Source organism: Variovorax sp. J22P240 (assembly GCF_030316855.1).
Lineage (GTDB): Bacteria > Pseudomonadota > Gammaproteobacteria > Burkholderiales > Burkholderiaceae_C > Variovorax.
In genome coordinates, this window is the sequence record NZ_JASZYR010000006.1 from 1 (window position 1) to 110,824 (window position 110,824).

Consider the following 110,824-nt stretch of genomic DNA (forward strand, 5'->3'; position numbering starts at 1 on the left):
CAGGACACGGCGATGATTTCCGTGGCGACGCCCTTCTCCTTCAAGCGCACTGCCTCTTCGACGGCGATCTCGTCGAAGGGGTTCATGCTCATCTTGACGTTGGCGATGTCCGCACCGGTGCCGTCGGACTTGACGCGCACCTTGACGTTGAAATCGACGACGCGTTTGACCGGTACCAGAACTTTCACTTGATATCTCCTATTCAATCGGGCCTAACCATTCGGCAGGCATGTGGCATCTCACTTGATCGGCTGACCTCAATACGTCGTCGCAGGCGAGCGTTTCGAAAGGATGGCGCGGCCGACCCTGGCACCGTTGTCGCGGTTCAACTCGGCCGAGATCCAAGCGCCGCAATCCACCAACGCTTCCAGGTCGACGCCGGTGTGCGCGCCAAGCCCGTGGAGCAGGTACACGAGATCCTCGGTGGCGACATTTCCGGTGGCTCCCTTGGCGTAGGGACAGCCACCGAGTCCTGCCACGGAGCTGTCGAACACGCGCACGCCGAAGCCGTACGATGCATGCACATTGGCGATGGCCATGCCGTAGGTGTCATGGAAATGGCCGGCTAGCTGCTCGACCGGGATCCCTCTAGCCACCTCCTCCAACATTCGCAACACCGAATCGGGCGTGCCGGTGCCGATGGTGTCGCCCAACGACACTTCGTAGCAGCCCAGCTCGTAGAGTCGCCGCGCTACGTCGGCCACGTTCTGCGGAGCGATCTGGCCGTCGAAGGGGCAAGCCACGACGCACGACAAATACCCTCGAACCTTCACGCCGGTCTTGCTCGCAGCCTTGAACACCGGGATGAAGCGCTCAATCGATTCATCGATCGAGCAGTTGATGTTCTTTTGCGAGAAGCCCTCCGACGCCGCGGCGAACACGGCAACCTCGGTCGCGCCTTCTTCGACCGCCGCCTCGAAGCCCTTGAGATTCGGCGTCAGCACGGAATAGTTGACACCAGCGTGACGTGGCAGACCCCGCATCACCTCAACTTGGTCCGCCATTTGGGGCACCCATTTCGGCGATACGAACGACGTCACTTCGATGTCGCGCAGTCCTGCGTTGGCCAACCGTTCGATCAACTCCAGTTTGCTCGCAGTCGGAACGTTCCGTCTTTCGTTCTGCAGGCCGTCGCGCGGTCCCACCTCGACGATGCGCACGCTTTCCATCGGCATGTCCGCCTCCTTCAGACCCTTGCGGGCACCCATGCTGCCGGACGCTTCTCGAAGAACGAACTCAGCCCCTCCTGCGCTTCCGAGGTGGCACGCAAGGTCGCAATCCGACGCGCGGTATCGTCAACGAGCGCGTCATCGACCGGTCGATGAGCGACGGCCCGGATCAAGTCGGTCGCCGCGGCCTGGGCCAGCGGCCCGCCAGTCAGCAGCGCGTCGAGCACCTCTTGCACTTTCGCGTCCAGCGCGTCGGGTTCGGCCACCTCATGAACCAAGCCGATCTCGCGGGCACGCCCGGCCCCAATTCGCTCACCGGTCTGGAAGTAGCGATAGGCCTGGCGCTCGCCGATGGCGCGCACGACGAAGGGGCCGATCGCGGCCGGGATGATGCCGAGGCGGACTTCGGAGGTCGCGAACTGCGCCGCGGTGGACGCCACACAGATGTCGCATGCGGAGGCCAAGCCCATGCCGCCCCCCAGAGCCGCGCCGTGCACGCGCGCGATCGTTGGTGTCGCGCAGATCGAGATGGTGCGGAACAAGGTAGCGAGCTTTTGCGCGTCGGACAGGTTTGATTCCGGCGGCGCGGCTCCTTGCCGCTTCATCCAGTTGAGGTCCGCGCCGGCCGAAAAGCTCTTGCCAACGCCCGCCAGGACGACGGCGCGCACGGCGACCTCGAGGTCAAGCGCAGTGAACGCTGACGTCAGCTCGGCGATCAGCGTTTCGTCGAAGGCGTTGTGCAACTCGGGACGATTCATCCACACCCACGCGGCCGCGCCCCGGTACTCGATCTTCAAGGTGGCGTAGCTCATTGCGGCCCTTTCACGATTCCTGCCGCCAAGTACGCGGCGATGTCGGCGTCGGAGTACCCCGCCTCTGACATGAGGCTGTGCGTGTACTCGCCTTGCTGTGGTGGCGGCGTCAGCACGCGCGACATCTGCGTCAAGTCCGCGCAGACGCCCTTCAAGACCTCGACACGCACGCCACCGCGTGACGTGTCGCGTGCATACGAATCGAACACAGGCAATCCCTCCGTCCTGGCACCGTCCAACGCTTCGCTCACGCTGGCCGTCGCCGTCAGGCATACATCCCACTGCGCACCGAGCGTCTCCCACTCCTTGGCCGACCGGCTGCGGAACAGGGTCTCCAGCCGCTGCCGCACGACGGCATCTGCGGCGTCGTCCCCTTCCGGTCGCCATTCGGCCAGGTCGTCGAGACCGGTTCTGAGGCAAAAGGTCTTCCAGAACTTGTGTTCGAGCGCACCCAGCGCCACCCGCCGGCCATCGCTCGCCACATAGATGCCATACGCGGGGTTGCCTCCGCTCAGCGCAGTCCTGCCGAACGGCTTCACTACCTCGCCGTTGACTGCGGCAACTGAAACCAGAGGCATCAGCGCCATTGCGCCATGGGCTATGGAAATATCGATGAACCGCCCGCGTCCACTGGCGCGGCGCTCGAGCAGCGCTGCCATGATCGCGATCACAGCCGAAAACGATCCTCCGACCAGATCGCCCAGCAGCGCCGGCGGCAGCGCTTCTGGTTCCCCTTCCACGCGTTGCGACAACAGGCCTGCGACACCCTGGTAGTTGAGGTCGTGGCCGGCCAGCGCGGCCCGTCGCGTGTTCTGCCCGTACCCTGAGATGGCGCAGTACACGAGTGCAGGGTTGATCTCGCTGAGCTCGGCGTAGTCAAGTCCGAGCCGATGCATGACGCCGGGGCGGAAGCTCTCCACCAACACGTCGGCGCCCTGCACCATGCGACGGAACACGGCGCGGCCTTCGTCGGTCTTGAGGTCGATGGCGATGCTGCGCTTGCCTGCATTGCTGGCGGTGAATGCTGCACCGAGGTCGCTGGCCTCTAGCGGCGGCGAATGACGCGCGTAGTCGCCGGCCCCGGTGTCCTCGACCTTCACGACATCCGCGCCATATCCGGCCAGGATGTAAGTGGCGTACGGGCCCGGCAGCAGGCGCGTCAGGTCCAGTACGCGGGTGCCGGACAGCGCCTGCGGATGTGCTGTGTCTGTCATAGCCCGCGGGAGATGATTTCCTTCATGATCTCCGACGTGCCGCCGTAGATGCGCTGCACGCGGCTGTCGACGAAGGCACGAGCCACGGGGTACTCACGCATGAAGCCATAGCCCCCGTGCAGCTGCAACAGCTCATCCACCGCCTGACCCTGCGCCTCGGTCGCATACAGCTTGGCCATGGCTGCCAGGTCCGCCGAGAGTGCCTTGTCGAAATGCAGCGAGATGCAGTGGTCCACGAAGATCCGGCACGCCACGGTCTTGGCCTTGATCTCGGCCAGCTTGAAGCGGGTGTTTTGGTGGTCGAAGATCGGCTGCCCGAAGGCCTTGCGAGACTTCGTGTAGTTGATGGTCTCTTCGAGCATGGTCTCCATCACGACGGGGCTGCGCACCGCGATCATCAAGCGCTCCTGCGCCAGCTGATGCATCAGGTAGCCAAAGCCCTTTCCTTCTTCGCCCAGAAGGTTCGCAGCGGGTACGCGCACGTTGTCGAAGAACAGCTCGCAGGTGTCCTGCGCCTTCAGGCCGATCTTCTCCAGCAGCGGCCCCTTGGTGAAGCCTTGCGTTCCCGCATCCACCACGATCAGGCTGATGCCGCGCGTGCCGGCATCGGGGTTGGTCTTGCATGCGACGATCACGAGGTCGGAATTCGCGCCGTTGGTGATGAAGGTCTTGCCACCATTGATCACGTAGCTGTCGCCATCGCGCCGCGCCGTGGTGCGCATGGCCTTCAGGTCGCTGCCGATGCCGGGCTCGGTCATGGCAATGGCGCCGATCTTTTCGCCGCGCGCCATGGCGGGCAGCCAGTCATGCTTTTGCGCCTCCGTCCCGTAGGCCAGCAGGTAGGGTGCCACGATGTCCGAGTGCAGCGGGAAACCTGGGCCGGTGGCCAGAACTCGCATCAGCTCCTCAATGACCACGATGGAGTGGCCGAAGTCGCCACCGCCGCCGCCGTATTCCTCCGGGATGGCTGGAAGCAGCAGGCCTTCGCGCCCGGCCTTCAGCCAAGTCTCGCGCGGCACGCATCCGGCCTTCTCCCACTCGTGGTGGTGCGGCGCGATCTCGCGCTGGACAAACTTGCGGACCTGGTCGCGGAACTGCTCGTGGTCCTCTCGGAGGGACGTACGCATGTTGGTGATTCCTAAGCAATAAAAGGGTTGCGATTTGATTCAGCGCGAAGTGGCGGCAGCTTTCGCGTACTCGTCCATCAACAGGCGCTTGTAGAGCTTGCCGTTCTCGAGACGCGGCAGGGCGGTGACGAAGTCAACGCTGCGCGGGCACTTCAGGTGTGCGATGTGTTGGCGGCAATAGGTCATCAGCGCCTCGGCCAGCGCCGGGCCGGCCTGCGCCGGATCGCTCAGCTCGACGACGGCCTTCACCTCTTCGCCAAACTCGGCATGCGGCACGCCGATCACCGCCACGTCCGAAACGCCCGGATAGGCGGCGAGCAGGTTCTCGATCTCCTGCGGGTAGATGTTCACGCCGCCCGAGAGGATGAGGTCGGTGCGCCGCCCCGAGATGAAAAGGTCGCCCTCCTCGTCGACATGGCCGATGTCGCCGAAGGTGGCGCAGCCCGTCGCGTCGTAGGCCGCGGCCGTCTTTGCCGGGTCGTTGTGGTACTGGAAGCGGGGCGTGCCCGAGAACCAGATGCGGCCCTGCTCGCCCACAGGCAGTTCGTGGCCTGCGTCGTCCTTGATGTGGATGACGCCGAGTTGGACGCGCCCGACGGCCCCTGGCTTGCGCAGCCATTGTTCGCTGTCGATGGCGGTGAGCCCGACGCCCTCGGAGCCGCCGTAGTACTCATACCAGACCGGGCCCCACCATTCGATCATGCGGCGCTTGATCTCGGGCGGGCACGGCGCGGCCGCGTGGATGGCCACGCGCATGCTGCTCAGGTCGGCGCTTTCGCGCATCGCGTCGGACAAAGCAAGCAGGCGCACCATCATGGTCGGCACCCACTGGCTGTGCGTCACCCGATACTGGGCGATCAGATGCAGCGCGCGCTCGGCGTCGAATCGGCTGGCGACGATGTTGCTGCCGCCCCAGTCGATGTTGCGCATGCAACTGCGCAGCGGCGCGGCGTGATAGAGCGGCGCCATCGTGAGATAGATGGAGTTCGCGCCGAACTGGAAGAACTCGCGCCACACCACTGCGTCGTAGGCGTCCTGGAACCGGTTCGCAAAGGGGACGAGCGGTCGCTTGATACCCTTGGGCTTGCCGGTTGTGCCCGACGAATACAGAAAGTCGCGCCCGACCATGCGCTCGGGCAGTGCGGCGCCAGGCGCGTAGCGCGCCAGGGCGGGCACCATCGACTCGAAACCGTCGACCTGCCCGTCGAGCAGATAGCGTGCGCCGTGCCAAGTGCCATCCTTGGGAACCAGCGACGCTGTCTTTTGCGTCGCGACCAACAACTGCGCGCCGCAGTCGCGCAGGATGTATTCCACCTCGCCCGGATTGAGGTGCGTGCTCACCGGCGTGTAGTACAACCCGGCACGGCGGGCACCCCAGGCCAGCGCGAACAGGTCAGGGCGGTTCTCCATCAGCAGCGCGATGCCCTCGCCTTCGCGCAGGCCCAGGCCGATGAGCCACTGGGCCGCCACGCTGGCGCTCGCGTCGAGTTCGCGATAGGTCAAGCTCGTGACCGCGTCGCCGTCCACCAGGCGCACGGCGACTTTCTCGGGGCAGACCTGCGCCCAATGGGCCAAGCGGTCGATCGCCTGAGGATCGATGGGGGTTGTCGTCATGGGTCTGGCGCTTAGTAAGACTTCGGCAGCCCCAGCACTTTCTCGGCGATGAAGCAAAGAATGAGCTGCGGGCTGATTGGCGCGATGCGCGGAATCAGGCTCTCGCGCAGGTAGCGCTCGACGTGATACTCCTTGGCATAGCCGTAGCCGCCGTGCGTCATCACCGCCTGCAGGCAGGCCTGGTAGCCCGCTTCGGCTCCCAGGTACTTGGCGCTGTTGGCCTCGGCGCCGCAAGGCAGGCCGCGATCGAAGAGGTCGGCCGCCTTGAGCATCATCAGGTTGGCCGCCTCCAGTTGCATCCAGCGCTCGGCCAGCGGATGCTGGATGGCCTGGTTCTGGCCGATGGGACGGTCGAACACGATGCGCTCGTTCGCATACTGGGTGGCGCGCTTGAGGGCCACCTTGCCCAGGCCGATGGCCTCCGACGCAATCAGGATGCGCTCGGGGTTCATGCCATGCAGGATGTAGTGGAAGCCCTGGCCTTCTTCGCCGATGCGGTCTTCCACCGGCACCTTGAGGCCGTCGATGAACAACTGGTTGGTGTCCACCGCCTTCCGCCCCATCTTGTCGATGACACGCGCCTCGACGAAGCGCCGATCGATGTCGGTGTAGAACAGGCTCAGCCCATCGGTGGGCTTTTTCACTTGGTCCAGCGGCGTGGTGCGCGCCAGAATCAGCATCTTCTCGGCCACCTGCGCGGTGGAAATGAAGACCTTGGATCCGCTGAGGATGTAGTGTTCACCCTCGCGCAAGGCCTGGGTCTTCAGCCGCGTGGTGTTCAGGCCTGCGTCGGGCTCCGTGACGGCAAAGCAGGCCTTTTCCTTGCCCTGGACCAGCGGCGGCAGCATGCGCTTCTTTTGAGCGTCGCTGCCGAAGATCACCACTGGCTGCAATCCGAAGATGTTCATGTGGACGGCCGAGGCGCCAGACATGCCCGCGCCGGAGGCGCTGATCGTCTGCATCATCAGCGCCGCCTCGGTGATGCCCAGGCCCGAGCCGCCATATTCCTCTGGAATGCAGATGCCCAGCCAGCCGGACTCGGCCAGCGCTTGGTGTAACTCGAACGGGAAGCCGCCCTCTTTGTCTTTGCGCAGCCAGTACTCGTCGTCGAAGCGGGCGCAGGTGCGCGAAACGGCGTCGCACAGGGCTTGCTGTTCATCGGAGAGATCGAAGTTCATGTGGGGGGAGTTCAGGCGAGTGAAAAATCTGTCAGAGGGGCGATGCAGTGGTCGTCCCCAAGGCGGCTTCGATGCTGCGCGCGAGCGTGGCCAGGCGCGGGCCTACGTCGTCGAGCAACTGGCCGGGCCGCAATTCGAAACTGGGGACGTTGCAAGCGAAGACGTAGATCTCGTCGGGGTTGCCGGCGGCACGCACCGGCACGGCCACCGCTTCGAGCTGTCGCTGCAGGTCGCCTCGATTGACGCAAAAGCCGCGTTCGGCCAAATCGCGCCGGGCTTCCTGCAAGCGCTCGGCCAGCCAGGCACCATGCTCCGCGTCGCTGGCGCGCACACCATCCAGGTAGCGCTGGGCCTGCTCGAGCGGTAGTGCGGCCAGGTATGCGCGGCCGGAAGCGGTCCGGGACAGCGAAATGTGGCTGCCCATGGCCGGTCGGACCGTCACGCAGTCCTTGGACTGCGCCAGTTCGATGTAGACGAGGTCCAATCCCAGGCCCAGGCCCAAGGACACCTGCGCAACGGCGCGCTCGGCCAGTGCCTGCATCGGCCCAAATGCCAATTGCCGGATGGAGGTGCGCGCCAGCAGCGGAGCGGCCAGGCGCGCCAGCCCCGGCGCGGGCAGAAAGCGTCCGTCGGCCTCGTCGTAGCGCAGCAGTCCGGCCTCGCACAAGGTAGTGACCAGGCGGAACAAGGTCGGCTTGGGCAAGCCGGTGGCCGCCATGAGTTCCTTGGCGGTCAGTGCGGGCGCATCGACGCCGAAGGCCTGCAGAACGTGGATGCCCCGCGCCAACGCGCTGTTGCCTGGCTTGTCTGAGTCTGCTTGAGCATCGATAAAGTGAGACGGTTGATCCATTTTTTGGTCCTTGGAGTGAAGTATGCACAAAAAAATTGACTTCGACAAATTATTTCGAGACACTAGGTTCGTTTTATTGGAGAAAACATGTCCGATGCAATGATTTTCGACGCTGTGCGGACTCCGCGCGGCAAAGGCAAACCTGGGGGCGGCGCACTTTATGAGACAAAGCCCATCGATCTGGTAGTTGGCTTGCTGGAGGCCTTGCGCACGCGGGTTGCGCTGGACCCCGGCCGCGTGGATGACCTCATCATGGGAATCAGCTCTGCCGTGGGCGACCAAGGCTCGTGCCTGCCGCGTATCGCGGCGCTGTGCGCACCGGGTGGCTGGACCCAAGTTCCGGGCATGGCCTTGCAACGCTTTTGCGGCGCGGGATTGGAGGCGGTGAATATCGCCGCCGAGAAGGTGCGTTCGGGCTGGCACGATCTGATCGCGGCCGGCGGCGTGGAATCAATGTCGCGCCTGGGCCTGGGCGCCAGCGGCGGCGCCTGGATCTACGACCCGGCCACCAGCCTGAAAATTGCCTACGTGCCACAGGGCTACAGCGCCGATATGATCGCGGCCCTGCACGGCTTCGACCGTGAAACGCTCGATGCCTTCGCCCTGCGTTCTCAACAGCTGGCCGCCGCCGCACGCGGCGCGGGTCACTTCAAGCGCTCGCTGGTTCCCGTGCTGGACGGCAACGGCCTGACCGTGCTGGACCACGACGAGTACATCCGCGAAGAGACTACGGCCGCATCGCTCGCTTCGCTCAAGCCCGCGTTCGGCGGCGCCTCGGCCGGCGCCCACGCCGTCGTGGCGCGCCAGCGTTACCCGCAACTCGACCGCATCGCCGCGGTGCACACCGCGGGCAGCTCGTCGGGCATCGTCGACGGTGCGGGCCTGGTGTTGGTGGGCAGCGGGAAGATCGGCAAGGAGCTGAACCTGCGGCCGCGCGCCCGCATCCTTGGCACGGGCCTGGTCACGGTAGAGGCCACGCTCATGCTCACCGGTCCGGTGCCGGCCACGCAGAAGGCCCTGGCCAGGGCCGGGCTGCGGGCCGACCAGATCGATCTGTTCGAGGTCAACGAAGCCTTCGCGGCAGTGCCCTTGCACTTTGCCAAGACGCTGGGCGTGCCCATGGACAAGATCAACGTCAACGGTGGTTCCATCGCCATGGGCCATCCCATCGGCGCCACCGGCGCCATCATTCTGGGCACCCTGCTCGACGAGTTGGAACGCCGCCAGCTGCGCTACGGAGTCGCCACCTTGTGCGTGGCCGGCGGCATGGGCGTGGCGACCGTGATCGAACGTCTTTGATTTTGAGGAACGTAGCTGTGCAAGAACCCATTCAATTCCACCATGCCGACGACGGCATCGTCACCCTGACCTTCGACGCGCCCGAACAAAGCGTCAACACCATGACCGACGCCATGCGCGATTGCCTGGCGCAACGCGTAGCCGAACTGGAAGCGCAAAAGGACCGCATCACCGGCGTCATCCTGACCTCGGCCAAGGAGAGCTTCTTTGCCGGCGGCGACTTGAAGCGCCTTTACAACATGCAACCTGCCGATGCCGACAAGCTGTTCGCCGCTACCGAACGCGGCAAGAGTGCGCTGCGTCGCTTGGAAAAACTGGGCAAGCCAGTGGTTGCCGCGCTCAACGGCACGGCCCTGGGTGGGGGCTTCGAGATCGCGCTGGCCTGCCACCATCGCATCGCGCTCGACATGCCCAAGGCGCAGTTTGGCCTGCCCGAAGCCACGCTGGGTCTGATGCCCGGCGCCGGCGGCGTGGTGCGAATGACGCGCCTGCTTGGCCTGGCCGCAAGCCAGCCCTACCTCCAGGACAGCAAGTTGATGTCGCCCGCCGAGGCGCACAAGGCCGGCCTGGTGCACGAGCTGGCCGCCACCTCCGAGGAGCTGATGTCCAAGGCGCGCGCCTGGATCGCCGCCCACCCGGCCAGCAGCCAGCCCTGGGACGCGCCGGGCCACATCCCGCCTGGCGGTTGGAACGATGCGCCCGAGGCCAAGCGCTGGATCTCCAACGCCGCCGCCCAGGTCCGCGCCAAGACCCGCGGCTGCTACCCGGCGCCCGAGGCCATCGTCTGCGCCAGCGTGGAGGGCATGCAGGTCGATTTCGACACTGCCAGCCGCATCGAAACGCGCTACTTCGTCGGCCTAGTCACGGGCTCGGTGTCCAAGAACATCATCGGCACGTTCTGGTTCCGCGCCAACGAGATCAAGAACGGCGCGCAGCGCCCCCCGGGCTTCGAAAAACGCAGCGTCAAGACCCTGGCCGTGCTGGGCGCCGGCATGATGGGCAAGGGCATCGCCTACGTTGCGGCACTACGCGGCATCGAGGTCTGGATCAAGGACGCCACGCTTGAGCAGGCCCAGGGCGCCATCGCCGCTGCCGACAAGCTGCTCGCCAAGCGAGAGGAAAAGGGCGAGCTCGACGCAGCCAAGCGCCAGCAGATCCTGGCCCGCATGCACGCCGTCGAGAGCTACGAAGAGCTGGCCCACGTGGACATGGTGATCGAGGCCGCGCCCGAGCGGCCCGATCTCAAGGATCAGATCACCCGCGCGCTGGAGCCACTGCTGCGCCCCGACGCGATCTGGGCCTCCAATACTTCCACGCTGCCGATCACCGGCCTGGCGAAGTCGTCCACCCGGCCCGAGCGCTTCATCGGCACGCACTTCTTCTCGCCGGTGCACCGCATGCAACTGGTCGAGGTGATCAAGGGTGCCGAGACTTCCAAGGAGACCCTGGCCCAGACGCTGGACCTAGTGATGCAGTTGGGCAAGACGCCCATCGTCGTCAACGACAGCCGCGGCTTCTTCACCAGCCGCGTGTTCAGCACCTTCACCCGCGAGGGCGTGGCCATGCTCGGCGAGGGCCAGGATCCGGCCAGCATCGAAGCCGCCGCCATGTTCGCCGGCTTCCCCGTGGGCCCGCTGGCCGTGCTCGACGAAGTGAGCCTGGCCCTGTCTTACAACAACCGGCTGGAAACCCTGAAGGCCTTCGCCGCAGAAGGGCGCCCCCTGCCCCCCCATGGCGCGGACACAGTGATGGAGCTCATGCTGAACGAATTCAGCCGCAAGGGCCGCGCCGCTGGCGGCGGCTTCTACGACTACCCCGAGAGCGGCAAGCAGTTCTGGCCGGGCTTGGCGCAACACTTCGTCAAGCCCGAGAAGCAATACCCGCAGCAAGACAAGGTGGACCGCCTACTGTTCTGCATGGCCATCGAATCCGTGCGCATCCTGCAAGAGGGCGTGCTCGACAACGCGGGTGACGGAAACATCGGCTCGGTGCTGGGCATCGGCTTTCCGCGTTGGACTGGCGGCGTGTTCCAGTTCCTCAACCAGTACGGCCTGGAGAAGGCCGTGGAACGCGCCCAATACCTCGCCGAGCGCTACGACGCCCGCTTCGCACCGCCGCAACTGCTCATCGACAAGGCCCGCCACTCGGCGACGTTTTGAGTCGGCGCATATCTCACATCATGTTCAAGGAAAAAAGGAAATGATCCTCTTCAGAAAAGTACTGACTGCGCTGTCAATGACCGTGATGGCAGCAGCCGCTGGCACCGCCATGGCCTCCGACTACCCGAGCCGGCCGATCAAGGTCGTCGTGCCCTACGCGGCGGGCGGCACGATCGATGCCATGGCCCGGGTGCTGAGCCCCAAGCTCCAGGCGATCCTGGGCCAGCCGGTGGTGGTCGACAACCGTCCCGGCGCAGGCACCATGATCGGCGCCGACGCGGTGGCCCGCGCCGAGCCTGATGGCTACACGATTTTCATGGGTTCCAACGCGGCGTTCACGATCAGCCCACAGGTCATGGGCAAGGTGCCCTACGACCCGATCCGCAGCTTCGCCGCGGTCGGCACTCTGGCGTCGTTCCCCAATCTCATCCTGGTCAAGCCCGATTCGCCCTACAAGACGCTGGGCGACGTGGTCCAGGCCGCAAAGAAGGGTGAGAACATCAGCTACGCCTCATTTGGCGTTGGCAGCACGGCGCAGCTTTCGGGCGAGGCGATCAAAGTCTCGGCCGGTGTCAACATCACCGAGATCCCGTACAAGAGCGGCGCCCAATGCGTGCAGGCTGTTCTGGCGGGCGAGGTGAGCTACGGCTTCGACACCGCTATCGGCGCCGTGAGCCGGGTCAAGCAGGGGCAACTGCGGGCGCTGGCCGTCACCTCGGCCACCCGCCTGCCGGACCTGCCCAACGTCCCGACGGTGGTCGAGGCGGGCTATCCGAGCGCCGAAGTGATCGCGTGGGTTGGCGTGTTCCTGCCGGCGGCGACCCCTGCCCCGATCCAGGGCAAGTTGGCGACCGCCATGCAGCGCGTGATGGACGACCCTGAAGTCAAGTCGCAATTTGCCAAGCTCGGCGTCGAGGTCAAGTTCGTGGATGGCGAAGCCACGATGCGCATGATGCGGCAAGAGTACATCCGATTCGGCAAGCTGGTGGAGGCGGCGAAGATCCGCGCGAACTGATCCCTTGCGCCAGTGACGCCTTCTGGAAAGACGGGAGCGGTCGAGTCCGATGCCCCGCCGCTCGAGCGCTCGGGTCACTGGATATCTTGGTCGGCGTGGCTGTCAACGACGAACGGCGGTCAACCGCGCATGAAAAAGCCCCGTCTAGCGGGGCTTTCGAGGCTTCATGCGGATGACGGTGATCAACCGCGAAGCCATTTCTGGAGGAGAGGGAGGGATTCGAACCCTCGGTACGTTCGCACGTACGCCTGATTTCGAGTCAGGTACATTCGACCACTCTGCCACCTCTCCGGTGTCTGTCGAGCCCGCTATTCTAGCAGACCTCGCGACGCACTTTTTCAGCCGCGCAACACTTCGGTGCCGCCCAGATAGGGCCGTAACGCGGCCGGCACGCTGATCGAGCAATCTTCGTTCTGGTGGTTCTCCAGTACGGCCACCAGCGTGCGGCCGACCGCGAGGCCCGATCCGTTGAGCGTGTGAACGAGCTCGTTCTTGCCCTGCGAGTTCTTGAAGCGAGCCTGAAGACGCCGCGCCTGGAAGGCCTCGCAGTTCGACACCGAGCTGATCTCGCGATAGGTATCCTGCGCCGGCAGCCAGACCTCCAGGTCATAGGTCTTGGTGGAACCAAAGCCCATGTCGCCCGTGCTCAGCAATACGACACGGTAAGGCAGTTCGAGCGCCTGCAGCACGGCCTCGGCGTGGCCGGTCATGGCCTCGAGCGCCTCGTAGCTCTTGTCGGGGTGGGTGATCTGGACCATCTCGACCTTGTCGAACTGGTGCTGACGGATCATGCCGCGCGTGTCGCGTCCGGCGCTGCCCGCTTCCGAGCGGAAGCACGGCGTGTGCGCGGTGAGCTTGATAGGCAATTGCGCCTCGGCCACCACCTCGTCGCGCACGAAGTTCGTGAGCGGCACTTCGCTGGTCGGGATGAGATAGAGCGCCGAATGATCGGGCGCCGGCTCGCCGTCCTGTCCGCCCTTCTTCGCAGCGAACAGGTCGCCCTCGAACTTGGGCAACTGGCCCGTGCCGCGCAGCGTATCGGCGTTGACGATGTACGGCACGTAGCACTCGGTATAGCCGTGCTGCTGCGTCTGGATGTCGAGCATGAACTGCGCGAGCGCCCGATGCAGGCGCGCGATCGGCCCCTTCATCACGCTGAAGCGCGAGCCCGACAGCTTGGCGCCCATCTCGAAGTCCAGGCCCAGCGGGAGGCCGAGATCCACGTGATCCCTGGGCGTGAAGCCGAGGGGAGTCGCCGATGCGCCCGCGCCGCCCTTGGGGCTCCAGCGCCGCACCTCGACGTTGGCCTCTTCGTCCTCGCCGACCGGCACGCTCGCATGCGGCAGGTTCGGCACGGCCAGCAGCAGCGCCTGGAGTTCGGGCTGGAGCGCATCGAGCCGGGTGGCTGAGAATTCCTGTTCCGCCTTGAGCGCGTTGACTTCGGCCATCAGCGCGTCGACCGACTCGCCCTTGGCCTTCAGCGGCCCGATCTGCTTGTTGAGGGCATTGCGGCGCGCCTGGATTTCCTCCGTGCGGGTCTGCAAGGTCTTGCGCTCGGCCTCGAGCGAACTGAACCTCGCCACGTCCAGGTAGGGCTGGTCCTTCTTGCGCGTTTCGAGGCGGGAAACGACGGACGCGAGGTCCTTGCGTAACAGTGTGATATCGAGCATTTGCGTGATTTTAGGTGGGCGTAGGATCGTGCTTCCCGGCCAGATCACCTCATGGAGATGCAATGGAAGCCTATCTGACCTTCAACGGAAACGCGGCAGAGGCGCTCGCGTTCTACGCCCAGTGCCTGGACGGCAAGATCGCCTTCAGCATGACCTTCGGCGAAAGCCCCATGGGCAAGGACACACCGGATTCGCACAAACAGAAGATCATGCACGCCACGCTCGAGGCGCGCGGCCACCAGCTCATGGCCTCCGATCTGCCGCCCGGCTATCCCTTCGACGGCCACAAGGGCTTTTCGCTCTCGGTTCAGGGCAAGGACGTCAAGGAAGGCGAAAAACTCTTCAACGCACTGGCCGAGGGCGGCAAGGTGACGATGCCTTTCGCGGCGACTTTCTGGGCCGCGGGTTTCGGCATGCTCGAAGACAAGTTCGGCGTGCCGTGGATGGTGAACTGCGAGCACTAGCCCGACAGCCACCGAGGGCTCAGTTCAGCGTTGCCGGATCGACGTTGGCGCCGCAAACGATGAGGCAGACCTTCTCTCCCTCGCGCGGCACATAAGCCCCGCTCTGCAGCGCGGCCAGTGGCAGGGCTGCGGCCGGCTCGACGGCCAACTTCAGTTCTTTCCAAAGCCAAATCTGCGCGGCGCGAATGGCTTCGTCGGGCAGCAGCAATGCATTGCGCACGTGGCGCTGCGTGACATCCCAGGCGATGGCGCCGATGCGCCGCGCGCCCAGCGAATCGGCCGCGACGCCGCCGACCTCCACATCGACCGGCTCGCCGGCATCGCGCGCGCGAAACAGCGTGGGCGCGCGTTCCGGCTCGAGCGCGACCACGCGGCTGCGCTGCTCGAACCAGGCCGCCAGACCACCGATCAGGCCGCCTCCGCCAACGCTCACGAGCACGGAGTCCGGCAAGCCTGCCTGCCGCTCGATCTCGCGGCCGAGCGTGCCTGCGCCAGCGACCACCTCTGGCTGATCGTAGGCATGGGTGAGAAGTGCGCCGGTTTCGCGCTGGCGTTCGAGGCAGGCAGCCAGAGCGTCCGCGTAGGCCTCGCCGCCCACGACCACCTCCGCGCCGAGCGCGCGCAGCCGCGCGCGCTTGGCCTCGGTGGACATCTCGGGCAGGAACACCGCGCAGTGCACGCCGAGCGCCTGCGCGGCGGCAGCCGTCGCGATGCCGGCATTGCCGCCCGACGCGACGATCGCCCCGGCAGCGGGTATGTCGTTGGCGAGCAGACGGTTCATCATGCCGCGCGCCTTGAAGCTGCCGCTGACTTGCAGATGCTCCAGCTTGAGCCAGCCTTCGACACCGCGTACCTGGAGGCCGAGCGCCTCCGCAGGCAGCTTCCAGAGCGGCGTCTCGCGCAGAAAGTACGGCGCGCGCTCATGGATGCGCCGCGACGCGGCCTCGATGTCGCTGCGCCAATCGTGAGTGGCGCCACTCACGAGATATGGCCCGGCGCGGGCATGTCGTCCAGCTTGAGGCCCTTGGGCAGCGGGAACTTGAGCGTTTCCTCGATGCCGTTCATCTTGCGCACCGAGAGGGCGCCCAGCGCCTTGACGCGATCGATGACCTCGTGCACCAGCACTTCGGGCGCGGAGGCGCCTGCCGTGAGACCCACGCGGACCTTGCCCTCGAACCATTCGGGCTTCAGTTCCGCAGCCGAGTCGACCATGTAGCTTTCGGTGCCCAGGCGCTGGGCGAGTTCGCGCAGGCGATTGCTGTTGGAGCTGGTCGGGCTACCGACCACGATCACCAGGTCGACCTGCGGGCTGAGGATCTTGACGGCATCCTGCCGGTTCTGCGTCGCGTAGCAGATGTCCTGCTGCTTGGGTTCGCGCACGTTCGGAAAACGCGCACGCACAGCGGCGGAGATCTCGGCCGCATCATCGACCGACAGCGTGGTCTGCGTGACCACCGCGAGCTTCAGCGTCTGCGCGGGCGAGACGTGCGCGACGTCTTCCACGTCTTCCACCAGATGGATGCCGCTCGAGAGCTGCCCCATCGTTCCTTCGACCTCGGGATGCCCCTTGTGGCCGATCATGATGAATTCGTAGCCCTCTTTGGCGAGCTTCGCGACCTCGACGTGCACCTTGGTGACAAGCGGGCAGGTGGCATCGAAAATCTCGAAGCCGCGTTCGCGCGCCTCGGCCTGCACGGCCTTGCTGACGCCATGCGCGCTGAACACCAGCGTGGCGCCCGGCGGCACGTCGGCGAGCTCTTCGATGAAGATCGCTCCCTTGGCCTTGAGCTCATTGACCACATAGGTGTTGTGCACGATCTCGTGCCGCACGTAGATCGGCGCGCCGAACTTGGCGAGGGCGCGCTCGACGATCTCGATCGCGCGATCGACGCCTGCGCAAAAGCCCCGCGGCTCCGCCAGGATGACTTCCTCGATGGTGTTCACAACACGCCAATCAGCTTGACCTCGAAGGTCACGGGCTGACCTGCGAGCGGATGGTTGAAGTCGAAGCGCACCGCGGTTTCGTTCGACTCGATGACAGCGCCCGCGTAGCTGCCGGTGCCGTCAGGCGTCGGGAACTGCACGACGTCGCCGACGGCGTATTGCTCGTCCGGGTCGCCCATCTGTGCGAGCAGCTTGCGCGCCACCCATTGCTGCATCTCCGGATTGCGGTCACCGAAGGCATCGCCGGCCGGCAGCTCGAAAGTGGCGTGCGCGCCTTCCTGCATGCCGATCAGGCGCTGCTCGACCGCGGGCGAGAGTTCGCCCGTGCCCAGGGACAGCGTGGCGGGCTTGTCCTGGAAGGTATTGATGATGTCGCCCGCAGGTCCGGCGAGCCGGTAATGCAGGGTGAGGAAGGAACCGGCCGTGACGACGGGGGCGGTGGAGGTCGAAGACAAAATGAAGAGTCCCGATAGACTGGGGCCCATATTTTAGGGAGTGGGGCTTGAACCCCGAATCGCCATGTCTTTCAAGGACCTGATCGAAGAAGCGCGGCCGCGCGAGAAACTCATGGGACTCGGCGCCGGCGCGCTGGCCGACGCGGAACTGGTGGCCCTCCTCCTGCGCACCGGCCTCCCCGGAAAGAACGTGCTGCAGCTCTCCCAGGAGCTGCTTGACGACTTCGGAGGCCTCGCCGGCCTGCTCAACGCAGGGCTCGACGATCTCAAGCGCGTCAAGGGACTGGGCGGCACCGCCAAGCGCGCCGAGCTGGCGGCGGTCCTCGAACTCGCGCGGCGCGTGCTGGCCGAACGCCTGAAGGAGCGCGCGGTCTTCGATTCGCCGGAGGCGGTCAAGCAGTACCTGCAGCTCCACCTGGCCGCAAGGCCCTACGAGGTCTTCGCCGCCCTCTTCCTGGACGCCCGGCATCGCCTGGTCGCGATGGAAGAGCTTTTTCGCGGCACGCTCACGCAAACCAGCGTCTATCCGCGCGAAGTCGTCAGCCGGGCCCTGCACCACCACGCCGCGGCCGTCGTGCTGGCGCACAACCATCCGAGCGGCTGCGTCGAGCCGTCGCGAGCGGACGAAACGCTCACCCAGACGCTCAAGGCGGCCCTGGCGCTCATCGACATCCGGGTGCTGGACCATGTGATCGTGGCCAAGGGCGGCGCCCTTTCGATGGCCGAACACGGCCTCGTCTGATCACCGACATGTAACCTGATGAAATAGCCCGAGCCCGGCTGCATCGACAATAGCCGCTGATCGCCCACCCTCATGCCCGCCAAACCCAACAATCTCAAGAGCCTTGCCGACCTGAAGCAGGTGCAGCGCTCGCTCGCAGAACAGCGCGAGCGCGAAGCAGTCGAGGCCGCGGCGCAAGCAGCTGCGCAGAAGAAGCACCTGGCCGACCAAGACCTCTTCTCCCGTGCGATCGGCGCCACGAAGCCCTTGCGGCAAAAGGCCTCGGTGCCGCTGGCCCCCGAGCCGCCGGCGCCTATCCCTGTGCAGCAGCAACTCGACGAGCAACGCGTGATGCGCGAGTCACTGTCCGACGAGTTCGACGTGAGCACGCTGCTCGACACCGACGATGCGATGAGCTTCCGCCGCCCCGGCATCAATACCGATGTGACGCGTAAGCTGCGTGCGGGCGAGTGGTCGATCCAACGCGAAATCGACCTGCACGGCATGCGCAGCGACGAAGCGCGCGACGCGCTCGGCGCCTTCATCCGCGACGCCTACAAGCAGGGCCTGCGCTGCGTGCGCGTGGTGCACGGCAAGGGCCTGGGCTCGCCCGGCAAGCAGCCGGTGCTCAAGGCCAAGGTGCAGCGCTGGCTGATCCAGAAAAACGAAACGCTGGCCTTCGTGCAGGCCAAGCCGGCCGAGGGTGGTGCGGGCGCGCTGGTGGTTCTGTTGGCGCCGTCGCGGCGCTGATCAGGCTCGGACGACTCACTCGCCGCGATTGCGCATCCAGTCAGCCGTCTGGAAGAAAGATCCGCGCAGCCGTTCACGCAGACCTTCCGGCACGCCGGTTTCACCCATCGCCTGATCCATGCACGCGAGCCATTGGTCGCGTTCCTTGATGCCGATGGTGTGGCCGCCGATGCTCTGCGGCAGATGGCGCGCGCGCAGCATCGGGTGGCCGAAGCGGTCGGTGTAGTGCTGCGGGCCGCCGAGCCAGCCGCACAGGAACCAGAAAAGGCGTTGCCGCGCGTTGTCCAGCGTCGTGCCGTGCACGGCGCGCAATTGCGCGTAGGCCGGTTCGAGGTCCATGAGGTCGTAGAAGCGCTCGACGAGGGCGTGGACCTTGTCTTCACCGCCGATCCATTCGAAGGGCGTGTCGAAAGATGGTTTGTCCTGAATTTGCATGGATGACATTGTCTCCAAGACTTGCGGCACCATCGGGGCATGCGTGATTTGACCCCACCCTCTCGCGGCAGCGATGCCCTCCCCGTCATCGACGTTTCAGCGCTGGTGGCCGACGGCCCGGGACGCGACGACGTGGCCGCACGGATTGGCGCCGCTTGCCGCGCGCACGGCTTTTTCTACATCAGGGGCCATGGCGTTGATAAGGCTCTGGTGGAGCGTCTCGAAGACCTGAGCCGCCGATTCTTCGCGCTCGACGAGGCCACCAAGATGCAATGGCGAATGGCGCTGGGCGGGCGCGCATGGCGTGGCTATTTCCCGCTGGCCGGCGAGTTGACCTCGGGCCGGCCCGACTGGAAGGAAGGCCTCTACCTGGGCACCGAACTGTCCGAAGCGCATCCGCTCGTGCGAGCCCGCACGCCCGTGCATGGGCCCAATCTCTTTCCCGGCATCGAAGGATTCCGCGACACGGTGCTCGCCTACATCGACGCAGTCACGCGGCTGGGCCATCGTTTGATGGAAGGCATCGCCCTGAGCCTCGGCTTGCCGGCCACGTACTTTGCCGAGCGCTACACGGCCGATCCGCTGATCCTGTTCCGCATCTTCAACTACCCGACCCAGTCGGTGCCCGAGGGCATGGACGTGCACTGGGGTGTCGGCGAGCACACGGATTACGGCCTGCTCACCATCCTCCACCAGGACGATGTAGGTGGCCTGCAGGTGCGCACTCCGGGTGGATGGATCGAAGCGGCGCCGGTGCCGAATTCCTTCGTCTGCAACATCGGCGACATGCTCGACCGAATGACTGGCGGGCTCTACAAGTCGACGCCGCACCGCGTGACACGCAATACCTCGGGTCGCGATCGGTTGTCTTTTCCCCTTTTCTTCGACCCTCACTTCGAGGCGCGGGTGCAACGTATCCAAGGGCTAGCCGGTGCTGATGCGCAGGACGACAGCGCGGCGCGTTGGGACCGGGCGAATGTGCATGCCTTCAATGGCAAGTATGGTGACTACTTGCTGGCGAAAGTGTCCAAGGTGTTTCCGCAGCTTCGGGATGAAGTGCTTTAGGGCGTTGTCTTGGTGAGGGGTGCTTTCTTTGGGGCGCCACTCTGCGACTCCGCACCTTGAGCAAGCCACGCCTCGCGAGTCAACCGATAGAGCTTGTGCAGCCGAAGCGGATGCCCCACAGCAATGGCCGGATGTTCAAACGTCCCATCAGCCACCATTCCCAACCGCTTCATGACCGCCTCCGAGGGCAGATTGGGCACAGCGGTGAACGCAACGATCTCCGACAGCGCAAGCCTCTCGAAGCCCACTCGCAGGGCACCGCGCGCGGCCTCGGTCGCGTAACCCCTGCCCCAGTAGGCACGCGCCAGCCGCCAGCCGATCTCGACGCACGGCGAGCATGGCAAATCGGGCCTCGGCACGCTCAGTCCCGTGAAGCCGATGGGCGATCCGCTCGCGCGCTCTTCGACGACCCAGAATCCCCAGCCTCTCTCCTCGATGCCCTGCGCACAACGGTCTGCCACCGCATCGCTCTCGGCGCGCGAAAGCGGTTCGGGGAAAAACTCCATCACACGCGGGTCGGCGTTCAACTGCGCGAAGGGCTCCCGATCAGTGCCGCGCCACTGGCGCAGATGCAAGCGATCCGTGTCGAGCTCGATGCAACCGGCCATCGGCATGACCGCCTATTCCGCCGCCTGCCGCAGCGTCGCCACCACGGGTCGGCGCAATACCTCGCGCAGACCCCACCAGCCGGCAGCGAGCGCCAGGACAGCACCTGCCAGAGCACCCGCAATAGGCACGAGTGGCGATGCGGTCCACGTGAAGTCAAACACGAAGCGTGCGAGCGCCCAGCCGATGACCGAGGCCACGATGCTTGCCAGAAAGCCCGCCAGCATTCCGACCCCCACCAGCTCCGCGCGCTGCACCTGCCGCAGCAGGCTCGCCCGCGCACCCACAGCGCGCATCACCGCGAACTCGCGGGCGCGCTCCTCGCGCGTGGCCGTGACGGCCGCGAACAGCACGACCAGCCCCGCCGCCAGCGTGAAACCGAACAGGAACTCCACCGCACGGATCACTTGGTCGAGCACGCGCTGCACCTGCCCGATCGTCGCGCTCATGTCGACGTTGGTCACGTTCGGATAAGTGCGCACCAGCGCGTTGTCGAAGCCCTTCACATCGGGCGCACGGAACGCGCCCATATACGTGACGGGCACGTCGGCCAGCGAGGCCACCGTGTACATCACGAAGAAGTTCGCATGCATCGAGCCCCAGTCGACCTTGCGCAGCGACGTGACGCGCGCGTCGTTCTGCATGCCGCCGATGTCGAAGCGCAGCGTGTCGCCCAGCTTCAGGCCCAGCGTCTCGGCGAGACCTACCTCGACGCTCACCTCGCCTGAGGCCCCCGGCTTCCAGGCACCGGCAGTGACGACGTTGTGTGCCGGTGCTTCCACGCTGTTGCTGAGGTTGAACTCGCGATCGACGAGCCGCTTGGCGCGATCGTCGGTGTAGTCGTCGGGCGACACCGGCTTGTCGTTGATGGCGACCAGACGGCCGCGAATCATGGGGTACCAGTCGAACTTGCGCACGCCGTTGTCGCGCAGCGTCTTCTGGAACACGTCGCTCTGGTCCGGCATCACGTTGATCACGAAGCGGTTCGGCGCATCCGGCGGCGTGGCCTTGCGCCAGCTCGACACAAGGTCCGTGCGCAGCAGCACCAGCAGGATCAGCGCGAGCAGACCCACGGCCAGCGCGCTGACCTGCACTACTGCATACGCAGGCCTTGCCGAGATCTGGCGCGTGGCCAGCACCAGCCAGCGCGGCGCCGTCGTCTCGTTGACGCTGCGGCGCAGCAGGATCACGGCGATCCAACTCAACAATGCGAACACGGCCACGGCCGCTGCGAAGCCGCCGACGGCGATGAGCCCCAGCTTCAGGTCGCTGCTGGCCGCCACCAGCAAGGCGGCAAAGCCTGCGACGCCCAGCCCGAGCACGGCGATCGACGCGGGCTTCAAGTTGCCCACGTCGCGGCGGATCACGCGCAGCGGCGGCACGCGCGCGAGTTGCAGCACCGGCGGCAAGCCAAAGGCGAACAACAGCGTGAGCCCCACGCCGAAGCCGAACATGACCGGCCAGAGCGTCGGCGCGGGCAGCGCGCTTTGCACCAGTCCCGCGAGCAGCACCACGAACGCGTAGTGCACGCCGAACCCGATCGCCACGCCCAGCGCGCTGGCGATCACGCCGATCACCGCGAATTCGAAGGCATAGGCGCCGGCGATGGTGCGCTGGCTCTGGCCGAGCACGCGCAGCATGGCGCAATCGTCGAGGTGGCTGGCGGCGAAACCACGCGCGGCCAGTGCGACGGCCACGGCCGAAAGCAATGCAGCGAGCAGCGCGACGAGGTTGAGGAACTTCTCCGCGCGATCCAGCGTCTGGCGCATCTCGGGCCGGCCGCTCTCGAAGGAATCGAGCCGCGCGCCGCGCACCTCGCCCTTCTTGATCGTCGCTTCGGCCCAGTCGCTGAAGCGCTTCACCGCGGCAGGTTCACCGGCCACCGCGAATCGGTAGCTCACGCGGCTCGCCGGCTGCACGAGGCCTGTGCGCGGCACGTCGGCCTGATTGAGCATGACGCGCGGCGCGAAGCTCATGAAGCCGGCGCCGCGGTCGGGTTCGAGCGTGATCACGCGCGCGATGCGCAGGCCGGCATCGCCCAGCAGCAGCGTGTCACCCACTTTGAGCGAGAGCGAGTCCAGCAGCGAGGCGTCGACCCAGGCCTCGCCGGGCGTGGGCACGTCGCGGGTGATCTGACCCGGGGCGGCCGGATCGATGCCCACCTGCAGGTTGCCTCGCAGCGGGTAGCCGGCCGTGACGGCCTTCAGGGCCACCAGCTTGCTCGCGCCGCCCTGCGCCTCGTCGGCACGCGCCATGGTTGGAAATCCGTAGGTACTCGCGCCGTCCAGACCCAGGGCGCGCGCGCGCTCCACGAAGACAGCCGGCGTCGGGTTGTCGGTCGCGAGGACCGCATCTCCGCCCAGCAACTGGCGCGCGTCGCGCTGCAAGCCTCCCTTGAGCCGGTCGGCGAAGAAGCCCACGGCCGTGAGCGCCGCCACCGCCAGCAGCACCGCAACGATCAGGAGACGAAGCTCGCCCGCGCGAAGATCGCGCCAGAGCGTGCGCCAGCCAAGGCGAAGGAAAGCATTCATGGGGCGTGACGATAGCCGAGCGGCCACCGCCCGCCAAACCGAAGGTCTTAGGCAGTGGTCGCCGGCCGAGCACCCGCCAGCTCGGGCTGCAGCACGAGCCGGTCCACACCGGCATAGCAGATGAAGCGCCGGTTGGTCGCCCGCCCGATCGCGCAAAGGCCCACGCGCGTGGCGACCTCGTGGCCCATTTGAGTCATGCCGCTGCGCGACACGACGATGGCCACGCCCATCTGCGCCGATTTGATGACCATCTCGCTGGTCAGGCGGCCGGTGGTGTAGAACACGCGCCCGCCGGCCAGTTGGCTCGCCGGCTGCATCGCGATCCAGCCGGCGATGGTGTCGATGGCGTTGTGTCGGCCCACGTCCTCGATGAAGCACTGCATCTGCACCTCGTCGCCGTCGTCGCCGTCGTCGCGAAGCGTGAAGAGCGCACAGCCATGCACCGAGCCGGCCGACTTGTAAGTGCTCTCCTGGAGGCGGATCGCGTTCACCAGCGAATAGAGCTGCGCCTGCGTCATGCGCGTATCGGGCAACTGGAGGCGATCGATGCCAGCCATGAGTTCGCCGAACACGCTGCCTTGGCCGCAGCCGGTGGTGACCACCTTCTTCGCGGTGCGTTCCTCGATGCGATCGATGCCCGCGCGCGTCCTGACGGCAGCCGCGCCGACCTCCCAGTCGACGGTGATGGATTCGACGTCCGCGGCCGATTCGATGAGGCGCTGGTTCAGCAGGTAGCCGAGCACCAGCAGTTCGGGTTGCGCGCCCAGCGTCATCAGCGTGACGAGCTCGCGGCGGTCGACGTAGACCGTCAGATCGCGTTCGGCAGGAATGGAGACGACACCCGGTTCGCCATGCTCATCGACGATCTCGACCTCACGCGTGAGCGGCGCCTGGGCCTGCGTCAGGCGAGGCAGCCTCACTTCTTGGGCGCTGGATTCGTCTCGGCCGAAGTCTGGTTGGAGCTCGGCGGCGAAGCGGCGGTCGTCGCGGGCGAATGGGCGCCCGAGGCTTCGATAGGCCTCACTTCAGCGGGCGGCGCAAAGGCGAAGGGGCCAGGATCTGTGCAAGGCGGCGTCGGCGTAGCGGTCGGCACGGGCTTGCCGGCTGCGGCCAGGCCTTCACGGACATGGTTCGCCACCCGGGTCTGCGCCTGGCACAGTTGGTAAGCGTCGACCTTGGTGGTCCAAGCCGTCTTGGCAGCGGCCTCGGCCACCTTGAGCTTGGCTTCGGGCGAGGCGGCCGGTGCAGGGAGCTTGGCCACGGCGGCGGAAGCGACCGCCATGCCGAGCAAAAGACCGCAGAGGTTCAGAGTTTTCTTCATGAGGGATTTCCTTCAACCCGGACGCCCTGCACCGCCGCAGGGTCGCGGGCCTGAGCGCTGCGCTGCGCCGGGATCTTGCCGGCCGCAATGTCGTCGTACCAGAGCGGATGATGCTCCTTGGCCCAGGTCTCGTCGACATTGCCTTCGCGCATGGCCTTGTACGCGCCCTTCATGCCGAGCGTGCCGATGTAGATGTGGCCCAGGATCAAGGCCATCATGCACAGCGTGGCGACGGCGTGGATCATGTGCGCGATCTGCATCTCGCCGCGCGTGTAGACGAAGCCTGGGAGCAGCTTGTCGAGGAAGAGCCCCGACCCGATGACCAAGCTGCCGAGGAACAGAACGCCACCCCAGAACACCAGCTTCTCGCCCGCATTGAATCGATGCGACGGCGGCTCCTTGTCGCCACCGAACAGACCGCCGCCGTGCCTGAGCCAGGTCAGGTCATCCTTGCTGGGCCAGTTGCTGCGGATGAAGGTGAAGATCATGAAGATCGTCGTCACCACGAACAGCGGTCCCACAAAGTTGTGCACGGTCTTGAGCACGTAGGCCAGATAGCCGAATAGTGCACCGCCGAGGACCGGCAGCAGGAAGAACTTGCCGAAAGCCATCACGATGCCCGAGATCGCCAGCACGACGAAGGCGGTCGCGTTCGACCAGTGCGTGGCGCGCTCGAAGGGTGTGAATCGCTCGATCTTGCGGCCGGTTTCCTGGCCATGCAGGCCGATCGGCCCGCGCGTGAAGTAGAAGATGGCCAGTGCGAGCAGCGTGACAAAAAGCAGAGCCGCACCGTACGGAATGATCCAGTTGTTCCGCACCTGGCGCCAAGCTTCGCCGGCGTTGGTGTAATGCGAGCCCGGAAACTGGACGAAGCGCTGGATCAGGTTGCCCGCCTCGGGCGCCTCGCTGGCCGGAAGGCTGCTGAAGCCGGTGACGCCGCCACTCACCTGGCGCCACATCGGCGCGTTGTTGCCCGGCTGCACCCGTTGGCGCTCGCCATTGGTCTGGTTGAGGAAGTTCGGGTCGGCGCTGGCTTCCGGCCTGACGTCGAAAATGTTCTGGCTGCGGATGCCACCCGCCGGCTGTGCGGCTGTGGCAGCTGCCGGCGCGGCGGGTGCGGCGGACGGGTCCGGCGTCTGTGCATTGGCGATGCCGCAGCCGAGTACCGCGACCATTGCCAGGGCGTTAAGCACTTTTCTCATGCAACCTCCGGGTCAGTTGATCCGGTTGTATTCGTTCTGGTTCTGGGCGCGCACCTTGAGGTGCTGCTCCCAGGACGCCCTGTCCCCCGGCTGCCAGCCGCTCGCCGTGAAAGCCGTTCCGGTGTTGGGCTGCGTGCCCGTGCCGGTCCAAGGGGCCGCGTCCAGCCGGACGCCATGGGCGTTCGTCTGCGGCTTCTCGCCGCAGGCGCCGAGGAACACCGCGACCGAGATCAGCGCCGCCGTTGCCAGCGCGCGCTTCATTTCGCAACTCCGTTGGTCGGCGTGCCGGCGGTTTGCGAGCCGTAGGCGGTGCCCCAGCCCCAGACTTCGGCGCCCTTGCCGCGATGAACCACGCGCGTGCGGAAGATGTCGGCGACGACGTCGCCATCGCCCGCGAGCAGCGCCTTGGTCGAGCACATCTCGGCGCAGGCCGGCAGCTTGCCCTCGGCCAGGCGATTGCGGCCGTACTTCTCGAACTCGGCCTGCGAGCCATTTTCTTCCGGGCCGCCGGCGCAGAAGGTGCACTTGTCCATCTTGCCGCGTGCACCAAAGGTGCCTTGCGACGGAAACTGCGGCGCGCCGAATGGGCAGGCGTACGAGCAATAGCCGCAGCCGATGCACACGTCCTTGTCGTGCAGCACCACGCCTTCTTCAGTGCGATAGAAGCATTGCACCGGGCACACCGCCATGCAGGGCGCATCGGAACAATGCATGCAGGCCACGGAGATGGAGCGCTCACCCGGCACGCCGTCATTGAGCGTGACCACGCGGCGGCGGTTCACGCCCCACGGAACCTCGTTCTCGTTCTTGCAGGCCGTGACGCAGCCGTTGCATTCGATGCAGCGCTCGGAGTCGCAGACGAACTTCATTCTTGCCATACCAGACTCCTTATGCCTTCTCGACGTTGCAGACCGTCGTCTTTGTTTCTTGCATCATGGTGACGCTGTCATAGCCATATGTCGTGCCGGTGTTGATCGCCTCGCCGCGCACGATCGGGTTCGCACCCTTGGGGTAGTACGCCAGCATGTCCGCCCCCTGCCAGTGGCCGGAGAAGTGGAAGGGCATGAATACCGTGTCGGGGCCGACGCGCTCGGTCACCAGAGCCTGCACGTTGAGCCGCGCACCGGTCGGCGTGTGGACCCAGGCGCGCTCGCCGTTGCGGATGCCCTTCTCGGCGGCCACCCGCGGGTTGATTTCGATGAACATCTGCTGCTGCAGCTCCGCGAGCCATGGGTTGGAGCGCGTTTCCTCGCCACCGCCCTCGTACTCGACCAGACGGCCGGAGGTCATGATGTACGGGAACTTTTCCGCGATCTTGTCCGCGATGTTGCGCTGCTGCACGCTCTTGTACAGCGTGGGCAGGCGCCAGAAGGCCATCTTGTCGTCGTGCGTCGGGTACTTCGCCGCCAGGTCCGGCCGCGTGCCATAGAGCGGCTCGCGGTGCTGCGGAATCGCGTCGGGGAAGTTCCACACCAATGCACGCGCCTTGGCGTTGCCGAAAGGATGGCAACCGTGGTTCTTCATGAACACGCGGATCATGCCGCCCGAGCTGTCGGTCTTCCAGTTCTTGCCTTCGGCCTTGGGCTTCTCGGCCTCGGTAAGTTCGTCCCACCAGCCGAGCTTCTTGAGCAGCAGGTGGTCGAGTTCCGGGTAGCCGGTCGTGATGGCAGCGCCGAGCGAATGCGATCCGTCCTCGGCCAGCAGGTTCTTGCCGTTGCGCTCCACGCCGAAATTCGCGCGGAAGTTGCCGCCGCCGTCCATGACGTGTTTCGACGTGTCGTACAGGTTCGGCGAACCCGGATGCTTTAGCTCCGGCGTGCCGTAGCAGGGCCACGGCAGTCCGAAGTAGTCGCCCGTGATGTCGTAGCCATTGACCTTGTCCTTGATCGATCCCTTGGCCTTGAGCGTGCGCACGTCGAACGCCGCCATGTTGCGCATATGCGCCTGCAGGCGTTCGGGACTCTGGCCGGTGTAGCCGATGGCCCAGCAGCTCTTGTTGATCTCGCGCAGGATGTCCTCGGGCACGGGCTCGTCCATGCCCTTGACCTTCTGCATCTTGTAGTTCTTGCTCAGTTCCTTGCCGAAGCCGAGGCGATCGGCGAACTGCTGCATGATCATGTGGTCGCTGCGGCTTTCCCACAGCGGCTCGATGACCTTCTCGCGCCACTGGAGCGAGCGGTTCGAGGCAGTGACGGAGCCGCTGGTCTCGAACTGCGTGCAGGCCGGCAGAAGGTAGACCGCGCGGTTGGGGTTCTGGTCCTCGGGCCTGCCGGGCATCGCGGCCATGGCCGCAGTCGCCGACGGGTACGGGTCGACGACCACCAGCAGGTCGAGCTTGTCCATCGCCCGCTTCATCTCGAGACCACGGGTCTGCGAGTTCGGTGCATGACCCCAATAGAACACGCCGCGCAGGTTCGAGTCCTGGTCGATCAGTTCGTTCTTCTCGAGCACGCCGTCGATCCAGCGCGACACGGTGATGCCGGGCTTGCTCATCATCGCGGGCGAGGCGTAGCGACTCTTGATCCACTCGAAGTCCACACCCCAGGCCGCAGCGAAGTGCTTCCACGATCCTTCGACCAGCCCGTAGTAGCCGGGCAGCGAGTCGGGGTTCGGGCCCACGTCGGTGGCGCCCTGCACGTTGTCGTGGCCGCGGAAGATGTTGGTGCCGCCGCCCGACCTGCCGACGTTGCCCAGCGCGAGTTGCAGGATGCACGAGGCGCGCACGATGGCGTTGCCGATCGTGTGCTGCGTCTGGCCCATGCACCAGACGATGGTGCCGGGTCGGTTCTCGTTGAGCCAGGTCGCGACCTTGAGGACCTGCGCCTCATTCACGCCGCAAGCTTCCTCGACCTTGTCTGGCGTCCACTTCGCCATCACGTCGGCGCGCACTTCGTCCATGCCGAAGACGCGGTCGTTGATGTACTTCTTGTCTTCCCAGCCGTTCTTGAAGATGTGGTACAGCACGCCGAAGAGGAAGGGAATGTCCGATCCCGAGCGGATGCGCACGTACTCGTCGGCCTTGGCCGCCGTGCGCGTGAAGCGCGGATCGACCACGATCATCTTGCAGCCGTTTTCCTTGGCATGCAGCATGTGCAGCATGCTCACCGGATGGGCCTCGGCCGCGTTCGAGCCGATGTACAGCGCGACCTTCGCACTGCGCATGTCGTTGTACGAATTGGTCATGGCGCCGTAGCCCCATGTATTCGCCACGCCTGCGACGGTGGTCGAGTGACAGATGCGTGCCTGGTGGTCGCAGTTGTTGCTGCCGAAGAAGCTCACGAACTTGCGCATCAGGTAGGACTGCTCGTTGCTGTGCTTGCTGGAGCCGATCCAGTAGACCGAGTCGGGCCCGCTGGCCTTCGAAAGCTCCTTGAGCTTGGCCGTGATCTCGTCGAGCGCGGTGTCCCAGCTGATGCGCTCGTACTTGCCGTTGACCAGCTTCATCGGATAGCGCAGGCGGTATTCGCCGTGGCCGTGTTCGCGCAGCGCCGCGCCCTTGGCGCAGTGCGCGCCAAGGTTGATCGGCGAATCGAACACCGGCTCCTGCCGGACCCACACGCCGTTCTCGACGATGGCATCCGATGCGCAGCCGACGGAGCAGTGCGAGCAGATGGTGCGCCGGACCTCGACCTTGCCGGCGCCGACGGCGGTCGGCCGGCCTTCGGCGGCGTTGGACTTGCGGATCAGCGTGAGTTGGCCGGCCGCGAGGCCGACGCCGACACCCAGGCCGGAGCGGCGCAGGAAGGAGCGCCGGTCCATGGTCGGCAGTGCGTTGGAAAGGCCGCGCCGCAGGCTGTGGACAAAGGGCGACGTGGAGGGAGAAGCGCCGTCACGCGTGGCGCCAGACGCTTTCTTGGTCAGTAGCATCGTGTATTGCCTCGTTTTTTCAAGCCGACGTGGTCTTGTAGTAGCGCTTGACGTGTTCGCTCAGCGAGTAGCCGCCGCCCTTCTCGGGCGGAGGCTTGAGTTCGGGTGCTGCCGGGGCGGCTGGCGCCTCGACGACCTTGGGCAGCACCGTGACGGCTGCTGCGGCGGCGCCGACCGTGGCGGCGCCGATGAAGAATCCCCGGCGGGATGCCGGCTGAGGGCCGGCGGAATGGCTGTCCTGCATGACTGCTCCAGGAGTGGCTTAGGCTGAACGAGATATGAAACCAGTTACATACGTTTGGATACTAGTCGAGACCCTAACAAGTGCTATCCCGAATACCCCTCGATATCAGTCCAGCATGTCGAAGCCTTGGCTCTCGACCTCCGCGAAAGCGCGGGTAAACCCTGCCAGCGCGGCATAGAACCGGGCTCTGGGGTGTTGCGACACGGCGTCGCACAAGGCTGGCAGCCATGACTGGACATGGGTCGAGAAAAAGGCTCGTTGCCGGGTCAGGTTCGCCACCGCCACGTCTTCTCCGGCGATGAGATAGCGCATGACTTCGCAAAGACAGGAAATGTGATCTTCCGTTTCGGGAATCGACACGTCCCGTGCAAGACCGATCTGATCCAGATCGTTGCGCAGATGTGCCAGTGGCTTGTCGTTGAGGAAGCCGCTCAGATAGTGCGAGCCAAAAAGATAGACCTCCGGCTTGCCGATGCCGCCGAAAAGCGTGTCGTATTCGTCGCGCGCCGCGGCCGCATCGATGCCGCGCGCGGCGCCGACAAGCTGCCGCCAGGGCTCTTCCAAAAATGCGCCGGCGGCGGGCGCTTCGGTCGGCGCGACTTGGAAGGCCTCGAGCAACTCCGCGTCGGGCGCGGCGTACCAGAGGCGCGCCAGCAATCCATAGAGTTCGGCGCGTGCGATCTCTTCGTCAAGGGCCGAGGTAACCGGGAAACTCTCGCTCATAGCTGTGTGATCTTCATTTCGTTCTGCGCGCTGTACAGGTCGATGACCCGGCAATCGCTGCACATCTTCAAACGCTCCAGCGCCTCGCCCTGGAACATGGCGTGACCGGCCAGCTTGCCGAGCATGGCCTCGATCGCCTTCTGGGTGCCGAAGGGCTTCGAGCAACGGACGCAGGACCAGGGCTTGGCCTCGTTCAGCACGACCGGTTGCTTGCGCTCCGGCGATACCAGCAGGCGCGGCACCAGCGAGATCGCGTTTTCGGGACAGGTGGTTTCGCACAGCCCGCACTGCACGCAATTCTTTTCGACGAAGCGAAGCTGCGGCGCGTTCTGGTTGTCCTGCAGCGCGCTCGCGGGGCAGGCGCTGACGCAGGCGAGGCACAGGGTGCACTTGTCCTTGTCCACCGCGATGGCGCCGAAGGGCGAGCCTTGCGGCAAGGGGATCGCGACCCGCTCGGCAGCGGGTGTGTTCAGCGTCGGCGATTCGTCCACCAGGTGATCGAGCGCGAGTTCGAGCGTGCTGCGCTTCTCGGCGCCGACGGCATAGCGGGCTGCCTTCGCGGGCACCTGCTGCCGGGTGCCGCGCAGCGCGGCGAGTGCACTGTCGAGCGTCGCCACTGAATCGGCTTCGATGAGTTTGAAATGCGTGCCCGTGTAGCCGAGTCCGAGCAGCAGCGTCTGCGCGATCTCCATCTGCTCCTTGAGCGCGGCGACGTACTGCGGCGCTTCATCCCCCGTGCTCAACACGACCACCTGCGAAGCGCCGAACGCCACGGCGCTGAGCCACAGGTCGATGCCAGCGCTCGCGGCGTGGAAGAGGCCGACGGGAATCACGTTCGCCGGCACGCCCTGCGCCTTGCCGAGTTGGGCCTGGCGCCCGAGCTGCTCCACCAGCGCCTGCCCGGCTTCCTGGCTATGCAGGAGCAGTGCGGCATCGCGACCGCCGACGCCCGCGTAGGTGGACAGCAACGTGCGCAGCTTGAGGCCCTGGTCGGGCGCGCGCGGATAGGTGTAGCCCAGTGCGCCGGTCGGGCACACGGTGGTGCAGGCGCCGCAGCCGACGCAGAGGTTCGGGTTGACGACGATGCGCTGACGTTCCTTGTCGCTCGACACCGCATGGGCGGAGCAGACCTCGATGCAGGCATTGCAGCCGACGACCTCGTTGCGGCTGTGCGCGCAGAGCTTCTGCTTGTAGTCGAAGAACTTCGGCTTCTCGAACTCGCCGACCATCTCGCGCAGGCGCAGCAACGTCTGCAACCCCTCCGCATGCGCCATACCGCCGGGCAGATGGAAGTAGCCCTGCGGCGGCGCGTGCCAGTCGATGACCGGCGTGGCACCGAGGTCGAGCACGAGGTCGAAAGCGCCATCGAGTTGTTCGGGCGCGCGGCCGAAATTGATGGCGCCGGCCACGGTGCAGGCGCGCTCGCAATCGCGGTGCGAAGTGCACCTGGCGTTGTCGATCTGGTAGTCGAGGCCGATGGCCTGCTCGGGGCACGCGGCCACGCAGGCGTTGCAGCGGGTGCAGAGGTCGAGGTCGATCCCGTTGTCGCGGGTCCAGTTCAGCTTGAATGCGCCGAGCCTTCCCGCGAGTGAATCGATCCGCCCCGCGGCCACGGGCCAGCGGCGTTCCTGCGCGCCGCCCAGTTCGCCCGGGCCTTGCGAAAAGATCGTCACGTCGAGGGTATCGGCCACCAGGACCGCGGCCTTCTCCGCCGCGTCCAGCGCGCCGATGATCAACAACCGCCCCTGACTCGCGTAGCTCACCGTCGCGACGGGGTCCGGATCGGGGAGGCTGGCGGCAGCGAGCAGCGCCGCGATCTTCGGCATGGCGCTCTTCGCATCGCGGCTCCAGCCACCGGTCTCTCGGATGTTGACGAAACGGATCGGCGACGTGGCCTCGGGCGTCTGCCCGGCCAGTTCGCCGAACAGGCGCTTCTCCTGCGTACAGGCGACCACCACGTCGTCGCCGGATTGAATGGCACGCTGGAACGAAGCCGCCTCGCGGCGGCACAGCGCGGAATGAAGGGGCAGTGTTTCAGCCAGCGCCGTCCCGAGCGTCTTCGGCTCGAGGGGCATCGTCTTGTTGCAGTCGCAGATCAGCGTGGTGGTCATCAGGTTCTTGGCTGGCAGGTTGCGCATCGGCAACCGGCGGGCTGGGAAGGGGCTCGGGATCGCTCGACTGTGCCACGCCCGGCAAGCCATCATCCCTAGGGGTTTCTTCAGGCGTTGCGGGCTTTTCGGGCTCTTCGTCGAAGAGATTCAGGAATTTCGCGCTCGCCATCTGGCGCAGCACGCTCTCGGGCAGGGGCGACGGCTTGGAATAGTCGTCGATGTAGGTGTCCAGGCCGTCCATCACGTTGAAGTGAGGATCGGCAAACAGCTTCTTGAAAGCGGCGTTCTTGACCTCCGGCGCGACGCCTTTTGCCACGAAAGGCTTGAAATCCGAGTCGATGGTCAATGCCTCTGCATCGTCCAGGGTGAGTGGCGGCGGCTCGGGCGGGAGATCGGCCGAAGGCGCCGATACCTGCACCGCCTGGACGGACACGGGCGTCGCGGCCGCCGGTGAAGCATCGGGTCCGGATTCCGGCTTCGGATCCTCTGGCACCTCCCCGGCACGCACCTGCTGCTTGCGCCGCGACCAGCGGTCGAAGAACCCTTCAGACATCGCCCGCTCCCCGGCCACGCTTCTTCTCGGTCGACACGCTGGCCGCATTGCCGAATCGGTCCACGAGCGGCCGGAAACTTTCGGGCCGCTTGCGCCGTTTGGGTTCGACCAGGTAGTGCTCCTGCACGAAGGCACGGAGCCAATCGACGACCTCCTGGGGCGCCGGCACCTGCTCGACGGTTTCCTGCGCATCGAGCCAGCGCCCGGCTTCGTAATAGCTGAGGGTCACGACCACCGGCCGCGGGATCGGTTCGGGCGCGAGGGTCGCTTCCTCCTCCATGCGCCAGAGCACGAACCAGCACGGCGCCGGGGCAGTGGCATTGAGGTGGTAGCCCTCGGCCTCGTCGCGGAAGAGTTCGACCTTGAAGCCGGGATGCAGCCAGCGCTGCTCCCCGTCGTGGTCTTCCAGGAGGCGCGGCTGCTCGCCGAAGCCGGGTTTATCCGGCAGCACGGCGTCAAGCGTCCAGCGCCACGGTTGCCAGTGGCTCGACGGGCCGTGCAGCCGATCGCGCCGCATCACGACCGCGACGTCGAGTGCCGCCGGCCGGGTGCTTGCGACGGGGGTTTCGGGAATCTCCATAGTCCGGACGATAGCCGATGCGAAAACGTCGCCCGCCGGCGCGGGATTGGGCTCAAAGGGTTTCTAAATGTTAATTGAAGTATTACTTTTGTGACAAAAGTCGGCCTCAAAGAGAAACCATAGTTCTCATTTCCGAGGATTCACGTCGTTGTGCGTTTCAATCAAGCCATTCCAACGAAGAGGCCCCGCATGAGCTACTACGAGAACGATGACGGACTTGCCGCCCTCGAGGTGAAGGTGTCCGACCTGCTCATCGCGACGCCGGATTCGTGCGACCCGCTGCTCGAACCGGCGGTCCACCAGGTCCTGAAGCTATTGCGCGACCAGCACGCCATGGAGGCTGCATTTGCCTGCGAAGTCAACGACGGGCAGCGCGTGTCGCACCGCATGCAGACCTCGCACCGCGCCCAGTTCATCGATGAGCAGGCCGAGCCGTTGGAACTGGCTTTTTGCAAACAGGTGTTGAGCGCACGCGTTCCGTCGGGCTGCTACCTCAGCGCGCCCGTGGTGCTTGCCAGCGGGGCGATGTATGGCACCTTTTATTCCTCCAGTTTCAATCCGGATCCAGGCGTCGAGGCGCGAGACCTCAAGAAGCTCGAGATGGCGGCGCAGTTGGCCGCCCGGCTGATCGACGAGCGCCGCCCGCGTGCCGCCGCGGCTGCTTCTGTTCCCGTTGCCGTGCCGGCGGCGCAACGCCAACCGGTCGCCGCCCAGTTCGCCTGAATCTCAACGCACGAAGGTGCGGCTGTCGAGTCCGATCCGGCCGCTCGGGAGTCTTCCCCTTCCGCTGTGCGCTTCCCTTTCCTCGAACTGCAGGAGGGCATCCGGCGCCGTCAACAAGCGCAGGGCTTCGACCGGCGGCAGTGTCCTGCTGCTGAAGAGAAAGCGCAGTTGGCAATCGCCGACAACGATCGCGTCGCCGTTGCGCAAGGTGTGCGCCCGCACCTTTTCATTGTTGACCCAGGTGCCGTTGCGGCTGCCCATGTCGGTCAGCATGAAGCCCTCGCCCGTCCACTGGATGGCGGCGTGATGCCGGCTCACCCGTTCACTGTCGATGCATACCCTGTTGCTGCCTGAGCGCCCGATGGTGGTGAGCGGCCCCGCGATGTTGACCTGCCGGACACTGGCGTGCCGGGCCAGGATGATCAGTCTTGGCATAAATAGCCATTCCTCTCGTTATTGGAATGGCATCGAGCTTAGGACGCGGGTCTCGTTTCGGAAGACGGAAACAGAAGGCTTAATCCATTCTTGTTCATCGCAGGGCCGGTAAGTTTCCGCACACCCGTCGCCTACCTCCCTGCCCGGGCGTTCAGTGGGTGACGCGGCCCCGCATCGACGCCGGATGGCCCGCAAGCCCGAAGGACTTGCCGGTGTTCACCAGCGTGTCGCCATCCACGCGCAGGATGGTGATGTCCTGGTCGATGAAATTGCCGACGTAGAGGTACTTGCCGTCCGCGCTGAATACCGCGCCTTCGGGCAGGCCGCGCACTTCGACTTCGTTGCCGCGCGTCACCTTCTTGCCGTCGATCTTGAGCGCGACCACCGAGCCGTTGCGGTTGTAGAAGTACGCGTTCTTGGCGGCATTGCTGCCACGCAGCAGGACGGCAACCGCGAACTTGCCGGTCGGGCTCACGGCCAGGCCCTCCGGGCCATCGCCGACCACCACCTTGTCGATGACACGCGGCGGCGTGGCCTCCAGGTCGATCACGCTCACGGTGTCGATCTGCCCGTCGGAGGCCCCCGAGTTGCCGTTGTCGGCGGTGAGCGCGAGCTTGCCGTCCGGCGTCACGTCGACGTTGTAGGGCCAAAGGCCCGCGGCGAGATCGACCTTGTTGTAGGTGACCTTCTCGCCGTTGACATCGAGCAGCGCAATCTTGTGGTTAGGGAACTTGGATGCCAGCGCACGCCGGCCGTCGGGCGTGAAGCGCACATGCGAGACCGACTCGCCGATCGCGACGGTATCGATCAGCGTGACCTTCTGGCCCGCGATCCGCAGCACGCTGATCGAGTTGTCGGCGCGGTTTGCGACCAGCGCGAGCGTGCCCGCGGGGTTGATCGACAGCCCCGAGGGTTGCTTGCCCACGGCGACGGTGTCGATGAGCTTCGGCGGCGTGGCCGTGAGGTCGATGACGAACAGGCGGTTGTCGGGCACCTGCTTGCGCACGCCGTTTTCCTCGACCACGTTGACGGAGTTCGCGACCAGCGCCAGCTTCTCGTCGGCCGTGATGGCCAGGTTGGTCGGCGGCCCGGCGATGGTGTTGTCCAGCGGCAGCGTGACCAGCGAGCGCGGCGCGAGCGGGTCGGTGCCGATGTCGATCACCTGCAGGGTGTCGCGGCCCGGCGCGCCGAGGACGACTGCGCCCGCGTCGCTCCAGCTTTGCTTCTCGTCGTTGGCGACCAGCATCAGCTGGCGCGACCCGGCGGGCGTCGTGCTGCAGCCGGACAGGGTTGCCGCTGCGGACAGGGTGGCGAGTGCGAGCGCATGGAAAGCGCTAAGGCGTAGGTGCATGGGTGTCTCCGTTGTTGTTGTGAGCCGGGTGCCGGCTGGGGGCCATCGTAGCGATCAGGTCGGGTGCTGGCGACCCCTTTCGACAAGCGGCTCCGGGGCCCGGGCTCAACTCCCGGTCTTGCCCCGCCCCCTGAAGCGCGATTCCAGGAAATCGAGCAGCGCACGCAGCGCCGCGCTGTTGTGGCGCCGCTGGAGGTATGCGGCCGAAAGCCACATGTCGCTGCGCACGTAGTCCTGCAGCACCGGCACCAGTTCGCCATGGTCGATGTGGGGCTGCACCAGCATCTCCGCCATGTAGATCACGCCGAAGCCCTGCATCGCGACCTGGATCAGCGGCGCGGACTCGGTGGCGTCCATGCGCGTCTTCACCGGCACGTCGAAAGGCTTGCCGTCGACCTCGAAGCGCCACTGCGGATGCAGGCCGAGGCGCGACTGCGTCAGGGCATCGTGATTCGCGAGATCGCTCGGGTGCTCCGGCTTGCCATGCTTCTTCCAGTACACCGGCGACGCGCACACCACCAGACTGCGGCGCGCCAGCTTGCGCACGATCAGGTTCTCGTCCTCGATCGGGCCGAAGTGGAGCGCCAGGTCAATCGCCTCCTCCGCCATGTCGAGCGTCCGGTTGGTCAGGTGCAGGCTGATGCTGACGTCGGGATAGTGGCCCATGAACTCGCCGATCCACTTCGGCAGGTCGCCCTGCCCCGCCCCGAGGGGCGCCGAAATGCGCAGCCGCCCGGTCGGCCGGCTCGCATGCTCCTGCACCTCCGCCTGGGTGAGCTCGAACATCTCCATCATCGGCTTGCTGCGTTCGAGCAGCAGCGAGCCGGCATCGGTGAGGCTCACCGCCCGCGTCGAGCGGTTGAGAAGGCGCACGCCCAGCCGCGTCTCCAGCTCGGCGATGTACTTGCTCACCGTGGCCTTCGACACATCGAGCTTGATGGCGGCACGCGAAAAGCTGCCGTGCGAGGCGACTTCGCGGAAGGTCCTGATCAGGTCAAGGCTGTCCATGTCTGGGGCGCATTGTCCCCTGTCGTCGAGCCCGTCCCGTAGCCGACCTCCGCCGTGGGCGCGCCACCGCGAAGGATGCGCACCGCGCAGTACTTGAACTCCGGGATCTTCCCGAAGGGATCGAGCGCCGCATTGGTCATCAGGTTGGCCGCCGCCTCGTAGTACGCGAAAGGCACGAACACCGCGCCGTTCGGCGTGCCGTCGTCGCGCCGAACATGGATCGCCACCTCGCCGCGTCGCGACTGGATCGTGACCACGTCGCCCGGCTCCAGGCCCATGGCCTGCAGGTCGGCCTGGTTCATCGACGCCGTCGCGATCGGCTCCAGCGCATCGAGCACCGTGGCGCGACGCGTCATGCTGCCGGTGTGCCAGTGCTCCAGTTGCCGGCCAGTGATGAGCACGAACGGATACGCCGCATCGGGCCGCTCATCGGCCGGGATGATGTCGGCTGGCACGAGCTTCACGCGGCCGTCCGCGGTCGGGAAGCTTTCGATGAACACGGTCGGCTGGCCGGGGTCGTCCGCGCTCAGGCAGGGATAGGTCACGCTGGACTCGCGCTCCAGCCGGTCCCACGTGATCCCGCTGATGGCCGCATGCATGGCCTGGCGCATTTCCTCGTAGACCGCGGCGACACCGCATTCCTCGCCCTCGTAGTTCCACGGCAGGCCCATGCGCCGCGCGATCTCCTGGATGATCCAGAGATCGGGCTTCGCATCGCCCGGCGGGTTCAGCGCGCGCTTGCCAAGCTGGACCATGCGGTCCGTGTTGCTCACTGTGCCGGTCTTCTCGGGCCATGCGCTCGCAGGAAGCACCACGTCGGCCAGCCACGCGGTCTCGGTCATGAAGATGTCCTGCACGACCAGGTGCTCCAGGCTCGCCAGCGCATGGCGCGCGTGGTTCAGATCCGGGTCGCTCATCGCCGGGTTCTCGCCCATGATGTACATGCCACGGATCTTGTGCGGATCGTCGTCCGGCGCCAGCGCCTTGTGCATGATCTCGACCACCGTGTAGCCGATCCTGTCATCGAGCGGCACGCCCCAGAACTTCTCGAACCACGCATGCGCACCCGCGTCGTCGACGCGCTGGTAGTTGGGGAACGCGATCGGGATCAGCCCCGCATCGCTCGCGCCCTGCACATTGTTCTGCCCGCGCAGCGGATGCAGGCCGGAGCCGGGCTTGCCGATCTGGCCGGTGACGGTGACCAGTGCGATCAGGCACCGCGCGTTGTCGGTGCCGTGCACGTGCTGGCTGATGCCCATGCCCCACAGCACCATGGCGCCCTTGGCGGTCGCGAAGGCGCGGGCCACCTCGCGCAAGGTCTCCGCCGGGATGCCGCAGATCGGCGCCATCGCCTCGGGGCTGTAGCCCTTGACGTTCTCGCGCAATGCCTCGAAGTTGCTGGCACGTTCACGGATGAAGGCCTCGTTCACCAACCCTTCGTCGATCACCGCATGGATGAGCGCATTGAGCATCGCGACATCGGTGTCGGCCTTGAACTGCAGGGTGCGCCACGCGTGCCTGCTGATGTCGGTGCGCCGCGGGTCGGCGAGCACGATCTTCGCGCCGCGCTTCGCGGCGTTCTTCATCCAGGTGGCGGCCACCGGATGGTTCGCGGTCGGGTTGGAGCCGATGATGAAGATCAGCTCCGCGTGCTCCACGTCGTTGACCTGGTTGCTCACCGCGCCGGAGCCCACGCCTTCGAGCAGCGCCGCGACGCTCGACGCATGGCACAGCCGCGTGCAATGGTCGACGTTGTTGCTGCCGAAGCCGGTGCGCACCAGCTTCTGGAACAGGTAGGCCTCTTCGTTGCTGCCCTTGGCGGAGCCGAAGCCGGCGAGCGCCTTCTTGCCGTGCGCGTCGCGCAGGCTCTTGAGCTTGCCGGCCGTCAACGCGAGCGCCTCTTCCCAGGTCGCTTCACGGAAGGCCCCGCTCCAGTCGCCGGGGCGCGGCGCATCGTCGAAGTGCTTGGGCACGCCGGGCTTTCGGATCAGCGGCTTGGTGAGCCGCTGCGCATGATGCGCGTAGTCGAAGCCGAAGCGGCCTTTCACGCAAAGCCGGCTGTGGTTGGCCGGGCCGTCCCGGCCCTCGACGCTGACGATCTTCTCGTCCTTGACGTTGTAGGTGATCAGGCATCCCACACCGCAGAAGGGGCAGACCGAATCCACCTTGCGATCGACCAGTTGCGAACCGATGTGGCTCTTGGGCATGAGCGCGCCGGTCGGGCAGGCCTGCACGCATTCGCCGCAGGCCACGCAGGTGCTGTCGCCCATCGGATCGTCGAGGTCGAAGACGATCTTCGAGTCCCCGCCGCGCAGGGCGTAGCCGATGACATCGTTGACCTGCTCCTCGCGGCAGGCGCGCACGCAGCGATTGCACTGGATGCAGGCGTCGAGGTTGACCGCCATGGCCGGGTGCGAGACATCGGCAGCGGGCTGCTCGCGGCGCAGGGCCTTGAGCGCGGGGCGAACCTCGATGCCGAGGCGCTCGGCCCAGTCGCTGAGTTCACCGTGCTGGCCAGGCGCGTTGGGATGGGGATGCTCGGCCTCCGCCACCCCCGCATCGTTCCATTTGTATCCTGCATCCGGCATGTCCGACAGCAGCATCTCGACCACCATCTTCTGGCTCTTCACGGCGCGCTCGCTGGTGGCCTGAACTTCCATGCCGGACGTCACGGCGCGGCAGCAGCTCGGCGCCAGCGTCCGCTCGCCTTTAACCTCGACCACGCAGGCGCGGCAGTTACCGTCGGGCCGTAGCCCGTCCTTGTAGCAAAGATGGGGGATGTCGATGCCGTGGCGTTGCGCGGCCTTCAGGATGGTCTCGCCCTCGATGGCCTCGACCCTGCGGCCGTCGAGCTGGAACTCGATCGTCTGCGGCAGCAATTCCGCGAGCGTGGTGGGCGCGTTCATGCAATCTCCTGCGGGAAGTACTTCTGGATGCTGCGGATCGGATTCGGCGCCGCCTGTCCGAGCCCGCAGATGGAGGCATCGCCCATCACCTGCGCGAGATCCTCCAGCGTGGCGTTGTCCCACACGGGTGCCTGCATCAGCGCGGCGGCCTTGGCCGTGCCGACGCGGCAGGGCGTGCACTGGCCGCAGCTCTCGTGCTCGAAGAAACGCATGACATTGAGCGCGGCATCGCGCGCGCGATCGTGCTGGCTCAGAACCATCACGGCGGCGGACCCGATGAAGCAGCCGTGCGGCTGCAGCGTGTCGAAATCCAGTGGGATGTCGTTCATGCTCGCCGGCAGGATGCCGCCCGACGCGCCGCCGGGCAAGTAGGCGTGCAGCGTGTGACCCTCGAGCATGCCGCCGCAGTATTCGTCGATCAGTTCTTGCACCGTGATGCCCGCTGGCGCGAGCTTGACGCCCGGATGCTTCACGCGCCCGCTCACGCTGAAGCTGCGCAGGCCCTTGCGCCCATGGCGACCGAAGCCGCTGAACCATTGCGGGCCCTTCTCGACGATGTCGCGGACCCAGTAGAGCGTCTCGAAGTTGTGCTCCAGTGTCGGCCTCCCGAACAGGCCGACCTGCGCGATGTAGGGCGGGCGCATGCGCGGTTCGCCGCGCTTGCCTTCGATGCTCTCGATCATCGCGGACTCCTCGCCGCAGATGTACGCGCCGGCACCGCGACGCAGTTCGATCTTCGGCAGCTCGCAGGGCGGATTCGCCTTGAGCTTGGCCAGTTCCGCCTGCAGCAGTACGCGGCAGTCGTGGTATTCGTCGCGCAGGTAGATGTAGCAGGCATCGATGCCGACGATCTGCGCGGCGATCAGCAGTCCTTCGAGGAAGCGGTGCGGATCGCGTTCGAGGTACGTGCGGTCCTTGAAGGTGCCGGGCTCGCCCTCGTCGATGTTGACTGCCATGAGCTTGGGCGCGGGCTGGTCGCGCACGATGCGCCACTTGCGGCCTGCCGGAAATCCGGCCCCGCCCAGCCCCCGAAGGCCCGAGTCTTCCATGGCCTTGATGACGGCTTCGGCGTTCTCCTCGCCATTGACCAGCGCCGCCGCGAGCGCGTAACCGCCGCTGGCGCGGTAGGTGGCGTAGTCGGTGAATGCGGGCAAGGCCTCGACGGCATCGGGCGGCGGCGAGATGCTTTGCTCCGCCAACGATGCGGGCACGAAGTTGGTGGTCGCTTGCACGGGCTCCTGCACGCCGGAAGTCGAGGAGGACGCCAACGCCTGCAGCACCTTGCCGGCCGTCGCCAGCGGCACCGCGCGCTGATGCACGGCCACCGCAGGCGCCTGCTCGCAGCGGCCGATGCAGGGCGCCGAGATCACGCGCACATCGCCGTGGCCCTCCGCGCCGAGCAAGGCAGGCAGCCGCGCGAGGAGGTCCTGCGCTCCGGCCAGTTCGCACGCCAGGCCGTCGCACACACGCACCGTCAGTCCCGGAGCCGCCTCGTCGCCGCGCACGACCTCGAAGTGGTGATAGAAGGTCGCGACCTCGTAGACCTCGGCCATCGGAATGTTGGTCAGCGACGCCAGCGCCACGAGATGGTGGTCGTGCAGGCAGCCGTGCGCGTCGTTGAGCCGGTGAAGGTGCTCGATCAGCAGGTCGCGCGGGTAGCCGTCCGGGGGACGCAGGCCGATCAGCGTTCGCACCTGCGCCAATGCGGCCTCCTCGGGCTGCCGCCCCTTGAGCTTGCTCTTGCGACGGATGCGGTCGCGCATCTGGTCGGGCGTGGCGAGGGGAATCGCCTGGATCTTGTCGTGGGTGCCTGGGTGAATCATTTGCCTCGGCCGTGAAATAGGAGTAAGGCCGCACGGGGGCACGGCCTGTCCGACTGTCGGGCGCCCCGGCGCTGTTGGCAAATTGAATCCACACATGAAGTGATTCAATTCGGAAATGACGTGCCGGGCGGCCCGGCACCCAGGCTCAGCCGCGGAGCGAGCCGCTGTGCGCGGCAGCCTCCTGCTGCCAGTCCTGACTCTGGACCAGCGCCAGCGCCGCCTCCAGCGCGCGCGAAGGCCGCACCACCGTCTGGGTCATGAAGCCGATGGGCGTGTGTATCTCCGGCGCCACAAGCGGCAGTGCCTCGAGCTGACCATGGCCGCGAACGGCATCCACCATCGCGCCCGGCAACACGGCACAGACACTGCCCGACACCACGCTGAGGGCCAGGGTCAGCACGGAATTGGTCTCGATGGCGGGCGTCACCGCCGCGCCCGCCGCCTTGAAGGCTTGGTCGACGATGGAGCGGTTGTGCATTTCGGGCGTCAGCAGGCACAGCGGCTGCCGGGCGGCCTCGGCCCAACCGATCGGATCGCCGATGTGCAGGGCCGTCGTACCGGTCCGCGTGGCACGGCGCAGCAGAAAATAGTGCTCGATGCTCTGGGGCCAGGCCGTGAGCTTGACATCACGCAGATGCATGCGCTCGGTGTAGCCCAGGGCCATGTCGAGCGACAGGCTTTCCAGTCCCGCTTCGAGTTCCAGCGAACTCATGGTCAGCACGATGGGCACGATGCCCGGATGGCGCGCCTGCAGCCGCGCCGCAAACCGCGCCAGCAGCGGGATGGCGGTCGGCACGGCGGCCATGCGCAGGCTGCCGCGTGGATGGCCCTCCTCGCTCTTCAGTAACTGATGCAGGACCTCGTTCTCGTGCAGCATGCGATGGGCCGCCGCCAGCACGGCCTCACCCTCGTGCGTGAACCCGGCGTAGGTGCGGCCGCGCTTGACGATGACCACGCCGAACTCCGCCTCCAGGGCGCGCAGTGCATTCGACAGCGCCGGCTGCGTGATGTGACAGGCCTGCGCCGCGCGGCCGAAGTGGCGATGCTCGTCGAGCGCGACGAGGTAACGCATCGAAGCGAGCAGGTTCATGCGGCAGTGCGCTCGCTCAGGTGTTCTTGCTGACCGTGATGGTCGGGAACTTGGCGGAGAAGTCCTTGGCCTTTTCCGAGATGCCCACCGCGACGCGACGCGCGACGGACTTGTAGATGCCCGCCACCTCGCCGTCGGGGTCCGCTACCACGGTCGGCTTGCCGCTGTCGGCCTGCAGGCGGATGTTGATGTCCAGCGGCAGCGCGCCGAGATAGTCCATGTTGTACTGCTCGGCCATCTTCTTGCCGCCCTCGGCGCCGAAGATGTGCTCGACGTGGCCGCAGTTCGAGCACACGTGCACCGCCATGTTCTCGACGATGCCGAGGATCGGCACGCCGACCTTCTCGAACATCTTGATGCCCTTCCTGGCATCGAGCAGCGCGATGTCCTGCGGCGTGGTGACGATCACCGCGCCCGTCATCGGCACGCGCTGCGACAGCGTGAGCTGGATGTCGCCGGTGCCGGGCGGCATGTCGACGATGAGGTAGTCGAGATCCTTCCAGTTGGTCTGGCGCAGCAACTGCTCCAGCGCCTGCGTGGCCATCGGGCCGCGCCAGATCATGGCTTCGTCCTGGTCGACCAGGAAGCCGATCGACATGACCTGCACGCCGTGGTTCTCCAGCGGCTCCATGGTCTTGCCGTCCTCGCTCTCGGGCCGGCGGTCGATGCCCAGCATCATGGGCTGGCTCGGGCCGTAGATGTCGGCATCGAGCAGACCCACGCTGGCGCCTTCGGCCGCGAGCGCGAGCGCCAGGTTGGCCGCCGTCGTGCTCTTGCCGACGCCGCCCTTGCCCGAAGCGACGGCGATGATGTTCTTCACGTTGGGCATCAGCTGCACGCCGCGCTGCACGGCGTGGCTGATGACCTTGGTCGCGATGTTGACCGACACGTTCTCCACGCCCGCCACCGTCTTGGCCGCAGCCACCAGCGCCTTGCGCAGGGCGGGCATCTGGCTCTTGGCCGGATAGCCCAGCTCGATGTCGAAGGACACCTCGCCTTCGTGGATTTGAACGTTCTTCAGCGCCTTGGTGCTGACGAAATCCTTGCCGGTATTGGGGTCGAGGACCGACTTGAGCGCCTGCGCGAGCGCCTCTTGCGTAACTGCCATTTGGAAACTCCTGAATGGCGGCTAGTCTAGTGCGGCGCCGGAGTGCGGCCCGACGGGCGCCCACTTGACCCTGAAGCAGGGCGAAACCCGATTGCGCCTAGATCACTTTGAAGTGATGCGTGCCGTCTGCAGCGAGCTGAGCGACGAGCCCGAATTCCCAGTCCAGGTAGGCTTGCATCGCCTCCGCTGGCGCGTCCGTGCCTTCGTACGGGCGGCGGTAGCGGTCGGTCGCCGGTGTTGCGAGGCGGCGCCATCCGGTTTCCGTCGGCAGGCCGGCGGCGAACCATGCGGCATTGCCGCCCTCCAGTACGACCACCTCGGCATCGCGGCCGCGTGCAGCGAGCAAGGCGCGCAGATCGGCAGCCGCAAAGCGCGCGAGCAGACTGCTGCCGCAGGTCAGCACGTAGCGGCGCGCGGCGGGGATCACGTCCAGTGCCTGCCCCAGTTGCGCACGGATCGCGAACCAGGCGCCCGGAATGTGACGCTTCGCGTGAGTGGCGCTGGTCGTGACGTCGATCACGGCAATGTCTTCCGACGCGTCCAACGCATGGGCCAGTCTGGCCGGCGTGATCCCGCTCACCGACGGCGCAGCCGCATGATCGGCCGGCGCCGCACCCAGCGCACTGCGCGCCGTTGCAGGCTGCGCCTCCACGACGTACACCTCCCATCCCATCTGCGCCAGCCACGACGCCGTCATCGGGGCGCGAACGCCATCGTCATCGGCGAGCACGATGCGTGCGCCGCGCACCGGCACGTGGTGATCGGTTTCCTGCACCAGCTGGCCACCGGGCGCGCTGGCGAAGCCCGGCAGGTGGCCGGCCTCGTACTCTTCGGGCGTACGGACGTCGAAGCGGTGGACCGTCCGGCCCGCCGCCTCGAGCGTCGCAAGCGCATCGGGCCCGATCCAGCGCACGCCTGCCCGCCGCGCCACGTCCTGTGCATTCGCCTGCGCGGCGGCGCGATTCGCTTCGCCCGGCGCAGGCGCACGCCGCGAGGCGCCGTGATCCAGCACCTGCCCGGCCAGCTTCCAGCCGATGGTCCCGTTGCGCAGCGCAGCGACCGGATTGGGAATGCCCGCATTCACCAGCGACTGCGTACCGATGATGCTGCGCGTGCGGCCGGCGCAATTGACGATGACCCGCGTGGCCGGATCGGGCGCCAGCTCGCGCACACGCAGCACCAGTTCGGCGCCGGGCACGCTGGTCGCGGTGGGAATGCTCATGGTCTGGAACTCGTCGAAGCGCCTCGCGTCGAGCACCACGACATCGGCACGCGCATCGATCAATGCCTTGACCTCCTGCGCCGAGAGCGAAGGCGTGCGGCGCTCATGCTCCACCCACTCGCCGAAAGACTTGCTCGGCACGTTGACGTCGCGGAACAATTCGCCCCCGGCATCGCGCCAGCCCTCGAGCCCGCCCTGGAGCAGGTTCACGCGCGTGTAGCCGAGCGCCGCGAGGCGCTCGGCCGCGAGCGGTGCGAGATCGACATCTTCATGCGAGCCATAGAGCACGATCAACGTGTCGCGGCGCGGAATGCGGCGCCATGCGTCGAGTTCGATCCGCGACAGCGGCAGGTTGGCAGCCCACAGCGGATGGGCCTGTGCATACGGGTCTTCCTCGCGCACGTCGAGCAAGGCGATCTCGTCACGTGCCACGAGATGCGCACGCACTGAGGTGAAGGAGATGAGAGCAGTCATTTCGATGAAGTGGACAAGCTTGGGGGCGATCCCGAGTATCCGGAGATGAAAGGCTTCCGCCCTCCGTCCGGCGGGTAAGTATGGCGTCGCACCTTGCCGATGTCGGCGCCATAGACGTGGATGCTGATCGACACACGATCGTCGTAAGCGTTGGTGACGCGATGCACGTCGCCAATGGTCGGCGACACGGCCTCGACGTCCCCCGGCTCGAGCCGCACCGGCGAACCCTCGGCCATCAGCAGGCGATCGCGCTCGCGGTAGCGCTGGCTCAGCTCGGCGCCGCGCAGCATGCCGATCAGGCCCCACACCGTGTGGTCATGCACCGGCGTGGCCTGTCCGGGCCCCCAGACAAAGCTCACCACCGAAAAGCGCTCGGCCGCATCGAGATGCAGAAGGTATTGCTGATAGCGCTCGGGATGCGGCTTCGCGAAGGCATCAGGCAGCCAGTCGTCGCGCGCGACCAGGCCTCGCAGCAATGCACCGCCCTCCTCCACGATGCGCGGCTCACCGGGATGGGTGTCGATCAACCGGCCGAAAGCGATGGCGAAATCGCGCAGTCGCGCACTCATCGGGACAGCGCGGCCTTGCCGGCCGTCACCAGGATCGCGTCGTTCTGCGGCGTGTGGATGCGGCTGCAGAGCACATCGCGGTAGTGGCGCTCCAGCGGGTTCTGCCGCGTGAGGCCGTGGTTGCCGCTGAGTTGCAGCGCCAGCTCGACCGCGCGGATCGCATGCGTCGTGACGGTGTACTTCAGCAAGCCGCTCTCCGTGGCGGAGGGCGCGCGGCCCGCATCGACTTCGGCGCTCGCACGGTCCAGCAACACGCGGCTGGCGTTCAGCAAGGCCTCGATCTCGCCGACGGTCTCCTGCACGCGCGGCAGGCTGGCCAGCGGCGCGCCGAGCCCGCTCGGGGCCCGCCCGTTGAGAAAGCCGACGAGCCAGTCGCGCCCCGCACGCGCCACGGCGTCGTAGAGCGTGCCCAGCAGCACCACCATCCAGGCCTGCTGCATGGCGTGGGCGTCGATGTCGGTCTGGCTGCCCGCATCGGGTGCCCATTCGGCCGGCGCGCGCAAATCGACCGCATGGTCGAGCGGGATCGCGACGTCCTCGAAGATCACCTCATGGCTGCCCGAGGCGCGAAGTCCCAGGTGATCCCAACTCGCGACGACGCGAACGCCGGGCGCATCGCGCGGCACCAGGAAGACGCCGACGCGCGGCGACTCCTCGTCCGTGCGGCCCCAGACCGACAGCCAGCGCAGGCCCTCGATGCCGGTGGTGTACAGCTTGTGGCCGCCGAGCTTCCACTGATCGCCCTCGATGCGTGCAGTCGTGGCGGGCAGGCCGCCCCGCGCCGGCGAGCCCAGCGCCGGTTCCACGCGCAATGCGTTGACCAATGCCCCGTCGCGCACGGCATCTCGCAGCACGCGTTCGCGCAGATGCGGCGGCCAACGACTGTCGGTACGCCCGATCGCGAGGTGCTGCAGCCAGGTCATCGTGAGGATCAGCGCGGTCGCGGGCTCGCCGTAAGCGACCGCCGCCAGCACGCGGCGCGCGGTTTCAAGCGAGGCGCCACCGCCGCCATGCACTTTGGGCGCAACCAGGCTGACGAACCCGTTGGCATGCAGCGCGGCGAAGTTCTCGCGCGGGAAGGCGCCACTGCGATCGTGGTCGGCCGCGGTCTCGGCAAAGAGGGAGGACAACTGCGCGAGGAGCGCGTCGTCCGATTCGGGTGCGGCCGGCGGGCGACGCAGGGCTTGTGAACTCATGGGCCCGGACCTTAACCCCCACCGCGCGCGCGGAAAACGACGGAAGCCGCATATCCAAACTCGTTTTCCTGCGTTCGCTTTCGAAGACGCGCGCCTTACGGTCACGCCTTTCCTCTAGACGAACGGAAGGCACGAGCAGCCATGAGCGACATCGAATTCATCGGAATGATCCAGGCCCAGAAGGTTTCGGAAATCCATCCCGCGCGCGGCCCCGCGATCGACCGCGACTACGTGCGCGCCTTCGCGCAGGCCCACGAGCAGGCCGGCTTCGACCGGGTGCTGGTGCCGCACCACTCCACCAGCCCCGATGCCACACTGACCGTGGCCTACGCCGCATCCGTCACCGAGCGCATCCATTTCATGCTGGCGCACCGGCCCGGCTTCGTCGCGCCGACGCTTGCCGCGCGACAGTTCGCCTCGCTCGACCAGTTCAGCGGCGGCCGACTCGGCGTGCACTACATCTCCGGTGGCTCGGATGACGAGCAGAAGCGCGACGGGGACTGGCTCGACCACGACCAGCGCTATGCCCGCACCGACGAATACCTCGACGTGCTGCGCCAGGTGTGGACCAGCGACAGGCCCTTCGACCATGAAGGTGCGCACTACCGCTTCAAGGATGCCTTCTCGGAGGTGAAGCCGGCACAGTCGCTCAACGGCAAGCCGCACGTGCCGGTGTACTTCGGCGGCGCTTCGGAGGCCGCGATTCCGGTCGCCGGGAAGCATGCGGACGTGTATGCGCTATGGGGCGAATCGCTCGACCAGGCGCGCGAACTGACCGGCCGCGTGCGGTCGGAGGCGGCTAAGCACGGGCGCAGCGTGCGCTTCTCGGTGTCGTTCCGCCCGATCCTGGCGGAGACCGAGGAGAAGGCCTGGGAGCGCGCCGACAGCATCCTCGCGGAGACACGCCGCCTTCGCGTCGTGCAGGGCTTCGGACGCGGCGGCCCGCAGCAGAGCGAAGGCGCCAGGCGGCTGCTCGCCGCGGCCGAAAAGGGCACGCGACTCGACAAGCGCCTGTGGACGGCGGTTGCGCAGGAGATCGGCGGCCGCTCGAACAGCACTGCGCTGGTCGGCACGCCCGAGCAGGTGGCCGACGCCCTGCTCGACTACTACGAGCTGGGTGTGACCACCTTCCTCATCCGCGGCTTCGACCCGCTCGAGGACGCCATCGACTACGGGCGCGAACTGATTCCGCGCACGCGCGAGCTGGTGGCGCAGCGCCTGGCTGCGCAACGCAAGGCCGCCTGACCGCAACCCCGCTGCGAGCTTCTCCCCACCATGAACAACAAATCCCTTTCGCGCCGCGGCGTGCTGCGCGCCGGCGGCGCCGCCGCGGCCGTCATTGCATCCAGCGGCCTGATCGCCACGCGCGCCTGGTCGCAGCAGCGCAAGCTGAACTTCGCGTGGAATGCATCGGCCTTCTGCCTTTCGCCCGTGGTGGTCGCGCAGGAGCGCGGCATCTTCGAGAAGAACGGACTGCAGGTCGAACTCATCAACTACACGGGCTCGACCGACCAGTTGCTCGAATCGCTGGCCACGGCCAAGGCCGATGCGGCGGTAGGCATGATCCACCGCTGGCTCAAGCCGCTCGAATCGGGCTTCGACGTGAAGATCGTCGGCAGCTCGCACGGGGGCTGCGTTCGGCTCGTGGGCGTCAAGGAGGCTGGCGTCACCGACCTGCAGAAGCTCAAGGGCAAGACGATCGGCGTGTCGGACATCGCGAGCCCCGGCAAGAACTTCTTCTCGATCCTGCTCAAGAAGAACGGCATCGATGCCGACAAGGACGTGACCTGGCGCCAGTACCCCGCCGACCTGCTCGACATCGCGGTCAACAAGGGCGAGATCCAGGCGATCGCGGATGGCGACCCGACGCTCTACCTGATCGAGAAGCGCAACAAGGGCCGCTACCTGGAGCTGGCATCGAACCTCTCCGGCGAATACAAGGACAAGGTCTGCTGCATCGTCGGCGCGCGCGGCGAGCTGGTGCGCAAGGAACGGCCGGTAGTGGCGGCGCTGGTGCGCTCCATCGTGCAAGCCTCGGACTTCGTGGCGGAGAACCCGAACGAATCGGCCAGGCTCTTCGCGAAGTATTCGCCGAAGGTGCCGGTCGAGGACCTGCAGGCGCTGCTGGGCACGCTGACCCACGCGCACCACCCGGTCGGCAAGAACCTGCGCGACGAGGTGGAGTTCTATGCGCGCGACTTCCGATCGGTCGGCGTGCTGAAGCAGAGCACCGATCCGGCGCGGCTCGCGAACCACGTGTCGGTGGACGTGCTGGCATGACGACGGCCGAGAACATCCTGGGCGCGGCGCGGCCTCATGCCGCGCCGCGCGTGCACGCCCGACGCGACGCGCCGGCCATCGCCACGCCCGCCGTGCTGCGCGAGCCTGCGGTCGCCGGCGTCTGGCGCACGGGCATCGTCGCGGCGACGGCATGGCTCGCGCTCGGCGCGCTGACCCTCTCCTGGCCGAACCGCGAGGTCGGCTTCAGCGACTGGAACTTCACGCAGGAGTTCGGTGCCGGCGCGATCGCCGTCGCGGCGCTGCTGCTGGTGGTCGCGTTGCTCGGCGCCCGCGCAGGCCGCATCGGCCGCAAGTTGCGACCTGCCGGCCATTGGCTCATCGCCGCGCCGCTGCTCCTCGCGCTGTGGGAAGTGCTGACCGCGAAGCTCGGCGTGCTGCCACCGCCCTTCTTCGCGCCGCCACAAAGCCTGCTCGACGTCGCCTACGAGGACTGGAGCCGGCTCGGCCTCTCGACCGCGCATTCGCTGCGGCTGCTCGCGCATGGCTTCGTGCTCGGCGCGCTGGTGGGGTTTGCGACCGGGGTGTGGATCGGCTGGTCGCGCATCGCGGGCTACTGGGTGCATCCGCTGTTGCGCTTCCTCGGGCCAGTGCCGGCCTCGGCGTTGCTGCCGCTGGCCTTCTTCTTCGCGCCGTCGAGCTACGCGGCGGCCGTGTTCCTGGTCGGGCTCGCGACTTTCTTTCCCGTCGCGGTGCTGAGCTGGTCGGGCGTGGCCTCCGTCAACAAGAACTACTACGACGTGGCGCGCACGCTGGGTGCGCCCGAGTGGTTCCTGGTGCTGCGCGTCGCCATACCAGCCGCGCTGCCGCAGGTCTTCGTCGGTCTGTTCATGGGCCTCGGCGCATCGTTCTCGGTGCTGGTCACCGCCGAGATGATGGGCGTGAAGGCCGGCCTCGGCTGGTACCTGCAATGGGCGCAAGGCTGGGCGGCCTACGCCAACATGTACGCGGCGCTGCTGGTGATGGCGGTGCTGTGCTCGGGGCTGATCACGCTGCTCTTCGCAGTGCGCGACCGTGCGCTGTCGTGGCAGAAGGGGACCGTCAAATGGTAGACGCCGCAGTCACCACGACGAACCGCGCACCCGCGCCGACCGCCCACGCCGGCGCGCACATCGACATCGGCGACGTCAGTCACTGGTTCAAGCTGCCGACCGGCGTGCTGCAGGTGCTCGATGGCATCGACCTGGAGGTGCGGCCCGGCGAGTTCGTCGCGCTGCTGGGGCCCAGCGGCTGCGGCAAGTCGACCTTGCTGAGGCTCGTCGCGGGGCTCGAACCCGCTACCGCCGGCACCATCACGCAGGACGGCGAGCCCATCACGCGGCCGGATCCGTCGCGCATCGTCGTGTTCCAGGACCCGACGCTCTACCCGTGGCGCAGCGTCTGGGACAACGTCGCGCTGGGCTTGCAGGCACGCGGGCTGCTCAAGACGCAGCGCTCGCGCGTCGACGATGCGCTCAATCTGGTAGGGCTCAGCGAGTTCGCCAAGAGCTTTCCCCATCAGTTGTCGGGCGGCATGGCGCAGCGCGTCGCGCTCGCCCGCGCGCTGGTCAATGACCCGCGCCTGCTGGTGCTCGACGAACCGCTGGGCAAGCTCGATTCGCTCACGCGCATCGCGATGCAGAGCGAGCTGGTGAGCCTGTGGCAGCGCGCCGGCTTCTCGGCGCTGCTGGTGACGCATGACGTCGAAGAGGCGCTCTTCCTCGCCAACCGCGTGATCGTGTTGAGCGACCGGCCCGCGCGCATTTCCGCGGAACTCGTGGTCGATCTGCCCTATCCACGGCATCGGGGTCACCCCAGGTTGGCCGAGCTTCGACATGAAGCGCTTCGCCATCTCGGCCTGGACGCGACGTGGTGACGGTTGCTTGCCCTGAGGCATGAGCGCGCTGGCGGATGCCGAATGGCTGAATCCATTGATCGGGCTGCTGCAGGGCGTGCAACTGAGCTTGCTGCGCCTGCTGGCGTGGCTGGGGCTGGTCGGCTCAAGTCATGGGCAACCCGCGTGGCCGTGGGCGCTCCGGCTGTCGGGCGAGAACCTGCTGATCGATCTCGGGCAGGCGCGGCGCTTGGCGTTGACGCTCGTGGTGCTGGCGCTCGTCGCGCTCCTGCTTCTGGCCGCGCTGGCGTGGCGTCGGCGTCGATGGCTCCTGCTCGCAACGGTGCCATTGCTGCTGGTTCTCGCGCCATGGCCACAACCTGAGATAGTGCTCGTGCCTGCGTATCCCACGAGCTTTCATCGCTCGCCCACTGGCTTCAGCGCCGCATCCATCGCGCAGGGCCACGCGCTCTATGCGAAGCATTGCGTTGGATGCCACGGCGTCGATGGCCGAGGACAGGGTCCGCTGGCCGCGTCGCAGCCGGTGTGGCCTCCGAACCTTGCCGGGCCCTTGCTGTGGCGGCGCGCCGATGGCGATCTGCTGTGGCGCATGCTCCACGGCACGAAGGACCGGCATGGGACATCGACCATGCCGGCCTTCGATCGACTTGCAGACAGCGAGGCATGGGCGCTGATCGACTTCACGAAAGCCCAGAGTGCCGGGCAGAGCCTGCGCGCGACCGGCGTCTGGAGCCAGCCCATCGGCCTGCCCGACGTCGTCGTCCGTTGCGAAGGCCGTGAACCGCGTCCACTCTCGGCTTGGCGTGGACAGCGCCTGCGCATCGTTGCCGCGGGTTCAGCGACCGCCCCGCTCGAAGACCCGCGCATGGTCACCATGCAACTTCAAGCCTCTGCGGTCGCGGCACTGCCGCGCGTGGCGGGCTGCGTGATTGATTCACCCGCGGCGTGGGAGGCGTTCGCATTGATCGCCGGCACCGACCGACTGGCCGGCACGCAACTGCTGGCGGACCGCGATGGCTGGCTGCGCGCGCGCAGTGCGCCGGGCGCCGCCGGCTGGTCGGAAGACGACCTGCTGTGCCGCACCGCCACCGGGCCCGGCAGCACGCAGGACGACCCGGCGCCCGCCGACGGCCTGAGTGCGCTGATCGCTCGCATGGATGCCGAGCCCGTGCGTTTCCTCAAGGGCGGCTTCGTCCACTGACCTCTTCCGCACTTCCATCTTTCAAGGAGTCCTTTCATGACACAGGCATCCCGCCGTCAATTCATCACCCACACCCTCGCCGGCGCAACGGCGCTGGCCTTGCCGACGGCCCTGCTGCATGCGCAATCGCGCCCAGTGCTCAAGGCAGGCGACCAGAAAGGCGGCCTGCGTGCGCTGCTCGAAGCGGCAGGGGGACTGGAGGGCCTGGCCTACGACATCCAATGGTCGGAATTCCCGGCCGCCGCGCCGCTGGCCGAGGCGCTCAATGCAGGCGCCGTGGACTCGGGCCCGATCGGCGATGCGCCGCTGATCTTCGCGCTCGCGGCCGGCACGCGAGTCAAGGCCATCGGTGCGAACCGGTCCGACTCCTACGGCACGGCCGTTCTGGTGCGGCCGGATTCGCCGCTGAAGACCGCGGCCGATCTCAAGGGCAAGAGCATCGCGACGAACCGCGGCTCCATCGGCCACTACGTCACGCTCAAAGCCATCACCACCGCTGGCCTGAAGCCGGAGGACGTCAACTTCCGCTTCCTCGCACCCGCCGATGCCAAGCTTGCGCTGACGCAAGGCTCGGTCGACGCCTGGGCGACCTGGGAGCCCTACACCGCGCTGGCCGAGACCAGCCACCACGCGCGGGTGCTGGTGAGTGGGCGCGGCCTGCTGCCGGGCCTGAGCTACCTGGCTGCGACCGATGCGGCGATCGCAGCCAAGCGGCCGGTGCTGCAGGACTTCCTGCAGCGGGTGGTGAAGGCCCAAGCCTGGTCGTACCGCAACGTGGACGCCTTCTCCGCCACGCTCGCACGCATCATCGGCATTCCGCCCGAGGCCGCGAAGCTGCAATTCGAGCGCCGCCAGCAGAACTGGGTGCCCATCGACGGGCAGGTGATCGCCGATCAGCAGCGCACGGCGGACTTCTATCACCAGGTGGGGCTCATCAAGCAGCCGCTGGACGTGCGCCCGACTTTCGACGCCGGCTTTGCGACCAGCGCCTGATGCCCCACGTCCCGGCCAAAGATGATTTTCCTATTTGGAATCAACGAATCGGTCGTTCCCCGATCTGATGCCTCTGCGGACAATGGCCCGACACGCCCCTGGGGGCGCCGTTTTTCGTTCGAGCATCATGAATTTCCAACAACTGCGCTCGGTGCGCGAGGCCGTTCGCTGCGGCTTCAACCTCACCGAAGTCGCCCACACGCTCCACACCTCACAGCCCGGCGTGAGCCGGCAGATCCGCGAACTGGAGGAGGAGCTGGGCATTGAACTCTTCGTACGTGCCGGCAAGCGGCTCACCGGCCTCACGGAGCCCGGCGGGCATGTGCTTCCCATCATCGAGCGCATGCTGATGGAGAGCACCAACCTCAGGCACGCGGGGCAGGAGTTCGTCGCGCGCCAGAGCGGCCTGCTCTCGGTCGCGGCCACGCATTCGCAGGCGCGCTATGCATTGCCGGTCGCGGTGCAGGAGTTTCGATTGCATTTTCCGAACGTGAAGCTGCATCTCCACCAGGGTTCGCCGAAGCAGATCGCGCAGATGCTGCTGAGCGGCGAGGTCGACGTCGGCATCGCGACCGAGGCGCTGGGCGACTACCCGCAGCTCGTGGCCCTGCCCTGCTACCGCTGGACGCACTCGGTGATCGTGCCGCCGGGGCATGCGCTGCTCGACGCGCCGCTCACGCTCGATGCGCTCGGGCGCTATCCGCTGATCACCTACGACACCGGCTTCACCGGCCGCACGCGTATCGACAAGGCCTTCGAGGACCAGGGGCTGGCGCCGAACATCGTGCTGACCGCGATGGATGCGGACGTGATCAAGACCTACGTGCAGCTCGGCATGGGCGTCGGCATCGTCGCCGGCATTGCCTACGAGGCCGAGCGCGACACGCAGCTGCGCGCGCTCGATGCAGGCGAGCTGTTCGGCATCAACCTCACCAAACTGGCGGTGCGGCGTGGCAACTACCTGCGCGGCTACGTGCACGCCTTCATCGAGTCGTTTGCGCCGACGCTGCCGCGCGGCGTGGTGGAGCAGGCGCTGGCGGACGACGCGCCGGCGCAGATCGACATCTGACGGGGTGCGCGCACTGGCTTTCATTGCTCCTCAGCACGAAACTAGGGTTTACCCTATAATCGAGGCAACGCACTCATTCTGGAGTTCCCAATGTTCACCGTTTTTCTCTGCCTTGTTGCCGTAGCTGGCGTCGTTGCTTCTGGTTATGTGACCTCGAAGAAGCTGGACGAGCTTCACTGACAGACAGATCCCAGTTGTCTCCTCCATCGTTCCTTCGATGGATTAGCCCCCGCGCAGCAATGCAAGGGGGCTTTTTTCTGGGCGCGGCCTTCTCCGAGCCGGCCTGCGGATGCGCTCGACGGCCCTGAGCAAGGTCAGGTTCAGCACATCGCGCTGCGCGTGGCTCCCGCCGAGCCGGTGCGCCAGCTCCGGCAGGCTCGCCAGTAGCGTGATCGCGAGCGTGTCGTTGCCGTGTCCGAAAGCAATCAGCGCCCGGCACGACGGCAAGCCGACCTGCCGCGTCGATTCGCCGTGGCGCGTCGGCAGCGCCTGTGACCTGACCAGCGCCCGTTCGAGTTGCCGTGAACGATCCCAGTCGCGGGCGCCGACGAATGCCAGCATGGCGTGCAGATCATTGAAGCTGCAGAAGCCGTCGTCGATGTAGGCGCCCCAGGCCGTCGCGAGCTCGGCCCAGCGCCGGCCCGGGTCACCCCCCGCCAGTTCGAGCCGCCACAACAGCGCGGAGGCGTCGATCAGGTCCGCTATCTCGCAGGACGGCTGGGCGCGCACCCGCTGGTCGTACAGCCCCAGCGCCTCTTCGAAGCGGCGCTGCGCAACGTGGAACAGTGCCACGTGCCACCAGCCGTGCGTGGCGACGACGGTATCGACGCTCCAGAAGTCACGGTGCGCGTTCATCCAGCGCAAGCCCGCGTCGACTCGTTCGGACATCTCGAAGACATGGGCCATCGCATGGTGCGCCCGGGCGTCCAACGGGTTCAGGGCCAGCGCAGCGCAGGCGACATCCTCGGCGCGTCCGTACTCGCCGCTTTCCTCGAGGCTGAAGGCATGCATGGCCAGCACCGCGTGATGGCCCGGCAGATCGCGCGACCAGGCGGGCATGACCGACGCCACGCGGTCGTGCATGCGGGCGACGTCGCCTGTGACGTGATCGAGCATGTGAACCACCTGCAGTGCGAGCACATCCAGCGGATGCTGCTTCAGCACCTCGCCGAGCCGGGTCTTGGCGCTTGCATAGTCGTCGCCGAGCGCCGCGGCGATGGCCGCCAGGTGCAGCCGCTCGCGCGGATTGGCCGGAAGGCCGGCCGCGCGTGCCAGCACCGGCCGCGCCAGCCGCACCTTGCGTGGATCGCGGCTGCCGAGCAGCAGGTAGGCCTGCAGGGCATGCGCCATCACAAAGGCCGGCGCCTCCTGCAGTGCGACTGCAAGTGCTGGCTCGACGCCGCTGCGCCAGCTCTGGAACGCGGCGAGCGAGCGCTCGTACGCGGCCAAGGCCGAGGGTGTGGCGCCGGTGACGCTGCACCCGCGTGCGTCGATGCTGCTCATGGCCCGGCCTACCGGTGCGGCGACGCGGCCGGGGCGATGTTCAGGTTCATCCGGAACAGGTTGTCGGGATCGAAGCGCTGCTTCACCGCCTGCAGGCGTTCGTGGTTCGCACCGTAGCTGGCGGCGACACGCTCGGCCTCGTCCTCGGTCAGGAAGTTGACGTAGCCACTGCCGGTGGCGTGCCGCGCCGCGGCCTCGAAAACCTCGCGCGCCCAGGCGCGCACCCGCTCGTCGTCGCCCGCGTCCCTCCAGCGACCGTGCACATTCATGATGTAGTTGGCATCGCGGCCGGCAAAGGCGGTCGCATCCTGCTTGACGCGCGCCATGGCCCCGCCGAGCTGGGCCATGAAGATTTCGCATTCCGGCCCCGGCACGCGTTCGGCCGCCGCGAGGACGAGGTCCAGCGCCTCGTTGCTGAGCGTGTTGAAGTTGTTCGACTTCCAGTAGTTGCGGGCGCCCGGCGTCAGCAGTGGATCGAAGGCAGTCTGGAACCCGGCATAGGGCGTCGGGCCCAGCGCGGTGCCGACTGGCTCGCCGAAGCGCAGCACCGGCGCGGCGGCGCGTTCCCCGTCTTCGACACTGCCGCAGTGCACGAGCGGAAGGACGACGACGTTCGTGCCATGGACAGATTCGGGCAGGAAGGGCAGCGGAGGCGCCTTGCGCAGCACCACCCAGACGCTCAGCTCGTCGGGGGCCTGGGTGGTGAAGTCGCGCCATGCGCGCAGCACCTGTTGTCCCTGCGTCGCCGGATAGACGACCAGGCCGGCGTACAACTCGGGGCCGACAGGGTGGAGCCGGAACTCGAAAGAGGTCACCACGCCGAAATTGCCGCCGCCGCCGCGCAGGGCCCAAAACAGGTCGGGCTCCGAGGTGGCCGAGGCGACGCGCACGGCGCCGTCGGCGGTCACGACGGTGGCGCTCAGCAGGTTGTCGACGGTCATGCCATGGCGGCGCGTCAACCAGCCGAAGCCGCCGCCCAGCGTGAGCCCCGCCACGCCGGTGGTCGAATTGATGCCGAGCGGCGTGGCCAAGCCGTGCGCCTGCGCTTCGCGATCGAAATCCTTGAGCAGCGCGCCCGCACCGACACGCGCGATTCGCTTCTCGGTATCGACGTGGATCGCGGACATGCCCGACATGTCGAGCATCAGGCCGCCCTCCGCGACCGCGTTGCCCGCGATGTGGTGGCCGCCGCCTCGCACGCTGATCAGCATCCGATGCGCGGCGGCGAAGCGGACCGCGGCCTGGACGTCGCCTTCCGTCAGGCACTTCGCGATCAACGCGGGGCGCCGGTCGACGCTGCCGTTCCAGACCTTGCGCGCCTCGTCATAGGCGGGGTCGGTGGCGTCGAGGACCCCGCCGCTGATCTGCGCTGCGAATGCCGAGAAGTCCGGCTGCCGAACTTGCCGGACGTCCTTGTCCAGCGTAAGGTAGGTCACGGTTTGCATGGAGTGCTCCTGTATGAACGCATCGAAGAACGGGCCGCCGCGCATCGGTTGCGAGGGGTGGGTCCATTCTTCTTGCCTGCCTGTTGCCGCGCTTCACCCCGCGTCCTCGACAGTTGACTGGGCGTCCGCCGTTTGCGTTGCACGGACCGAAACCCCGCGGTGACACCCGGATGAGCCAGGACACGCTGTCGGACGTACTGCAGGGCGTGCGTCTGCGCGGCGCCGTCTTCTTCAGCATCAGCGCCAGCAGCGACTGGGCGGCCGAGGCGCCTTCGGCGAGGGAGCTCGCGCCGCTGCTGATGCGCGGCGTGGACCACGTGATCGAATACCACGCCGTCGCACAGGGCAGCTGCTGGGCCGGCATTCCCGGGGGGCCGTCCGTCCAGCTCTTCGCCGGCGATGTGGTGATGTTCCCGCACGGGGATGCGCACGTCGTGTCGAGCGCTCCCGGGATGCGCGGCGACAGCGACTTCAACTGGTACGCAGACATGGAAGCCGAACGGCTGCCGCTGCGCCTGGCCTACAACGGTCAGAACGTCCTGCGCGCGGCGCTGCCGGATTCGGAGGTGGACACAAACATCGTCTGCGGCTTTCTCGGTTGCGACCTGCAGCCTTTCAACCCGCTGATCGAATCGCTGCCGCGCATGCTGCACCTGCGCGCCACCGACGAGGACGCATGGATCGCGAAGTTCACCCAGCAGGCGGTGGCCGAGTCGCATGCGCAGCGTGCCGGCGGCGAGGCGATGCTGGCCCGCATGAGCGAGATGATGTTCGTCGATGCCGTGCGGCGCTATGCCGATCACCTTCCCGCACAGAGCGCGGGGTGGCTCGCGGGGCTTCGCGATCGCTTCGTCGGCCGTGCGCTGGCACTGATGCACGCGCAGCCGGCGCGCGACTGGACCCTCGACGAACTCGGACGGCTGGTCGGCCTGTCGCGCTCGGCGCTGCACGAACGCTTCGTCCTGATGCTCGGCATGCCGCCCATCCAGTACCTGACGCAGTGGCGCATGCAGCGGGCGGCGCGCCTGCTGATCGAGACCCGCGACACGGTCGCCACAATCGCGCTCGAGGTGGGCTATGACTCCGAGGCTGCGTTCGTGCGGGCTTTCAAGCGCCTGGTCGGAAAGCCGCCGGGAGCATGGCGCCGCGAGCGCGACGCCCATGCCGTCGCATGACGGCCGGGCAGCCGGTCAGGGCTCCGGCCCCAGCCGCTTGACCATGCGCACCGCGTCCTCAACGTCTTCGTAGTAGCCCGGGCTCGTGCCGAATTCCGTGAAGCCGTGGCGGCCGTAGAAGGACTTGGCCGCCACATTGCCAGCCCTTGCCTCCAGGCGGATGGTGCGGATGCCGGCAACGCCCGCGGTGGCTTCCAGCCAGGCCAGCAGGGCCGATCCGAGTCCGCTGCGGCGCTGCGAGGCCTGCACCGCGAACAGCGAGATGTGCGCGTCGTCGTCCCCGTACTGCATGATCGCGAAGCCCCGCAGGACGCCCTGCCTCCGGGCCACCACGACGTTGGTCGCCTCGTCGCGGATGCTGCGCCGCACCCGCCGTTCGGTCCAGCGCCACGACAGACCGCGCTCGATCGCATCCCGCGACAGCTCCGCAATGTCCTGCGCGTCGGCTGGCTGGGCGAGGGTGATTTCGAACTCGGTGATCACGGGGGAACCTGGGTTGGCGCGAAGACTATAGCCCGCCACCTAAAATGCGGCTCCTCCCGCTGGCTCTCGCGCCAGCCGCAGTCCGTCCCGCAGTTTCCTCCTCTCCCCCGAAAGCGCCCCTCGCGATGTCCCAGCGCAAACTCTTCGTCACCGCCGCCCTGCCCTACGCCAACGGCAAGTTCCACGTCGGCCACATCATGGAATACATCCAGGCCGACATCTGGGTGCGGTTCCAGCGCATGCAGGGCCACATGGTGCATTTCGTGGGTGCCGACGACGCGCACGGCGCGCCGATCATGATCGCCGCTGAAAAGGCCGGCAAGACGCCGCAGGAGTTCGTCGGCGAGATCGCCGCGGGCCGCAAGGAATACCTGGACGGCTTCCACATCCGCTTCGACAACTGGCACTCGACCGACAGCAGCGAGAACACCGAACTCGCGCAGGGCATCTACAAGAGGCTCAAGGCCGGCGGCATGATCGCCACGCGCACCATCGAGCAGTTCTACGACCCGGTGAAGGGCATGTTCCTGCCCGACCGCTACATCAAGGGCGAATGCCCGGTGTGCCACGCGAAGGACCAGTACGGCGACGCCTGCGAGGTGTGCAGCAGCGTCTATTCGCCGACCGAACTCATCAACCCCTCCTCGACGCTCACGGGCGCGACGCCGGAACTGCGCAGTTCCGAGCACTTCTTCTTCAAGCTCTCCGACCCCAAAGTCGTCGACTTCCTCAAGAGCTGGACGCAGGACGGCAAGCTGCAGCCCGAAATGGCGAAGAAGGCCAGCGAGTGGTTCGAGGCCGGCATGGCCGACTGGGACATCTCGCGCGAGGCGCCCTACTTCGGGATCGAGATCCCCGATGCGCCGGGCAAGTACTTCTACGTGTGGCTCGATGCGCCCGTGGGCTATCTCGCCAGCCTGAAGAACCACTTCGACAAGGGACAGGCCGCCCAGCACTGGCACGAGCCCTCGCGCACTTCGCAGAGCTTCGACGAATTCGTCGCCGATCCGGCGGTGGAGCAGGTGCACTTCATCGGCAAGGACATCGTGTACTTCCACACGCTGTTTTGGCCGGCAATGCTGCAGTTCAGCGAGCGCAAGACGCCTAGCCAGGTGAACGTGCACGGCTTCATCACCGTCTCCGGCGAGAAGATGAGCAAGAGCCGCGGCACCGGCATCGACCCGCTCAAGTACCTCTCGATCGGCATGAACCCCGAATGGCTGCGCTACTACATCGCGGCCAAGCTCAATGCCAAGGTCGAGGACGTCGACTTCACGGCCGAGGACTTCATGGCCCGCGTGAACGCGGACCTGATCGGCAAGTACATCAACATCGCGAGCCGTGCGGCGGGATTCATCGCCAAGCGCTTCGGCGGCAAGCTGGGCACGGTGTCGGCCGACGGCGCGGCGCTGCTGGCCACGCTGCAGGCCGCCTCCGCGTCGATGCAGGCGCTCTACGACGGGCGCGACTACGCACGGGCCCTGCGCGAGATCATGCTGCTGGCCGACAAGGTCAACGAGTACGTCGACCAGAACAAGCCCTGGGAACTCGCCAAGAAGGAAGGCATGGAAGCGCGCCTGCACGACGTGTGCACAGCCTGCATCGAAGCCTTCCGCCTGCTGACGATCTACCTCAAGCCGGTGCTGCCGGCGCTGGCGGGGCAGGTCGAATCCTTCCTGGGCAGCGCGCCGCTGCTGTTCGCCGATGCGGGCCGGCTGCTGGGCGCCGGCCACGCGATCAACGACTACAAGCACCTGATGCAGCGCGTCGACGTCAAGCAACTCGACCAGCTCTTCGAGCTGCCCGAGCCAGCCGCCGAACCTGCTACCGCCGGCGCAACGCAACTGCCGGGCGGCGAAGGCATTGCGCCGACCATCACCATCGACGACTTCGTGAAGATCGACCTGCGCATCGCCAAGATCGTGGCCTGCCAGAAGGTCGAGGGATCGACCAAGCTGCTGCACCTGACGCTCGATGCCGGCGAAGGCAAGACGCGCAATGTGTTCTCGGGCATCGCATCGGTCTACGAGCCCGAGCAGCTCATCGGCAAGCTCACGGTGCTGGTCGCCAACCTCGCGCCGCGCAAGATGAAGTTCGGCATTTCGGAAGGCATGGTGCTGGCCGCCAGCCATGCGGACGAGAAGGCGAACCCCGGCATCCACGTGCTCGAGCCATGGCCCGGCGCAACGCCTGGTATGCGCGTACGTTGAGCCTCAAGGAGTCATCGCCATGAATCGCTTCGTATTGCTCGTTGTGGCTTCTGTCACTTGCCTTGCGCTCGGCGGCTGCGCGGTGGCGGGCGCTGCGGTGAGCGTTGCGGGCACGGCCGTGAGCGTCGGCGCGGGCGCTGTCGGACTCGCGGCCGATGCCGCGATCGGCACGGCCCGCATCACCGGCAAGGCGGTGGGCGCAGCGGCCGATGCCGTGCTACCCGGCGACTCGGACTGAACACAGGGCGCGTCCACAATAGCGCCCATGACCTCTCCCTTGAAGCTGGCGAGCTTCCGTCCCCGGCTCATCGACGCCCTCGCGGGCTACAGCCAGGAACGCTTCTTCAAGGATCTCGGCGCCGGCGCCACGGTGGGCATCGTGGCGCTGCCGCTGGCCATGGCCTTCGCGATCGCCTCGGGGCTCAAGCCCGAAGCCGGCATCTGGACCGCCATCATCGCGGGCTTCCTGATATCGGCGCTCGGCGGGTCGGCGGTGCAGATCGGCGGACCGGCGGGCGCCTTCATCGTGATCGTCTACGGCATCGTCGAGCGCTACGGCGTCGCGAACCTGCTGATCTCCACCGCTTGCGCCGGCGTGCTGCTCTTCCTCATGGGGCTGTTTCGGCTCGGGACGCTGGTGCGCTACGTGCCGGTGTCGATCGTGATCGGCTTCACCAACGGCATCGCGACGCTGATCCTGATCTCGCAGATCAAGGACTGGCTGGGCCTCTCGATTGCCAAGATGCCGGCCGACATGTTCTCGCAGATCCATACGCTGGCAACGAATCTCGGCAGCTTCAATCCCTACGCCTTCGGGCTCGGCCTCGCCTGCCTCATCGGCCTGTTCGCATGGCCGCATCTGCTGCACGACAAGACGCGCTTCGGGCACGCCGTGCATTTCGTGCTGGGTCGCATGGCCGACACTCGCGCCGCCCGAGCGGGGTCGCGCGTGCCTGGGCCCATCGTCGCGCTGATCACGCTGACGCTGGTGTCGTGGGGCTTCAGTCTGCCCGTCGAGACCATCGGCACGCGCTTCGGCGGAATCCCCGGTGGCGTGCCGGGGTTCGCGCTGCCCGATTTCACATGGGAGACGGTCAAGCAACTGGTGACGCCGACGCTCACCATCGCGATGCTCGGAGCCATCGAATCGCTGTTGTGCGCGCGAGTGGCCGATCAGGTCAGCGGGCTGCCGCGACACGATCCGAATCAGGAACTGATGGCGCAGGGCATCGCCAACACTGTCGTGCCTTTCTTCGGCGGCATGCCGGCCACCGGCACGATTGCGCGGACCATCACCAACCTGCGCGCGGGCGCGAGTTCACCCATCGCGGGCATCGTGCATGCGCTCACTCTGATGGTGGTCGTGCTGGTCGCTGCGCCGCTCGCGCAGCATGTGCCGCTCGCGGTCCTGGCGGGCATCCTCGTCTTCGTGGCCTGGAACATGGGCGAGTGGCGCGAGTTCTCGCCGTACATGCTGCGGCGCTTCAGCCGCCACTACCGACTGCTGATGCTGGGCACCTTCTTCCTCACGGTCGTGTTCGACCTCACCGTGGCGGTGCAGGTGGGCATCGTGCTGGCCTGCGCGCTCTTTGTCCGGCGCATGAGCACGCTGTTCAGCGTCGAGATGGTGTCGCTGGAGCCGCCGGTGCTGACATTCAGGCTCTACGGCACGCTGTTCTTCGGCGCGGCAGCCAAGTTGGACCCGACCGTGCAGGCCGTCGAACGCGCCCCCCGCGGCATGACAGTGGTGCTCGATGCGATGCATCTGATTTCGCTGGACGCGACCGGCCTCGATGCGCTGCGGCAGGTGCACAAGGCCGTCCTGTCGCGCGGCGGCGTGCTGCGCATCGAGTCGCTGCAGCCGCAGCCTCTGGAGGTGATCGTGCGGTCGGGATTCGCGGCCGAACTCAGAACCGGTGGTGACGCCGACGCGGCCGCGCACGGCGCCTGAGCACCTCAGTCCACCTTGATGTTGGCCGCCTTCACGATCTCGGCGTAGCGCTTCAGGTCCGACCGGATCTCCTGGCCGAACTCGGCCGGCGTATTGCCTGAAGCTGTGATGCCGAGCGCGGCGAGCCGATCCTTGATGTCTGGTGACTGGACGACCGCGTTGAGTTCGCGCTGCAGCTTGTCGACGATGGGCTGCGGCGTCTTTGCCGGCGCGAGGATGCCGATCCACGAAACAGATTCGAAGCCCGGCACGCCCGCCTCGGAAATGGTGGGCACCTTGGGCAGCGACGCCAGTCGCTGGCTGCTCGACACCGCGATGGCGTTGATCTGCCCTTTCTGGACGAAGGGATAGGCACCGGCCACGGCCGTATAGAGCATCGGCAGCGTGCCGCCCACCACGTCGGCCATGGCCTGCCCGCCGCCTTTGTAGGGCACATGGACGAAGTTGGCGCCTGTGCGCATCTTCAACAGTTCACCGGCGAGATGCGGCGTGCTGCCTGTGCCTGCGCTGCCATAGGAAACGCCGCCGGGGTTGGACTTGGAATAGGCGACCAGTTCCTCGAAAGTCTTCACCGGCACCGACGGGTGCGTCACGATGATGAGCGCCGCATCGCCGATCTTGCTGACCGGCGCGAAATCCTTCACCGGATCGAAGGGCACCTTGCCATAGACGTGCGGATTGATGACCAGCGTCCCATCGAAGCCCACCACCAGCGTGTAGCCGTCGGGCGCCGCGGTCGCTGCCATCTGCGTGCCGATGTTGCCCGAGGCGCCGGGCCGGTTGTCGACCACCACTTGCTGGCCCAGGCGCTGACCGAGCCGCTCGGCCACCACACGCGCCCCGGTGTCGGTGACGCCGCCGGGCGCGAAAGGAACGATGAGGCGAATCGGCTTGCTCGGGTAGTCGTCGGCCGATGCGGGCGCGGTGACGGCGGCCAGCGCCAACAGCGCCGGCGCGAAAAGTCGGCGCAGCGTCGCGCGATGGAAATTCGATGGCATGAATGTCTCCGTTTTCTAGTTGTGGAACTCTGTGCTTACTCGGGCTTGATGCCGCCGCGCTGCGCGACCAGCGCCCATTTCTCCGTCTCGCCCGCCAGGAACTTGCGGAACTCGGCCGGCGGCGTCAGCACCAGTTGCGCGCCCTGGGCCTGCATCTGCTTGACGACCGCCGGGTCGGCCGTGACCTTCTTGAGGTCCTGGTTGATCTGCGCGACGACCGCGGGCGACATCCCAGCGGGGCCGAAGAGGCCGTACCAGCTGAGCGATTCGACGCCTTTCAGGCCGACCTCCTTGAAGGTCATCGCGTCAGGGAAGATGGCCATGCGCTGGTCCGCCGCCACGCCCACGACGCGCAGAGCGCCCGACTGCACGTGCGGCAACGCGGTGAGCACGCTGGTCACGCCCAGTGGCAGATGGCCGCCGATGATGTCGACCATGATCGGCGCACCGCCCTTGTACGGAATCCCGGCCATCTTCAGGTCACCGGCCTGGCGGATCAGTTCGCCGGTCAGCCGCGTCTGGCCTTCGGAGTAGCCCACGGCCAGCTCTTCCGTGCGCGCGGCCTTGACCACGTCGTTCAGCGTCTTGTATGGCCCCTTGGCGGCCACGACCAGCACCATCGGTGAGCTGGCGATGTTGGTGACCGGCGTGAAGGCGTTGATGGTGTCGTAAGGCATGCTCTTCATGAGCACCGGGTTGATGGCGTGGGAGCCCACCACCAGCAGCAGCGTGTGGCCGTCGGGCGCGGACTTGGCGACGTGGCTGGAGCCGATGACGCCATTGGCGCCGGTGCGGTTGTCGACCACGACCGACTGGCCCCAAAGCTCCGACAGCTTCTGCGCCATCAGGCGGCCGACGATGTCGGTGCCGCCGCCGGCCGCGTAGGGCACCACCAGCGTGACAGGCTTGCTCGGGAACTTGGCGTCGGCGGCTTGCGACCACGCGGAGGTGGCAGCGATGGATGCGAGCGCCGCGAGGGCGGCGCGGCGCGTGAAGGTGGTGAGGGGGCTCGTCATGGGTCTCGTCTCTTTCGTTGGAATCTGTCTTCGTGCGGGGACTTGTTCAGGCGGTTCGAGCGACTGGCGCCATTCGCCGCTTTTCGCGCTGGCGTCGCAGCCACGTGATGGCACGCCCACCCAGCGCGCGCTGCAACTGCGCCTCGGCGAAGCTCACCGCGTCGAGCAGGCCATCGATCGAGATGCCGGTCGAAAAGCCGCTTCGTTCAGCCATGAGCACCAGGTCCTCGGTGGCGACATTGCCGGCGGCGCCGGGCGCGAACGGGCAGCCGCCGATGCCGCCGACGCTGGCGTCGAAGCGGCGCACGCCGGCCTCCAATGCGGCCCAGGCGTTGGCGACGCCCATGCCGCGCGTGTCGTGGAAGTGCACGGCGAGTTGCCCCACCGGCACCACCTCGCGCAGGGCGCCGAGGCGCTCCTTCACCTGGCCGGGCGAGGCCGAACCGATGGTGTCGGCGATCACAATTTCGCCGGCGCCTTCCTCGCGCATGCGCGAGGCCAGGCGCACCACCTCTGCGAGCGGCGTCTCGCCCTCGAAAGGGCAATCGAAGGCCACCGCCACGTAGGCGCGCGTGCGCATGCCAAGGCGCCGCGCCTCGGCCAGCGTCCGCGCGCTGACCTCGGTGGCTTCGTGCAGCCCCATGTTGATGTTCTTGCGGTTCATGGTCTCCGTGGCGGAGAGCACGACCGCGATCTCCCGCGCGCCGGCCGCATGGGCGCGCTCCAACCCCTTGAGGTTGGGCACCAGCACCGAACTGCGCAGTTCCGGCAGCGCCTCGTTCAGTTGGGCAACCAGTTCGCCGGCATCGGCCATCTGAGGCACGGCCTTGGGCGACACGAAGCTCGTCGCCTCCACGCTCTGCACGCCTGCGGCGGCCAGCAGGCGGATCAACTCCAGCTTGGCCGCGGTCGACACCTGCACCTGCTGGTTCTGCAATCCGTCGCGCGGGGCGACGTCGGTGATGTGGATTCGTTCCATGGTGCGAGGCCTAGGCGATGGCACCGTCGCGCCGGAGTTGTTCGAGTTGTTCGGGCGAGTAGCCGGCCAGCTGCGTCAGCACGCTGCGCGTGTGCTCGCCCAGCGCGGGTGGGCAGGTGTAGGTCTTGCTGGACGCCGCGGAGAGCTTGATCGGATTGCCCGGCATGCGCAGCATCTCGCCGGTCTTGAGCGGCACTTCGACCACCATGTCGCGTGCGCGCACCTGCACGTCGTTGAGCGCCTGCTCGAAGTTGTTGACCGGTCCGCAGGGAATGCGCGCTGCGCGCAGCCGCTCCAGCCAGTAGGCCGTCGGCTGCTTCTGCAACTCGGCGCCGACGATGGCGTCGATCTCCGCCTTCGCCGCGTAGCGCACCGGTTGCTGGAGGTACTCGGGCTTGCGCAACGCCGGCAGGTCGATGAACTCGACGAAGCGCTCGAAGAAAGCATCGCCGATGCACGCGATGATGATGTGACCGTCGGCCGTCGGGTAGCTGTTGTAGGGCACGTGCACGAAGTGGCCGTTGCCGATGCCGGCGGGCACGTGGCCGGACATCAGGTGCATGGTCGCCATGTAGTTGAGCAACGAGATCTGCGCGTCGAGCATCGAGATGTCGACGTGCTGGCCGCGGCCGGTGCGCTCGCGCTCCGCGAGCGCCGCGAGCACGCCCATCGCGCCGAACATGCCGCCACCGAGGTCGCCGATCGGAATGCCGCTGCGTGTCGGGCCGGTCTCGGGCGTGCCGGTGATCGACATGCCGCCGCCCATGGCCTGCACCACTTGGTCGAAGGCCGGGCGATGGGTTTCGGGGCCACTCTGGCCGAAGCCGGTGACCGAGCACGTGACGATGCGCGGGTTCACTTGCGACAGCGAGTCGTAGTCGATGCCCAGCCGCGCCGTCACGCCGACGCTGAAGTTGTCGAACACCACGTCGGCCTGCCGCACGAGGTCGAGGAACACGGTCTTGCCGGCCTCGCTCTTGAGGTCTACGCAAACGCTCTCCTTGTTGCGGTTGAGCGTGAGGTAGTAGGCGCCCATGCCGTCGCGGGCGTAGTCAGGGTCGTTTTCGAGCAACCGACGCGTGCCCTCGCCGGTGCCGGGCGGTTCGACCTTGATGGTGCGTGCACCGAGATCGGCCAAAAGCATGGTGCCGTAGGGACCCGAGAGCATGTGGGTCAGGTCCAGCACGGTGATGTGTTCGAGTGCCAAGGGCGATGTCTCCGTAAAACGTGTTCGCTCTACGTGTTGCATGCACCGTGCCAAAGCATCGCTGGCTCGCAACTCATTGATTTGAAAGACTTTTTCCGAAGATTGCCTTCTGGATTTTGTTCCATGCGACATCTATGGAACACTCATACGTTTCACCGAGACGCATCCTTTCCATGGCGACCCATTCCTTTCAGCGGACACGCCTGCCCCGGCTCTGCTTTCTCAGCTACCGGCAGATCCGCGAATTCGCCATGCCGGTGGTCGCCGAATATGTCGGCCGCGCCGACATCGAAGTGGTGGACGGCACCTTCGGCGGCGCGCTGGAGATCGCCCGCGATCGCATCGCGCGCGGAACGGTCGACGCCTTCGTCAGCGCCGGCTCGAACGCCAGCATCCTGCGGGCCGGCCTCGAAGCGCCCGTGGCCACCATCCAGCTCGGCGGCTTCGACCTGCTGCAGGCGCTCATCAAGGCCCGGCGCATTTCGAGCCGCGTAGGGGTGGTGATGTACGGCCAGACCATCCCCGAACTGGATGCGGTGAAGGACCTGCTCAACATCGAGATCACGCAGTACGCCTACCAGACGCCGGACGACGCGCGCCAGCAATTCGAGATGCTGCGCCGGGACGGTTTCGAGGTCATCGTCGGATCGAGCCTGGTGGTCGAACTGGCCGAGGAAGCCGGGTTGCACGGGCTCCTGGCCTACTCGCTGGCAAGCATCCGCAAAGGCTTCGAGGACGCCATCGAGCTGGCGCGCGTGGCCCGACTCGAGGCAGGCCGCTACGAGCAGCTCAACGGCGTGCTGCACAACCTGCAGGAAGCCGTGCTGGCCGTGAACCGCGACAACTGCATCATCGCGGTCAACCCGCCGATGCAGCAACTGCTGGGCACGCCGCATCGGCCGCTGCTGGGACAGCGCCTCGACCTCGTCGAGCCCGAGTTGTCGCTCCAGCCCACCCTGGACACGGGCACCGAGGAGCGCGCAGCGGTGCAGCGCTATGCCCGGCGCGACTGGATTGCCAACCGCACCCCGATCCGGGAGCATGGCGAGATCGTGGGCGCGGCCATCACGCTGTACGACGCCCGCAAGATCCAGGAGGCCGATACCAGCCTGCGCATGCAGCAACGCCGCCATCAGAACGCGGCGAAGCACGGCTTCGCCAGCCTCGTCGGCCAGAGTCCGGCGTTCGTTCGCGCCGTCAACACGGCGCGCCGCTTCGCAAAGACCGACCTCGGCGTGTTGATCGCCGGGGAGAGCGGTGTCGGCAAGGAACTCTTCGCGCAGGCGATCCATAACGACAGCGCACGGGCCGATCGGCCTTTCGTCGCGGTCAATTGCGCGTCCTTTCCCGAGACGCTGCTGGAGAGCGAACTGTTCGGCTACGAGGAAGGCGCCTTCACCGGCTCACGCCGCGGCGGCAAGCGCGGGCTCTTCGAGACCGCCCACACGGGCACGCTGTTCCTGGACGAGATCGGCGACATGCCGCTGTCGCTGCAGACGCGCCTGCTGCGGGTGCTGCAGGAACGGGAGATCACGCGCCTTGGCGCCACGGCGCCCATTCCGGTGGACGTGCGCGTGATCGCAGCCACCCACCAGCCGCTCGAAGAGATGATTGCCGCGCGGCGCTTCCGACAGGACCTCTACTACCGCATCAACACCCTGCGCCTGTCGCTGCCGCCGCTGCGCGAACGCGGCGACGACATCGCCGAACTCGCCCGGGCCCACGTGCGGCGTTGCCTCCATCGACTGGGCTCGCGCATCGATGCCGATGCCGCGTTGGCACCGTTGCTGCCGCAGTTCATCGCCTGCGACTGGCCCGGCAACGTGCGCGAACTGGAAAACATCAGCGAACGAGTCGCGGTGTTCCTCCTGCAGTTCGACCGCCTCGAAGACATCCGCTACGACGAGTTGCGGCACGACTGCCCCGAACTGTTCGAGCGGCATCTTCCGGGAACGCAGCCATTGCGGGAGCGCGTGCTGGAAGCCGTGCGACTCGCCGATGGCAATCGCCAGCGCGCCGCGAAGAAGCTGGGTGTCAGCCGCTCGACCTTGTGGCGCTGGCTGCGCGAGTTCGAGCTCCAGCCCGACAGGTCCTAGTTCGCCTCGGTGCTGCGATCAGGCGACGACCCCGCGCTCACCACGCGCTGGTCGTCGTTGAGGGTGGCCGTAAAGACCATGGGCGAGTTCGGCGGCTGGACCCAGCGCCATTCCCAGTCGGTCTGGTTCTTGAGGGGATAGGGCGTGCGCTTCGCGGGCTTGCCCAGCAGCTTGCGCAAGTCTTCCATGGGCATGCCGGTCCGCACCTTGTCGAAGTTCTCGGGCGTGAGCACCTGGCGCAAGGCGCTCATCTTGCCGTCGGAGCCGATGGTGATCATGTAGTTCTTCTGGCCCTGGGGCTGGCGGTTGTATTCGAACACCCGCCCCTGAGGCGAATCCCAGATGTTCTCGGGTTGGCCGAAGCGCGCACGCACGTCGGCCTCCGTGGACACCCCCTCCTCCAATTCGCTGATGCGTTTCATGTCGCAGGCCGCAAGCCAGAAGACAGTGCTCAGAAGCGCAGTCGCCAGGCGCCAACGGGTTCTCGATCGCGCCATGGCGCCTCCTTGTCAATGAGTGGCGCCGAGTCTAAGTCCGCCTCCCGGCGGGCCTCAGTTCTGCGCGAAGCAGAACAGCAGGCCGCCGCCGCCCGTCTTCTTCAGCGCATCCAGGCTGCAGCCCTGGGTGGGATGCGACGAGTTCCACGACTTCATCGGGGGGCTCTCGTTCAGGCCGATGCGGTCGTGGTGGCCCACGATGGCCGAGCCGTCGCCGCTCTTGGTCCAATTGCCGCAGGTGTTGTCCTTGCCGTCGGCGATGGCGCGGCCATCGGGCGACGAGCCAGTCAGGATGTCGTGCTGGTTCACCGGATCGCCGCGGCCGCTGACGATGTCGCCTTTTTCGGTCAGTGCGGTCTGCTTGGTGAGGTTGTTCGTGCCGTGCAGTTCGTCGACGTTGCTCGCGATCAACTGGCCCTTGACGTTGTACCAGGGGCCGGTGCCGACACGGTCACGGGCATTCACTGCCGGGCTGGCGCCCGCAGCGTTGGAGCTTAGGTAGGCGCGCCAGGTACGGCCGCCCGCGCCAACGCTCGCGGCCAGGCTCTGGCAATAGCGATCGGCCCCCGCCAGCCCGCCGAAGTCGGCGCCCTTGCCGGGGTTCGCGCTGGTGACGAAGAAGCCCGTCTTGTTCTGTGACGTCGCAGGCCCCGTGGTGTTGCAGGCGACCAGCAGCACGGCCGCGGCGGCGGTGGCAACGAAGTACATCGAGTGTCGGCGCTTCATGAGCAGTCTCCTTCGGATGGTTGGGAGCCGCCACGCTAGCGCATGCCGACAGCCGCTTCAAGGCGGATTCCACCGGGTAAAATCCCCGCCAAAGGTTCTTACTGCCATGTCCATCTTCGCCCGCCCCCACTACACGTCCGAAATCACCAACTTCATCGAACAGATGAAGGAGAAGAAGCCGACGCTGGAGGCCGAACAGCGCGCCGGCCGTGCGCTCCTGTGGGACAAGCACCTCGATCGCAGCCTGCTGACCGAGTACAGCGAAGCCAAGGTGCCGCAGCAGCCCTACGTCTACCAGACCCGCGTCAAGTAAGTGACCATTCGGGCCGTACCGGGCTCCGGCAGCCGCCGCCAGGGCGATGGCGCCGCGACGGACGACAGCAGCCGTTCCACGCAGGACGAGGTCATCGCCGACGACAGCGTGGCCCTGGCCACCGGCATGCCCGACGTGATCGACCAGGTCGCGCTCGCCCGGCTCTACGGCGAGCCGTTGTTCGCGCTGCCGAACGATCTGTACATCCCGCCCGAAGCGCTCCAGGTGTTCCTGGAGGCCTTCGAAGGCCCGCTGGACCTGCTCCTGTACCTGATCCGCAAGCAGAACTTCAACATCCTCGACATCCCGATGGCAGGACTGACGCGGCAGTACCTCAGCTACGTCGACGAGATCCGCCAGACCAACCTCGAACTCGCGGCCGAATACCTGCTGATGGCCGCGATGCTGATCGAGATCAAGTCGCGCATGCTGCTGCCGCCCAAGAAGACGGCCGAAGGCGAGGAAGCCGAGGACCCGCGCGCCGAACTGGTCCGCCGCCTGCTCGAATACGAACAGACCAAGCTGCAGGCCGCATCGCTGAGCGCCATGCCCCAGGCTGGTCGCGACTTCTGGAAGGCGCAGGTCTACATCGAGCAATCGCTCAAGCCGCGTTTTCCGGATGTGAATGTGGTCGACCTGCGCGAAGCATGGGCGGACATCATGAAGCGCGCCAAGCTCGTGCAGCACCACAAGATCTCGCGCGAGGAACTCAGCGTGCGCGAGCACATGAGCATCGTGCTGCGCCACCTGCAGGGGCGCCAGTTCGTGGAGTTCGAAAAGCTCTTCGACGTGACGCGGGGCACGCCGGTGCTGATCGTCACGTTCATCGCGATGCTCGAACTGGCGAAAGAGACGCTGATCGACATCACCCAGGCCGAGGCGTTCGCGCCGATCTACGTGCGGCTGGCCTACTCGCCGGCCTGAGCCCCACGCCGGAGCCGCTTCAGGCGGATTCGACGCCGGGCTCGCGGCCCATCAGCTCCGCGACTGCTTCCGCTGGCCGCACGCGCCCATCGAGCAGCGCCACGACGCTCGACGCAATGGGCATCTCGACGCCCAGATGCCGCGCGCGCTGCACGACCGTGCGAGCGCAATAGACGCCTTCGGCCACGTGGCCCAGCGAGTTCACCGCCTGCTCCAGCGTGAGGCCCTGGGCCAGCAGCAAACCGACCTTGCGGTTGCGGGAGAGGTCCCCCGTCGCCGTGAGGACGAGGTCGCCCAAACCGGACAGGCCCATGAAGGTGTCGGGCCGCGCGCCGAGCGCTGCGCCGAAGCGCGTCATTTCAGCGAGGCCGCGCGTGATCAGCGCAGCACGCGCGTTGAGACCGAGGGACAGCCCGTCCGCGAGGCCGGTCGCGATGGCCAGGACGTTCTTGACCGCGCCACCGATCTCCACGCCGACGATGTCTTCGTTGGCGTAGACGCGCAGTGCGGGGCCATGAAAGGCACCGACCAACGCATCGCGCACCGAAACATGCGAACTCGCCGCGACCAGCGCCGTCGGCCGGCCCTGCGCGACTTCCAGTGCAAAGCTCGGCCCACTCAGCACGCCGGCGAGCAACCTTGGCGCAACGCGCGCCTGGATTTCGTGAGCAAGCAGGCCTTCCTCGCCCGAATCGGCAATGGCAGGCTCGACCCCTTTGGACAGCCAGGCAACCGGGCAGGCCACGTCGCGCAGCTTGCCGAGTTGCTCCCGCAAGGCAGCCATCGGCGTCGCGACGATCACGAGATCGGCGTGCGCCACCGCGGCGAGCGCATCGCCTGCCAGGAGATCCAGCGAGGGAGGAAGCGCGACGCCGGGCAGGTAGCGCGCGTTTTCACGCGCTGCCGACATGGCTCGGATCTGGGCCGCGTCACGGCCCCACAGGGTGACCGTGTGCCGGGCCGCCGCATTGACCGCTAGCGCCGTGCCCCATGCACCGGCGCCGAGCACGCAGATTCTCATCGGTGCGTGCGCTGGCGGATTACTGCGTGATGATCGGCGAGGTCTGCGCCGCGGCTTGCGCCTGCTGCTGCTCGAACATCGCCTGGAAGTTGATTTCGGCCAGGTGCACCGGCGGGAAGCCGCCGCGCTGAATCACGTCAGCCACGTTGCCGCGCAGGTAGGGGTAGACGATCTGCGGGCAGGCGATGCCAAGGATCGGGCCCATCTGGTCTTCGGGCAGGTTGCGGATCTCGAAGATGCCGGCTTGCTTGGCCTCGACCAGGAACACCGTCTTGTCCTGGATCTTGGTCTGCACGGTGGCCGACACGGTGATCTCGAAGATGCCGTCGGTCACGGGCTGGGCGTCGACGCCGAGCTGGATATCGACGGTGGGCTGTTCCTGCTCGAGCAGGATGGCCGGGGAATTCGGCTGTTCGAGCGACAGGTCTTTCAGGTAGACGCGCTGGATCTGGAACACGGGATCTTGGGCTTGCTGGTCGGCCATGCTGAACTTTCGAGTGTCAAAACAATGCCCGCCCGGGGATATCCCAGAGCGGGCTTCTGGAGGTAGCCGGGGATTATCGCCCGACGAAAGGAAGTCAGACGCTCTGCAGCAGCGGCACCAGCCCGCCGCGTCCGTCCAGCGCAATCAGGTCATCGCAACCGCCGACGTGGGTGTCGCCGATGAATATCTGCGGCACGGTGCGCCGCTGGGTGATGTCCATCATCGTGGCACGCGCCTGCGGGTCGCTGTCGATGCGGATCTCTTCGATCTGCTCCACGCCCTTGGACTTGAGGATTTGCTTCGCGCGAATGCAGTAAGGGCAGACGGCGGTGGTGTACATCTTGACAGCTTGCATCAGGGGTATCTCGGGGAAGTTCAGGCCTTTTCAACCGGCAGGTTAGCGTCTTTCCAGGACTTGAGTCCGCCGGCGACGGCTTGGGCTTGTTCGTACCCCAGCTTCTTGGCGGTCGCCACGGCGCGCTGGGCACGGGCGCCGGTGGCACATACAAGCAACAGGGGCAACGACTTGTTCTTGACCGTGGCGGCAAGCTTTTGCTCGAGCTGGTTGAGCGGCACGTTCTTCGCTCCGGTGACGTGGCCTGAGGCAAACTCCTCGGGTTCGCGCACATCGACCACCACCGCGCGCTCGCGGTTGATGAGTTGCACCGCGCCCTGCGCCGTGAGCGATCCGGCGTTTGCGCCGCGCACCATCGGCCATGCCAGCATGCCGCCGGAGCTGAGTGCAATCAGGATCAGCATCCAGTTGTCGATGATGAATTTCACGGTATTCCTTGAGTGGCAAACCTCGGATTTTAGAATGTCGGGTTTACGCACGCGTTCCCAAAGGCCTCTCCCATGCACAAACTGGTACTGATCCGCCACGGCGAATCGACCTGGAATCTCGAAAACCGCTTCACCGGCTGGACCGATGTCGACCTGACGTCGACCGGTATCGAACAGGCCAAGCAGGCTGGCCGACTCCTGAAGGCCGAGGGTTACGACTTCGACGTCGCCTATACCAGCGTGCTGAAGCGCGCCACCCGAACCCTCTGGCACACGCTCGACGAACTCGACCGCACCTGGCTGCCGGTGGTGCATTCCTGGCGCCTGAACGAACGCCACTACGGCGGGCTGCAGGGCCTCAACAAGGCCGAGACCGCCAAGAAATACGGCGACGAGCAGGTTCTGGTCTGGCGCCGCAGCTACAACACGCCACCGCCGCCGCTGGAAGCCAACGACCCGCGCAGCGAACGCAGCGACGTGCGCTACGCCAAGCTGGCGCCCGAGCAGGTGCCGTTGACCGAGTGCCTCAAGGACACAGTGGCACGCGTCTTGCCTTTCTGGAACGAATCCATGGCGCCCGCCATCCGCGCCGGGCGCCGCCTGGTGGTCGCGGCGCACGGCAATTCGATCCGCGCCCTCGTGAAATACCTCGACGGCATCTCCGACGATGCAATCGTGGGTCTCAACATCCCCAACGGGATTCCGCTGGTCTACGAACTGGACGACGACCTCAAGCCGTTGCGCCACTACTACCTCGGCGATGCCGACGCGGCCGAGAAAGCCGCAGCCGCGGTGGCTGCACAAGGCAAGGGTTAACGAAAGTCTGACCTTCGTCTGCGGATTCGCGGAACCACGGCAGACAACTTGCTTCCAAGCCCTGTATATTGGATTGACAGGCGACAAGGACACTTACACATGGGCCAGAAATTGAAGATCACCGGCTGGGTTGCCGCGGGCGCCTTTGCCGGCGCACTCACCACCGTCTCGTTGCAAACTGTTGCACGAGGCTCTCTGGCTCCCCTGCCGCTCGAAGAACTGCAGCAGCTTGCTGCGGTTTTTGGCATGGTCAAAAGCGACTACGTCGAACCGGTCGACGAGAAAAAGCTGATTTCCGATGCCATCTCCGGCATGGTGGCCGGCCTCGATCCGCACTCGCAGTACTTCGACAAGAAGTCGTTCAAGGAATTTCGCGAAGGCACCACCGGACGCTTCGTCGGCGTGGGCATCGAGATCTCGCAGGAAGACGGCCTGATCAAGGTGGTCTCCCCGATCGAGGGTTCCCCGGCCTTCCGTGCCGGCCTCAAGCCGAACGACCTGATCACCAAGATCGACGACACCGCCGTGCGCGGCCTGACGCTCAATGAAGCCGTCAAGCGCATGCGGGGCGAAGCCAATACCAAGGTGCTGCTCACGATCTACCGCAAGGATGAGAACCGCACCTTCCCCGTGACCATCACGCGCGAGGAAATCCGCACGCAATCGGTTCGCGGCAAGATCATGGAGCCGGGCTACGGCTGGATTCGCCTGTCGCAGTTCCAGGAACGCACTGTCGATGACTTCGTCAAGAAGGTCGAGGAGCTCTACAAGCAGGAACCCAACTTGAAGGGTCTGGTGCTCGACCTGCGTAACGATCCGGGCGGCCTGCTCGACGCCGCCGTGGCGATCTCTGCGGCATTCCTGCCGGAAAACGTCACGGTGGTCTCGACCGATGGCCAGTTGGCCGAAAGCAAGTCTGTCTACAAGGCGGCGCCGGAGTTCTACCAGCGCCGTGCCGGCAGCGACCCGCTGCGTGGCCTGCCGGCTGCGCTCAAGACCGTGCCGCTGGTGGTGCTCGTCAATGAAGGCTCCGCCTCTGCCAGCGAAATCGTCGCCGGCGCGTTGCAGGACCACAAGCGCGCGACCGTGATGGGCAGCCAGACCTTCGGCAAGGGTTCGGTGCAAACCGTGCGCCCGCTCGGTCCGGATACCGGGCTCAAGATCACGACGGCGCGCTACTACACGCCCAGCGGCACTTCGATCCAGGCCAAGGGGATCGTTCCGAACGTGCTGGTCGACGAAAGCGCCGAAGGCAGCCCCTTCGCCGCGCTGCGCATGCGCGAAGCCGACCTCGAGAAGCATCTCGCCAGCGGCCAGGGCCCGGAAAACAAGGACCCTGAACGCGAAAAGGCACGCGACGAGGCTCGCAAGCGCCTCGAGGAAGAAGCCAAGAAGCCGCCGCAGGACCGAAAGGTGCCTGAATTCGGCACGCCGCAGGACTTCCCGCTGATGCAAGCGTTCAACCGCCTCAAAGGCCAGCCCGTGCTCGTCAGCAAGACGCAAGTGATCGTGGACAACAAGGAAGAAAAGAAAGAAAACTGATCCTGGGTGGCTCCCGTGAGTGAGCCAACACCCTGCGATCCGCGCGGCGCATGGAAGACCAAGACCTCCTGCGCTACTCGCGCCACATCCTGCTCGAGGAATTCGGCATCGACGGCCAGGCACGCGTCAGCGCGGCTCATGCGCTGGTGATCGGAGTCGGGGGTCTGGGGTCGCCGGTCGTGCTGTATCTGGCAGCGGCCGGGGTTGGCCACATCGCCCTGGTCGATGACGACGAACTCGACCTGACCAATCTGCAGCGCCAGGTTGCGCACACCACGGCGCGCGTGGGAATGGCCAAGGTCGACTCGGCTGCAGAGGCGATGCGCGCCATCAATCCCGACATCTCGATCGAAACCCACAGACTGCGTGCCGACGACGACCTCCTTGCCCGGATGGTCGCCGCGGCGGATGTAGTGATCGATTGCAGTGACAACTTCGCCACGCGCCATGCAGTGAACCGCGCTTGCGTGACGCATGGCAAGCCGCTGGTGGCCGGCGCGGCCATTCGCTTCGATGGGCAGTTGAGCGTCTATGACACCCGCGACCCGGCTTCGCCCTGCTATGCCTGCCTATTCCCGCCCGACGCGGATTTCGAGGAAACCCGTTGCGCGGTACTCGGCGTGTTCGCTCCCGTCGTCGGCACCATCGGAACCTTGCAGGCCAGCGAGGCGTTGAAGTTGCTCGCGGGCATCAGTCCCTCGCTCGCGGGAAGCCTGCTGATGTTCGACGGTCGACGCACCGCATTCGACACCCTGCGCGTCGCGCGCGATCCCGCCTGCAGCGTCTGCGGGCATCGCCCGGTCGGCTAGCCACCGGTCGCCGAAGATTGCCTCTTGGCCTTGGCCGCACCCGCGGCCGCGGCGCGCGAACTCGGTTGCTTCGCGTCGGCCAGCACCTCCTGGCAGTCGGCATCTTGGCCCGGGCCGGTTTCAATGGTCGCGGCCAATGCAAGCAGAGGGTTGATCAAACCCAGCGCCACAGCCGCGGCGCCGCGTGTCGCCAACGGACCGGCCTCTACGCCGGCCTTGGGCGACGCAAAGGTGCCGCGAACGATCAGCGGTGTACGCAACGCCAGGATGCTCACGTCCTTGGGCTGCTGCCGCACGACGATGTCCATCGACTCGTTCGCCAAGTTGATCTGGCCGGTGGCGTTGAACACCGTATCGGACGTGTCGAAAACCAGGCTGCGACCGTTCATCACGCCCTTCTCGACGTCGAATGCCACGGCGGCGCAGCGCAGCGTCACGTTGTGGTCGCCTTCCAGCAGGAACTTGATGATCTCACCGCCATCGAGCCCCATGAACTCCAGCAACAGATTGCTGAACTGCCCGCGGCCGGTGATGGCCGCCACGTCGCCCGAGGCGCCGCCGAGCCAGCTCGCCACAGAGTTGCCGCGCCCCGACAGATTGATTCGCCCGTCGAGCTTGCCGAAGCTGGTCTTCAAGGTCTCGACCTTCGGGATCAGGCGGTTGAGTTGCATGGCGCGGACGGCGAGCGATGCGCGAATATCTGCTGGATTCTGCGTGGCATCGATGCGGATCGCGCCGACCACGCTGCCGCTGGCAATGCCGAGGTCGAGTGGGTCCAGCGTCAGGACACCGTCCTTGAGCTTTACCTGCACGCTGCCCTTGTCCAGTGGGAGTTCACGCACGTTCCGGATACGGTCCGCCGTGTACTTCACGTCGGCATTCATCGCGCGCAGGCGCTCGAAGTCGAGCGTTGCATCGGGAAGCACCTTGCGGCCAGGATCGCGCTGCGCGCGCTTGACCTGCGTGATGGTGGGCGGCGGCGCGACGCCTTCGATGGCATTCGCCGAACGACTCGTCGGCGGCAGGCCGATGAGAGGACCGAGATCGTCCATGTCCATCACGCGCGAATGCAACGTCCCGCCAAGGTGAGGCACCTTCTGCGACTTGTCGAATTGCATGTCGCCGCCGATGTCGGAGAGGCCCAGCCGGCCCTTGAGGCCCCGCACTTCCCATAGGGAGGCCTGCTTGCGCAGGTTGCCGCTGAGGGCGTAAGGCGGTGTCTGAGGCAATGCGATGCCCAGCGCGGGATAGAGATTGCCGAGGTTCTGGCCCCTCATGTCGAACTTCGCGTCGAGACCGTCGAGACTGGCCAGTTCGGCCACCGTGCCCTCCGCCTTGAGCCGGGTGTGGCCGGCCGAGAGCTTGATTTCGATCGGAAACGGTGGCTGCCCTGCGGCATTGAGCTGCAGCACGTTGCCGGTCCGCCCTTCGGCCGTGAGCGGCTGTTGACGGTAGCGGCCCTTGATTTCGTAGCTCAGCGGCATATCGCCCCGGCTGGTGTCGAAGGTGAAATCGGCATGCAGGTCGATTTCGAGGTGCTTGGCGAGGAAATCGAGCGAGCCGTCGTCGACTTGCAGCAAGCCGATGGTCGGCACCGTGGCTTCGTCCGAGGTGTCTTTGCCCAGCGCCCAGGTGCGCCGTCCGTCCTGCTCCATCTGCAGGCCCAGCGTGGGTGAATCCAGTGCCAATCGGGGAAAGACGAGCTTGCGCGAGAGCAGTTGCCAGAAGCTGATGTCGAACTCAGCGCGCTCCGCTCGCACGAGATAGGGGTCTCGGGCCCAGGAAGGGTTGGCAAACTCGATTCCGTCGAGCTTGACTGTGGCAAGCCGCCACCCCATGTCCACGTCCAGGTGCCGGGTAATCTCGAACTTGCGCCCGGTCTTTTCGCTCACATAACGATTGACTGGCTCGCGAAAAAGATCCCACGGGAACAGCGCAATCACAAGCAAGAACGCGACCAGCAAGCCCAGCAAAACCGCGACCAACCTGGCCCAGACAGAGCGACGCAGCGAGGATGCAGCGGTCGCTTCCACGGTCATGAACCTTCAGTCGATCGCTGGCGTCTTGCCGATCGACGTAACGGCTTGGGGCGCAGCGAGAAAGCCGACGGCCGAAACACCAGCAGCAGCTGCGGCGGTTGCCGCTTCGACCAGCCTCAGTTCGGCGATGGCAGGCTCGCCTCCCGCGACCACCGCAGCAGCGGCAGCAGTGAGCAAGCCCATGGCAACGTAGCTCCACACGATATTCATTTCGGTACCTTCTGAAGGGTGTTCGGTGTCGTGCCAGGAGCGTAGGGGCAGGGACTTACCCCCCGGGTCGGTAGCCGGCCGCAGTTACTGTGGGGCCGCGCCTACGTCTGAAGTTCGCATTCGGTCGTAAGAACAAGCCTACAGCCGGTGCCCCCGGAACCTTGCATGATGTCGGCCAATAATCAGTAGCATTTGCAACGACAGCTTTCGGGACGCAAGCCTGCCGGCCAGAATGCTCGCCAAGGGGCAAGCGGTTCTCATGGACCCAAGATTGAAAACCTACATCGTCGAAGACAACGTCACGATCCGAGAGAACCTCGTTGGCACTCTGGAAGAGCTCACGTGTATTTCGGCCATCGGCTTTGCCGAGACCGAAGCCGAGGCCAGCCAATGGCTCAGCGACAACGGCGATGAATGGGAACTGGCGATCGTCGACCTCTTCCTCAAGCAGGGCAGCGGACTCGGCGTCTTGCAGGCCTGCATGTCCCGCCGCCCGACTCAGAAAGTCGTGGTCCTGAGCAACTACGCCACCCCCGACATCCGCAAGCGCTGTGCACAGTTTGGCGTGGATGCGGTCTTCGACAAGTCGAACGAAATCGACGGCCTCATCGACTATTGCATCGAACAGGCGGCCTTGCGCCAGTCCTCAACCCGAACCTAAGAGCTTCCTCACGAAGTGCGCGCAACCTGGGGAGGGGGCGCGCATCAATCAATCAGTTTGTTCTTCAGCGCGTAGTAGGTCAGGTCGCTGTTGGAGGAGAGGTTCATTTTCTCCATCAGGCGCGTGCGGTAGGTGCTCACGGTCTTGACCGACAGCGACAAGGTCTTGGCGATGTCGCCCGCGGTCTCGCCCTTCGCCAGCTTGAGAAACACTTGAAACTCGCGTTCGGAGAGTTGTTCGTGCGGGGCGGCATCATCCTTGCGGTCGAGCTGACGCGCCAGGAGTTCGGCCACTGCCGGCGTAATGTAGCGGCGGCCCAGCGAGATGGTGCGGATCGCATTGACGATCTCGATCGGATCGCATTCCTTGTTGAGATAGCCGCTCGCGCCCTGACGAATCAGGTTCATCGCGTAGTGCTCTTCGGGGTAGCCGCTCAGGATGAGGATGCCGACATCCGGTGCCTTGGCGCGAATCATCGCAAGCGCATCGATGCCGCTTTGCCCGGGCATCGAGAGGTCCATCACCAGCACATCGAGTTCAGTGGTGCGAACAAGTTCGATCGCTTCGCGACCGCTGGCGGCTTCGCCCACCACCCGCAGGTCGACGTGCTCGGAGAAAAACTGGCGCAAACCGGAGCGCACGATGGCGTGGTCGTCCACAATTCCGATCTTGATCATCTGTTACCTTCGTCGTTGTATCGCGGCCCATTTGCGTCGCAACATGCCGGTCCCTGGTCGGCTCTGATTATTCACGAATTTGAACCGCAGGCATTGCTCGAAAACCTCATGCGCTGGCTAGCTTTCCCGAAGATGGCTCTGGGCCTGACGCTCGCCGTGCTAGCAGCGCTGGTGCTGGTGGGCATCAACGAAGCCGGCTATCGACAATCCTCTCAGGCACTCACCGAAGTCGGCGACGCCCAGCGCGCGCGCATGGTGCTCAACCTGATACTGCAGAACATCCTCGATGCAGAAACGGGCCAGCGCGGCTATTTGCTGACAGGGGAGCCCCGCTATCGCGAACCTTACGACACGGCGGTCAAGCAGGTGGACGGTCACCTGGCCGCGCTCCAGATCCTTTACGCCGGGCGCCCCGGCGAGCTCGCGCAGCTCAACCAGGTCGCAAAGCACGTTGCACGCAAGCTCGCCGAGATGGAGATGAGCGTCCGCTTGCGCCGGGACGGCAACGAAGACGCGTGGAAATTCGTCATCACGACCGACGTGGGCCGCGAGGAAATGGAATCCATTCGCAATGAGATCAACGATCTGATCGCGATCCGGAACGATGAACTCACGCGCGGACAACTGCAGATCGCGAAATCCTTGCGCTTCGCGCGCATCGGCATCGGCCTGGTCACGCTGGCAGGCCTCGCCGCCTTTTTCCTCTACCTGAGACAGACCCACGCACTGCGCTCCGTCGGCGAACGGCAGCAGAAAGCGTTGGAACGGGAACGCAATGCGCTGGAAAGTGAGGTGCGGGAGCGCACAACGACGCTGGCCGAGCTCGCCACCCACCTGCAGCAGGTGCGCGAAACCGAGCGGGGCTACCTGGCCCGCGAACTGCACGACGAGCTGGGCTCCCTGCTCACCGCCGCCAAGCTTGACGTCGCGCGCCTGAAGTCCCGCCTGACTGACTCGCCCGATGCAACGCAGCGGCTCCAGCATCTGAACGAGCTTCTCAACAGCGGCATCGCCCTCAAGCGCCGCATCATCGAAGACCTGCGGCCGTCATCGCTCTCCAATCTGGGGCTCGTCGCTTCGCTCGAAATCCTCGGGCGCGAGTTTGCGGAGCGTTCGAACATCGAGATCGAGATGGTGCTCGAACCCGTGATCCTGGACGAGTCGAACCAACTCACCGTCTATCGCATGGTGCAGGAAAGCCTCACCAACATCAGCAAGTACGCACAGGCCACCGAGGCCAGCATCGTGATGAAGAACTACGGCAACCACGTCGTCGTGGAAGTCAGCGACAACGGCAAGGGTTTTGATACGCAGCACGCGCGTCCTTCGACGCACGGCCTCGCCGGCATGCGGCATCGCGTCGAGGCGGCCAAGGGCAAGCTCACCGTCTCGTCGTCCGCGGGCCGGGGCACGCAGTTGAGCGCAGTCCTGCCGTCCAGCCCGGCCTGACCACGGCCCTCCGGTCCCCTTCGTTCTCGCCCGCCGCGAATGGTTGGCGGTGATTCGGCCCTCTCCTACGCCCCCCGCCCCCTGCTGCTGACAGGGCGCCAAGGACGGCCCTCTTAACGTTGATCCCAGGCCGTTCAGCAACCCGGACGCGCTGGTATTCATCTCAACGAGGCCATCCTCGAAAGGAGTTCAACATGTTGCATTACGCAGTCGTGTTCCTGGTCATTGCCTTGATAGCCGCGCTGTTCGGATTCGGCGGCATCGCCGCCAGTGCCGTGGGTATCGCGAAGATCCTGTTCGTGATCTTCCTGATCCTGGCTCTCGCCAGTTTCATCGCGGGCTTGATACGACGCGGGTAGCGTCGTTACGATGAGCAGGCACTCGCAGACAAATTCAATCTCCTGGAAGGATCCATTCATGAATACGACCACCAAGACTCCCTCGCAACTGGCCGAGGATGCGCGCCAGACGGCAAACGACGCCATCGACACGACGCGTGCCTATGCGCAGAACGCGGTGAACGCCGCAGGCGAAAAGGTTCGTGACCTGCGTCGCGAGGCCGAGCCTGCCGTGGAGCAACTCGCTGCTCGGGTCCAGCAGGCCGTGCAGCGCGGGCTGGACGCCGCATCGACGACCAGCGCCCGTGCCCAGCGCCGCTTCGAGGCCGCTGCCGACGTCACTGGCAAGTACATCGCCGACCAGCCGGTCCGCTCCGTGCTCGTGGCCGCGGCTGCTGGCGCAGCGATCACGGCATTGATCGTGTTGGCCGCCCGTCGTCGGGACGACTATTGATATCGACTGATGGTCTGATCGCCCCTCGTCGGCTCCGGTGAGCCCAGTCCACAGCACCTGGCAGCAACATGCTTCATCCCATTTACTCCACGGTGCTCGGGCATCCTGAGCTGATCGCCGATCACATTGCCAACTACGGCGCGCTCGTGCGGCAGGAGACGCGCGAAGCTAGCCGCAGCCTGGTCGCCCGAATGGTCGCGGGAGTCCTGGCTGCGGTCAGTGCAATGCTTGCATTGGGGTTGATCGGCGTCGCCGTGATGCTCGGCACGCTGCATGGAAACTTTCATTGGGTTCTGGCGGTGGTGCCGGGGGTTGCCATCTTGATCGCGCTGGTGTCAGCCTATGTGGCGTCACGGCCTCAGGAGTTCCACGCGTTCGCAGATCTCCGGGCGCAGATCGACGCCGACGTTCGCGCGCTCCACGTCGCCGGAGAACGCCATGGCGGCTGAGCCCACAAGCCTTTCACCGCAAGAGCGGTTGGCGATCTCCCGCAGGGCGCTCGTTTCTCAATTGCAGGGCGAGAGCCGTCACGCGCGAGATGAGCCACCTCTGATTGAAAGCCCTCCTCGATCGCCTGGCACCTCCGCTCAGTTCGCCTGGGGCGCGGTGGCGCAGAACGTCGCCCGGCGCTGGTGGCGAAGACATCCGGCCAATGCAGTCGCTCAGGTAGCCCGTCCACTGCTGGAGCGCTACGCACGCGAAGAGCCGGCAAAGCTCATGGCCGCCGCTGCCGGCGTCGGCGCGTTGCTGGTGCTAATCAAGCCGTGGCGCCTGCTGTCCATCACCGCCGTGGTGGCCGCCGCCCTGAAGACATCGGACACGGCCGACCTGGTGAACACGTTGATGCAGAAAAACGCAAACCCACGAAAGGATCCTCTATGAACACTGCCGTCAAAGAACGCACGGAACATCTGGTCCTCGACCAGGCCGCCATCGATGCGGCATCCAAGAGCCTCGACGAAGGCGCCGTCACGCCGAGCTACGGACCTTGGCGCGACGACATCGTCAAGCTGCTCAACGACGCACTCGCAACCGAGCTGGTCTGCGTGATGCGCTACAGGCGCCACTACTTCACGGCCAGCGGAGAAGCTTCACCGAAGATTGCCGAGGAATTTCTCGTCCACGCCAATGAAGAACTGGGACACGCGGACAAGATTGCCGAGCGCATTGTCCAACTCGGCGGCGAGCCGGATTTCAACCCGAAGACACTGCTGGACCGCAGCCACGCTGATTACAACGAGGCCCTGGGCCTGCAGGCGATGGTGCGCGCCAACCTCGTGGCGGAACGAATCGCCGTGGAGTCCTATCGCCAGATGATTTCCCTCATCGGAGACAAGGACCCGACGACCCGCCGCATGCTGGAAGAGATCCTCACCGACGAGGAAGAGCATGCCGATGAGTTGAAGGACTGGCTCGATCGTTGATGCATCGAGCGAACCATGAAAAAGCCCGGGAGCCCCGGGCTTTTTCTTGAGTGAAGAAGTCCGGCAGCGGACTTACATCTTGACTTCCAGATTGTTCTTCACGGCGCTGACGCCCTTCACGGACTTAGCGATCTCTTCCGCACGCGCCTTGGCCGCCGCATTGGGGGCCGGGCCGCTGAGGCTCACCGTGCCACCCTTGGTGTCGACGTCGATCTTGATCGCGCTCAAGTCCGGATCCTTGGCGAGGCCAGTCGACACGGCGGCTGTGATGGCGGCATCGTCCACAGCGCCCGCTACGGCGGCGCCTGCGTCCTTCGCCGCTTCCTTGGTCGATGCGGCGGCCGACTCCGACTTGGCCTTGGCATCCGCGCCCGCCTGGTCGGTCTTGGCAATCGCCGAATCCACCTTCTGGCCCGCTGTCTGGTTGCTGCCCTTGTCGCCGCAAGCGGTCAGTGCAAGCGCGCCACTGGCTAGCAGCAACGCCAGCCAACGACCTGAATGTCTGGAGATAGGGTTGAGATCAGTCATGGGAACCTCCTGTCGTTCGATGGAAGGGCTTGCGCACCTTCATGCGCAAGCCAGACCTTGAGTCACAGCTTGTCGGCGTCGCCCTCGATAGCGTCCTTGGCCTTTTCCTTGACGTCGCCATAGGTCTTCTGAACTTTGCCGGCCGCTTGGTCGACCACGCCTTCCGTCTGAAGCTTTTCGCTACCGGTGACCTTGCCGGCGACTTCCTTCACCTTTCCCTTGGCCTCTTCGACGCGGCCTGCCACTTGGTCCTTGTTCATATCGATTCCTTCGCAAAAGTTGGTGAGTGGTGGTTCGCCCGAACCACTGCATTCAATCTAGCGAGGGCGTCACGCCTAAGTCCTGCGGCAGGGGCTCGACATGCTGTAGGACTCGGGGAAGTCAGGCTGTCACGATCCAGCCTTCGATTGGGTCGATTTCCGCTGGAAGACCGTAGCCGTGGCCGACGCTCGAACTGCGCGACGCGGCCCAGGCGGCTTGCAGCAGGCACAGTGACGCGTCGATGCAATCGCCTTTGGCGTCGCCGAGCAGCCGCTCCCGCATGGCCTTGTCCACGACAAGTCGAAGTTGCAGGCGGGAAGAGCCTCTCTCAAGCGCCTTGATGAGATCGACCCTTGCTTGCCGGCGGCCTTCGGTTTGCCCGGCCGGATCGTCGCTCTTGTAGCTGCGCCGCCCGATCAACTCGCGCGCCAGCAGGCCGGGATAGCCTTCCAGCGCGATGCGCGTACCGTCCTGCGCGGGCTCATGCAATCCGGGCAGGATGGCCCCCGCGTCGAGCAGCCGTGGCACGCCGGCGTGCAGCATGAAGGCGACGGGAGGATTGACCCATTTCATCGACGGGCTGGAACCTGCGGGACCGTCCGTGGCCCGGTGAGCGAACTTGCCGCCGACGGGCCTCGCAGCGCAGAAGGCCGCGAAGGTTTCGCGGATTTCCGCGCGGCCGAGTCCGGCGTAGTGCGCGATGAGCGCTGTCCACTGCAGGGGCCAGCCCAGATGTTCGACCAGTTCTCGCGGCAATCCGAAAGGAAAGTCGAACGCGCCGACCCATTCCGGTAAGGCGGCCAGCCATCGACCCCATGCATCCAGCGAATCGAAACACTCGAAGCCCGACAGGGTGACCTGCCCCGACTCGGCAGTGCCGAAGGCGATCACGATCGGTTTGTGCGCGGTCGGCGCGCTCGAAAAATCGCAGCCGAGCAGCAGCACCCGAAGGTGGATCAGTGTCGACCGACGATGGCGGCGGTCGCCATCAACTCTTCCAGCAGCGCGAGCGAGACCTGGCCCGACACGGAATAGGGATCGAGTTCCGGCCGCTCCGAGTACTTGAGCAAGGTCGACGCATTGAGCTTCGACAGGTTGACCTGTCCCATGGTCCATCCGCCGAAGCGGCGCTCCGAAATCTCTTCGTAGTGCAGCAACACCACGTCCTTGTGCCGAGGGTCCTTCTGGATGTGGCCGTACAACTCGCTGATCGCCATCCGGCCGCCTTCGATGGCCTGCAGGAAGACGCCCGCGCCATAGCAAAGGATGCCGGTGATGCCGCAGGCGGGGTTGTGCGATCGCGATTGCGCGAGGATGGCGTCGATGGCGCCTGGGCTCGTGTCCACGGCGCGGCTGGCGTAGAGAAGTCGTACGAGCATGATGTTCAGCGCTTGCGTGGAAGGAGAGAAAGGAATTCGCGGCGAAGGTTCGGATCCTTCAGGAAGACGCCGCGCATGACCGAATTGATCATCTTGCTGTCCATCTCCTTGACGCCGCGCCACTGCATGCAGAAGTGCTCCGCCTCGACCACCAGGGCCAACCCGTCGGGCTGCGTCTTTTCCTGGATCAGGTCGGCCAGTTGCACCACGGCTTCTTCCTGGATCTGCGGGCGGCCCATGACCCACTCGGCGAGCCGCGCGTACTTCGACAGGCCGATGACGTTGGTCTTCTCATTGGGCATCACGCCGATCCACAGCTTGCCGATGATCGGGCAGAAGTGGTGCGAGCAGGCGCTGCGCACGGTGATCGGGCCGACGATCATCAGTTCGTTGAGATGTTCGGCGTTGGGAAACTCGGTGAGCGAGGGCGGAGCCACATAGCGGCCCTTGAACACTTCGTTGAGGTACATCTTGGCGACGCGGCGGGCGGTGTTGCCGGTGTTGTGGTCGTTGTCGAGATCGATGACCAGGCTTTCGAGCACATCCTTCATCTTGACTTCGACTTCGTCGAGCAGATGCTCGAGTTCGCCGGGCTCGATGAACTCGGCGATGTTGTCGTTGGCATTGAAGCGCCTGCGGGCGGCGAGCAGGCGCTCGCGAATCTTCACGGACACGGGCGTGCCCTCGTCTTCAGCCCCTTCCGCGGGGCGCCTCGCGGCGTCGATGGTCCTAAGCATTAGCGCATCCTAACAGCGAATGGATGGAAGGCGATTACCCCTACAACGCCCTGCCCGCCTCGTCGTATTGCTATTTTTTTGATAGCGAAAAGTCGGTCACCAAGGGCAGGTGATCGGACATGCGGGCCCAGATCGGGCCGCGCGGCACGGAAGATGCGACCGGCTCCAGTTGCCGGCCGTAGATGAAGTCGAGCTGCGTGACCGGCAGGCGCGAAGGGTAGGTCAGCGTCCGCGGCCCGCGCAGGTCGCTCGAATCGCGCATGCCCATGGCGTTCATTGCGTAGCGCATGCGCGCGCCCCAGTCGTTGAAGTCGCCGGCGACGATCAGCGGCTCCCCGGGGGGAATCTCGCGCTCGATGAACTCGCGCAGCTGGGCGACCTGACGAATGCGGCTGCCCTTGATCAGGCCTAGGTGGAGCACGATGGCGTGCACAGGCGTGCCGTCGAGGTCGATCGCCACATGCAGGAGCCCGCGCTGTTCGAAGCGATGGTCCGAGATGTCCTGGTGGGTCTTGCGCAGCACCGGCCAGCGCGTGAGCAGTGCATTGCCATGCTCGCCATGCCGGGTGATGGCGTTCGTCTCGTAGACCGCGGTGTAGCCCTCGGGCGCGAGGAAATCCGCCTGGGGCAATTCGGGCCAATGCCGGAAGCGGGCTGCCGCTTGGCGGTTCATCTTGCGCACCTCCTGCAGGCACACGACGTCCGCGTCGAGCTGCTCGATGGCATGGCCGAGGTTGTGGATTTCGAGGCGTCGCGCCGGACCGATGCCCTGCACACCCTTGTGGATGTTGTAGGTGGCCACACGGAAGGTATTCGCCGGCGAAGTCATCGTGCAAATTGTGGCAGGAGCAGGATCGCTTCGGCGTTCGACGGGGAAAAACAGGCGTCCGCCGCATCGCGGTAAGGCAGCCACTGCCACGCGGTGTGCTCGCGCGGGTCCAGCCGCGGCGTCACTTGTTCCGGCACGCACAGGCCGAACAGGTGCTCGGTGTTGTGGGTGACGCCGGGCGCGTAGCGCGCACGCCAGCGAGGGTAGATCTCGTAGACGTTCTGCAGCTGCCAGTCGACGAGCTTCGCGGCGAGTTCGGTGCCCTCGCCACAGAGGATGCCCGTTTCCTCTTGGACCTCTCGCGCGGCGGTGAGGCCCAGCGGCTCGTCCGCAGCATCCTTGCTGCCGGTGACCGACTGCCAGAAGTCCTCGGCGTCGGCACGTCGGATCAGCAGCACGTCGAGCGCTGGCGTGTGGATCACGACCAGCACCGACTCGGGGATTTTCCAGGGGCGCTCGCTCATGCTTGCGACCCCTGCCCGATCACGCTGCAGGTTGCACGTTGCGCAGCTTGATGTGCAGTTCGCGCAGCTGCTTTTCGTCGACGGGGCTCGGCGCCTGCGTCAGCAAGTCTTGTGCGCGCTGGGTCTTGGGGAAGGCGATCACGTCGCGGATCGATTCGGCGCCGCTCAGCAGCATCACCAGGCGGTCGAGGCCGATCGCGATGCCGCCGTGCGGGGGCGCGCCGTACTGCAGCGCGTCCAGAAGGAAGCCGAACTTATTCTGCGCGTCCTCGGCGCTGATCTTCAGCGCGCGGAACACCTTGCTCTGCACTTCTTCGCGGTGGATACGCACCGAGCCGCCACCCATCTCGATGCCGTTGAGCACCATGTCGTAAGCCTTGGCGATGCATTTTTCGGGGGCCGTGTCCATGAGGTCTTCATGGCCGTCCTTCGGGGCAGTGAACGGATGGTGCACCGCGGACCAGCGCTGGCCTTCCTCGTCGAACTCGAACATCGGGAAGTCGACCACCCACAGCGGCGCCCAGCGGTCTTCGAAGAGACCGTTCTTCTTGCCGAAGGGGCTATGGCCGATCTTCACGCGCAGCGCGCCGATCGCGTCATTGACGACCTTTTCCTTGTCGGCGCCGAAGAAGACGATGTCGCCGTTGCGGGCGCCCGTGCGCGCGATGATCTCGGCCAGCGACGCGTCGTTGAGGTTCTTGACGATCGGGCTCTGCAGGCCTTCACGGCCCTGGGCTGCATCGTTGACCTTGATGTAGGCCAGACCCTTGGCGCCGTAGATCTTGACGAACTCGGTGTAGGCATCGATGTCGCCGCGCGACATGCCGCCTTCGCCGCCGCCACCAGGCACGCGCAGCGCGACGACACGGCCGCCGGGCGTGCTGGCCGCCTGGGCGAACACCTTGAACTCGACATTGCGCATCACGTCGGTGAGTTCGGTGAATTCCAGCTTGACGCGAAGGTCGGGCTTGTCCGACCCGTACTTGAACATCGCATCGCCGTAGCTCATCACCGGAAACGGAGGCAGCTCGACTTCGGCTGCCGCGCGGAAGACCTTGCGGATCATGCCTTCGAACATCTCGCGGATCTCTTCCTCGGCCATGAACGAGGTCTCGACGTCAATCTGTGTGAACTCGGGCTGGCGGTCGGCGCGCAGGTCTTCGTCGCGGAAGCACTTGACGATCTGGTAATAGCGGTCGTAGCCGGCCACCATCAGCAGTTGCTTGAAGAGTTGCGGCGATTGCGGCAGCGCGAAGAAGCTGCCGTCGTGCACGCGGCTCGGCACCAGGTAGTCGCGCGCGCCTTCGGGCGTGGACTTGCCCAGCATCGGCGTCTCGATGTCGATGAAGCCGTTGGCATCGAGGAACTTGCGCGCCTCCATCGTGACCTTGTAGCGCAGCATCATGTTGCGCTGCATGGCGGGACGGCGCAGATCCAGCACGCGATGCGTGAGACGCGTGGTTTCCGAGAGGTTGTCGTCGTCCAGCAAGAACGGCGGCGTCACCGACGGATTCAGCACCTTCATCTCGTGGCACAGCACTTCGATCTTGCCGCTCTTGAGGTTGTCGTTGACCGTGCCTTCCGGCCGGGCGCGCACAAGGCCGGTGACCTGAACACAGAACTCGTTGCGCAGGCCTTCGGCGGCCGCAAAGGTCGCGGCGCGATCCGGGTCGCACACAACCTGGACGTACCCCTCTCGGTCGCGCAAGTCGATGAAGATCACGCCCCCATGGTCGCGCCGGCGATTGACCCAGCCGCAAAGGGTGACGGTTTGGCCCAGGAGGGCTTCGGTCACGAGACCGCAATAGATTGAACGCATGGGCATAGATGAATTCCGGGCGCCGGGATGGCGCGTGATTATTTGATCGCGATCGTTGCGGGGCCGCCAGGAACGACAACCCCCATCGAGACGATGTACTTGAGCGCGTCGTCCACGCTCATCTTGAGTTCGATGCAGTCGCTGCGCTTGAGCATCACGAAATAGCCGCCGGTCGGATTGGGCGTGGTCGGCACATAAACACCGAGGTAATCGCCGCCGCCGAGGTGGGTCACGACGTCGTGGCCGGGCGTGCCGGTCACGAAGGCAATGGTCCAGACGCCTTCACGCGGCCACTGGACCAGCACGGCGGTGCGGAAGGCGTTGCCGTTCTCGGAGAAAAGCGTGTCGGAGACCTGCTTGACGCTGGAGTAGATCGAGCGAACTACCGGAATCCGGCGGACCACCGCATCGCCCCAGCCGAGCAGTCGCTTGCCGACGAAATTGCTGGCAATGGCACCGACCGACAGCAGGATGGCGAGCGTCAGCAGCACGCCGAGCCCGCGCACCTTGTGCTCGGTGAGGTAGTGCTGCCACTCCTCGGGCAGCAGCCACAGCGTCTGGTCCAGCGTGCCGATGATCCAGTTGAGCACGCCCAGCGTGATGACCAGCGGAACGATGACCAGCAGGCCGGACAGCAGCCATTTGCGCAAGGCGAGCATGGCGAGTCTCAGTCGCTGCTGGATGAGGGTGCCGCGGCGGGCGCCGGAGCGGGTGCCGGCGAAGGAGCGCTGGCGGGGGCATCAGCAGCCTTGGCGCCGCCTTCCGCAGGCGCGGCCGGGCTGGTGCTAGCGCCGGTGCTCTCGCCGCCCTTCTTGCCTCCGCCATCGCGGAAATCGGTCACGTACCAGCCCGATCCCTTGAGCTGGAAACCGGCGGCGGTGAGTTGCTTGCTGAACGCGCTCGCGCTGCAAGCCGGGCACTCCGAAAGAGGAGCGTCGGACATTTTCTGCAGCACGTCCTTGGCAAAGCCGCAGGCGCTGCACTTGTAGGCGTAGATAGGCATGGATTGGAGGGCGAAATGCGCGGCCGGCGGCCGCTCGCAAAGCCCTCCATTATAAGGGCGCCCTCCGGACGGCCCCTGGGCGGATCAGGCCGGATCGACGGCCAGCGGACGGTGCGGCGTGCGTGTGTTCGACACCCACTGCGGCGCCAGCGAACCGGCCACCATCCCGCCGAACGAAGCCAGCAGGCCCGCCAGTTGGGCCGGGAATTCCTTGCCCCAGGGCATACCCAGAAACAGCAGCCAGACACCAATGCCTAGCACCACCGCCGCCACCGCGCCCTGCGTGGTCGCGCGCTGCCAGTACAAGCCGCACACCAGCGGCACGAAAGCGCCCACCAGTGGCACCTGGTAAGCGCCGGAGACCAGTTCATAGATCGGGGTGCCCTGCATCCGGATCGCGTAGGTCAGCACCGCCGCGCTGAACACCAGCACCGTGATGCGCATGGTCATCAGGTTGGCTTTGTCGCTGCCCGCCGGCCGGAACTGGCGCCAGATGTTCTCGGTGAAGGTCACGCTCGGCGCGAGCAGCGTCGCCGAAGCCGTCGACTTGATGGCCGACAGCAGTGCGCCGAAGAACAGCACTTGCATCACGAAGGGCATCTTCTCGAGCACCAGCGTTGGCAGGACCTTCTGCGGGTCGTCCTTGAGCAGCGTGGCGGTCTCCTCCGGCATGATCAGGAGCGCACTCGCCACCAGGAACATCGGCACGAAGGCGAACAGGATGTAAGCAACGCCACCGATGACCGGCCCGCGCGTCGCGGACTTGACGCTGTTGGCCGACATCACCCGCTGGAACACGTCCTGTTGCGGGATCGAGCCCAGCATCATGGTGATGGCCGCCGCGAAGAAGAAGATCATGTCCTTCAGGTTCGGCTCGGGCCAGAACTTGAACAGATCCTTGCTGACCGCGAAGGCCACCACCTTGTCGGCGCCGCCGGCCATGTTGCCGGCGAAGACGGCGATCACCGCGAGGCCGAGCACCAGGATGATCATCTGGATGAAGTCGGTCACCGCGACCGACCACATGCCGCCGAAGAGCGTATAGGCCAGGATCGAGACGACCCCGATCACCATGCCCAACGAGACGCTGATCGCGCCGCCGGACAGTACGTTGAAGACCAAACCCAGCGCAGTGACCTGGGCTGACACCCAGCCGAGGTAGCTCAGCATGATGATCAGCGAGCAGGCGATCTCGATCGTGCGGCCGAAGCGTTCGCGGTAGTAGTCGCTGATGGTCAGCAGCGTCATGCGGTAGAGCTTGCCCGCGAAGAACAGGCCGACCAGGATCAGGCACGTTCCGGCGCCGAAGGGATCCTCGATCACGCCGTTCAGGCCGCCCTCGATGAACTTGGCCGGGATGCCGAGCACGGTCTCGGACCCGAACCACGTGGCGAAGGTGGTGGTCACGATCATGTACAGGGGCAGGTGGCGCCCGGCGATCGCGAAGTCCGTGGTGTTCTTGACGCGCCGGGCCGCATACAGGCCGATCGCGATGGTGACGAGCAGGTAGACGATGACCAGGGTCAACAGCACGGCAATTTCCTCCAATCAGAAAAGACGCACGCGCACCAGCACCTGCATCGCGATCAACCCCAATACAAAACCCATGCCACCGTAGATGATCGCCTGCAGGAGACGGTTCGTACGCTTCTGAGCAGCCAGCAGCTCCATCAGTTCGCGGCGGTGGTCAGCGGGCCGATTTTCCAGGAAATCGTGCATGAGCCGCGGCAGCTGCGGCAGCAACTTGGCGTAGCGCGGCGCCTCGGCGCGCAGCTGCTCGAAGAGCTTGCGCGGGCCGATCTGCTCGCTCATCCACTTTTCCAGGAAGGGTTTGGCGGTGTTCCAGAGGTCCAGCTCCGGGTCGAGCTGGCGGCCCAGGCCCTCGATGTTGAGCAGGGTCTTCTGCAGCAACACCAGTTGCGGCTGGATCTCGACATGGAAGCGGCGCGAGGTCTGGAACAGCCGCATCAGCACCATGCCCAGCGAGATCTCCTTGAGCGGCCGGTCGAAGTACGGCTCGCACACGGTGCGGATCGCCGCCTCGAGCTCATCGATGCGGGTGCCGAATGGCACCCAGCCGCTTTCGAGGTGCAACTCGGCGACGCGCTTGTAGTCGCGCCGGAAGAAGGCCACGAAGTTCTGGGCGAGGTATTCCTTGTCGGACTCGGTCAGCGTGCCGATGATGCCGAAATCGAGCGATATGTAGCGCCCGAAAGTCGCCGGCGCCAGGCTCACCTGGATGTTGCCCGGATGCATGTCGGCGTGGAAGAAGCCGTCGCGGAACACCTGTGTGAAGAAGATGGTGACGCCGTCGCGCGCCAGCTTGGGAATGTCGACACCGGCAGCGCGAAGGCGGTCGAGTTGCGCGATCGGCACGCCCTTCATGCGCTCCATGACGATCACTTCCGGGTGGCAGAAGTCCCAGAACATCTCGGGGATCATCACCAGCTTCAGCGGATCCATGTTGCGACGCAGCTGTGCAGCATTGGCGGCCTCGCGCACCAGGTCGAGTTCGTCATGGAGGTACTTGTCGAACTCGGCGACCACCTCGCGCGGCTTCAGTCGCTTGCCGTCGGCCGAGAGGTTTTCGACCCAGCCGGCCATCATGGCCATGAGGGCGAGGTCCTTCTCGATGACGTCGCGCATGCCCGGCCGCAGCACCTTGACGGCGGCCTCGCGCACCGTGCCGTTGCTTACGCGCACGGTCGCGAAGTGCACCTGCGCGATCGACGCGCTCGCCACCGGCGTCTCGTCGAACTGCACGAAGATGTCGCTGACCGGCCGGCGGAAGGCGCGCTCGATGGTCGCTATCGCGACCTTCGACGGAAAGGGAGGAACGCGATCCTGCAGCCATGCCAGCTCATCGGCGATGTCGGCCGGCAGCAGGTCGCGCCGGGTCGAGAGCACCTGGCCGAACTTGACGAAGATCGGGCCCAGCCGCTCCAGCGCCTCGCGCAGGCGCTGGCCGCGCGGCGCGTCGAGGTTGCGGCCGACCGAGACGACGCGGGCCACCACGCGCAGCCACGGCTTCTGGAAGCTGGTGAGGACAAGTTCGTCGAGGCCGTAGCGGAGCGCGACCCAGACGATGAAGATGCCGCGATAGATGCGCCTCATTCGGTGCCCGCAGGCCCGCCGGCCTTGCCGGAGCGCTCGCCGACGAAGTGCCGCAGCGCCTCCACCACGCGGCGGGCGCCCGTCGCGATCGTGTGCGCGGGCACATCGCCGATGGCCCGCGCGAGGTCGTCCTCCACATCCCAGCGCACATGGTCTACGAGCCAGTTGACCTCGGCCGCCAGCTGCACGTCGCCCTCGATGCGCACGGCCGGCTTCTCACCGCGGAACGCAGCGCGTGCGAGGCCGAATGGAGACTCTTCGGTCACGGTCAGCGTGAGTTCGGCCGTGGCACCTTCAGGCGCCAGGTCGAGCAGGCCAGCCGGCGTGGCGACGAACTTCATCGTCACGAAGCGCCATTCGAACTGCACCACGCGGCCTTGCTGGCGCATGAGGCGCTGCTGCGCCTCGGGCTCCTGCTGCAGCACGTGGTTCAGGAAGAGCACTGTACGGTGCTGGATCTCGTGGACCGCCCAGGCCGGCGGCTGCAGACGGCTGCCGACACGATTGAAAAAGTCGTCGAGAAAAGAAAATGGGGACGATGGTGTAACCATGTCCCCATTATCCGGGTCTTGCGACCGGATCGAAGCGCGGAGCGCTTACTGAAGTGCCTGAACCCCTGCCACGAGCCAGCCGCTGGAGCCACTGGTCGGCTTGGTCATGTTCCAGACTTCGCGGAACGGGCTCGGGCCGGACGAGACATCTTCGCGGATCATCCCGGAGAACTCCACGCTGGCGAGGTAGGCGTCCGGCAGCTCCTCGATGCCCAGCAGCTTGGCGTCGAGCATCACGACCTCGGTCTTGTTCGGCTGGCCGCCAGTGTGGTTTTCGCGCTCGGCCAGTTGCTGGCGGATCTCGCCGACCATGCCGTCGGTCATCATCGAGCGCAGCATATTGATGTCGGCACGATCCCAGGCGTCCTGCAGCGTGACGAAGTTGCGCTTGGCTGCCGTCAGGAAGCCTTCGCTATCGAAGCCGGCCGGGATGTCCCAGCTTTGCGATCCGGCCAGCGCTGATCCGATCATGCTGCCGCCCGCTGCAGCCGCACCGGCCATCGACGAGCCGGACTGATGCGGGTGTGCCGGCGTGGCGTCGAAAGCAGCGGTGTTGCGCTCCCAGGGACGGGCCGAGGCGTCGTTGCCGACGTTGTTGGGGCTGTACTGCGCAGGTGCGGTGGCGTCTGCCGGGTTGCCCGCACCCTGAAAGGCGAAGCCTCCGGCGCGAGGCGCGGCGTTGTTGCGCGAGCGCGCCGCGAAGATGCGCCACACGACCACGGCCGCCAGCACCAGCAGGCCGATCAGCAGGATGTTGCCGAAAGCGGCGCCGAGACCCAGCGAGTGCGCGAGCCATGCCAGGCCCAGGCCTGCGGCCAGACCGCCCAGCATGCCGGCCCAAGGACGCTTGGGCGCCGCCGCGGGGGCAGCGGCCGGCGCGGGCTTGGCCGCCGCGTTGTTGACGTTCTGCGCGGGGGCGCCCGGCGTTGCAGGGGTGGTGGCAGGCGGGGTCGCCTGGCGTTGCGTGACGTTGCCCGACTGCTTGCCGAACGACTTTCCGCCGCCCATGCGGGCAGCGTCGGCATCGATGCTCACGACGGCCAGCGCACACACCAGCATCACGGACCAGAAATTCTTCATGACGTCTCCTCTTCGGCAAACAAAGTAATTCAACACTTGATTCCAACATGCAGGGCCACGACACCGCCAGTCATGTTGTGATAGTCCACATGCCCGAAACCGCCCTCCTTCATCAGGGTCTTGAGTTCCTCCTGGGTGGGATGCATGCGGATCGATTCAGCGAGGTAGCGGTAGCTGGCGTCGTCGCCCGCGACCACCTTGCCCAGGCGCGGCAGCACGCTGAACGAATACCAGTCGTAGGCCTTCTGCAGCGGCTTGGCAACCTTGGAGAACTCCAGCACGAGCAGCTTGCCGCGCGGCTTCAACACGCGATTCATTTCCCTCACAGCGGCATCCTTGTGAGTCATGTTGCGCAGGCCGAAGGCCACCGTCACCACGTCGAAATGGTTGTCCGGGAAGGGCAGCTTTTCCGCGTCGCAAACCAGCGTGGGCAAAGCGACGCCGGCGTCGAGCAGCCGGTCGCGCCCTGTGCGCAGCATGGCCTCGTTGATATCGGTGTGGACCACTTCGCCGGTGCTGCCGACCTTCTTGGCGAATGCGAGCGCGAGATCGCCCGTGCCGCCGGCGATGTCGAGGACCTTCGAGCCCTCGCCCACGTTGGCGACCATGATCGCGTAGGCCTTCCAAGCGCGATGAAGCCCCATGGACATGAGGTCGTTCATGAGGTCGTAGCGCGTGGCTACCGAGTCGAAGACACCGCGCACGCGGCGGGCCTTGTCGCTTTCGTCGACCGATTCAAAGCCGAAATGGGTGGTACTCATGCTCCCGATGTTAGGCCGGAAGCGTTCACATCAAGCCGACGACCCCGCAGGGACACCGGACTTTCGTGATCAATGACTGCCGCAGGCGTGCCCGCCCTTTTCGGGCATAGGGGCATCGCGGTCCACTCCAGCTGCGGCGAGGCGCCGCTCGTACTCGGCCCAGAGGTCGTCCTGGCGGGTGCCGAGTTCGTACAGCAAGTCCCAGGAGAAGATCCCGCTGTCGTGTCCGTCGCTGAAGGTCGGCTGCACGGCGTAGTTGCCCACGGGTTGCAGGTCGATCAAGCCGACGTTGCGCTTGCCGGTCTGCAGTACTTCCTGGCCCGGTCCATGGCCCTGCACTTCCGCCGAGGGCGAATAGATGCGCATCAGCTCGAAGGGAATGCGGAAGGTCGCGCCATCGGAAAAGCCCACCTCCAGCACACGCGATTGGCTGTGCAAGGTGATCGACTGGGGCGTCGGTGCGCCCGATTTCAATCCTGCCATCAGAAACTCCTTGTCGCGAGGCGCCGGACCATGTCGCGCTCCATGGCCGGCAGTATGTCTTCGATCGCGGCTTCGCGCTCTGGATTGGGCTGGCGCTGCCCCGCTGCCCACACGGGAGACGGAAAGCGCGTGTCCCAATCGAAGCGTGCAATCACATGCCAGTGCAGATGCGGCACCATGTTGCCGAGGGCGGCGAGATTGATCTTGGTGGGTTCCAACGCCTCGCGCAGGCTCTGCTCCACCACCGCCACGGCCTCCATGCAAAGGGCGCGGTCCTCGGGGGACAGGTCGGACCATTCGGCCACGTGATCTTTCCAAACGACGCGATAGAAGCCAGGAAAATTCGCCTCCGCCGCATGGATCACACGCAATTTCGCCGCGTCGAAGACCATCCGGCCGCCGAGGTCGTCGCACAAGGGGCAACCCGTGACGCGCATGTCCGTCACACCAGCACGCGTTCGATGCCGCCCTGGTTGGCGGCGGCCACGTACTCGGGCATCCAGCTCTCGCCCAGGATCTTGTTGGCCATCTCGACAACGATGTAGTCGGCTTCGAGCAGACCGTTGTTCAGGTCGTTGCCGTAACGGCTCAGGCCTTGCAGGCAGCTCGGGCAGCTCGTGAGGATCTTGACGTTGTCCGCCGGCGCCAGCGTGCCGGCCTCGCGCAGCGCGGCCTCGCCCTTGCGGAGTTCCTCTTCCTTGCGGAAGCGGATCTGCGTCGAGATGTCCGGCCGCGTCACGCCCAGCGTGCCGGACTCGCCGCAGCAGCGATCGTTCTTGAGCACGTTGTCGCCGACCAGCGCCTTGACAGTCTTCATCGGGTCCTGCAGCTTCATCGGCGTATGACAGGGGTCGTGGTAGAGGTAGCCGCGACCGCCCGCATTCCCTAGCGTGACGCCTTTCTCAAGCAGGTATTCGTGGATGTCGATGATCCGGCAGCCCGGGAATATCTTGTCGAACTGGTAACCCTGCAGCTGGTCGTAGCAAGTGCCGCAACTCACCACCACGGTCTTGATGTCGAGGTAGTTCAGCGTATTGGCGACGCGGTGGAAGAGCACGCGGTTGTCGGTGATCATCTTCTCGGCCTTGTCGTACTGGCCGCTGCCACGCTGCGGATAGCCGCAGCAGAGGTATCCCGGGGGCAGGACGGTCTGCACGCCCGCGTGCCACAGCATGGCCTGCGTGGCGAGGCCCACTTGAGAGAAGAGCCGCTCCGAGCCGCAGCCCGGGAAATAGAACACCGCCTCGGTCTCGGGCGTGGTCGTCTTCGGATCGCGAATGATCGGCACGTAGTCCGCGTCTTCGATGTCGAGCAGCGCGCGCGCGGTCTTCTTGGGCAGTCCACCGGGCATCTTCTTGTTGATGAAGTGGATCACCTGCTCCTTGACCGGCGCCGGCCCGAGCGTGGCCGGTGGGGCGGCGGTCTGCCTCTTCGCCAGGCCGCGCAGGAGGTCGTTGGCCAGGCGCTGCGCCTTGAAGCCGATGTCGACCATGCCCGTTCGCATCATCTTGATGGTCTGCGGATTGGTCGCATTGAGGAAGAACATTGCCGCCGCATTGCCGGGCCGGAAGGACTTCTGGCCCATCTTGCGCAGCAGGTTGCGCATGTTCATCGACACGTCGCCGAAGTCGATCTTGACAGGGCACGGCGAGAGGCACTTGTGGCAGACCGTGCAGTGGTCGGCCACGTCCTCGAACTCTTCCCAGTGCTTGATGCTCACGCCGCGCCGGGTCTGCTCTTCGTAGAGGAAAGCCTCGACCAGCAACGAGGTCGCCAGGATCTTGTTGCGCGGCGAATAGAGCAGGTTGGCGCGCGGCACGTGCGTCGCGCAGACCGGCTTGCACTTGCCGCAGCGCAGGCAGTCCTTGACGCTGTCGGCAATGGCGCCGATGTCGCTCTGCTGCATGATGATCGACTCGTGCCCCATCAAGCCGAAGCTCGGCGTGTAGGCGTTGGTCAGGTCCGCCTGCAGCGCCCGCCCGTCCTGCGCCTGGTGCTCGTTGCTGCGAAGGAGCTTTCCCTTGTTGAACCGGCCTTCGGGGTCGACGCGGCGCTTGTAGTCGGTAAAAGGTTGCAGCTCGTCGTCGGTCAGGAATTCGAGTTTGGTGATGCCGATGCCGTGCTCGCCCGAGATGACCCCGTCGAGGCTGCGCGCCAGCACCATGATGCGCGCGACCGCAGCATGCGCGGTCTGCAGCATCTCGTAGTTGTCGCTGTTGACGGGGATGTTGGTGTGCACGTTGCCGTCACCGGCGTGCATGTGCAGCGCGACCCAGACACGGCCCTTGAGCACCTGCTTGTGGATCTCGTTGCATTCGGCGAGGATCGGCGCGAACTCGGCACCCGAGAAAATGGTCGCCAGCGGCGCGCGGATTTGCGTCTTCCAGCTCGCGCGCAGCGAGTGGTCCTGCAGTTGCGGGAACAGCGCCTCGACGTTGTCGAGCCACCCCTGCCACAGCGCGCGCACTTCGCGCACCAGCGCCACGGCCTGCGCCACTCGGTCTTCCAGCAACTCTGCCGACGGGATGTCGTTGGCATCGTCGCTCTTGCCCAGCGGCAAGTTGCCGCGCGCGAGAAAGGCTTCGAGTTCGTCGGCCAGCGCTATCTTGTTCTGCAGCGACAGCTCGATGTTGATGCGCTCGATGCCGTCCGTGTACTCGGCCATGCGCGGCAGCGGGATCACCACGTCTTCATTGATTTTGAAGGCATTGGTGTGCTTGCTGATGGCGGCCGTGCGCTTGCGGTCGAGCCAGAATTTCTTGCGCGCCTCGGGACTGATGGCGATGAAGCCCTCGCCGCTGCGCGAATTGGCGATGCGCACTACTTCGGAGGTCGCGCGTGCCACGGCGTCGGCGTCGTCGCCGGCGAAGTCGCCGAACAGCACCATCTTCGGCAGGCCGCCGTGTTTCTTCGACTTGGTCGCGTAGCCCACCGCCTTGAGATAGCGGTCGTCCAGATGCTCCAGGCCCGCCAGCAGCACGCCGGAGCGCTTCTGTTCGGCGAACATGAAATCCTTGATTTCGACAATGCTCGGCACCGCATCCTTGGCGTTGCCGAAGAATTCGAGGCAGACCGTGCGCGTGTGCGCCGGCATGCGGTGCACGATCCAGCGCGCGCTGGTGATGAGACCGTCGCAGCCTTCTTTCTGGATGCCAGGCAGGCCCGAGAGGAACTTGTCGGTCACGTCCTTGCCGAGGCCTTCCTTGCGGAAGGTCTTGCCGGGAATCTCCAGCCGCTCGGCGCGCAGTGCGGTCTTGCCATCCGCGGCGAAGTACTGCAGCTCGAAGACGGCGCTTTCGGCGTCATGGATCTTGCCCAGGTTGTGGCCCACGCGCGTGACCTCGAGCCACTCGGCCTGCGGCGTCACCATGCGCCAGGACGCGAGGTTGTCCAGAGCGGTACCCCAGAGCACCGCCTTCTTGCCGCCAGCATTCATCGCGACGTTGCCGCCCACGCACGAAGCCTCGGCCGAGGTGGGATCGACCGCGAACACGAAGCCCGCGCGCTCGGCCGCATCGGCCACGCGCTGGGTGACCACGCCCGCTTCGGTCCAGATCGTCGGCACCGGGTTGTCCAGTCCCGGTAACGAGACCATCCCGACCTCGGTCATCGCTTCGAGCTTCTCGGTGTTGATAACGACGCTGTTCCAGGTCAACGGGATCGCGCCGCCCGTATAGCCGGTGCCGCCTCCGCGCGGAATGATGGTCAGGCCCAGTTCGATACAGCCCTTGACCAGTCCGGCCATCTCGGCCTCTGTGTCGGGCGTCAGAACGACGAAGGGGTATTCGACGCGCCAGTCGGTCGCGTCGGTCACGTGCGACACACGCGAGAGCCCATCGAACTTGATGTTGTCCTTGGCGGTGAGCCGGCGCAGCGTGCGCGTGGCCTTGCGCCGCAGGGCGGCGACGTCGCGGAACATGGTGTCGAAGGCCGAGATCGCCTGGGCCACCAGGCCGGTCAACTCGCCGACGAGCACGTCGCGTTGGGCGTCGCTGTCGGGCGTGCGGCGCTTCTGCACTTCGGTCAGGCGGTGGTTGAGTGCATCCACCAGCTGGCCACGCCGGCGCGGATTGTCGAGCAGGTCGTCGACGAGATAGGGATTCCGCTGCACGACCCAGATGTCGCCCAGCACCTCGTAGAGCATGCGGGCCGATCGGCCGGTTCGGCGCTCGGAGCGCAGGATCTGCAGGAGTTCCCAGCCTCGCTCGCCCAGCAGGCGAATCACGATCTCGCGATCGGAGAAGCTGGTGTAGTTGTAGGGGATCTCACGCAATCGCACAGGCTCTGCGGCCTGCGACAACAACGCCGTCAACGCGGTCGGAGCATTCATCGGGGAGTGGCCTCGGTCGGGCGCTGCGCGCCCATCAACCAGGGGCGTGAATTTTAAGGCAGGCCCGAGGGGCCTGCCGGAGGGTCAGAACAGGACGCGGCTGCGGATGGTTCCCGGCACCTTGGCGAGCTTTTCCAGGGCCAGGTCGGACGACTCCGCATCGACGTCGGTCACCACGTAACCCACCTTCTCGTTGGTCTGCAGGTACTGCGAGGAGATATTGATGTTGTTGTCCGAGAAGATCCGGTTGATCTCGGACAGCACGCCCGGCACGTTGCGGTGGATGTGCAGCAGCCGGTGCTTGCCCGGATGCGCCGGCAGCGCCACCTCGGGGAAGTTGACGGACGAGGTCGAAGTGCCGTTGTCGCTGTACTTCACGAGCTTTTCGGCCACTTCCAGCCCGATGTTGGCCTGCGCTTCCATGGTCGAGCCGCCGATGTGCGGCGTCAGGATCACGTTGTCCAGCCCACGGAGCGGCGACTGGAACTCGTCCTTGTTGCTGCGCGGTTCGACAGGAAAGACATCGATCGCAGCGCCCAGCAGTTTCTTCTCCCTGAGGGCGGCAGCCAGGGCTTCGATCTCGACGACCGTGCCGCGTGAGGCATTGATCAGGATGGCGCCGGGCTTCATGGCCGCGATCTCGGACGCGCCGATCATCCATTGCGTGGCCTGCGTCTCCGGCACGTGCAGGCTCACGATGTCGCTCTGCGCCAGCAGGTCGGGCAGAAGCCGCACTTGGCGGGCGTTGCCCAGCGGCAGCTTGGTGACGACGTCGAAGAACGCCACCTGCATGCCGAGCGCCTCGGCCAGCACCGACAGCTGCGCGCCGATGGAGCCGTAGCCCACGATGCCCAGCGTCTTGCCGCGGATCTCGAAAGCGTTGTCGGCGGTCTTGAGCCAGCCGCCCCGGTGCGCGACGGCGCTCTTCTCGGGCACGCCGCGCAGCAGCAGGATGGCCTCGGCCAGCACCAGTTCGGCCACCGAGCGCGTATTGGAATAGGGAGCGTTGAAGACGGCCACACCATGCTCGCGCGCCGCATCGAGGTCGACCTGATTGGTGCCGATGCAGAAGCACCCCACGGCTACCAGCTTCTGCGCCTCGGCGAACACCTCGGCCGTCAGTTGCGTGCGCGACCGGATTCCCAGGAAGTGGACGTCCGCGATGCGCGCCTTCAGTTCGGCATCCGGCAAGGCGCCGGTCAGCGATTCGACGTTCGTGTAGCCGGCCGCATGCAACACCTCGACCGCCGAAGGATGGATGCCTTCCAGCAGGAGGAACTTGATCTTGCTTTTGTCGAGGGAAGTCTTGCTCATGCGAGTCAGGAGGGCCCGCCCGAACCCAATAGCCAGAGCCGGCAGAGGCCGAAAAAAGGGAGCGCGATGCTAGCATGGTGCGCTGCAACATGCCGGCGGTGGGGCGTTGCACCAAAAAGGGTTTCCCCGGTTGGTGAACAATGCGCCCCGCGCGAAGAATATTGTGACGCTGTCGTGTCATACGAACGACCTAGCATCCGCGCTTTTATTTCCCCCCTCAGGAGTCTTCATGCGATTCAAAACGCTCGCCATGGCCTCGGCGCTTGCCGCGACGCTGTTCACCCCCGCGTTCGCGCAAACCGAAATCCAATGGTGGCATTCCATGACCGCCGTCAACGGCGAATGGGTCAACGACCTGGCCAGGCAATTCAACGAGAGCCAGAAGGAATTCAAGATCGTGCCCACCTACAAGGGGCAGTACGACGAATCGATGACTGCCGCGGTCGCAGCCTTCCGCGCCGGGAACGCGCCGCACATCCTGCAGGTCTTCGAAGTGGGCACCGCGACGATGATGGCCAGCAAGGGCGCCATCGTTCCAGTGGGCAAGGTCATGAAGGACGCCGGCGAGAAGTTCGATCCGTCCGGCTACATCCCGGCGGTCGCCGGCTACTACACGGCGCCGAACGGTCAGATGCTGAGCTTCCCGTTCAACAGCTCGACCACGATCTTCTACTTCAATAAGGATGCGTTCAAGGCGGCCGGCCTGCCGACCGACAAGGCGCCCGCCACTTGGCCCGAAGTGGTTGCGGCGGCGGCAAAGCTCAAGGCCAGCGGCCACAAGTGCCCGTTCACGACGGCCTGGCAAAACTGGACCCAGCTCGAGAGCTTCTCGGCCTGGCACAACGTCGAGTTCGCCACCAAGAACAACGGCCTGTCGGGCCTGGACACCCGCCTGAAGGTCGACTCGCCGCTGCATCAGCGCCATATCGAGAACCTCGCAAGCATGGCCAAGCAGGGTCTGTTCGTCTACAAGGGCCGCTCCAATATTCCGGAGGCTTCATTCGTCTCCGGCGAATGCGCCATGATCGCCACCTCTTCCGGCTTCTACGGGAACGTCGCGAAGAATGCGAAGTTCGCCTATGGCCTGACCGCGCTGCCCTACTATCCCGACGTTCCGGGCGCACCGCAGAACACGGTCATCGGCGGCGCCAGCCTCTGGGTGATGGCCGGCAAGAAGTCGGAGGAATACAGAGGCATTGCCAAGTTCTTCAGCTTCATTTCCACGCCTGAAGTCCAGTCGGCCAGCCACAAGCGCACCGGCTACCTGCCGATCACCACCGCTGCCTACCAGCTGACGGACAAGTCCGGCTTCTACAAGGAGCACCCGGGGACCGACGTCGCCGTGACGCAGATGATCCGCAAGGTAACGGACAAGAGCCGCGGCATCCGCCTGGGGAACTACGTGCAGATCCGCTCCATCGAGGACGAAGAACTCGAACAGGTCTGGAACGGCAAGAAGACAGCCAAGGAAGCGCTGGACGCCATCGTGACGCGCGGCAACGAGCAGCTCGAAAAATTCCAGAAGGCCAACAAGAGTTGATGCTTTCGTCGCGGCCCGGGCCGCGCTCGACGAGCTAACATCCACCGCCCCGCCTGCCCCGCAGCCGGGGCGGAACTTTTATCAGGTATCTCTTCATGGAAAAACGCGTCGTCTTTCGCTCGGGCTGGTTGCCCTGGGCGCTGCTCACGCCGCAGCTCATCGTCATCATCGTGTTCTTTTTCTGGCCCGCGAGCCAGGCACTGATGCAGTCGATGCAGATGCAGGATGCCTTCGGCACCTCGACCGAGTGGGTCGGTCTGCAGAACTTCAAGGAACTGTTCAACGACCCGGCCTACATCGAGTCCTTCGAGACGACAGCCCTCTTCTCGATCCTGGTCGCCAGCATCGGGCTTGCCCTCTCGCTGCTGCTGGCCGTGTTCGCGGACCGCATCGTGCGCGGCGCGATGGTCTATCAGACGCTGCTCATCCTGCCCTACGCAGTGGCGCCGGCGGTGGCCGCGGTGCTGTGGGTCTTCATGTTCTCGCCCTCGCTGGGCGTGGTGGCCTTCGCCCTCGGCAAGATCGGCATCGACTGGAACCACCTGCTCAATTCGACCCATGCCATGACGCTGATCGTGTTGGCTGCGGTCTGGAAGCAGATCTCGTACAACTTCCTGTTCTTCCTCGCCGGCTTGCAGTCGATTCCGAAATCGCTGATCGAGGCCGCGGCGATCGACGGGGCGCGGCCGTGGCGGCGCTTCTGGACGGTGCAGTTCCCCCTGCTTTCGCCCACCACCTTCTTCCTGCTGGTGATCAACGTGGTCTACGCCTTCTTCGACACCTTCGCGATCGTCGACACCGCGACTCAGGGCGGACCGGGCACGGCCACTCGCATCCTAGTCTACAAGGTCTACCACGACGGCTTCAAGGCGATGGATCTCGGCGGCTCGGCCGCGCAATCGGTGGTGCTGATGGCGATCGTGGTCGTGCTGACCGTGATTCAGTTCCGCTACGTCGAGAAGAAAGTGAACTACTGAAATGGTTGAACGCAGCCCCTCCCTCGGCATCCTGGCGCACGCCGTGATGATCTTCGGCGTGCTGATCGTCGCCTTCCCGCTCTACCTGGCGTTCGTGGCATCGAGCCACACGGCGCAGGAGATCGTGCAGGCGCCGATGCCGCTCCTTCCCGGCGGGCACCTCTGGGAAACGTACAAGTCCGCGTTGTTCGGCCGCACCGTGGGCGCCGGGTCCCTCGCGCCAGTGGCCCGGATGATGTGGGTTAGCCTGGTGACGGCACTCGTCATCACCTTCGGCAAGATCGCCATCTCGCTGCTCTCTGCGTTTGCCGTGGTGTACTTCCGCTTCCCGTTCAAGAGCCTGTGCTTCTGGGCGATCTTCATCACGCTGATGCTGCCGGTCGAAGTGCGGATCGGGCCGACCTACCAGGTCGTGTCCGACCTCGGAATGCTCAACAGCTATGCTGGCCTGACCGTCCCGCTCATCGCATCGGCCACGGCGACCTTCCTGTTCCGCCAGTTCTTCCTGACGGTGCCCGACGAACTCATCGAAGCGGCCCGCATGGATGGCGCCGGTCCGATGCGCTTCTTCTGGGACGTGCTGGTGCCGCTGTCGAAGACCTCGATCGCCGCGCTCTTCGTGATCCAGTTCATCTACGGCTGGAACCAGTATCTCTGGCCGCTGCTCGCGACCACCAGCGAGGACATGTATCCGGTGGTGATCGGCATCAAACGCATGATCGCCGGGGGTGACGGGCAGAACGAATGGAACATCGTGATGGCCACGGCTCTGCTCGCCATGCTGCCACCCGCCATCGTCGTGATCCTCATGCAAAAGTGGTTCGTCAAGGGTCTGGTGGACACAGAGAAATGACCCCGGCAAGCGGCATCACTAATTAGACAAGCAACAACATGGCAGCTCTTTCGCTTCGCAACGTCATCAAACGCTACGGCCATGGGCCGAAGGCGAACCAGGTCATCCACGGCGTCAGCGCCGAGATCGCCGACCGCGAGTTCATCGTCATCGTCGGCCCCTCGGGCTGCGGCAAGTCCACGCTGCTGCGCATGGTCGCGGGCCTGGAGGAAATCAGCGCCGGCGAGATCCGCATCGGCGATCGGGTGGTGAACAACCTCGAACCGGCCGAGCGCGACATCGCGATGGTGTTCCAGAACTACGCGCTCTACCCGCACATGACGGTGTTCGACAACATGGCCTACGGCCTGAAGATCGCCAAGGTGCCGGTGCCGGAGATCAAGACGCGCGTCGACAAGGCGGCCAAGATCCTGGAACTGGGTCACCTGCTGGCGCGCAGGCCGCGCGAGCTCTCCGGCGGACAGCGCCAGCGCGTCGCCATGGGACGCGCCATCGTGCGGCAGCCGCGGGTGTTCCTGTTCGACGAGCCGCTGTCGAACCTCGACGCCAAGCTGCGCGCGCAGACCCGCCTGGAGATCCAGAAGCTGCACCGCGAACTCGGCATCACCTCGCTCTTCGTGACGCACGACCAGGTCGAGGCCATGACGCTGGCCCAGCGCATCATCGTGATGAACGCCGGCGTGATGGACCAGTTCGGCACGCCCGAGGAGGTGTATTCGCGCCCCGCGACCACCTTCGTCGCCAGCTTCATCGGATCGCCTCCGATGAATCTGTTGAAGCACGCACCCGGCGTGCGGCCGGGCACGATCCTCGGCATTCGCCCTGAACACCTGTCGCTCGATGGGAGCGGCTGGTCAGTGCAGGTGGAGCATGTGGAACTGCTCGGCGCGGAAAGGCTGATCTACGGCCGAATCGGTGAGGAGCAGTTGATCATGCGTGCGGACGAAGGCCTGACGCCGCCGGTCGCCGGCGACACCGTCAAGATCGCCGCGCGCCAGGACAAGCTGCACTGGTTCGACGCCGGCTCCGGCAAGCGAACAACGTGAACGAGACGATGCCGGTCGCCGATTGGCCCTACCCGCGCTGGATCGCGCACCGCGGCGCCGGCAAGCTTGCGCCCGAGAACACGCTGGCTGCGTTCCGGCTCGGTGCCGAGTGCGGCTATCGCATGTTCGAATGCGATGCCAAGCTCAGTGCCGATGGCGTGCCTTTTCTCCTGCACGACGCCACGCTCGATCGCACGAGCAGCGGCCATGGCGTTGCGGGCAATCTGCCTTGGGCGGTGCTTTCCCAACTTGACGCGGGCGCCTGGCACTCACGGCGCTATGCCGGCGAGCCGCTGGCGACGCTCGAAGGGCTCATCCGCTTCTGCATCGCCAATAGCCATGCGCTCAACATCGAGATCAAGCCTACGCCGGGGCTCGAACGGCTGACCGGCGAAACCGTGGCGCGGCAGGCCGCTGCGCTGTGGTCCGACGCGGCCCTGCCGCCACCATTCCTGACTTCGTTCGCGCCCGACGCCCTGCGAGGCGCTCAGGCCACGCAGCCCGAACTGCCGCGCGGCCTGCTGCTGGACACGCTGTGGGAGGGCTGGCTCGATACGGCGACGCAGCTCGGCTGCGGGGCGATCGTCTGCAACTACGCGCTGTGGGATGCCGCCACCGTGGCCCAGGTGCACGCGGCCGGCCTGCGCGCACTGAGCTACACGGTGAACGACGACTGGGCGGCCCGGCATCTGATCGCGCTCGGCACGGACGGCATCATTACGGACCGCGTCGACAGGTTCAGCCCGGCAAGCTGAATGCCGAGCCTGGCAGCGCCGAGCATTGCGCCGGTGGAACGCTCGCCTTTTATGATGAAGCCATGAGTTGGCTCCAACGTCTCGCGGCATTGCTGCTCGCCGCCGTACTTTGCGGCCCCGCATTCGCCCAGGATGCATCGACCGAAGTCGCCCCCACCGTCGCCGCGTTGCGGGCTCAGCTCGACGACATGCCGAAGACCGTCGAAACCGGGGGCGACATCGTCCCCCTGATCACGAAGCTCCGTGGCATCGGCACGGCCACCGACAAATTCATCGCGACGCGCACGGGAGAACTCAACGACCTCAACGCGCGCCTCGGCGAACTGGGCAATCCGCCGGCGGCCGGCGCGGCGGCCGAAAACCCCGACATTACCCGGCGGCGCGCCACGCTGACCAAGGAACGCAACGCGCTCGACGCCGACATCCGGCTGGCACGTCTCGTCACGGTGGATGCCCAGCAACGGGCCAGCGATCTGCTCGCCAAGCGACGCGCGCTGTTCGAAGCCCAGTTGACTGAACGCGCGCCGTCGCCCCTGGGCAGGGAGTTCTGGCGCGACATCGCCGATGTGTGGCCCTCCGACGTGGCCCGGCTGGGCGCTCTCGGCGCCGAACTGCGCGACGGTTTCGACGTGGCGCGGGAGCCAGCCCATGTCACGGCGGTGCTGCTCAGCAGCGTTGTGGCCCTGCTTGTCGCGCTGCTGGGCAACTGGATCGCCGAGCGCGGCTTGGCGCAGCTCGCCGCACGCTTCCTGCCCGGGGGCCGCTTGAGGCGTTCGCTGCTGGTGATCGCGATCGTCACGGCCAACGTCCTGCTGGTCGGCCTGGCAGCGCAGGGGGTCTACGCAACCTTCGATTTCCACGGCATCTGGGGACCGCAAAGCCGCAAGCTGGGCCAGGCCGTGGTGCAGTCGAGCATCTTCATCGCCTTCGTGGTCGGCCTCGGGCGCGCGCTGTTGTCCAACAGCCGGCCGTCGTGGCGCCTGCCGCCGATCCCCGACGCCATGGCCAAGCGTCTCGCGCCGTTCCCTTGGCTGATGGCCGTGGTTGCGACGCTGGTGTGGGCTCCGACGCAGGTGAACGCGGTGGTGGAAGCCAGCTTCGCCGCTGTCGTCGGCTCGCATGTGGTGACGGCCCTGGCGCTCACCGCCATGATCGGAGCGATGCTGCTTCGACTGCGCGAGCCGGCGTATGCCGCGGCGGCCGCCGAAGGAGAGACACCGGCTGCATCGGACGCCCAGGCACCGGCAGCGGCGTCTCCCGCGCAGCCCGAGGTCCCCGAACGCCCGCTGTGGGTGGGCATCCTGCTGGCGATGGTCGCCCTGGCGCTGGTCGTGATCTGGATCCTGGTGGCGATCGGCTATGTGGCGATGGCGAGCTTCCTGGCGAGCCAGCTCAATTGGACCTGCATCGTCGCGGCGGCGTTCTATGTCCTGTTCAAGTTCGCCGACGACCTATTCATGGCCGTGGTGTCGTCGCGCAGCAATTTCGGGCATCGATTGCAGGCGAGCTTCGGGCTGGAGCCACGCACGCTGGACCAGGCAGCGGTCGCGCTCTCGGGGCTGAGCCGCGTGGCGCTGTTCTTCTATATGTTGATTGCGCTGGCGACCCCCCTGGGCACGGGCCCGGGCGAGGTCTTCCTGCGCAGCAGCAAGTTCGTCGGCGGTGTCAAGGTCGGAGAAATCCAGCTCGTTCCCGGCGCGATCTTCAGCGCGGTGGCCGTGCTCGTGGGCGGATTTGTCGCGCTGCGCGTGGTCAAGCGCTGGCTGGAGGGGCGCTACCTGCCGAACACCG

The 110,824-nt window shown here is 66.0% G+C and carries 108 protein-coding genes, 1 tRNA gene and 1 pseudogene (1 of these 110 cut by a window edge); 38 read left to right on the forward strand and 72 right to left on the reverse strand.

Going from position 1 to position 110,824, the window contains the following annotated elements:
- From QTI24_RS16885 to QTI24_RS16920, 8 genes and pseudogenes are all read right to left on the reverse strand, one after another.
- A pseudogene (locus QTI24_RS16885) lies at positions 1 to 188 on the reverse strand (electron transfer flavoprotein subunit beta/FixA family protein); the annotation flags it as partial.
- Positions 189 to 257: 69 nt separating this feature from the next.
- Entirely contained in the window at positions 258 to 1,208 is a 951-nt protein-coding gene (locus QTI24_RS16890) for a hydroxymethylglutaryl-CoA lyase (protein WP_286601959.1), read from the reverse strand.
- Entirely contained in the window at positions 1,187 to 1,981 is a 795-nt protein-coding gene (locus tag QTI24_RS16895; RefSeq protein WP_286601960.1) for an enoyl-CoA hydratase/isomerase family protein, read from the reverse strand. The genes QTI24_RS16890 and QTI24_RS16895 overlap by 22 nt, the downstream gene beginning before the upstream one ends.
- Positions 1,978 to 3,195: a CaiB/BaiF CoA transferase family protein gene (locus QTI24_RS16900; protein ID WP_286601961.1), complete on the reverse strand. Its 1,218-nt coding sequence runs from the start codon at positions 3,193 to 3,195 to the stop codon at positions 1,978 to 1,980. Before QTI24_RS16900 ends, QTI24_RS16895 begins: the two co-directional genes overlap by 4 nt.
- Positions 3,192 to 4,322: an acyl-CoA dehydrogenase family protein gene (locus tag QTI24_RS16905; RefSeq protein ID WP_286601962.1), complete on the reverse strand. Its 1,131-nt coding sequence runs from the start codon at positions 4,320 to 4,322 to the stop codon at positions 3,192 to 3,194. The genes QTI24_RS16900 and QTI24_RS16905 overlap by 4 nt, the downstream gene beginning before the upstream one ends.
- Positions 4,323 to 4,361: 39 nt before the next feature.
- Positions 4,362 to 5,936 (reverse strand): AMP-binding protein, encoded by a 1,575-nt coding sequence (locus QTI24_RS16910; RefSeq protein ID WP_286601963.1) that lies wholly within the window; start codon positions 5,934 to 5,936, stop codon positions 4,362 to 4,364.
- Between the two features lie 11 nt (positions 5,937 to 5,947).
- Positions 5,948 to 7,114 carry an acyl-CoA dehydrogenase family protein gene (locus tag QTI24_RS16915; protein ID WP_286601964.1) on the reverse strand — a complete coding sequence of 389 codons (1,167 nt, stop codon included), beginning with the start codon at positions 7,112 to 7,114 and terminating at the stop codon, positions 5,948 to 5,950.
- A gap of 31 nt (positions 7,115 to 7,145) precedes the next feature.
- Complete coding sequence (locus QTI24_RS16920) at positions 7,146 to 7,964, reverse strand: IclR family transcriptional regulator (protein WP_286601965.1); 819 nt, start codon at positions 7,962 to 7,964, stop codon at positions 7,146 to 7,148.
- 87 nt (positions 7,965 to 8,051) lie between these two features.
- Between QTI24_RS16920 and QTI24_RS16925 the strand changes: the two genes are divergently transcribed.
- From QTI24_RS16925 to QTI24_RS16935, 3 genes are read left to right on the forward strand one after another with little or no spacing between them, the layout of a single operon-like run.
- Complete coding sequence (locus tag QTI24_RS16925; protein ID WP_286601966.1) at positions 8,052 to 9,263, forward strand: acetyl-CoA C-acetyltransferase; 1,212 nt, start codon at positions 8,052 to 8,054, stop codon at positions 9,261 to 9,263.
- A 17-nt stretch (positions 9,264 to 9,280) separates the two neighbouring features.
- On the forward strand, positions 9,281 to 11,422 hold the full coding sequence (locus tag QTI24_RS16930; protein WP_286601967.1) for a 3-hydroxyacyl-CoA dehydrogenase NAD-binding domain-containing protein: 2,142 nt from the start codon (positions 9,281 to 9,283) through the stop codon (positions 11,420 to 11,422).
- Between the two features lie 40 nt (positions 11,423 to 11,462).
- Positions 11,463 to 12,437: a Bug family tripartite tricarboxylate transporter substrate binding protein gene (locus QTI24_RS16935; protein WP_286601969.1), complete on the forward strand. Its 975-nt coding sequence runs from the start codon at positions 11,463 to 11,465 to the stop codon at positions 12,435 to 12,437.
- 201 nt (positions 12,438 to 12,638) lie between these two features.
- On the opposite strand, the gene QTI24_RS16940 is transcribed toward QTI24_RS16935, so the two are convergent.
- Both QTI24_RS16940 and serS read right to left on the reverse strand, forming a co-directional pair.
- A tRNA-Ser gene (locus tag QTI24_RS16940) sits at positions 12,639 to 12,728 on the reverse strand.
- Positions 12,729 to 12,775: 47 nt separating this feature from the next.
- Positions 12,776 to 14,107 carry a serine--tRNA ligase gene (gene serS, locus QTI24_RS16945; protein ID WP_286601971.1) on the reverse strand — a complete coding sequence of 444 codons (1,332 nt, stop codon included), beginning with the start codon at positions 14,105 to 14,107 and terminating at the stop codon, positions 12,776 to 12,778.
- Between the two features lie 62 nt (positions 14,108 to 14,169).
- Here serS and QTI24_RS16950 point away from each other — a divergent pair, with 62 nt between their 5' ends.
- Positions 14,170 to 14,571: a VOC family protein gene (locus QTI24_RS16950; protein ID WP_286601973.1), complete on the forward strand. Its 402-nt coding sequence runs from the start codon at positions 14,170 to 14,172 to the stop codon at positions 14,569 to 14,571.
- Positions 14,572 to 14,590: 19 nt separating this feature from the next.
- On the opposite strand, the gene QTI24_RS16955 is transcribed toward QTI24_RS16950, so the two are convergent.
- The 3 genes from QTI24_RS16955 to QTI24_RS16965 are packed head-to-tail and all read right to left on the reverse strand — an operon-like array spanning position 14,591 to position 16,970.
- On the reverse strand, positions 14,591 to 15,553 hold the full coding sequence (locus QTI24_RS16955; protein ID WP_286601975.1) for a threonine/serine dehydratase: 963 nt from the start codon (positions 15,551 to 15,553) through the stop codon (positions 14,591 to 14,593).
- Complete coding sequence (gene ispH, locus QTI24_RS16960; protein ID WP_286601976.1) at positions 15,550 to 16,515, reverse strand: 4-hydroxy-3-methylbut-2-enyl diphosphate reductase; 966 nt, start codon at positions 16,513 to 16,515, stop codon at positions 15,550 to 15,552. Before ispH ends, QTI24_RS16955 begins: the two co-directional genes overlap by 4 nt.
- Entirely contained in the window at positions 16,512 to 16,970 is a 459-nt protein-coding gene (locus QTI24_RS16965) for an FKBP-type peptidyl-prolyl cis-trans isomerase (protein WP_503011272.1), read from the reverse strand. Before QTI24_RS16965 ends, ispH begins: the two co-directional genes overlap by 4 nt.
- A 64-nt stretch (positions 16,971 to 17,034) precedes the next feature.
- Between QTI24_RS16965 and radC the strand changes: the two genes are divergently transcribed.
- Together radC and QTI24_RS16975 are read left to right on the forward strand one after the other, a co-directional pair.
- Positions 17,035 to 17,712 carry a RadC family protein gene (radC, locus tag QTI24_RS16970; protein WP_286601979.1) on the forward strand — a complete coding sequence of 226 codons (678 nt, stop codon included), beginning with the start codon at positions 17,035 to 17,037 and terminating at the stop codon, positions 17,710 to 17,712.
- 72 nt (positions 17,713 to 17,784) lie between these two features.
- The gene (locus QTI24_RS16975) at positions 17,785 to 18,441 is read left to right on the forward strand and encodes a Smr/MutS family protein (RefSeq protein WP_286601981.1); all 657 of its coding nucleotides are present in this window, start codon (positions 17,785 to 17,787) and stop codon (positions 18,439 to 18,441) included.
- Between the two features lie 15 nt (positions 18,442 to 18,456).
- On the opposite strand, the gene QTI24_RS16980 is transcribed toward QTI24_RS16975, so the two are convergent.
- The gene (locus QTI24_RS16980; protein WP_286601982.1) at positions 18,457 to 18,876 is read right to left on the reverse strand and encodes a group II truncated hemoglobin; all 420 of its coding nucleotides are present in this window, start codon (positions 18,874 to 18,876) and stop codon (positions 18,457 to 18,459) included.
- A 39-nt stretch (positions 18,877 to 18,915) separates the two neighbouring features.
- Between QTI24_RS16980 and QTI24_RS16985 the strand changes: the two genes are divergently transcribed.
- Positions 18,916 to 19,941 (forward strand): isopenicillin N synthase family dioxygenase, encoded by a 1,026-nt coding sequence (locus QTI24_RS16985; RefSeq protein ID WP_286601983.1) that lies wholly within the window; start codon positions 18,916 to 18,918, stop codon positions 19,939 to 19,941.
- Here QTI24_RS16985 and QTI24_RS16990 read toward each other — a convergent pair.
- From QTI24_RS16990 to QTI24_RS17050, 13 genes are all read right to left on the reverse strand, one after another.
- Entirely contained in the window at positions 19,938 to 20,555 is a 618-nt protein-coding gene (locus QTI24_RS16990) for a GNAT family N-acetyltransferase (RefSeq protein WP_503011273.1), read from the reverse strand. The two genes, QTI24_RS16985 and QTI24_RS16990, sit on opposite strands and share 4 nt — an antisense overlap.
- Positions 20,556 to 20,561: 6 nt before the next feature.
- Positions 20,562 to 23,078, reverse strand: coding sequence for an ABC transporter permease (locus QTI24_RS16995; RefSeq protein WP_286601985.1), 2,517 nt, complete (start codon positions 23,076 to 23,078; stop codon positions 20,562 to 20,564).
- A 47-nt stretch (positions 23,079 to 23,125) separates the two neighbouring features.
- Entirely contained in the window at positions 23,126 to 23,998 is an 873-nt protein-coding gene (locus tag QTI24_RS17000; protein ID WP_286601986.1) for a formate dehydrogenase accessory sulfurtransferase FdhD, read from the reverse strand.
- The gene (locus tag QTI24_RS17005; RefSeq protein ID WP_286601988.1) at positions 23,995 to 24,399 is read right to left on the reverse strand and encodes a hypothetical protein; all 405 of its coding nucleotides are present in this window, start codon (positions 24,397 to 24,399) and stop codon (positions 23,995 to 23,997) included. Before QTI24_RS17005 ends, QTI24_RS17000 begins: the two co-directional genes overlap by 4 nt.
- Positions 24,396 to 25,601 (reverse strand): formate dehydrogenase subunit gamma, encoded by a 1,206-nt coding sequence (locus tag QTI24_RS17010; protein WP_286601989.1) that lies wholly within the window; start codon positions 25,599 to 25,601, stop codon positions 24,396 to 24,398. Before QTI24_RS17010 ends, QTI24_RS17005 begins: the two co-directional genes overlap by 4 nt.
- A gap of 12 nt (positions 25,602 to 25,613) precedes the next feature.
- On the reverse strand, positions 25,614 to 25,862 hold the full coding sequence (locus tag QTI24_RS17015; protein WP_286601991.1) for a hypothetical protein: 249 nt from the start codon (positions 25,860 to 25,862) through the stop codon (positions 25,614 to 25,616).
- Positions 25,859 to 26,479, reverse strand: a complete 621-nt coding sequence (fdh3B, locus tag QTI24_RS17020; RefSeq protein WP_286534934.1) for a formate dehydrogenase FDH3 subunit beta — start codon at positions 26,477 to 26,479, stop codon at positions 25,859 to 25,861. The genes QTI24_RS17015 and fdh3B overlap by 4 nt, the downstream gene beginning before the upstream one ends.
- Positions 26,480 to 26,489: 10 nt before the next feature.
- Positions 26,490 to 29,468 (reverse strand): formate dehydrogenase subunit alpha, encoded by a 2,979-nt coding sequence (locus QTI24_RS17025; protein ID WP_286601992.1) that lies wholly within the window; start codon positions 29,466 to 29,468, stop codon positions 26,490 to 26,492.
- 19 nt (positions 29,469 to 29,487) lie between these two features.
- Entirely contained in the window at positions 29,488 to 29,712 is a 225-nt protein-coding gene (locus QTI24_RS17030; protein WP_286601994.1) for a formate dehydrogenase, read from the reverse strand.
- A 105-nt stretch (positions 29,713 to 29,817) separates the two neighbouring features.
- Complete coding sequence (locus QTI24_RS17035; protein ID WP_286602326.1) at positions 29,818 to 30,435, reverse strand: TorD/DmsD family molecular chaperone; 618 nt, start codon at positions 30,433 to 30,435, stop codon at positions 29,818 to 29,820.
- Positions 30,432 to 32,510: a 4Fe-4S binding protein gene (locus tag QTI24_RS17040; protein ID WP_286602327.1), complete on the reverse strand. Its 2,079-nt coding sequence runs from the start codon at positions 32,508 to 32,510 to the stop codon at positions 30,432 to 30,434. Before QTI24_RS17040 ends, QTI24_RS17035 begins: the two co-directional genes overlap by 4 nt.
- Positions 32,470 to 33,147, reverse strand: a complete 678-nt coding sequence (locus QTI24_RS17045; RefSeq protein WP_353506095.1) for a DUF3306 domain-containing protein — start codon at positions 33,145 to 33,147, stop codon at positions 32,470 to 32,472. The genes QTI24_RS17040 and QTI24_RS17045 overlap by 41 nt, the downstream gene beginning before the upstream one ends.
- On the reverse strand, positions 33,092 to 33,679 hold the full coding sequence (locus tag QTI24_RS17050) for a DUF3305 domain-containing protein (RefSeq protein ID WP_286601996.1): 588 nt from the start codon (positions 33,677 to 33,679) through the stop codon (positions 33,092 to 33,094). Before QTI24_RS17050 ends, QTI24_RS17045 begins: the two co-directional genes overlap by 56 nt.
- A gap of 189 nt (positions 33,680 to 33,868) precedes the next feature.
- Here QTI24_RS17050 and QTI24_RS17055 point away from each other — a divergent pair, with 189 nt between their 5' ends.
- Positions 33,869 to 34,402: a hypothetical protein gene (locus QTI24_RS17055; protein WP_286601997.1), complete on the forward strand. Its 534-nt coding sequence runs from the start codon at positions 33,869 to 33,871 to the stop codon at positions 34,400 to 34,402.
- A gap of 3 nt (positions 34,403 to 34,405) precedes the next feature.
- On the opposite strand, the gene QTI24_RS17060 is transcribed toward QTI24_RS17055, so the two are convergent.
- The 10 genes from QTI24_RS17060 to QTI24_RS17105 all read right to left on the reverse strand — a co-directional run bounded on the left by QTI24_RS17060 (position 34,406) and on the right by QTI24_RS17105 (position 47,584).
- Complete coding sequence (locus tag QTI24_RS17060) at positions 34,406 to 34,837, reverse strand: FHA domain-containing protein (protein ID WP_286601999.1); 432 nt, start codon at positions 34,835 to 34,837, stop codon at positions 34,406 to 34,408.
- A 151-nt stretch (positions 34,838 to 34,988) separates the two neighbouring features.
- Positions 34,989 to 36,188 (reverse strand): lactonase family protein, encoded by a 1,200-nt coding sequence (locus QTI24_RS17065; RefSeq protein WP_286602000.1) that lies wholly within the window; start codon positions 36,186 to 36,188, stop codon positions 34,989 to 34,991.
- Between the two features lie 105 nt (positions 36,189 to 36,293).
- Positions 36,294 to 37,196, reverse strand: coding sequence for a LysR family transcriptional regulator (locus QTI24_RS17070; RefSeq protein ID WP_286602001.1), 903 nt, complete (start codon positions 37,194 to 37,196; stop codon positions 36,294 to 36,296).
- On the reverse strand, positions 37,178 to 40,102 hold the full coding sequence (gene fdhF / locus QTI24_RS17075; RefSeq protein ID WP_286602003.1) for a formate dehydrogenase subunit alpha: 2,925 nt from the start codon (positions 40,100 to 40,102) through the stop codon (positions 37,178 to 37,180). Before fdhF ends, QTI24_RS17070 begins: the two co-directional genes overlap by 19 nt.
- Positions 40,099 to 41,925 carry an NADH-ubiquinone oxidoreductase-F iron-sulfur binding region domain-containing protein gene (locus QTI24_RS17080; protein WP_286602004.1) on the reverse strand — a complete coding sequence of 609 codons (1,827 nt, stop codon included), beginning with the start codon at positions 41,923 to 41,925 and terminating at the stop codon, positions 40,099 to 40,101. The genes fdhF and QTI24_RS17080 overlap by 4 nt, the downstream gene beginning before the upstream one ends.
- 145 nt (positions 41,926 to 42,070) lie before the next feature.
- The gene (locus QTI24_RS17085; RefSeq protein ID WP_286602005.1) at positions 42,071 to 43,015 is read right to left on the reverse strand and encodes a LysR family transcriptional regulator; all 945 of its coding nucleotides are present in this window, start codon (positions 43,013 to 43,015) and stop codon (positions 42,071 to 42,073) included.
- A 16-nt stretch (positions 43,016 to 43,031) separates the two neighbouring features.
- Positions 43,032 to 44,123: an iron-sulfur cluster carrier protein ApbC gene (gene apbC, locus QTI24_RS17090; RefSeq protein ID WP_286602007.1), complete on the reverse strand. Its 1,092-nt coding sequence runs from the start codon at positions 44,121 to 44,123 to the stop codon at positions 43,032 to 43,034.
- Positions 44,124 to 44,220: 97 nt separating this feature from the next.
- A complete protein-coding gene (locus QTI24_RS17095) occupies positions 44,221 to 45,819 on the reverse strand; it encodes a rhodanese-related sulfurtransferase (RefSeq protein ID WP_286602009.1) in 1,599 nt (532 codons plus the stop codon).
- A complete protein-coding gene (locus QTI24_RS17100; RefSeq protein ID WP_286602010.1) occupies positions 45,816 to 46,388 on the reverse strand; it encodes a cysteine dioxygenase family protein in 573 nt (190 codons plus the stop codon). Before QTI24_RS17100 ends, QTI24_RS17095 begins: the two co-directional genes overlap by 4 nt.
- The gene (locus tag QTI24_RS17105) at positions 46,385 to 47,584 is read right to left on the reverse strand and encodes an acyl-CoA dehydrogenase family protein (protein ID WP_286602012.1); all 1,200 of its coding nucleotides are present in this window, start codon (positions 47,582 to 47,584) and stop codon (positions 46,385 to 46,387) included. Before QTI24_RS17105 ends, QTI24_RS17100 begins: the two co-directional genes overlap by 4 nt.
- A 141-nt stretch (positions 47,585 to 47,725) precedes the next feature.
- Here QTI24_RS17105 and QTI24_RS17110 point away from each other — a divergent pair, with 141 nt between their 5' ends.
- From QTI24_RS17110 to QTI24_RS17140, 7 genes are all read left to right on the forward strand, one after another.
- Positions 47,726 to 48,829: an LLM class flavin-dependent oxidoreductase gene (locus tag QTI24_RS17110; RefSeq protein ID WP_286602014.1), complete on the forward strand. Its 1,104-nt coding sequence runs from the start codon at positions 47,726 to 47,728 to the stop codon at positions 48,827 to 48,829.
- Between the two features lie 30 nt (positions 48,830 to 48,859).
- Positions 48,860 to 49,864: an ABC transporter substrate-binding protein gene (locus QTI24_RS17115; RefSeq protein ID WP_286602016.1), complete on the forward strand. Its 1,005-nt coding sequence runs from the start codon at positions 48,860 to 48,862 to the stop codon at positions 49,862 to 49,864.
- Positions 49,861 to 50,934 (forward strand): ABC transporter permease, encoded by a 1,074-nt coding sequence (locus QTI24_RS17120; RefSeq protein WP_286602018.1) that lies wholly within the window; start codon positions 49,861 to 49,863, stop codon positions 50,932 to 50,934. Before QTI24_RS17115 ends, QTI24_RS17120 begins: the two co-directional genes overlap by 4 nt.
- Entirely contained in the window at positions 50,928 to 51,737 is an 810-nt protein-coding gene (locus tag QTI24_RS17125; protein ID WP_286602020.1) for an ABC transporter ATP-binding protein, read from the forward strand. The genes QTI24_RS17120 and QTI24_RS17125 overlap by 7 nt, the downstream gene beginning before the upstream one ends.
- 19 nt (positions 51,738 to 51,756) lie before the next feature.
- On the forward strand, positions 51,757 to 52,917 hold the full coding sequence (locus tag QTI24_RS17130; RefSeq protein WP_286602022.1) for a c-type cytochrome: 1,161 nt from the start codon (positions 51,757 to 51,759) through the stop codon (positions 52,915 to 52,917).
- A gap of 36 nt (positions 52,918 to 52,953) precedes the next feature.
- The gene (locus QTI24_RS17135) at positions 52,954 to 53,910 is read left to right on the forward strand and encodes an ABC transporter substrate-binding protein (RefSeq protein WP_286602023.1); all 957 of its coding nucleotides are present in this window, start codon (positions 52,954 to 52,956) and stop codon (positions 53,908 to 53,910) included.
- Between the two features lie 127 nt (positions 53,911 to 54,037).
- Positions 54,038 to 54,979 (forward strand): CysB family HTH-type transcriptional regulator, encoded by a 942-nt coding sequence (locus tag QTI24_RS17140; RefSeq protein ID WP_286602025.1) that lies wholly within the window; start codon positions 54,038 to 54,040, stop codon positions 54,977 to 54,979.
- A 222-nt stretch (positions 54,980 to 55,201) separates the two neighbouring features.
- Here the strand turns inward: QTI24_RS17140 and QTI24_RS17145 are convergent, their stop codons facing one another.
- Together QTI24_RS17145 and QTI24_RS17150 are read right to left on the reverse strand one after the other, a co-directional pair.
- Positions 55,202 to 56,482, reverse strand: a complete 1,281-nt coding sequence (locus tag QTI24_RS17145) for a tetratricopeptide repeat protein (RefSeq protein WP_286602027.1) — start codon at positions 56,480 to 56,482, stop codon at positions 55,202 to 55,204.
- Between the two features lie 8 nt (positions 56,483 to 56,490).
- Positions 56,491 to 57,927 carry an FAD-binding oxidoreductase gene (locus QTI24_RS17150; protein ID WP_286602028.1) on the reverse strand — a complete coding sequence of 479 codons (1,437 nt, stop codon included), beginning with the start codon at positions 57,925 to 57,927 and terminating at the stop codon, positions 56,491 to 56,493.
- A 170-nt stretch (positions 57,928 to 58,097) separates the two neighbouring features.
- Here QTI24_RS17150 and QTI24_RS17155 point away from each other — a divergent pair, with 170 nt between their 5' ends.
- Complete coding sequence (locus QTI24_RS17155) at positions 58,098 to 59,102, forward strand: AraC family transcriptional regulator (protein ID WP_286602029.1); 1,005 nt, start codon at positions 58,098 to 58,100, stop codon at positions 59,100 to 59,102.
- Positions 59,103 to 59,117: 15 nt separating this feature from the next.
- Here QTI24_RS17155 and QTI24_RS17160 read toward each other — a convergent pair whose 3' ends face one another.
- Complete coding sequence (locus QTI24_RS17160; protein ID WP_286602030.1) at positions 59,118 to 59,585, reverse strand: GNAT family N-acetyltransferase; 468 nt, start codon at positions 59,583 to 59,585, stop codon at positions 59,118 to 59,120.
- A gap of 125 nt (positions 59,586 to 59,710) precedes the next feature.
- Here QTI24_RS17160 and metG point away from each other — a divergent pair, with 125 nt between their 5' ends.
- Genes metG through QTI24_RS17175 form a run of 3 tightly spaced genes read left to right on the forward strand, consistent with a single transcriptional unit; the run spans position 59,711 to position 63,746 of the window.
- Entirely contained in the window at positions 59,711 to 61,795 is a 2,085-nt protein-coding gene (metG, locus tag QTI24_RS17165) for a methionine--tRNA ligase (RefSeq protein ID WP_286602032.1), read from the forward strand.
- A gap of 19 nt (positions 61,796 to 61,814) precedes the next feature.
- The gene (locus QTI24_RS17170; protein WP_286602034.1) at positions 61,815 to 62,033 is read left to right on the forward strand and encodes a hypothetical protein; all 219 of its coding nucleotides are present in this window, start codon (positions 61,815 to 61,817) and stop codon (positions 62,031 to 62,033) included.
- 27 nt (positions 62,034 to 62,060) lie between these two features.
- Positions 62,061 to 63,746 (forward strand): SulP family inorganic anion transporter, encoded by a 1,686-nt coding sequence (locus tag QTI24_RS17175; protein WP_286602036.1) that lies wholly within the window; start codon positions 62,061 to 62,063, stop codon positions 63,744 to 63,746.
- A gap of 5 nt (positions 63,747 to 63,751) precedes the next feature.
- Here the strand turns inward: QTI24_RS17175 and QTI24_RS17180 are convergent, their stop codons facing one another.
- From QTI24_RS17180 to QTI24_RS17195, 4 genes are read right to left on the reverse strand one after another with little or no spacing between them, the layout of a single operon-like run.
- Complete coding sequence (locus tag QTI24_RS17180) at positions 63,752 to 64,744, reverse strand: Bug family tripartite tricarboxylate transporter substrate binding protein (protein ID WP_286602037.1); 993 nt, start codon at positions 64,742 to 64,744, stop codon at positions 63,752 to 63,754.
- 35 nt (positions 64,745 to 64,779) lie between these two features.
- Positions 64,780 to 65,760 (reverse strand): tripartite tricarboxylate transporter substrate binding protein, encoded by a 981-nt coding sequence (locus QTI24_RS17185; RefSeq protein ID WP_286602038.1) that lies wholly within the window; start codon positions 65,758 to 65,760, stop codon positions 64,780 to 64,782.
- Between the two features lie 46 nt (positions 65,761 to 65,806).
- A complete protein-coding gene (locus QTI24_RS17190) occupies positions 65,807 to 66,739 on the reverse strand; it encodes a hydroxymethylglutaryl-CoA lyase (protein ID WP_286602039.1) in 933 nt (310 codons plus the stop codon).
- A 10-nt stretch (positions 66,740 to 66,749) separates the two neighbouring features.
- Positions 66,750 to 67,946, reverse strand: coding sequence for a CaiB/BaiF CoA transferase family protein (locus QTI24_RS17195; RefSeq protein ID WP_286602041.1), 1,197 nt, complete (start codon positions 67,944 to 67,946; stop codon positions 66,750 to 66,752).
- Between the two features lie 173 nt (positions 67,947 to 68,119).
- On the opposite strand from QTI24_RS17195, the gene prpR reads away from it, so the two are divergent.
- Positions 68,120 to 70,042: a propionate catabolism operon regulatory protein PrpR gene (gene prpR, locus QTI24_RS17200; RefSeq protein WP_286602043.1), complete on the forward strand. Its 1,923-nt coding sequence runs from the start codon at positions 68,120 to 68,122 to the stop codon at positions 70,040 to 70,042.
- Here the strand turns inward: prpR and QTI24_RS17205 are convergent.
- Entirely contained in the window at positions 70,039 to 70,539 is a 501-nt protein-coding gene (locus tag QTI24_RS17205) for an outer membrane protein assembly factor BamE (RefSeq protein WP_286602045.1), read from the reverse strand. The genes prpR and QTI24_RS17205 overlap by 4 nt on opposite strands.
- A gap of 54 nt (positions 70,540 to 70,593) precedes the next feature.
- A complete protein-coding gene (locus QTI24_RS17210; RefSeq protein ID WP_286602046.1) occupies positions 70,594 to 71,265 on the reverse strand; it encodes a hypothetical protein in 672 nt (223 codons plus the stop codon).
- A 106-nt stretch (positions 71,266 to 71,371) separates the two neighbouring features.
- Here QTI24_RS17210 and QTI24_RS17215 point away from each other — a divergent pair, with 106 nt between their 5' ends.
- Together QTI24_RS17215 and QTI24_RS17220 are read left to right on the forward strand one after the other, a co-directional pair.
- Entirely contained in the window at positions 71,372 to 71,578 is a 207-nt protein-coding gene (locus QTI24_RS17215) for a DUF3460 family protein (RefSeq protein ID WP_286602048.1), read from the forward strand.
- A gap of 126 nt (positions 71,579 to 71,704) precedes the next feature.
- Positions 71,705 to 72,502, forward strand: a complete 798-nt coding sequence (locus QTI24_RS17220; RefSeq protein WP_286569477.1) for a segregation and condensation protein A — start codon at positions 71,705 to 71,707, stop codon at positions 72,500 to 72,502.
- A gap of 19 nt (positions 72,503 to 72,521) precedes the next feature.
- Here the strand turns inward: QTI24_RS17220 and QTI24_RS17225 are convergent, their stop codons facing one another.
- The 4 genes from QTI24_RS17225 to QTI24_RS17240 all read right to left on the reverse strand — a co-directional run bounded on the left by QTI24_RS17225 (position 72,522) and on the right by QTI24_RS17240 (position 74,790).
- Positions 72,522 to 73,523: an NAD(P)H-dependent glycerol-3-phosphate dehydrogenase gene (locus tag QTI24_RS17225; RefSeq protein WP_286602050.1), complete on the reverse strand. Its 1,002-nt coding sequence runs from the start codon at positions 73,521 to 73,523 to the stop codon at positions 72,522 to 72,524.
- A gap of 19 nt (positions 73,524 to 73,542) precedes the next feature.
- Entirely contained in the window at positions 73,543 to 74,007 is a 465-nt protein-coding gene (secB, locus tag QTI24_RS17230) for a protein-export chaperone SecB (RefSeq protein WP_286602051.1), read from the reverse strand.
- A 94-nt stretch (positions 74,008 to 74,101) separates the two neighbouring features.
- Positions 74,102 to 74,362 (reverse strand): glutaredoxin 3, encoded by a 261-nt coding sequence (gene grxC / locus QTI24_RS17235; protein ID WP_286602053.1) that lies wholly within the window; start codon positions 74,360 to 74,362, stop codon positions 74,102 to 74,104.
- Between the two features lie 20 nt (positions 74,363 to 74,382).
- Positions 74,383 to 74,790, reverse strand: coding sequence for a rhodanese-like domain-containing protein (locus QTI24_RS17240; protein WP_286602054.1), 408 nt, complete (start codon positions 74,788 to 74,790; stop codon positions 74,383 to 74,385).
- A 72-nt stretch (positions 74,791 to 74,862) separates the two neighbouring features.
- On the opposite strand from QTI24_RS17240, the gene gpmA reads away from it, so the two are divergent.
- The 3 genes from gpmA to QTI24_RS17255 all read left to right on the forward strand — a co-directional run bounded on the left by gpmA (position 74,863) and on the right by QTI24_RS17255 (position 77,957).
- Positions 74,863 to 75,606: a 2,3-diphosphoglycerate-dependent phosphoglycerate mutase gene (gene gpmA / locus QTI24_RS17245; protein WP_286602055.1), complete on the forward strand. Its 744-nt coding sequence runs from the start codon at positions 74,863 to 74,865 to the stop codon at positions 75,604 to 75,606.
- Positions 75,607 to 75,705: 99 nt separating this feature from the next.
- Positions 75,706 to 77,148 carry a S41 family peptidase gene (locus QTI24_RS17250; protein ID WP_286602056.1) on the forward strand — a complete coding sequence of 481 codons (1,443 nt, stop codon included), beginning with the start codon at positions 75,706 to 75,708 and terminating at the stop codon, positions 77,146 to 77,148.
- Between the two features lie 50 nt (positions 77,149 to 77,198).
- Complete coding sequence (locus QTI24_RS17255; protein WP_286602057.1) at positions 77,199 to 77,957, forward strand: HesA/MoeB/ThiF family protein; 759 nt, start codon at positions 77,199 to 77,201, stop codon at positions 77,955 to 77,957.
- Here the strand turns inward: QTI24_RS17255 and QTI24_RS17260 are convergent.
- A complete protein-coding gene (locus tag QTI24_RS17260; protein WP_286602058.1) occupies positions 77,954 to 79,996 on the reverse strand; it encodes an AsmA family protein in 2,043 nt (680 codons plus the stop codon). The two genes, QTI24_RS17255 and QTI24_RS17260, sit on opposite strands and share 4 nt — an antisense overlap.
- Positions 79,997 to 80,002: 6 nt before the next feature.
- On the reverse strand, positions 80,003 to 80,206 hold the full coding sequence (locus QTI24_RS17265) for a hypothetical protein (protein ID WP_286602060.1): 204 nt from the start codon (positions 80,204 to 80,206) through the stop codon (positions 80,003 to 80,005).
- A 259-nt stretch (positions 80,207 to 80,465) separates the two neighbouring features.
- Here QTI24_RS17265 and QTI24_RS17270 point away from each other — a divergent pair, with 259 nt between their 5' ends.
- A complete protein-coding gene (locus tag QTI24_RS17270; protein ID WP_286602062.1) occupies positions 80,466 to 80,867 on the forward strand; it encodes a response regulator in 402 nt (133 codons plus the stop codon).
- A gap of 44 nt (positions 80,868 to 80,911) precedes the next feature.
- Here QTI24_RS17270 and QTI24_RS17275 read toward each other — a convergent pair whose 3' ends face one another.
- Positions 80,912 to 81,544, reverse strand: a complete 633-nt coding sequence (locus tag QTI24_RS17275) for a response regulator (RefSeq protein ID WP_028249172.1) — start codon at positions 81,542 to 81,544, stop codon at positions 80,912 to 80,914.
- Between the two features lie 132 nt (positions 81,545 to 81,676).
- Here QTI24_RS17275 and QTI24_RS17280 point away from each other — a divergent pair, with 132 nt between their 5' ends.
- The 6 genes from QTI24_RS17280 to QTI24_RS17305 all read left to right on the forward strand — a co-directional run bounded on the left by QTI24_RS17280 (position 81,677) and on the right by QTI24_RS17305 (position 85,209).
- Positions 81,677 to 82,993, forward strand: a complete 1,317-nt coding sequence (locus tag QTI24_RS17280) for a CHASE3 domain-containing protein (RefSeq protein WP_286602329.1) — start codon at positions 81,677 to 81,679, stop codon at positions 82,991 to 82,993.
- 194 nt (positions 82,994 to 83,187) lie between these two features.
- On the forward strand, positions 83,188 to 83,352 hold the full coding sequence (locus QTI24_RS17285; protein ID WP_286602063.1) for a DUF1328 domain-containing protein: 165 nt from the start codon (positions 83,188 to 83,190) through the stop codon (positions 83,350 to 83,352).
- 58 nt (positions 83,353 to 83,410) lie between these two features.
- Positions 83,411 to 83,785, forward strand: a complete 375-nt coding sequence (locus QTI24_RS17290; protein WP_286602065.1) for a hypothetical protein — start codon at positions 83,411 to 83,413, stop codon at positions 83,783 to 83,785.
- 68 nt (positions 83,786 to 83,853) lie between these two features.
- On the forward strand, positions 83,854 to 84,234 hold the full coding sequence (locus tag QTI24_RS17295; protein ID WP_286602067.1) for a hypothetical protein: 381 nt from the start codon (positions 83,854 to 83,856) through the stop codon (positions 84,232 to 84,234).
- On the forward strand, positions 84,224 to 84,667 hold the full coding sequence (locus QTI24_RS17300; protein WP_286602069.1) for a hypothetical protein: 444 nt from the start codon (positions 84,224 to 84,226) through the stop codon (positions 84,665 to 84,667). The genes QTI24_RS17295 and QTI24_RS17300 overlap by 11 nt, the downstream gene beginning before the upstream one ends.
- Positions 84,664 to 85,209: a ferritin-like domain-containing protein gene (locus QTI24_RS17305; protein WP_286602071.1), complete on the forward strand. Its 546-nt coding sequence runs from the start codon at positions 84,664 to 84,666 to the stop codon at positions 85,207 to 85,209. Before QTI24_RS17300 ends, QTI24_RS17305 begins: the two co-directional genes overlap by 4 nt.
- Before the next feature lie 72 nt (positions 85,210 to 85,281).
- On the opposite strand, the gene QTI24_RS17310 is transcribed toward QTI24_RS17305, so the two are convergent.
- The 19 genes from QTI24_RS17310 to serA form a co-directional block, all read right to left on the reverse strand.
- Positions 85,282 to 85,737 (reverse strand): BON domain-containing protein, encoded by a 456-nt coding sequence (locus QTI24_RS17310; protein WP_286602072.1) that lies wholly within the window; start codon positions 85,735 to 85,737, stop codon positions 85,282 to 85,284.
- Between the two features lie 62 nt (positions 85,738 to 85,799).
- A complete protein-coding gene (locus QTI24_RS17315) occupies positions 85,800 to 85,997 on the reverse strand; it encodes a CsbD family protein (RefSeq protein ID WP_286602073.1) in 198 nt (65 codons plus the stop codon).
- Positions 85,998 to 86,118: 121 nt separating this feature from the next.
- Positions 86,119 to 86,943, reverse strand: coding sequence for a DUF429 domain-containing protein (locus QTI24_RS17320; RefSeq protein WP_286602075.1), 825 nt, complete (start codon positions 86,941 to 86,943; stop codon positions 86,119 to 86,121).
- Between the two features lie 11 nt (positions 86,944 to 86,954).
- The gene (locus tag QTI24_RS17325) at positions 86,955 to 87,377 is read right to left on the reverse strand and encodes a BLUF domain-containing protein (RefSeq protein WP_286602076.1); all 423 of its coding nucleotides are present in this window, start codon (positions 87,375 to 87,377) and stop codon (positions 86,955 to 86,957) included.
- A 5-nt stretch (positions 87,378 to 87,382) separates the two neighbouring features.
- Positions 87,383 to 88,114: a GTP cyclohydrolase I gene (folE, locus tag QTI24_RS17330; RefSeq protein ID WP_286602077.1), complete on the reverse strand. Its 732-nt coding sequence runs from the start codon at positions 88,112 to 88,114 to the stop codon at positions 87,383 to 87,385.
- Between the two features lie 70 nt (positions 88,115 to 88,184).
- On the reverse strand, positions 88,185 to 88,943 hold the full coding sequence (locus tag QTI24_RS17335) for an endonuclease/exonuclease/phosphatase family protein (protein WP_286602078.1): 759 nt from the start codon (positions 88,941 to 88,943) through the stop codon (positions 88,185 to 88,187).
- A complete protein-coding gene (gene nudB, locus QTI24_RS17340) occupies positions 88,940 to 89,407 on the reverse strand; it encodes a dihydroneopterin triphosphate diphosphatase (RefSeq protein ID WP_286602079.1) in 468 nt (155 codons plus the stop codon). Before nudB ends, QTI24_RS17335 begins: the two co-directional genes overlap by 4 nt.
- A 19-nt stretch (positions 89,408 to 89,426) precedes the next feature.
- Positions 89,427 to 91,232 (reverse strand): aspartate--tRNA ligase, encoded by a 1,806-nt coding sequence (gene aspS, locus QTI24_RS17345; protein WP_286602080.1) that lies wholly within the window; start codon positions 91,230 to 91,232, stop codon positions 89,427 to 89,429.
- A 32-nt stretch (positions 91,233 to 91,264) separates the two neighbouring features.
- The gene (locus QTI24_RS17350) at positions 91,265 to 91,885 is read right to left on the reverse strand and encodes a DUF502 domain-containing protein (protein WP_286602081.1); all 621 of its coding nucleotides are present in this window, start codon (positions 91,883 to 91,885) and stop codon (positions 91,265 to 91,267) included.
- 8 nt (positions 91,886 to 91,893) lie between these two features.
- Entirely contained in the window at positions 91,894 to 92,229 is a 336-nt protein-coding gene (locus QTI24_RS17355; RefSeq protein WP_286602082.1) for an FmdB family zinc ribbon protein, read from the reverse strand.
- A gap of 84 nt (positions 92,230 to 92,313) precedes the next feature.
- The gene (locus QTI24_RS17360) at positions 92,314 to 93,762 is read right to left on the reverse strand and encodes a high affinity choline transporter 1 (protein ID WP_286602083.1); all 1,449 of its coding nucleotides are present in this window, start codon (positions 93,760 to 93,762) and stop codon (positions 92,314 to 92,316) included.
- Positions 93,763 to 93,777: 15 nt separating this feature from the next.
- On the reverse strand, positions 93,778 to 95,343 hold the full coding sequence (ubiB, locus tag QTI24_RS17365; protein WP_286602085.1) for a ubiquinone biosynthesis regulatory protein kinase UbiB: 1,566 nt from the start codon (positions 95,341 to 95,343) through the stop codon (positions 93,778 to 93,780).
- On the reverse strand, positions 95,340 to 95,894 hold the full coding sequence (locus QTI24_RS17370; RefSeq protein WP_286602087.1) for a ubiquinone biosynthesis accessory factor UbiJ: 555 nt from the start codon (positions 95,892 to 95,894) through the stop codon (positions 95,340 to 95,342). The genes ubiB and QTI24_RS17370 overlap by 4 nt, the downstream gene beginning before the upstream one ends.
- Before the next feature lie 45 nt (positions 95,895 to 95,939).
- The gene (locus QTI24_RS17375; RefSeq protein WP_286602088.1) at positions 95,940 to 96,974 is read right to left on the reverse strand and encodes a Tim44 domain-containing protein; all 1,035 of its coding nucleotides are present in this window, start codon (positions 96,972 to 96,974) and stop codon (positions 95,940 to 95,942) included.
- 29 nt (positions 96,975 to 97,003) lie between these two features.
- Positions 97,004 to 97,735 (reverse strand): bifunctional demethylmenaquinone methyltransferase/2-methoxy-6-polyprenyl-1,4-benzoquinol methylase UbiE, encoded by a 732-nt coding sequence (gene ubiE, locus QTI24_RS17380; RefSeq protein ID WP_286602089.1) that lies wholly within the window; start codon positions 97,733 to 97,735, stop codon positions 97,004 to 97,006.
- A gap of 69 nt (positions 97,736 to 97,804) precedes the next feature.
- Positions 97,805 to 98,218, reverse strand: a complete 414-nt coding sequence (locus QTI24_RS17385; RefSeq protein WP_286602091.1) for a gamma-butyrobetaine hydroxylase family protein — start codon at positions 98,216 to 98,218, stop codon at positions 97,805 to 97,807.
- Entirely contained in the window at positions 98,218 to 98,655 is a 438-nt protein-coding gene (locus QTI24_RS17390) for an HIT family protein (protein WP_286602330.1), read from the reverse strand. The genes QTI24_RS17385 and QTI24_RS17390 overlap by 1 nt, the downstream gene beginning before the upstream one ends.
- A gap of 5 nt (positions 98,656 to 98,660) precedes the next feature.
- Positions 98,661 to 102,548 carry a DUF3683 domain-containing protein gene (locus QTI24_RS17395; protein WP_286602094.1) on the reverse strand — a complete coding sequence of 1,296 codons (3,888 nt, stop codon included), beginning with the start codon at positions 102,546 to 102,548 and terminating at the stop codon, positions 98,661 to 98,663.
- 84 nt (positions 102,549 to 102,632) lie between these two features.
- Positions 102,633 to 103,862, reverse strand: coding sequence for a phosphoglycerate dehydrogenase (gene serA / locus QTI24_RS17400; RefSeq protein WP_286602096.1), 1,230 nt, complete (start codon positions 103,860 to 103,862; stop codon positions 102,633 to 102,635).
- 229 nt (positions 103,863 to 104,091) lie between these two features.
- Here serA and ugpB point away from each other — a divergent pair, with 229 nt between their 5' ends.
- The 6 genes from ugpB to QTI24_RS17430 form a co-directional block, all read left to right on the forward strand.
- A complete protein-coding gene (gene ugpB, locus QTI24_RS17405; protein ID WP_286602098.1) occupies positions 104,092 to 105,402 on the forward strand; it encodes a sn-glycerol-3-phosphate ABC transporter substrate-binding protein UgpB in 1,311 nt (436 codons plus the stop codon).
- Positions 105,403 to 105,497: 95 nt separating this feature from the next.
- The gene (gene ugpA / locus QTI24_RS17410; protein ID WP_286602099.1) at positions 105,498 to 106,379 is read left to right on the forward strand and encodes a sn-glycerol-3-phosphate ABC transporter permease UgpA; all 882 of its coding nucleotides are present in this window, start codon (positions 105,498 to 105,500) and stop codon (positions 106,377 to 106,379) included.
- 1 nt (position 106,380) lies between these two features.
- Complete coding sequence (ugpE, locus tag QTI24_RS17415; protein ID WP_286602100.1) at positions 106,381 to 107,232, forward strand: sn-glycerol-3-phosphate ABC transporter permease UgpE; 852 nt, start codon at positions 106,381 to 106,383, stop codon at positions 107,230 to 107,232.
- Between the two features lie 38 nt (positions 107,233 to 107,270).
- A complete protein-coding gene (ugpC, locus tag QTI24_RS17420; RefSeq protein WP_286602101.1) occupies positions 107,271 to 108,278 on the forward strand; it encodes a sn-glycerol-3-phosphate ABC transporter ATP-binding protein UgpC in 1,008 nt (335 codons plus the stop codon).
- Between the two features lie 8 nt (positions 108,279 to 108,286).
- Positions 108,287 to 109,033, forward strand: a complete 747-nt coding sequence (gene ugpQ, locus QTI24_RS17425) for a glycerophosphodiester phosphodiesterase (RefSeq protein ID WP_286602331.1) — start codon at positions 108,287 to 108,289, stop codon at positions 109,031 to 109,033.
- Positions 109,034 to 109,095: 62 nt separating this feature from the next.
- A protein-coding gene (locus tag QTI24_RS17430; RefSeq protein WP_286602103.1) for a DUF3772 domain-containing protein crosses the window boundary here: on the forward strand, positions 109,096 to 110,824 show its 5' portion. 734 nt of this gene lie beyond the right edge of the window; 1,729 of the gene's 2,463 nt are visible here — the first part of the coding sequence; it begins with the start codon at positions 109,096 to 109,098; its stop codon lies beyond the right edge, outside the window.

Excerpts from the sequence above, each read along its gene's own strand:
- QTI24_RS16905 (WP_286601962.1), bottom strand. The coding sequence starts at position 4,322 with ATGCGTACGTCCCTCCGAGAGGACCACGAGCAGTTCCGCGACCAGGTC.
- QTI24_RS17040 (WP_286602327.1), bottom strand. The coding sequence starts at position 32,510 with ATGCCCCTCGAGCCGAAGACGCTCGGGACGGCGCTGGCTGAAACACTG.
- nudB (WP_286602079.1), bottom strand. The coding sequence starts at position 89,407 with ATGAGCGAGCGCCCCTGGAAAATCCCCGAGTCGGTGCTGGTCGTGATC.
- QTI24_RS16990 (WP_503011273.1), bottom strand. The coding sequence starts at position 20,555 with ATGCCGATGGCCGGTTGCATCGAGCTCGACACGGATCGCTTGCATCTG.
- QTI24_RS17205 (WP_286602045.1), bottom strand. The coding sequence starts at position 70,539 with ATGGCGCGATCGAGAACCCGTTGGCGCCTGGCGACTGCGCTTCTGAGC.
- QTI24_RS17325 (WP_286602076.1), bottom strand. The coding sequence starts at position 87,377 with ATGCTCGTACGACTTCTCTACGCCAGCCGCGCCGTGGACACGAGCCCA.
- QTI24_RS17315 (WP_286602073.1), bottom strand. The coding sequence starts at position 85,997 with ATGAACAAGGACCAAGTGGCAGGCCGCGTCGAAGAGGCCAAGGGAAAG.
- QTI24_RS17355 (WP_286602082.1), bottom strand. The coding sequence starts at position 92,229 with ATGCCTATCTACGCCTACAAGTGCAGCGCCTGCGGCTTTGCCAAGGAC.
- QTI24_RS17250 (WP_286602056.1), top strand. The coding sequence starts at position 75,706 with ATGGGCCAGAAATTGAAGATCACCGGCTGGGTTGCCGCGGGCGCCTTT.
- QTI24_RS17095 (WP_286602009.1), bottom strand. The coding sequence starts at position 45,819 with ATGACTGCTCTCATCTCCTTCACCTCAGTGCGTGCGCATCTCGTGGCA.
- QTI24_RS16935 (WP_286601969.1), top strand. The coding sequence starts at position 11,463 with ATGATCCTCTTCAGAAAAGTACTGACTGCGCTGTCAATGACCGTGATG.
- QTI24_RS17185 (WP_286602038.1), bottom strand. The coding sequence starts at position 65,760 with ATGACGAGCCCCCTCACCACCTTCACGCGCCGCGCCGCCCTCGCGGCG.
- QTI24_RS17030 (WP_286601994.1), bottom strand. The coding sequence starts at position 29,712 with ATGCAGGACAGCCATTCCGCCGGCCCTCAGCCGGCATCCCGCCGGGGA.
- QTI24_RS17225 (WP_286602050.1), bottom strand. The coding sequence starts at position 73,523 with ATGAGAATCTGCGTGCTCGGCGCCGGTGCATGGGGCACGGCGCTAGCG.
- QTI24_RS16985 (WP_286601983.1), top strand. The coding sequence starts at position 18,916 with ATGCGTGATTTGACCCCACCCTCTCGCGGCAGCGATGCCCTCCCCGTC.
- QTI24_RS16980 (WP_286601982.1), bottom strand. The coding sequence starts at position 18,876 with ATGCAAATTCAGGACAAACCATCTTTCGACACGCCCTTCGAATGGATC.
- QTI24_RS16890 (WP_286601959.1), bottom strand. The coding sequence starts at position 1,208 with ATGGGTGCCCGCAAGGGTCTGAAGGAGGCGGACATGCCGATGGAAAGC.
- QTI24_RS17045 (WP_353506095.1), bottom strand. The coding sequence starts at position 33,147 with ATGCGGCCAGCGTGTCGACCGAGAAGAAGCGTGGCCGGGGAGCGGGCG.
- serA (WP_286602096.1), bottom strand. The coding sequence starts at position 103,862 with ATGAGCAAGACTTCCCTCGACAAAAGCAAGATCAAGTTCCTCCTGCTG.
- QTI24_RS17010 (WP_286601989.1), bottom strand. The coding sequence starts at position 25,601 with ATGAGAAAAGTGCTTAACGCCCTGGCAATGGTCGCGGTACTCGGCTGC.
- QTI24_RS17350 (WP_286602081.1), bottom strand. The coding sequence starts at position 91,885 with ATGCTCGCCTTGCGCAAATGGCTGCTGTCCGGCCTGCTGGTCATCGTT.
- QTI24_RS16925 (WP_286601966.1), top strand. The coding sequence starts at position 8,052 with ATGTCCGATGCAATGATTTTCGACGCTGTGCGGACTCCGCGCGGCAAA.
- metG (WP_286602032.1), top strand. The coding sequence starts at position 59,711 with ATGTCCCAGCGCAAACTCTTCGTCACCGCCGCCCTGCCCTACGCCAAC.
- QTI24_RS17175 (WP_286602036.1), top strand. The coding sequence starts at position 62,061 with ATGACCTCTCCCTTGAAGCTGGCGAGCTTCCGTCCCCGGCTCATCGAC.
- QTI24_RS17395 (WP_286602094.1), bottom strand. The coding sequence starts at position 102,548 with ATGAATGCTCCGACCGCGTTGACGGCGTTGTTGTCGCAGGCCGCAGAG.
- QTI24_RS17050 (WP_286601996.1), bottom strand. The coding sequence starts at position 33,679 with ATGGAGATTCCCGAAACCCCCGTCGCAAGCACCCGGCCGGCGGCACTC.
- ubiE (WP_286602089.1), bottom strand. The coding sequence starts at position 97,735 with ATGAGTACCACCCATTTCGGCTTTGAATCGGTCGACGAAAGCGACAAG.
- QTI24_RS16910 (WP_286601963.1), bottom strand. The coding sequence starts at position 5,936 with ATGACGACAACCCCCATCGATCCTCAGGCGATCGACCGCTTGGCCCAT.
- QTI24_RS17215 (WP_286602048.1), top strand. The coding sequence starts at position 71,372 with ATGTCCATCTTCGCCCGCCCCCACTACACGTCCGAAATCACCAACTTC.
- QTI24_RS17305 (WP_286602071.1), top strand. The coding sequence starts at position 84,664 with ATGAACACTGCCGTCAAAGAACGCACGGAACATCTGGTCCTCGACCAG.
- ugpE (WP_286602100.1), top strand. The coding sequence starts at position 106,381 with ATGGTTGAACGCAGCCCCTCCCTCGGCATCCTGGCGCACGCCGTGATG.
- ugpC (WP_286602101.1), top strand. The coding sequence starts at position 107,271 with ATGGCAGCTCTTTCGCTTCGCAACGTCATCAAACGCTACGGCCATGGG.
- QTI24_RS17115 (WP_286602016.1), top strand. The coding sequence starts at position 48,860 with ATGAACAACAAATCCCTTTCGCGCCGCGGCGTGCTGCGCGCCGGCGGC.
- QTI24_RS17155 (WP_286602029.1), top strand. The coding sequence starts at position 58,098 with ATGAGCCAGGACACGCTGTCGGACGTACTGCAGGGCGTGCGTCTGCGC.
- folE (WP_286602077.1), bottom strand. The coding sequence starts at position 88,114 with ATGCTTAGGACCATCGACGCCGCGAGGCGCCCCGCGGAAGGGGCTGAA.
- QTI24_RS17255 (WP_286602057.1), top strand. The coding sequence starts at position 77,199 with ATGGAAGACCAAGACCTCCTGCGCTACTCGCGCCACATCCTGCTCGAG.
- QTI24_RS17120 (WP_286602018.1), top strand. The coding sequence starts at position 49,861 with ATGACGACGGCCGAGAACATCCTGGGCGCGGCGCGGCCTCATGCCGCG.
- QTI24_RS16915 (WP_286601964.1), bottom strand. The coding sequence starts at position 7,114 with ATGAACTTCGATCTCTCCGATGAACAGCAAGCCCTGTGCGACGCCGTT.
- QTI24_RS17130 (WP_286602022.1), top strand. The coding sequence starts at position 51,757 with ATGAGCGCGCTGGCGGATGCCGAATGGCTGAATCCATTGATCGGGCTG.
- QTI24_RS17105 (WP_286602012.1), bottom strand. The coding sequence starts at position 47,584 with ATGAGTTCACAAGCCCTGCGTCGCCCGCCGGCCGCACCCGAATCGGAC.
- QTI24_RS17005 (WP_286601988.1), bottom strand. The coding sequence starts at position 24,399 with ATGAAGAAAACTCTGAACCTCTGCGGTCTTTTGCTCGGCATGGCGGTC.
- ugpQ (WP_286602331.1), top strand. The coding sequence starts at position 108,287 with ATGCCGGTCGCCGATTGGCCCTACCCGCGCTGGATCGCGCACCGCGGC.
- QTI24_RS17390 (WP_286602330.1), bottom strand. The coding sequence starts at position 98,655 with ATGCGCGTCACGGGTTGCCCCTTGTGCGACGACCTCGGCGGCCGGATG.
- QTI24_RS17335 (WP_286602078.1), bottom strand. The coding sequence starts at position 88,943 with ATGACTTCGCCGGCGAATACCTTCCGTGTGGCCACCTACAACATCCAC.
- QTI24_RS17085 (WP_286602005.1), bottom strand. The coding sequence starts at position 43,015 with ATGAACCTGCTCGCTTCGATGCGTTACCTCGTCGCGCTCGACGAGCAT.
- QTI24_RS17060 (WP_286601999.1), bottom strand. The coding sequence starts at position 34,837 with ATGCCAAGACTGATCATCCTGGCCCGGCACGCCAGTGTCCGGCAGGTC.
- QTI24_RS17265 (WP_286602060.1), bottom strand. The coding sequence starts at position 80,206 with ATGAATATCGTGTGGAGCTACGTTGCCATGGGCTTGCTCACTGCTGCC.
- aspS (WP_286602080.1), bottom strand. The coding sequence starts at position 91,232 with ATGCCCATGCGTTCAATCTATTGCGGTCTCGTGACCGAAGCCCTCCTG.
- QTI24_RS17025 (WP_286601992.1), bottom strand. The coding sequence starts at position 29,468 with ATGCTACTGACCAAGAAAGCGTCTGGCGCCACGCGTGACGGCGCTTCT.
- QTI24_RS17145 (WP_286602027.1), bottom strand. The coding sequence starts at position 56,482 with ATGAGCAGCATCGACGCACGCGGGTGCAGCGTCACCGGCGCCACACCC.
- QTI24_RS17070 (WP_286602001.1), bottom strand. The coding sequence starts at position 37,196 with ATGGACAGCCTTGACCTGATCAGGACCTTCCGCGAAGTCGCCTCGCAC.
- QTI24_RS17280 (WP_286602329.1), top strand. The coding sequence starts at position 81,677 with ATGGCTCTGGGCCTGACGCTCGCCGTGCTAGCAGCGCTGGTGCTGGTG.
- QTI24_RS17065 (WP_286602000.1), bottom strand. The coding sequence starts at position 36,188 with ATGCACCTACGCCTTAGCGCTTTCCATGCGCTCGCACTCGCCACCCTG.
- QTI24_RS17385 (WP_286602091.1), bottom strand. The coding sequence starts at position 98,218 with ATGGCAGGATTGAAATCGGGCGCACCGACGCCCCAGTCGATCACCTTG.
- apbC (WP_286602007.1), bottom strand. The coding sequence starts at position 44,123 with ATGGCAGTTACGCAAGAGGCGCTCGCGCAGGCGCTCAAGTCGGTCCTC.
- grxC (WP_286602053.1), bottom strand. The coding sequence starts at position 74,362 with ATGCAAGCTGTCAAGATGTACACCACCGCCGTCTGCCCTTACTGCATT.
- QTI24_RS17150 (WP_286602028.1), bottom strand. The coding sequence starts at position 57,927 with ATGCAAACCGTGACCTACCTTACGCTGGACAAGGACGTCCGGCAAGTT.
- prpR (WP_286602043.1), top strand. The coding sequence starts at position 68,120 with ATGGCGACCCATTCCTTTCAGCGGACACGCCTGCCCCGGCTCTGCTTT.
- ubiB (WP_286602085.1), bottom strand. The coding sequence starts at position 95,343 with ATGAGGCGCATCTATCGCGGCATCTTCATCGTCTGGGTCGCGCTCCGC.
- QTI24_RS16900 (WP_286601961.1), bottom strand. The coding sequence starts at position 3,195 with ATGACAGACACAGCACATCCGCAGGCGCTGTCCGGCACCCGCGTACTG.
- QTI24_RS17285 (WP_286602063.1), top strand. The coding sequence starts at position 83,188 with ATGTTGCATTACGCAGTCGTGTTCCTGGTCATTGCCTTGATAGCCGCG.
- QTI24_RS17310 (WP_286602072.1), bottom strand. The coding sequence starts at position 85,737 with ATGACTGATCTCAACCCTATCTCCAGACATTCAGGTCGTTGGCTGGCG.
- QTI24_RS16895 (WP_286601960.1), bottom strand. The coding sequence starts at position 1,981 with ATGAGCTACGCCACCTTGAAGATCGAGTACCGGGGCGCGGCCGCGTGG.
- QTI24_RS17300 (WP_286602069.1), top strand. The coding sequence starts at position 84,224 with ATGGCGGCTGAGCCCACAAGCCTTTCACCGCAAGAGCGGTTGGCGATC.
- serS (WP_286601971.1), bottom strand. The coding sequence starts at position 14,107 with ATGCTCGATATCACACTGTTACGCAAGGACCTCGCGTCCGTCGTTTCC.
- QTI24_RS17375 (WP_286602088.1), bottom strand. The coding sequence starts at position 96,974 with ATGAAGAATTTCTGGTCCGTGATGCTGGTGTGTGCGCTGGCCGTCGTG.
- fdh3B (WP_286534934.1), bottom strand. The coding sequence starts at position 26,479 with ATGGCAAGAATGAAGTTCGTCTGCGACTCCGAGCGCTGCATCGAATGC.
- QTI24_RS17210 (WP_286602046.1), bottom strand. The coding sequence starts at position 71,265 with ATGAAGCGCCGACACTCGATGTACTTCGTTGCCACCGCCGCCGCGGCC.
- ugpB (WP_286602098.1), top strand. The coding sequence starts at position 104,092 with ATGCGATTCAAAACGCTCGCCATGGCCTCGGCGCTTGCCGCGACGCTG.
- QTI24_RS16995 (WP_286601985.1), bottom strand. The coding sequence starts at position 23,078 with ATGAATGCTTTCCTTCGCCTTGGCTGGCGCACGCTCTGGCGCGATCTT.
- QTI24_RS17055 (WP_286601997.1), top strand. The coding sequence starts at position 33,869 with ATGAGCTACTACGAGAACGATGACGGACTTGCCGCCCTCGAGGTGAAG.
- QTI24_RS17015 (WP_286601991.1), bottom strand. The coding sequence starts at position 25,862 with ATGAAGCGCGCGCTGGCAACGGCGGCGCTGATCTCGGTCGCGGTGTTC.
- QTI24_RS16975 (WP_286601981.1), top strand. The coding sequence starts at position 17,785 with ATGCCCGCCAAACCCAACAATCTCAAGAGCCTTGCCGACCTGAAGCAG.
- secB (WP_286602051.1), bottom strand. The coding sequence starts at position 74,007 with ATGGCCGACCAGCAAGCCCAAGATCCCGTGTTCCAGATCCAGCGCGTC.
- gpmA (WP_286602055.1), top strand. The coding sequence starts at position 74,863 with ATGCACAAACTGGTACTGATCCGCCACGGCGAATCGACCTGGAATCTC.
- QTI24_RS17100 (WP_286602010.1), bottom strand. The coding sequence starts at position 46,388 with ATGAGTGCGCGACTGCGCGATTTCGCCATCGCTTTCGGCCGGTTGATC.
- QTI24_RS17260 (WP_286602058.1), bottom strand. The coding sequence starts at position 79,996 with ATGACCGTGGAAGCGACCGCTGCATCCTCGCTGCGTCGCTCTGTCTGG.
- QTI24_RS17135 (WP_286602023.1), top strand. The coding sequence starts at position 52,954 with ATGACACAGGCATCCCGCCGTCAATTCATCACCCACACCCTCGCCGGC.
- QTI24_RS17080 (WP_286602004.1), bottom strand. The coding sequence starts at position 41,925 with ATGATTCACCCAGGCACCCACGACAAGATCCAGGCGATTCCCCTCGCC.
- radC (WP_286601979.1), top strand. The coding sequence starts at position 17,035 with ATGTCTTTCAAGGACCTGATCGAAGAAGCGCGGCCGCGCGAGAAACTC.
- QTI24_RS17140 (WP_286602025.1), top strand. The coding sequence starts at position 54,038 with ATGAATTTCCAACAACTGCGCTCGGTGCGCGAGGCCGTTCGCTGCGGC.
- QTI24_RS17220 (WP_286569477.1), top strand. The coding sequence starts at position 71,705 with ATGCCCGACGTGATCGACCAGGTCGCGCTCGCCCGGCTCTACGGCGAG.
- QTI24_RS17275 (WP_028249172.1), bottom strand. The coding sequence starts at position 81,544 with ATGATCAAGATCGGAATTGTGGACGACCACGCCATCGTGCGCTCCGGT.
- QTI24_RS17110 (WP_286602014.1), top strand. The coding sequence starts at position 47,726 with ATGAGCGACATCGAATTCATCGGAATGATCCAGGCCCAGAAGGTTTCG.
- QTI24_RS17125 (WP_286602020.1), top strand. The coding sequence starts at position 50,928 with ATGGTAGACGCCGCAGTCACCACGACGAACCGCGCACCCGCGCCGACC.
- QTI24_RS17290 (WP_286602065.1), top strand. The coding sequence starts at position 83,411 with ATGAATACGACCACCAAGACTCCCTCGCAACTGGCCGAGGATGCGCGC.
- ugpA (WP_286602099.1), top strand. The coding sequence starts at position 105,498 with ATGGAAAAACGCGTCGTCTTTCGCTCGGGCTGGTTGCCCTGGGCGCTG.
- QTI24_RS17370 (WP_286602087.1), bottom strand. The coding sequence starts at position 95,894 with ATGGTTACACCATCGTCCCCATTTTCTTTTCTCGACGACTTTTTCAAT.
- QTI24_RS17295 (WP_286602067.1), top strand. The coding sequence starts at position 83,854 with ATGCTTCATCCCATTTACTCCACGGTGCTCGGGCATCCTGAGCTGATC.
- fdhF (WP_286602003.1), bottom strand. The coding sequence starts at position 40,102 with ATGAACGCGCCCACCACGCTCGCGGAATTGCTGCCGCAGACGATCGAG.
- QTI24_RS17190 (WP_286602039.1), bottom strand. The coding sequence starts at position 66,739 with ATGGAACGAATCCACATCACCGACGTCGCCCCGCGCGACGGATTGCAG.
- QTI24_RS16950 (WP_286601973.1), top strand. The coding sequence starts at position 14,170 with ATGGAAGCCTATCTGACCTTCAACGGAAACGCGGCAGAGGCGCTCGCG.
- QTI24_RS17035 (WP_286602326.1), bottom strand. The coding sequence starts at position 30,435 with ATGAGCGAGAGTTTCCCGGTTACCTCGGCCCTTGACGAAGAGATCGCA.
- QTI24_RS16920 (WP_286601965.1), bottom strand. The coding sequence starts at position 7,964 with ATGGATCAACCGTCTCACTTTATCGATGCTCAAGCAGACTCAGACAAG.
- QTI24_RS17180 (WP_286602037.1), bottom strand. The coding sequence starts at position 64,744 with ATGCCATCGAATTTCCATCGCGCGACGCTGCGCCGACTTTTCGCGCCG.
- QTI24_RS17270 (WP_286602062.1), top strand. The coding sequence starts at position 80,466 with ATGGACCCAAGATTGAAAACCTACATCGTCGAAGACAACGTCACGATC.
- QTI24_RS17170 (WP_286602034.1), top strand. The coding sequence starts at position 61,815 with ATGAATCGCTTCGTATTGCTCGTTGTGGCTTCTGTCACTTGCCTTGCG.